At 61.3% G+C, this 106,241-nt stretch carries 80 protein-coding genes and 2 tRNA genes; 64 read left to right on the top strand and 18 right to left on the bottom strand.

From position 1 onward, the window contains the following. Window positions 1-220: 220 nt before the first annotated feature. Window positions 221-2,041, top strand: coding sequence for an adenine deaminase (locus tag DW233_RS02480; RefSeq protein ID WP_117854447.1), 1,821 nt, complete (start codon window positions 221-223; stop codon window positions 2,039-2,041). A gap of 206 nt (window positions 2,042-2,247) precedes the next feature. After that, on the top strand, window positions 2,248-3,042 hold the full coding sequence (locus DW233_RS02475; protein ID WP_055310360.1) for a Cof-type HAD-IIB family hydrolase: 795 nt from the start codon (window positions 2,248-2,250) through the stop codon (window positions 3,040-3,042). A 42-nt stretch (window positions 3,043-3,084) separates the two neighbouring features. Here DW233_RS02475 and DW233_RS02470 read toward each other — a convergent pair whose 3' ends face one another. The 6 genes from DW233_RS02470 to DW233_RS02445 form a co-directional block, all read right to left on the bottom strand. Next, window positions 3,085-3,927 carry a Cof-type HAD-IIB family hydrolase gene (locus DW233_RS02470; RefSeq protein WP_118266524.1) on the bottom strand — a complete coding sequence of 281 codons (843 nt, stop codon included), beginning with the start codon at window positions 3,925-3,927 and terminating at the stop codon, window positions 3,085-3,087. Window positions 3,928-4,014: 87 nt separating this feature from the next. Next, window positions 4,015-5,433: a citrate synthase gene (locus DW233_RS02465; RefSeq protein WP_118266522.1), complete on the bottom strand. Its 1,419-nt coding sequence runs from the start codon at window positions 5,431-5,433 to the stop codon at window positions 4,015-4,017. Window positions 5,434-5,510: 77 nt separating this feature from the next. Then, window positions 5,511-5,798 (bottom strand): ACT domain-containing protein, encoded by a 288-nt coding sequence (locus DW233_RS02460; RefSeq protein ID WP_006235289.1) that lies wholly within the window; start codon window positions 5,796-5,798, stop codon window positions 5,511-5,513. Window positions 5,799-6,194: 396 nt separating this feature from the next. After that, window positions 6,195-6,902, bottom strand: coding sequence for a site-specific integrase (locus DW233_RS02455; RefSeq protein WP_255360342.1), 708 nt, complete (start codon window positions 6,900-6,902; stop codon window positions 6,195-6,197). Between the two features lie 18 nt (window positions 6,903-6,920). Then, a complete protein-coding gene (locus DW233_RS02450) occupies window positions 6,921-7,172 on the bottom strand; it encodes a helix-turn-helix transcriptional regulator (RefSeq protein WP_006235292.1) in 252 nt (83 codons plus the stop codon). Window positions 7,173-7,181: 9 nt separating this feature from the next. Beyond that, on the bottom strand, window positions 7,182-7,694 hold the full coding sequence (locus tag DW233_RS02445; protein WP_006235293.1) for a DUF2975 domain-containing protein: 513 nt from the start codon (window positions 7,692-7,694) through the stop codon (window positions 7,182-7,184). A 165-nt stretch (window positions 7,695-7,859) separates the two neighbouring features. Between DW233_RS02445 and DW233_RS02440 the strand changes: the two genes are divergently transcribed. The 20 genes from DW233_RS02440 (at window position 7,860) to DW233_RS02345 (ending at window position 32,620) form a co-directional block, all read left to right on the top strand. Then, complete coding sequence (locus DW233_RS02440; RefSeq protein ID WP_147357120.1) at window positions 7,860-10,082, top strand: hypothetical protein; 2,223 nt, start codon at window positions 7,860-7,862, stop codon at window positions 10,080-10,082. A 5-nt stretch (window positions 10,083-10,087) separates the two neighbouring features. Next, complete coding sequence (locus DW233_RS02435) at window positions 10,088-10,828, top strand: ATP-binding cassette domain-containing protein (RefSeq protein ID WP_158567787.1); 741 nt, start codon at window positions 10,088-10,090, stop codon at window positions 10,826-10,828. Window positions 10,829-10,981: 153 nt separating this feature from the next. Further along, complete coding sequence (locus DW233_RS02430; RefSeq protein WP_118266516.1) at window positions 10,982-12,796, top strand: ATP-binding cassette domain-containing protein; 1,815 nt, start codon at window positions 10,982-10,984, stop codon at window positions 12,794-12,796. Window position 12,797: 1 nt separating this feature from the next. Then, window positions 12,798-13,142, top strand: coding sequence for a hypothetical protein (locus DW233_RS02425; protein ID WP_118266514.1), 345 nt, complete (start codon window positions 12,798-12,800; stop codon window positions 13,140-13,142). Window positions 13,143-13,510: 368 nt separating this feature from the next. Then, window positions 13,511-13,936, top strand: coding sequence for a 50S ribosomal protein L31 (gene rpmE, locus DW233_RS02420; protein ID WP_006235303.1), 426 nt, complete (start codon window positions 13,511-13,513; stop codon window positions 13,934-13,936). Between the two features lie 307 nt (window positions 13,937-14,243). Further along, window positions 14,244-17,051, top strand: coding sequence for a preprotein translocase subunit SecA (gene secA / locus DW233_RS02415; protein ID WP_117802992.1), 2,808 nt, complete (start codon window positions 14,244-14,246; stop codon window positions 17,049-17,051). Further along, window positions 17,051-18,199, top strand: coding sequence for a peptide chain release factor 2 (prfB, locus tag DW233_RS02410; protein ID WP_118266512.1), 1,149 nt, complete (start codon window positions 17,051-17,053; stop codon window positions 18,197-18,199). Before secA ends, prfB begins: the two co-directional genes overlap by 1 nt. Before the next feature lie 131 nt (window positions 18,200-18,330). Continuing rightward, window positions 18,331-19,221 carry a YitT family protein gene (locus tag DW233_RS02405; RefSeq protein WP_118266510.1) on the top strand — a complete coding sequence of 297 codons (891 nt, stop codon included), beginning with the start codon at window positions 18,331-18,333 and terminating at the stop codon, window positions 19,219-19,221. Window positions 19,222-19,428: 207 nt separating this feature from the next. Then, the gene (locus DW233_RS02400) at window positions 19,429-20,259 is read left to right on the top strand and encodes a transketolase (protein ID WP_118266508.1); all 831 of its coding nucleotides are present in this window, start codon (window positions 19,429-19,431) and stop codon (window positions 20,257-20,259) included. A gap of 1 nt (window position 20,260) precedes the next feature. Next, on the top strand, window positions 20,261-21,202 hold the full coding sequence (locus DW233_RS02395; protein ID WP_117843070.1) for a transketolase family protein: 942 nt from the start codon (window positions 20,261-20,263) through the stop codon (window positions 21,200-21,202). Window positions 21,203-21,652: 450 nt separating this feature from the next. Next, window positions 21,653-22,873 (top strand): cell division ATP-binding protein FtsE, encoded by a 1,221-nt coding sequence (gene ftsE, locus DW233_RS02390; protein WP_233547916.1) that lies wholly within the window; start codon window positions 21,653-21,655, stop codon window positions 22,871-22,873. Continuing rightward, window positions 22,860-23,780, top strand: a complete 921-nt coding sequence (gene ftsX, locus DW233_RS02385; RefSeq protein WP_089572231.1) for a permease-like cell division protein FtsX — start codon at window positions 22,860-22,862, stop codon at window positions 23,778-23,780. The genes ftsE and ftsX overlap by 14 nt, the downstream gene beginning before the upstream one ends. A 135-nt stretch (window positions 23,781-23,915) precedes the next feature. Beyond that, complete coding sequence (locus DW233_RS02380) at window positions 23,916-26,051, top strand: ribonuclease R family protein (RefSeq protein WP_089572229.1); 2,136 nt, start codon at window positions 23,916-23,918, stop codon at window positions 26,049-26,051. A 177-nt stretch (window positions 26,052-26,228) separates the two neighbouring features. After that, window positions 26,229-26,834, top strand: coding sequence for a recombinase family protein (locus DW233_RS02375; protein WP_117629497.1), 606 nt, complete (start codon window positions 26,229-26,231; stop codon window positions 26,832-26,834). A 104-nt stretch (window positions 26,835-26,938) separates the two neighbouring features. Next, window positions 26,939-27,520: a VanZ family protein gene (locus DW233_RS02370; RefSeq protein WP_118266506.1), complete on the top strand. Its 582-nt coding sequence runs from the start codon at window positions 26,939-26,941 to the stop codon at window positions 27,518-27,520. Window positions 27,521-27,724: 204 nt separating this feature from the next. Next, window positions 27,725-28,576: a MurR/RpiR family transcriptional regulator gene (locus tag DW233_RS02365; protein WP_117734385.1), complete on the top strand. Its 852-nt coding sequence runs from the start codon at window positions 27,725-27,727 to the stop codon at window positions 28,574-28,576. A 10-nt stretch (window positions 28,577-28,586) separates the two neighbouring features. Continuing rightward, window positions 28,587-29,510, top strand: a complete 924-nt coding sequence (murQ, locus tag DW233_RS02360; RefSeq protein ID WP_118266528.1) for an N-acetylmuramic acid 6-phosphate etherase — start codon at window positions 28,587-28,589, stop codon at window positions 29,508-29,510. 57 nt (window positions 29,511-29,567) lie between these two features. Next, a complete protein-coding gene (locus tag DW233_RS02355) occupies window positions 29,568-30,998 on the top strand; it encodes a PTS transporter subunit EIIC (protein ID WP_118266504.1) in 1,431 nt (476 codons plus the stop codon). 117 nt (window positions 30,999-31,115) lie between these two features. Further along, window positions 31,116-32,168 carry a MupG family TIM beta-alpha barrel fold protein gene (locus tag DW233_RS02350; protein WP_118266502.1) on the top strand — a complete coding sequence of 351 codons (1,053 nt, stop codon included), beginning with the start codon at window positions 31,116-31,118 and terminating at the stop codon, window positions 32,166-32,168. A 92-nt stretch (window positions 32,169-32,260) separates the two neighbouring features. Beyond that, window positions 32,261-32,620, top strand: a complete 360-nt coding sequence (locus tag DW233_RS02345) for an arsenate reductase family protein (protein ID WP_118266500.1) — start codon at window positions 32,261-32,263, stop codon at window positions 32,618-32,620. Between the two features lie 72 nt (window positions 32,621-32,692). Here DW233_RS02345 and DW233_RS02340 read toward each other — a convergent pair whose 3' ends face one another. Further along, entirely contained in the window at window positions 32,693-33,103 is a 411-nt protein-coding gene (locus DW233_RS02340) for a hypothetical protein (RefSeq protein ID WP_118206015.1), read from the bottom strand. A 276-nt stretch (window positions 33,104-33,379) separates the two neighbouring features. On the opposite strand from DW233_RS02340, the gene DW233_RS02335 reads away from it, so the two are divergent. From DW233_RS02335 to DW233_RS02310, 6 genes are all read left to right on the top strand, one after another. Continuing rightward, window positions 33,380-33,453, top strand: a tRNA-Gln gene (locus DW233_RS02335). Window positions 33,454-33,470: 17 nt separating this feature from the next. Further along, a tRNA-Glu gene (locus tag DW233_RS02330) sits at window positions 33,471-33,547 on the top strand. A 97-nt stretch (window positions 33,548-33,644) separates the two neighbouring features. Continuing rightward, complete coding sequence (locus DW233_RS02325) at window positions 33,645-34,562, top strand: hypothetical protein (protein WP_118266498.1); 918 nt, start codon at window positions 33,645-33,647, stop codon at window positions 34,560-34,562. Continuing rightward, window positions 34,552-35,022 carry an SsrA-binding protein SmpB gene (gene smpB / locus DW233_RS02320; protein WP_118266496.1) on the top strand — a complete coding sequence of 157 codons (471 nt, stop codon included), beginning with the start codon at window positions 34,552-34,554 and terminating at the stop codon, window positions 35,020-35,022. The genes DW233_RS02325 and smpB overlap by 11 nt, the downstream gene beginning before the upstream one ends. Window positions 35,023-35,175: 153 nt before the next feature. After that, window positions 35,176-35,679, top strand: a complete 504-nt coding sequence (locus DW233_RS02315; protein ID WP_118266494.1) for a flavin reductase family protein — start codon at window positions 35,176-35,178, stop codon at window positions 35,677-35,679. Window positions 35,680-35,768: 89 nt separating this feature from the next. After that, the gene (locus DW233_RS02310; protein ID WP_055251878.1) at window positions 35,769-35,912 is read left to right on the top strand and encodes a rubredoxin-like domain-containing protein; all 144 of its coding nucleotides are present in this window, start codon (window positions 35,769-35,771) and stop codon (window positions 35,910-35,912) included. A gap of 466 nt (window positions 35,913-36,378) precedes the next feature. Here DW233_RS02310 and DW233_RS02305 read toward each other — a convergent pair whose 3' ends face one another. After that, window positions 36,379-37,671, bottom strand: coding sequence for an Nramp family divalent metal transporter (locus DW233_RS02305; RefSeq protein WP_233547914.1), 1,293 nt, complete (start codon window positions 37,669-37,671; stop codon window positions 36,379-36,381). Window positions 37,672-38,081: 410 nt separating this feature from the next. Between DW233_RS02305 and gltB the strand changes: the two genes are divergently transcribed. The 5 genes from gltB to DW233_RS02280 all read left to right on the top strand — a co-directional run bounded on the left by gltB (window position 38,082) and on the right by DW233_RS02280 (window position 48,353). Then, window positions 38,082-42,779, top strand: coding sequence for a glutamate synthase large subunit (gene gltB, locus DW233_RS02300; protein WP_118266490.1), 4,698 nt, complete (start codon window positions 38,082-38,084; stop codon window positions 42,777-42,779). A gap of 5 nt (window positions 42,780-42,784) precedes the next feature. Continuing rightward, window positions 42,785-44,266, top strand: coding sequence for a glutamate synthase subunit beta (locus DW233_RS02295; RefSeq protein WP_118266488.1), 1,482 nt, complete (start codon window positions 42,785-42,787; stop codon window positions 44,264-44,266). A gap of 354 nt (window positions 44,267-44,620) precedes the next feature. Continuing rightward, complete coding sequence (locus tag DW233_RS02290; RefSeq protein WP_118266487.1) at window positions 44,621-45,328, top strand: hypothetical protein; 708 nt, start codon at window positions 44,621-44,623, stop codon at window positions 45,326-45,328. A 269-nt stretch (window positions 45,329-45,597) separates the two neighbouring features. Beyond that, complete coding sequence (locus DW233_RS02285; protein WP_147357119.1) at window positions 45,598-46,686, top strand: hypothetical protein; 1,089 nt, start codon at window positions 45,598-45,600, stop codon at window positions 46,684-46,686. Between the two features lie 296 nt (window positions 46,687-46,982). Further along, the gene (locus tag DW233_RS02280) at window positions 46,983-48,353 is read left to right on the top strand and encodes an amidohydrolase family protein (RefSeq protein WP_233547912.1); all 1,371 of its coding nucleotides are present in this window, start codon (window positions 46,983-46,985) and stop codon (window positions 48,351-48,353) included. A gap of 133 nt (window positions 48,354-48,486) precedes the next feature. Here DW233_RS02280 and DW233_RS02275 read toward each other — a convergent pair whose 3' ends face one another. The 4 genes from DW233_RS02275 to DW233_RS02260 form a co-directional block, all read right to left on the bottom strand. Beyond that, on the bottom strand, window positions 48,487-48,960 hold the full coding sequence (locus DW233_RS02275) for a hypothetical protein (protein WP_118266482.1): 474 nt from the start codon (window positions 48,958-48,960) through the stop codon (window positions 48,487-48,489). Between the two features lie 146 nt (window positions 48,961-49,106). Then, the gene (locus tag DW233_RS02270) at window positions 49,107-49,379 is read right to left on the bottom strand and encodes a metal-sensing transcriptional repressor (protein ID WP_022094020.1); all 273 of its coding nucleotides are present in this window, start codon (window positions 49,377-49,379) and stop codon (window positions 49,107-49,109) included. Between the two features lie 47 nt (window positions 49,380-49,426). After that, window positions 49,427-49,648: a heavy-metal-associated domain-containing protein gene (locus DW233_RS02265; protein ID WP_006235338.1), complete on the bottom strand. Its 222-nt coding sequence runs from the start codon at window positions 49,646-49,648 to the stop codon at window positions 49,427-49,429. Window positions 49,649-49,795: 147 nt separating this feature from the next. Continuing rightward, window positions 49,796-52,138: a cation-translocating P-type ATPase gene (locus tag DW233_RS02260; protein WP_118266481.1), complete on the bottom strand. Its 2,343-nt coding sequence runs from the start codon at window positions 52,136-52,138 to the stop codon at window positions 49,796-49,798. A 551-nt stretch (window positions 52,139-52,689) separates the two neighbouring features. On the opposite strand from DW233_RS02260, the gene DW233_RS02255 reads away from it, so the two are divergent. The 11 genes from DW233_RS02255 to DW233_RS02205 all read left to right on the top strand — a co-directional run bounded on the left by DW233_RS02255 (window position 52,690) and on the right by DW233_RS02205 (window position 67,506). Next, window positions 52,690-54,939, top strand: a complete 2,250-nt coding sequence (locus DW233_RS02255) for a DEAD/DEAH box helicase (RefSeq protein ID WP_118266479.1) — start codon at window positions 52,690-52,692, stop codon at window positions 54,937-54,939. A 348-nt stretch (window positions 54,940-55,287) separates the two neighbouring features. Further along, complete coding sequence (locus tag DW233_RS02250) at window positions 55,288-55,800, top strand: PTS glucose transporter subunit IIA (RefSeq protein WP_158559620.1); 513 nt, start codon at window positions 55,288-55,290, stop codon at window positions 55,798-55,800. 18 nt (window positions 55,801-55,818) lie between these two features. Beyond that, window positions 55,819-56,673, top strand: a complete 855-nt coding sequence (locus DW233_RS02245; protein ID WP_117862088.1) for a PRD domain-containing protein — start codon at window positions 55,819-55,821, stop codon at window positions 56,671-56,673. 99 nt (window positions 56,674-56,772) lie between these two features. Next, entirely contained in the window at window positions 56,773-58,389 is a 1,617-nt protein-coding gene (locus tag DW233_RS02240) for a PTS transporter subunit EIIC (protein ID WP_118266476.1), read from the top strand. A gap of 3 nt (window positions 58,390-58,392) precedes the next feature. Beyond that, the gene (locus DW233_RS02235; RefSeq protein ID WP_055310193.1) at window positions 58,393-59,775 is read left to right on the top strand and encodes a 6-phospho-alpha-glucosidase; all 1,383 of its coding nucleotides are present in this window, start codon (window positions 58,393-58,395) and stop codon (window positions 59,773-59,775) included. Between the two features lie 256 nt (window positions 59,776-60,031). Beyond that, on the top strand, window positions 60,032-61,864 hold the full coding sequence (locus DW233_RS02230; protein ID WP_118266474.1) for an NAD(P)-binding protein: 1,833 nt from the start codon (window positions 60,032-60,034) through the stop codon (window positions 61,862-61,864). A 50-nt stretch (window positions 61,865-61,914) separates the two neighbouring features. Next, window positions 61,915-63,669 carry a [FeFe] hydrogenase, group A gene (locus DW233_RS02225; RefSeq protein WP_118266526.1) on the top strand — a complete coding sequence of 585 codons (1,755 nt, stop codon included), beginning with the start codon at window positions 61,915-61,917 and terminating at the stop codon, window positions 63,667-63,669. 2 nt (window positions 63,670-63,671) lie between these two features. Then, a complete protein-coding gene (locus tag DW233_RS02220; protein ID WP_118266472.1) occupies window positions 63,672-64,727 on the top strand; it encodes an ABC transporter substrate-binding protein in 1,056 nt (351 codons plus the stop codon). A gap of 3 nt (window positions 64,728-64,730) precedes the next feature. After that, window positions 64,731-66,107 carry an ATP-binding cassette domain-containing protein gene (locus DW233_RS02215; protein WP_147357118.1) on the top strand — a complete coding sequence of 459 codons (1,377 nt, stop codon included), beginning with the start codon at window positions 64,731-64,733 and terminating at the stop codon, window positions 66,105-66,107. A 215-nt stretch (window positions 66,108-66,322) separates the two neighbouring features. Continuing rightward, window positions 66,323-66,544, top strand: coding sequence for a hypothetical protein (locus DW233_RS02210; RefSeq protein WP_117757910.1), 222 nt, complete (start codon window positions 66,323-66,325; stop codon window positions 66,542-66,544). Window positions 66,545-66,594: 50 nt separating this feature from the next. Further along, entirely contained in the window at window positions 66,595-67,506 is a 912-nt protein-coding gene (locus DW233_RS02205) for a CPBP family intramembrane glutamic endopeptidase (protein ID WP_158567785.1), read from the top strand. Here DW233_RS02205 and DW233_RS02200 read toward each other — a convergent pair. After that, window positions 67,503-69,638, bottom strand: coding sequence for a YgiQ family radical SAM protein (locus tag DW233_RS02200; protein ID WP_233547908.1), 2,136 nt, complete (start codon window positions 69,636-69,638; stop codon window positions 67,503-67,505). The two genes, DW233_RS02205 and DW233_RS02200, sit on opposite strands and share 4 nt — an antisense overlap. Before the next feature lie 268 nt (window positions 69,639-69,906). Between DW233_RS02200 and DW233_RS02195 the strand changes: the two genes are divergently transcribed. Beyond that, window positions 69,907-70,623 carry a YoaK family protein gene (locus tag DW233_RS02195; RefSeq protein WP_117639796.1) on the top strand — a complete coding sequence of 239 codons (717 nt, stop codon included), beginning with the start codon at window positions 69,907-69,909 and terminating at the stop codon, window positions 70,621-70,623. Between the two features lie 123 nt (window positions 70,624-70,746). On the opposite strand, the gene DW233_RS02190 is transcribed toward DW233_RS02195, so the two are convergent. Next, on the bottom strand, window positions 70,747-71,283 hold the full coding sequence (locus DW233_RS02190; protein WP_147357117.1) for a hypothetical protein: 537 nt from the start codon (window positions 71,281-71,283) through the stop codon (window positions 70,747-70,749). Window positions 71,284-71,698: 415 nt separating this feature from the next. Here DW233_RS02190 and fucO point away from each other — a divergent pair, with 415 nt between their 5' ends. The 3 genes from fucO (at window position 71,699) to DW233_RS02175 (ending at window position 76,025) form a co-directional block, all read left to right on the top strand. Beyond that, window positions 71,699-72,865, top strand: a complete 1,167-nt coding sequence (gene fucO / locus DW233_RS02185) for a lactaldehyde reductase (protein WP_022094861.1) — start codon at window positions 71,699-71,701, stop codon at window positions 72,863-72,865. Between the two features lie 604 nt (window positions 72,866-73,469). Continuing rightward, complete coding sequence (locus tag DW233_RS02180) at window positions 73,470-74,513, top strand: M42 family metallopeptidase (RefSeq protein ID WP_118266464.1); 1,044 nt, start codon at window positions 73,470-73,472, stop codon at window positions 74,511-74,513. A 138-nt stretch (window positions 74,514-74,651) separates the two neighbouring features. Next, window positions 74,652-76,025, top strand: a complete 1,374-nt coding sequence (locus tag DW233_RS02175; RefSeq protein WP_147357116.1) for a DNA-binding protein — start codon at window positions 74,652-74,654, stop codon at window positions 76,023-76,025. Window positions 76,026-76,033: 8 nt separating this feature from the next. Here DW233_RS02175 and mnmA read toward each other — a convergent pair whose 3' ends face one another. After that, a complete protein-coding gene (gene mnmA, locus DW233_RS02170; RefSeq protein WP_118266460.1) occupies window positions 76,034-77,134 on the bottom strand; it encodes a tRNA 2-thiouridine(34) synthase MnmA in 1,101 nt (366 codons plus the stop codon). A gap of 180 nt (window positions 77,135-77,314) precedes the next feature. Beyond that, the gene (gene cysK, locus DW233_RS02165) at window positions 77,315-78,253 is read right to left on the bottom strand and encodes a cysteine synthase A (RefSeq protein WP_055250951.1); all 939 of its coding nucleotides are present in this window, start codon (window positions 78,251-78,253) and stop codon (window positions 77,315-77,317) included. A gap of 253 nt (window positions 78,254-78,506) precedes the next feature. Between cysK and DW233_RS02160 the strand changes: the two genes are divergently transcribed. Further along, a complete protein-coding gene (locus DW233_RS02160) occupies window positions 78,507-78,935 on the top strand; it encodes an Rrf2 family transcriptional regulator (RefSeq protein ID WP_118266459.1) in 429 nt (142 codons plus the stop codon). A gap of 142 nt (window positions 78,936-79,077) precedes the next feature. Here the strand turns inward: DW233_RS02160 and DW233_RS02155 are convergent, their stop codons facing one another. Further along, window positions 79,078-79,443: a phage holin family protein gene (locus DW233_RS02155; RefSeq protein WP_055250947.1), complete on the bottom strand. Its 366-nt coding sequence runs from the start codon at window positions 79,441-79,443 to the stop codon at window positions 79,078-79,080. Window positions 79,444-79,767: 324 nt separating this feature from the next. Here DW233_RS02155 and DW233_RS02150 point away from each other — a divergent pair, with 324 nt between their 5' ends. The 12 genes from DW233_RS02150 to DW233_RS02095 all read left to right on the top strand — a co-directional run bounded on the left by DW233_RS02150 (window position 79,768) and on the right by DW233_RS02095 (window position 102,567). Then, complete coding sequence (locus tag DW233_RS02150; RefSeq protein WP_022094855.1) at window positions 79,768-80,067, top strand: YerC/YecD family TrpR-related protein; 300 nt, start codon at window positions 79,768-79,770, stop codon at window positions 80,065-80,067. A 220-nt stretch (window positions 80,068-80,287) separates the two neighbouring features. Then, window positions 80,288-83,476, top strand: a complete 3,189-nt coding sequence (locus tag DW233_RS02145; protein ID WP_118266457.1) for a PD-(D/E)XK nuclease family protein — start codon at window positions 80,288-80,290, stop codon at window positions 83,474-83,476. A 3-nt stretch (window positions 83,477-83,479) separates the two neighbouring features. Further along, window positions 83,480-87,124 (top strand): UvrD-helicase domain-containing protein, encoded by a 3,645-nt coding sequence (locus DW233_RS02140; RefSeq protein ID WP_118266455.1) that lies wholly within the window; start codon window positions 83,480-83,482, stop codon window positions 87,122-87,124. A gap of 203 nt (window positions 87,125-87,327) precedes the next feature. Further along, window positions 87,328-91,131 carry a DNA polymerase III subunit alpha gene (gene dnaE / locus DW233_RS02135; protein WP_117763162.1) on the top strand — a complete coding sequence of 1,268 codons (3,804 nt, stop codon included), beginning with the start codon at window positions 87,328-87,330 and terminating at the stop codon, window positions 91,129-91,131. 28 nt (window positions 91,132-91,159) lie between these two features. After that, entirely contained in the window at window positions 91,160-94,624 is a 3,465-nt protein-coding gene (locus DW233_RS02130) for an SNF2-related protein (RefSeq protein WP_118266454.1), read from the top strand. Window positions 94,625-94,774: 150 nt separating this feature from the next. Then, on the top strand, window positions 94,775-95,137 hold the full coding sequence (locus DW233_RS02125) for a desulfoferrodoxin family protein (RefSeq protein WP_089572163.1): 363 nt from the start codon (window positions 94,775-94,777) through the stop codon (window positions 95,135-95,137). A 117-nt stretch (window positions 95,138-95,254) separates the two neighbouring features. Continuing rightward, entirely contained in the window at window positions 95,255-97,240 is a 1,986-nt protein-coding gene (locus DW233_RS02120) for a hypothetical protein (protein ID WP_118266452.1), read from the top strand. A gap of 137 nt (window positions 97,241-97,377) precedes the next feature. Beyond that, a complete protein-coding gene (ruvC, locus tag DW233_RS02115) occupies window positions 97,378-97,899 on the top strand; it encodes a crossover junction endodeoxyribonuclease RuvC (RefSeq protein WP_035137351.1) in 522 nt (173 codons plus the stop codon). After that, window positions 97,899-98,519, top strand: coding sequence for a Holliday junction branch migration protein RuvA (gene ruvA / locus DW233_RS02110; RefSeq protein WP_118266451.1), 621 nt, complete (start codon window positions 97,899-97,901; stop codon window positions 98,517-98,519). Before ruvC ends, ruvA begins: the two co-directional genes overlap by 1 nt. Further along, window positions 98,519-99,586 carry a Holliday junction branch migration DNA helicase RuvB gene (gene ruvB / locus DW233_RS02105; RefSeq protein WP_117639770.1) on the top strand — a complete coding sequence of 356 codons (1,068 nt, stop codon included), beginning with the start codon at window positions 98,519-98,521 and terminating at the stop codon, window positions 99,584-99,586. The genes ruvA and ruvB overlap by 1 nt, the downstream gene beginning before the upstream one ends. Before the next feature lie 144 nt (window positions 99,587-99,730). Then, the gene (locus tag DW233_RS02100; RefSeq protein ID WP_118266449.1) at window positions 99,731-101,398 is read left to right on the top strand and encodes a formate--tetrahydrofolate ligase; all 1,668 of its coding nucleotides are present in this window, start codon (window positions 99,731-99,733) and stop codon (window positions 101,396-101,398) included. 179 nt (window positions 101,399-101,577) lie between these two features. Continuing rightward, window positions 101,578-102,567 (top strand): hypothetical protein, encoded by a 990-nt coding sequence (locus DW233_RS02095; RefSeq protein WP_089572154.1) that lies wholly within the window; start codon window positions 101,578-101,580, stop codon window positions 102,565-102,567. Between the two features lie 12 nt (window positions 102,568-102,579). Here DW233_RS02095 and DW233_RS02090 read toward each other — a convergent pair whose 3' ends face one another. After that, on the bottom strand, window positions 102,580-103,761 hold the full coding sequence (locus DW233_RS02090) for a cation diffusion facilitator family transporter (RefSeq protein ID WP_089572153.1): 1,182 nt from the start codon (window positions 103,759-103,761) through the stop codon (window positions 102,580-102,582). Window positions 103,762-103,979: 218 nt separating this feature from the next. Here DW233_RS02090 and DW233_RS02085 point away from each other — a divergent pair, with 218 nt between their 5' ends. The 3 genes from DW233_RS02085 (at window position 103,980) to DW233_RS10585 (ending at window position 105,902) form a co-directional block, all read left to right on the top strand. After that, entirely contained in the window at window positions 103,980-105,317 is a 1,338-nt protein-coding gene (locus tag DW233_RS02085) for a hypothetical protein (RefSeq protein ID WP_118266447.1), read from the top strand. A 116-nt stretch (window positions 105,318-105,433) separates the two neighbouring features. Next, entirely contained in the window at window positions 105,434-105,805 is a 372-nt protein-coding gene (locus DW233_RS10165) for a DUF1499 domain-containing protein (RefSeq protein WP_147357115.1), read from the top strand. After that, window positions 105,732-105,902 carry an SHOCT domain-containing protein gene (locus DW233_RS10585; RefSeq protein WP_089572150.1) on the top strand — a complete coding sequence of 57 codons (171 nt, stop codon included), beginning with the start codon at window positions 105,732-105,734 and terminating at the stop codon, window positions 105,900-105,902. Before DW233_RS10165 ends, DW233_RS10585 begins: the two co-directional genes overlap by 74 nt. Window positions 105,903-106,241: the final 339 nt, after the last annotated feature.

Genomic DNA, 106,241 nt, shown 5'->3' with positions numbered 1-106,241 from the left:
GCGTGCCGGAAATCCAAGGGTTACACCCTAAGAGCAAACCACCCCTTCTAGGGGTGGTTTTGATTACGACGATCCCTTGGGGACGGAGGGATCATTTGGCGGTGCCGTTAAGCGGAAGGGGTGTTAGCGGGACTTTCTTTTGGGCATACAATGGCTATTGGCTTGCTGCGGTGAAGGTCTGTCCGCTCCGCAGCTTTTTTCTACGGTTAAAGGAGTACGTATGTCCGTTGAGGTCATGAGGTCTGTGATCGAGGCCGCCGAGGGCCGCGTGCCCGTCGACACGCTGTTTACCAATGCGCAGATCGTCGACGTGTATGGCCAGCGTGTGGCGCCCGGTAGCGTTGCCGTCAAGGACGGTGTGATCGTCGGCGTGCTCTACGATGGTCGCGACGATGCCGCTGGCACCTACGAGGCAACTGAGGTCGTCGACTGCCAGGGTCGCTATCTCGCTCCCGGTTTTATTGACGGGCATCTGCACATTGAGTCCTCGAACATCCGTCCCGCCGAGTATGCTCGCATGGCCGCGACGCGCGGTACTACCACCGCCATTGCCGACAGCCACGAGATTGCCAATGTTGCCGGTCTCGACGGCCTGCGCTTTATGATCGAGGATGGTCGTCGTGCGCCCATCTCCATCAAGTACATGATGCCTTCGTGCGTGCCCGCACTGCCCGACGAGCAAGCGGGCGCTGTGATTACCGCCGCTGACATGCAGGCGTTTTTTGCCGAGCATCCGGGCGATGTCTTTGGTCTGGGCGAAATGATGAACCTGCCGGGCGTCTTTATGGCCGACCCCGAGACCTGTGCCCGCATCGATGCTGCCAACCAGACGCCGTCCAAGCAGGTTGACGGCCACGCGCCGCTCGTTGCCGGTATGGACCTCAACGCCTATGCCGCAGCGGGCATTATCGCCGACCACGAGTCGACGATTCCCGAGGAGGCGCTCGACAAGCTGTCCCGCGGCATGTATGTGATGCTGCGTGAGGGCACGTGCAGCCACGACCTGGCCAATTTGTCTCCGATGCTGCTGGAGAACCCTGCCCGCGCCCGCCGCTGCTGCTTTGCGACCGACGACCGCGCTCCCTCCGATGCTCTTTCGACCGGCATGATCGACAATGTCTGCCGCGTGGCCATCGAGGCCGGCATCGACCCGGTGGTCGCCATCTCCATGGCGTCCCTTTCCACGGCTGAGGCATTTGGCCTGGACCACGGCTGTCGCGACCCGCATGAGCTCCGTGGCGCGATCGCCCCGGGCAAACGCGCCGACCTGCTGTTGCTCGATGACCTGACGTTTGCCAAGGCTCCGCATCGCGTATATGCCGCCGGTGCTCTGGTGGCGCAGGACGGCACCTTTGTGGGCGAGATCGCACCCGAGATGGCCGAGGTTGCGGCCCTTGCCGATGAGCTGCGCGCCTCCGTTAAGCTGCCGAAGCTTTCGCTCGACGTGTTTGACTATGCCTTTAAGCCGGGCGAGGCCGTGATTGACGTGGTGCCGGGTAAGGCCATCACGGGCATGGCTCGCCCCGAGAGCGCCGAGGGCCTGCGCCGCATTATGCTGATCGAGCGCCACGGCCGCGGCGTGTCACTGCAGGCCGAGGGCGCCGACGGTGATGGTCCTGCGGGCCTGGGTCTCGTTGGCAAGCACATTGGTCGCGGCTGGGTGCGCGGCTTTACCATCACGGGCGGTGCCATTGCCTCCACGATCGGCCACGACTCGCACAACGTGTGCGTGGTGGGCGACAACGCGGCCGACATGATGGCTGCCGTCGAGGCTGTTGGCCAGGGCGGCCACGTGCTGGTACGCGATGGCGAGGTCGTAGCGCGCATCCCGCTGGCGCTCGGTGGCCTGATGAGCGAGGGCACGGCCGAGGACGTTGCCGCGCAGCACGACGACTTTATGGTCAAGGCGCGCGCCATGGGCATCGAGCCGCCGCTCGACCCCATCATGGGCATCATCTTCCTGCCCCTGCCGGTGATCCCGACGCTCCGCATCCGCCCCGAGGGCATGTTCGACGTCACCACCTTCACCTACGCCGACTAGTCATCGGGGACGTTCTTAAACGACTAGTCGTTGGGGACACTCTTCCGTGTGTCGCCTGCCGCCGCGGTCGTGGGCTCTCTGGCACGCGTGAGCTATTTGCCAGGTCTATGTAACGTTTACGCCCGCGGAGTCTTATTTGAGCTCCCTTTGGGTACGTTGGAATCGGATACACGTTCGATTCCAACAAGCCCGAAGGGAGCTTTTCTATGTTTAAACTGATTGCATCCGATATGGACGGCACACTGCTTGACGAAAACGGCCAGGTGCCTCCCGAGACCTACGAACTGATTCTGGCGCTACACGAGCATGGCGTGCATTTCGCCGCATCGTCAGGTCGTCGCTACGATCGCCTGTGCGAGTTCTTTGCGCCCGTTCGCGACAAGATGGACTTTGTCGCCGCTAACGGCGCCCAAGTCTACGCCGACGGTAAGATGGTAGACCGTGAGGTGTATTCCCACCTGGCGATTCGAAGGCTCGCCCAAGCCGTCAGGACGTTTCCCAATCTGCATCTTGCGCTCTTTGACCGAACCAAGTCCTTCCTGCTCGATGACGAGTGCAAGTTCGTGCGTGAGGTCGATAAGGACCTTCCCAATGCCGAGCGTATTTGGGAGCTGCCCGATCCCAGCGTAAATATCATCAAAGCGAGTATCTTTTGCGACGACAGTGCGGTTATGGACAGTGCGTACGTGCTACAGCGCGAACTTGGTCAGCTCTTTACTTTTGCGCCTTCGGGCAACGCGTGGATCGATGCCATGCAGCCCGGTGTGTCGAAGGCCTCGGGTATCGCGCAGCTCGCGGAGCATTACGGCATTGGTCGCGACGAGGTCATGGCGTTTGGCGACTCGATGAACGACTACGAGATCATTCGCTTTGTCGGCACGGGCTGCGCGATGGAAAACGCGCGCCCCGCGCTTAAGGCGGTGGCCGATCGCGTGGTGGGTTGTAACCGCGACCACGCCGTCCAGCAAGAACTCCGCCGTGTTCTGGAGAGCCTTGCTTAATCCAGCAGTTAGGGACGTTCCTTTTCTGCCGGGTTGCTGCTGCTAGGCGAGGGCGGCCATGATGGTGTGGGCGACGCCGTCGTGGTCGTTGTCGTATCCGGTGACGGCGTCGGCGGCCTCGCGGTCTTCGGGCTCGGCGTTGATCATGGCCATGCCGTGGCCCGCTGCCTGCAGCATGGGGATGTCGTTGATGTTGTCGCCGAACGCCCAGGCGTCGGCGAGACGCTCGCCCAGGTGCTCGCATAGCCACGTGAGGGCCGTTCCCTTGGTGGCGCCCTCACCCATGACCTCGATATTCATGGCGTAAGAACGCGTGACCTCAATGCCTCCGAGCGTGTCGAGCTCCGCCGCGATGGCGTCGCGATCGGCCGGGTCGTGCCAGTACATGGCGATGCGTTCGAGCGTCTCGACCCCGTCGATCTTGCTGTCGATATCCATGTCGATCGGTGTTCGTGTGCGCTTGAGCGAAGCCGCGATGTGGGGGTCGCCGCCGCAGAATTCGTCCAGGCGCGTGTAGAGCGAGCGGGGGAGGAAGCACTGCCCATCCGCGAAGATATCGAAGGTCACATCGTGGCCGGCGGCGATGCGACGGACGCGATGGGCAATGCCGCGATCGAGCGGACGGCTCAAAATGCGCGTGGCGCGCGAGGCATCGTTGGGCACATCGTCGTCGAGCTGCCAGACGCTGGCACCGTTGGCGCAGACTGCGTAGTGTACGGCGGGGTGGGCGAGGATGGGCTCAAAGACGCCCGACAGCGGGCGCCCCGTGCAGGGCACAAACTCAATACCGCGGCGCGCGAGCTCGTCGAGCATCGCCCAGGTGGCGTCGCTCATCTGCTTATCGCTCGTCAGCAGCGTTCCATCCATGTCGGAAAACACAATCATTCGATGCAGCCCTTTCTACTGGCATAAAAAGCGTGGCCGAGGGCGGTGATGCCCTGGCCACGCTCGGGTTCTATAACGGTCTGCGTCCTAGCGGTCGGCGAGCGGCTTGTACTCCAGCGGCTCGATAACCGGGCGATACGCGGGACGGATGATGCGGTGCGCGCAGAAGAGCTCTTCCATGCGGTGCGCCGACCAGCCGGCCATGCGGGCAACGGCGAATAGCGGCGTAAAGAGCGTCTCGGGCACGCCGAGCATCTTGTAGATAAAGCCCGTGTACAGGTCGATGTTGGCGCAGATGGGCTTGGTCATGCCGTGGTCGCGCATCACCTGCGGTGCCAGGTGCTCGATGCGCTCGATGAGTGCGAACTCATCGCCCAGGTCCTTCTTGGCGGCAAGCGTGCGCGCGTAACGGCGGCAGACCTCGGCACGTGGGTCGCTCAGCGTGTAGACGGCGTGGCCCATACCGTAGATGAGACCCGTGCCGTCGAAGGCCTGCTTATCGAGGATCTTGCCTAGGTAGGCCGCGACCTCGTCCTCGTCCTCCCAATTGGAGACATGCGCGCGGATGTCCTCGTGCATGGACACGACCTTGGCGTTGGCACCGCCGTGGCGCGGGCCCTTGAGCGAGCCGATAGCCGCGGCGTAGGCGGAATACGGGTCGGTGGCCGAAGACGACAGCACGCGGCAGGCAAACGTGGAGTTGTTGCCGCCGCCGTGCTCGGCATGCAGCATGAGCATCACGTCGAGCAGCATGGCTTCGTCGCGGGTGAACGCCATGCCACCGCGCAAGACCTGTAGGATGGTCTCGGCGGTGGAGAGGCCGGGCGTGGGGTGCGGCACGTGAACCTCGGAGCCGCGAAGCTTGGCGACCGAGGCCATGTGTGCGAAGGCGGCGATGCGCGGGAGACGTGCGAGCATGGAAATGGCGACGTCGATTTCGTGCTCGGGCGTGATCACGTCTGGTTCGGCATCGAAGGCGTAGAGCAGCAGTACGGCGCGCTGGAGCACGTTCATGATGCTCGACGACACCGTGGTCATAGGGAACTCTTTAACGTATTCGTCGCTCAGGTGCCTAAAAGCACCCAGACGTTCGCAAAAACCGTCAAGCTCTTCCTTGGTGGGCAGAGAGCCCGTAATGAGCAGATAAGCGACCTCTTCGTAGCCGTAGCGATTCTCGGCCTGGGCGTTGTTGACCAGATCCTCGATGCTGTAGCCACGAAGCGTGAGTTTGCCCTGATCGGGCACGACCTTACCGTCGACCTTGTTGTAGCCATGCACATCCGAGATGCGAGTGAGGCCCGCGACCACGCCCGAACCGTCTGCATTGCGCAGGCCGCGCTTGACATTGTGCTCGACAAACAGGTCCTCGTCATAAGGGTCGGTCGGCAGGCCGTGGTAGAGGTTTTCGCTTTCGGGCGAAATCTGACGGCTCGCCTCGTAATCCAGAACCAGGCGGCTCAAGTGGTCATCGAAGCGGTAATAGATTTTCTTGGCGTCGTAGGCCATGCGCGCTCCTCTCCGGGCCGCATCGGGGTGACTTGCATGGGCATGCGCGCGTCAGGCTATCCCCAGCGGCTTGCTCGCTACAGGCGGTACATAAAGTTGAAGACGTCCTCGCGCTGGATGGACACGTTGACGCCCGAAAGCTCGCCGGCCTCGGCCAGCGCCTTCTGCAGCTCGGCGAAGTCGAGCTTGGACTCGGCGGTATCGGCCAGCATGGTCATGGTGAAGATGTCCTCGATAATGGACTGCGTGATGTCGCGGATGTCGACGTTGGCCTCGCCTAGGACACGGGTGACGCCGGCGACGATGCCGGGGCGGTTCTTGCCAAGGACGGTGATGACGATACGGGAGGACGAGATCTCGGCCATGGGAAACCCTTTCGCGTGATTGCGGCGCGCGCGGGGCGCTCCGCTACGGTACAGTGTTCATCATTGTACCTGTCTGGCGCAAAAAAGGCGCGCTCGCTGCGGCGTTACATGCCTGCAACATGAGCGTAAGGGGGAAGGCCGCACGGGGAAGAGCCGTCTGGCGCGTGTCCGGCTCGTGTTGGGTTGATTTCCGATCTCAGCCGAACACATTGAGCGGACAGGCCGTTCCCGCAGTCAGCCGAACGCCTCCGACGGCTGATTCCGAACTGGAAGCGGAGGGCATCCCCGCCCTTCGGTAGGGGATACCGCTCCGCGGCGCATGCCGCGGGCGGCGCCCCTATCGGACCACCGTGACCTCAGTTGGGATGGGCCCAGCACTGCCGCGTACTCGGTGAGCTAGAGCCAACTGTTCGTCTTCACGTCGCGTATGGCGATATTTCGGTCGTCCGGCTCGGTGATGCCGTAGCCGAACGCCTGGAGCGTCTCGATGGACTCCTGGATCCTCTGTTGGAACATGGGACCCGGATCGACCCTCGGCCCGAGGTGCCCGCGCCAAAGGCACGGCGTGGCGCGCAGCATGTTATGGATTTTGGAGATGGGCTCGATGTCGGCGTAGACGTTGAGCGTCGCCATGGCGTCCTTGTGGCCGAGGATCGATTGGAGCGCCTTGATATCGCCGCCTTGGCGGATCCACTGCGTTGCGAACGTGTGGCGAAGGCCGTGGAACGTGATCAGCTCGTCGTTGGTGCCCATGAGGCCGTTGGTCTCCGAGAACGTCTTGAACGCCCTGCGGATATAGCTTGTCGTCGCGAAGGTCGCGCCCGGCTCCGACAGGATGTAGCAGTCCCCGATCTCGACCGCCCCGGTAAGGCCGCGCAAGCGCAGCTTTCCGCAGTCGATCTCGTGGGTCTCCTTCAGGAAGGGGAGTAGGCCGACCGGGTCGATGGGGATACCCCTGGCGTCATGGGTCTTGGTGTCCTTGATGAACGAACCCATTCCCTTCGCGTACGCCACCGAGTGTCTGATCGAGATCAGGCCCGTCTCGAAATCCACATCGCACCACCGAAGGCCGCAGACCTCGCCGATTCGCATCCCCGTGTGCAGGGCGAGTACGACCGCCCTCTAATCCTCGGCGGACCAATCGAGTCCGAACTCCTTTCGGGCATCCTCTTCGCTCATGACTTCGAGAAGGTCTCCGGGTTGGCAACGAAGGGCGAGGCATAGCTGCTCGAGTGTGTTGAAGCGAATGCCGCGAATATGCCCTTTTTTAATACGGGACAGGTTCACGGGCGTGGTTCCAATCCTTTCGGCAAGTTCGTTCGAGGAAATCTTTCGCTCGGCCATGATCTTGTCGAGGCGAACAATTACGGGCATGGCGTTTCCTTACGCAATCTCGTCGGAGTCGAGGTACAGCTCTCGGGCGTACAAGAAGAGCTGGGAAAGCATGAACAGGACGATGCCGAGAACCAGAGAGGTCCAATCGAATGATGAAGCGATCTCTTGGGCGCCGACGGCCCCCTCGCCGCCAAACATCGAAACGGAGGTTTTGAGTGAGCCGGCGTAGAGGCTGGTGGCAGCTTGAACAACGAAGAGAATGCCGAGCACCTTCAAGCATGTCGCAGACCCTTTCTTGAAGGGGTCTCCGCTCTTGATCGTCCACACGAGAACGGCGCTGAGGATGGTCGTAGCGATACCGATGACGGCAGGGACCAATGTCGAGATCGCAAGGGCTGGATACGCGGGGGAGTCTGCAATTACAGGGTTGTCGAGCACTTCGATTGCTGGCTTTAAGGAGAACGCCACTTGTGCGATGGCGGTGGCGCAAAGGGTCGCAGAGGCTATCGCACATGCGATGCGGAAGGAATGAAGCCGGGGAGTGCGATTGTCGGAACTCATAATAACCTCCGAAGAATTTAAAAAACTCAGGTTACTTTTTAACAGTTTATGTTAAATTGACTTTGCCGGCAAGTAATCACAGCATGCTGCAATCACTAGATGCGAGGAAGGGCCGAGCATTTTGTTCGGCCCCTCTGTTCCGACTGGATGAGGTTAAGGTTGGCGATGAATATGCTCAAAATCTCGAAGGCGATCTTTAGGTCGCTTCTCTCCTCCAGGTCGCTCTGTGTTGTCGTTGTTGCGTTGATGGTTCTTTGTGCTCTGCCCGTCTTCAGGAGCGCGGCTGGCATCGACGGACGGGTCGAATACCTCGAGTCGGGAATAACCCGTGTTGAGCAGGAATTGTCAGCATCCTATGCGGATGCGCTTGTGAATGCGGGGGAGGACGGTGTCTATACCTCTTCATCAAGCATGCCCGCGCTTCTGTACCCTCTTGCCGCGGGACGTCTTATCTTGGCACCGCTCTCTCCCCTACTTCCGTTTCTGCAGATATCGGATGGAGAGTACACCTATTATGACGGATCGAAGGAGTACTTGCTATGGGTCGCAACGGCCGTTGCCGTCTCGTTCCTTGCCGCGCGTCTTAACAAACGTGAAAAGCTCATCATCCAGGCACCGATGGGCGAGCTGGGTAGACTTGTTGCATCGAGCGTATGGGCGAGTGTTTTTGCAATGCTTGCCGTCCTCGCCATCAATCTTCCAGGGATAATCGCCGCGCTTGTGAAGAATGGCCCGGGCTCGCCGTTCTATCCGATAGGCTACATTCAATATGCGACTCCGGTTATCAAACCGGCTTGGCTGGTGTTCGCGCAGACGGCCATCTTGCAATTCTTGGTGGCAGCGTTCATCTCGCTTGTCGTTCACCTTGCCGTGAAGATTGCCAATAACCCTACGCTTGGAATCGTGTTCGTATGTGCCCTGATGGGGGTGACGATGGTTCCCGGGTATTACGGAAGATCCATCGCTTTACGTGAGTTCGCCCTGTTGAATCCCCTTACGTATGCGAACACTGAGTTGACCGTCGGCGCCTATAGCCCGTACCCGACAACGCAGATAGTGAATCTGCCTGGACTTTGCTTCGAGCGTGGCGCGATTACCCTCGTATGCGCAATCGGGATCGAGGTGCTGGCAATTAGCCTGCTTTGCGTTGCTGGAAAGAGCGGCTGCGCGCGCCCGATGTCCCCGATTTGTCTTGAGAGAGGTTCCTTCACCGCATCGAGAACGACAGCCCGTTCGAGCGCTTGTGCCTCCGCCGTTGCATACGTAAGAACGATGGGGAAGCTGCTCCTGCATTCTCCTGCCCTCGCCGTATGCGCGATTGCAATGTCGACGGCGATGCTGGCCCCGGCTCTGGTCGAGGTGTTTCCTGACGCTGGTGACGTTTCCGCTGTTCGGTATAGGGATGGGGAGCTCCGTTCAATAGATCGGTATCTAGAGCAGGACGCTGCGAATATGGACGTCGAGGGCAAAGCGGCCCTGGAAGGCATGCGAGATGCTCTTTCGGGTTTCGTGTACGCGCCCACGCCTGCGGAGGGGTTTCGAAGCCTTGCGACGTACGAGCGCGCTCGAGGCGAGCTGGGCGCGGCAGATGCGACTCTCCTGCAATCGATCGGAATCGAGCCGGAGACTCCTTCTCGTGCGGAGGCGCGCGCCCTTCTGCTTGAGTCGATCGCGAGCTTGCCGGACCCCAAGGTTTACGAGTTAAGTACGAAGATGCCCCCATTAATCCTCCTTTCGTATCTCCAGGCAGCGCTTCCCTCCTTATTTTTGCTGTTGCCCGTGGTTGTCACATCGCTCGCGTGCACCCACCTGCAGTGTCGTTCCCTTCTGGTTCTCCAGATCCCCGCAACAGCGCATGTGCGTTTTCTGACGGCTGTTGCGCTGGCTCTCCTGCTTGGCTTGGTGCTGCTTTTGGTGTCGATGGTTCCCGCTGTCGTTGTGTCCGTGATTAAGAACGGTGCGGGTGGATCGGAGTATCCCGTCGCTCTCATTCGGGCGGGAGCTTCGACAACGTCCATGGTGGGGGAGGCGGTGTTGTGCAGTATTCCGTTGCTGGTCATGGCATACGGCGTGATTTCCGTCGTCGCTGCGTTGACAGCAGCGATTAGCCGCAACCCCGTTGTCACCGGAATGGTTTGCGCGGTTCTCTTGGTGTTGGGTTCGTTGAGCGCTCATGTTGAAAGCGTGGGCATGGGCGTCGCGCTGCTGGCTCCATTCGACTCGTTTGATCCCGCTTCCCAGGTGGGGACGATTGGGTTCCTTGGGCGAGGGACGAACGCGATGCCTTTTGGAGAGGTCGTCGGCGCATCGGGCGCTCTGCTGGTGGTCTTGGGCGCCGTATCTCCGTTGATGGTGCGCCTGAGTGTTCCAAAGATCGAAAGGGGATGATCTCGATGATTGACCTTCAAACGCTGACGATCTCTTATGGAAAGAAGGTGCTCGTAGATTCGGTGAACGCTGAGTTTGCCCCGGGTACGGTCTACGGTCTCGTCGCTCCGAACGGGCATGGAAAGACGACGTTGCTGCGTGCGATGGCAGGTTTGCCGGGTCCTCGCGTGGACGGGAGCATCGTTCTGGATGAGGTGCAGGGTACGGGTGCGAGAGAGGTCCGTTCTATGATCTTCTATGCACCTGGTGAGGGGACGCTGCTGTATCCCGGATTGCGTGCGGAAGATCACTTCAAGATGGTTTGCGATATGTGGCCGCATGCTCGCGATATCGAAGAGATAGTGGAACAAACGCAGATAGGCGAGTTCGCGAAGATGAGGATCCGCACTCTGAGCCAGGGCATGAAGCAGCAGCTTACCCTGGCGATTGCGTATGCGACGGGCGCGCGGTACCTTCTATTAGATGAGCCCATGAACGCGCTCGACCCCAGCAGGGTGGACTTGCATTCCGAGATTCTCAGGAAGCTGGCCGATTCTGGTACGTGCATCATCATGTCATCCCACATCTTGGATTCGGTCGATAGGCTGTGCGATGAGATTCTGTTTTTGAAGGATGGGAGGCTCATTAGAAGCATTCCGCAAGATGATGCTGCGCCGAAGTCTCCTGGATCCCATTTCGCAAAGCCTGCCGGACGCGCCGAGGGTGCGCTAAGCACGTATCGGCGACTCTACGAAAAGGGCGGGTAGAAATGCAAGTTAAAAATCTATGTGGTCAATATAATACCGTTAAACCCGCATATCGATACCGCTCAGCCATTCGCCTCGCCCCCGTCGCACGTATCTTCATCCGGTCTGTTACTTTTAATCTAACGATTCTTTGAGGAACGTAGGTGCTTCCAAATGTACTGTCGACTTCTTCTCAAACTGATCCTAAGAGACAAGGCCGCATGGATTTGTACGCTCGTTCTCGCTGCAGCCTTTTCCGTCCCCATTGCGTTCAATTCACCCATCTACGGGCCCTTCTTTATGAAGCAGGGCATGCAGGGCTTTGTCGACGCATTCAATACGCGCGCACCCCAGGCCAACGGCACAGACCTATCGCCAGAGCAGCAAGCTGACGCGGAGCTTGCAAGATACGCGAACGCCGCCCTCGCCGCTCAAACCGACGCCGCCTTTCTCGATTCTGCCGAGAGCTACTACGCGCTCATGGACGAGGGCTTCCAATCCGGGTCCATCGTGGGAGACCGAGAGACCAATGACGCGGCGCTCGCATATTGCCGCGCCCTGAGCAGCTCCGGCATCACGGATATCCCGGCCTCCGCAAACGACCTGCCATTCCTTTCCTTCCTGCCTTACGCCATTGCCGCGGCGCCGTCTTTCCTTCCCTTCATCCCCTTCCTTCTCTCGTCGATACTCGTGCTCGGCGCCACAAGGCCCGGGACCCTGGCGGCAAAGGCGCCCGCACCCAAATTCCGGCGCCTTATCCAGATCGTGTTTTCGATAATCGTCGCGGGGACCGCGATGCTCCTCGCCGGCCTTGCACCCGGGAGCATTTGCGCCTTGGTCCTAAACGGCTTCGGGCAGATTGGGTACCCGATCGCCTTCTTCCATGACGGCGCGCTTGCCACCACGACCGCGGGAAACGTCTTCACGACCCTGCTTCTCGCGCTGCTTGCGGGCGGAACCTTGATATCCGTTTGCTCCGTCGTCCTATCGACCGCAACGAGGCGCGTCTTCGCAGGCCCCCTTGCCTCAGCGCTGCTTGTCGCGGCCCCGGCATTCCCGTTATTGTTCGATTCGGCGCTGGAGCATAATGCCGTGCTCGGGCTCCTGCCGCTGGCCGTGTTTTCGCCTATCGAGGCAACGGGTTACGTAGGGTGCTTCCCGACGGAATTCATCGGCTCCGGTTCAGGCAGCGCATCGATGCTTGCCGTGGCCCTGGCATACGTCGCGGTCCTTTTTGCAGTCGGCGCCGTTGCGGCAAGGTCGCCCAAGCAGGCCGGACCCGCTAAAAAGCACCATGGGCTCGAGCTTCTAGACGCGAGCGTGGGATACGGGAGCACGACGATACTTTCAATCGGGTCGCTTCTCCTGAGCCCGGGAACGGCGGCGGGCCTCGTTGCTCCCAACGGCTCGGGAAAAACCACCCTCCTGGAAGCGCTGTCGGGCCAATTTCCCACCCGCATCCGCTCGGGAAGCCTGGCGGCAGACGGAATCAGCCAACGTCGATCAGCCGAATTTGCAGAACTCGTCTACCTGAGCTCTTCGGGCAGCACGGATCTCTACCCCACGCTATCGGCCCTCGAGCACCTTGCTTTCGTTAGGGATGCGTGGAAATCGGCCGCCGACATCGACTCGCTCTGCAGCTCCCTCGGAATCTCCCCATATCTCGACAAGCCGGCCCGTAAACTCTCGACAGGAATGAAGCAGCAGGTAAAGCTTGCCATGGCGATAGCGACCGATTGCCCGTACCTCATCCTCGATGAACCGCTGAACGGCCTCGATCCGGGAAAGCGGAAAACCTCCTGCGACGCGATGCGCAGCGAGGTGGCGCGGGGACGAAGCGTGCTCATTTCAAGCCATCTGCTCGACGACCTGGCAGACCTCACCGACTCGTTCTACTTCATCGAGGCCGGCACGCTCGTGGAAAAGACCGAGTCGTCCTCGCAGACGCTCAAGCAGGAATACCTCGATACATACGAGGGAGGTGAATGACATGAAACTGTTTGAACAGCTGAAGTCCAATGCGTCGCGCATGGCTGTCTACGCCATCCTCGTGGCAACGGCTTTATGCGGAATCGCGGCACCCGTCTATGCGCTCAACGGGGAGAAAGGCGATGTCGAACCCGCGTACATGGCTTCGACGGTTAAGGACCGGTACAAAGCCTTCTCTGGAGACACGTTTTACGTAGCAGAGTACGACACGACCTACCGTCAGCTTCGCTACAACAAGAGATACGAATATCTAGGCCCAGAAGTAATCAGCTATACGTCGGGTTGGTACCGCTCCAGCTATGGACACATAACCCAGTTCAAGTGTAACTACCGTGTGTACAACTAAAGCAACCCGGCCGGGACGAGGGGCGACGCAAAAGCGTCGCCCCTCGTTTTTAACCATGTCAACTGAACCTAGTTCAGTTTGGTTGATTTCCGATCTCAGCCGAACACATTGAGCGGAAAGGCCGTTCCCGCAGTCAGTCGAACGTCCCCGGGGCCCTTCTCAGGCCCCGGGGACGGCATTTTCCCAGTTGAAGGAACGGTGGAGATGTGTTTCGATGGGTCAGATTCGTGTCGTTCCGAAAAGACCGTGAACCTTTTGTGGGACACGCGGCGCCGTGGTACCATAACCAAGTTTGTTGTCTTGGTCGGAAACCAAGACGCCTTATGCGCTGATCGGTAACCAGCGCCTGACCAATAAGGAGTCCTACCATGAAGCAGGGTATCCATCCCCAGTATGTCGAGTGCACGGTGACGTGCTCCTGCGGCAACACCTTCAAGACGCACGCTACCGTGTCCGAGATGAAGGTCGAGCTTTGCAACGAGTGCCACCCGTTCTACACCGGCCAGCAGAAGTTCGTCGACACCGGTGGACGCGTCCAGCGCTTCGCCGACAAGTTCGGTGGCGCCGCTGCCGCCCAGCTCAAGAAGGCTGAGGAGGCCAAGGCTGCCAAGGCCGCCAAGGCTGCTGAGGCCGAGGCCGCTCGCAAGGCCGCCGCTGAGGCTAAGGCTGCCGAGAAAGCTAAGCGTGCTGCTAAGTTCGCCGAGGAGGCTGCCAAGCAGGCCGCCGAGGCTCCCGCAGAGGCTCCCGTCGAGGAGGCCGCTGCCGAGGCCGAGACCACCGAGGCTGCTGAGTAAATAGCTCGCCGCGGAATCACTCGCATTCATGGCATGAGGGCCGTGCATCCATTTGGGTGCGCGGCCCTTTTCTTTTTATTGGCGCAAGCTAACCTGTCCCCGTGGCACCAAATGGCAGAGAGACGGCGTTTGCTCAGATAAAACTTGCCAAAATAAACCTGTCCCATTGTGGCAGGTTGGTCATAGTTATTACGTGGCGGTCGAGGTCGACCGTATAGGCCGCGCCTTGTTTGGCTAAAGTACAATCATCTGTGTTTAACTCGCCCGCAGCTGCACGGCGTGGGCGATGGCCAAAAAGGAAAACCACATGGGATTCATGTCAAAGCTGCTGTCCTTTGGATCCGATAAGGACCTTAAGCGCTACTACAAGATCGTCGACCAGATCAACGGTCTTGAGCCCCAGTTTGAGAAGATGACCGAGGAGGAACTCCGCGGCCAGACCGATAAGTTCCGCGAGCGTTACGCCAACGGCGAGTCGCTTGACGACATGCTCCCCGAGGCCTTTGCCACCGTGCGTGAGGCTTCCAAGCGCACCATGGGTATGCGCCACTTTGACGTGCAGCTCATTGGCGCCATGGCACTGCACGAGGGCCACATCGCCGAGATGAAGACCGGCGAAGGTAAGACCCTCGTCTCCACGTTGGCTGGCTATCTCAACGCTATTGCCGGCAAGGGCGTGCACGTCGTTACTGTCAATGATTACCTTGCCAAGCGCGACTCCGAGTGGATGGGCCGCATCTATAAGTACCTGGGCATGACCGTCGGTCTGCTCCAGAACAACATGCCGCTCGAGCTCAAGCGCCCGGCCTACCAGGCCGACGTCACCTACGGCACCAACTCCGAGTTCGGCTTTGATTACCTGCGCGACAACATGGTTACCCGTCCCGAGCAGCGCGTGCAGCGCGGCCACAACTACGCCATCGTCGACGAGGTTGACTCCATCCTGATCGATGAGGCTCGCACCCCGCTGATCATCTCGGGCGCTGGCACCAAGTCCGCCAGTACCTACAAGGACTTCGCGCGTGCCGTGCGTGGCCTTGAGCGCGGTGAGGACGTGTCGCACGACATGCTTACCGCCACCGAGGACGTTGAACCCACGGGCGACTACGTCATGGACGAGGCCAAGCACACCATCGCTGCCACCGAGCGCGGTCTTAAGAAGATCGAGCGCCGCCTGGGTATCGATGACATCTATGCCGATCTCTCCGGCCAGCTGGTCAACCACCTGCAGCAGGCGCTGAAGGCCCAGTACATGTTCCACCGCGACAAGCAGTATGTGGTCACCAACGGCGAGGTCAAGATCGTCGACGAGTTCACCGGCCGCATTATGGAAGGCCGCCGTTACTCCGAGGGCCTGCACCAGGCCATCGAGGCCAAAGAGGGCGTGCTCGTGCGCGAGGAGAACCAGACGCTGGCGACCATCACCCTGCAGAACTACTTCCGCCTGTATGACAAGCTCTCCGGTATGACCGGTACGGCACTCACCGAGGACGCCGAGTTCCGCGAGATCTACAAGCTGCCCGTCGAGGTCATCCCCTCCAACAAGCCCGTGCAGCGCGTGGACCACGAGGACCTGGTCTACCGCACCATTCAGGCTAAGTACAACGCCGTTGCCGACGACGTTGAGCGTCGTCACGCTAAGGGCCAGCCGGTCCTGGTGGGTACCGTCTCCATCGAGAGCTCCGAGAAGCTGTCCGCCGCCCTCACGAAGCGCGGTATCGCGCACGAGGTCCTCAACGCCAAGCACCACGAGCGCGAGGCCCATATCGTTGCCCAGGCTGGTCGCTATGGCGCCGTGACCATCGCTACCAACATGGCCGGCCGCGGTACCGACATCTTGCTGGGCGGTAACCCCGACGAGCTGGTGCGCGAGCGCCTGGAGTACGAGGGCCTGACCATGGAGGACGTAACGCCCGAGCAGCTTGAGCAGTTTAACGCCGAGGCCAAGGAGACTTGCAAGGCCGAGCGCGAGCGCGTTCTTGCCGCCGGCGGCCTGACCGTTATCGGCACCGAGCGCCATGAGTCCCGCCGTATCGACAACCAGCTGCGCGGCCGTTCCGGCCGTCAGGGCGACCCGGGCGAGACCCAGTTCTACCTGTCGCTCGAGGACGACCTCATGCGTCTGTTTGGCGGCGACAAGATGGACCGCGTCTCCAAGATGATGGTCACGGCTGACATGGGCGACGATATGCCCATCCAGCACAAGATCATCTCCAAGGCTGTCGAGAGCGCCCAGCACAAGGTCGAGAGCATCAACTTCTCCATGCGCAAGAGCGTTCTTGAGTACGACGACGTCATGAACAAGCAGCGCCAGGTCATCTACGCCGAGCGCAATAAGATTCTGGACGGCAAGGATCTGACCGACCACATCACCGAGGTCATGCACGATACCGTGTACCGCTGCGTGCAGGAGTTCTGCACCAAGGACAGTCACGATGGCGAGCGCGACCTGGAGGGCCTGCGCAAGTGGGTTGTGGAGCTCACCGGCCACATCGATACGCCGAAGTTCCCCGACGAGGATTATGAGGCCCTAGCTGCCGATGTCCTGGCTTACGTAGAGAAGTGCTACAACATGAAAGCCGAGCGCTTGGGCGAGGACCTGATGCGCGAGCTCAACACCCAGGTCATGCTGCGCGTCATCGATACCCGCTGGATGAACTACCTGCAGGAGATGGACTACCTCAAGACCGGCATCGGCCTGCGCGGCTTTGGCCAGCGCGACCCGCTGGTCGAGTACAAGACCGAGGCCTACGGCGCGTTCCAGATACTCGTCGACACCATGTACGAGGATTACCTGCGCACGGTTCTGCGCATCGAGATCAAGGCTGCCCCGCGTGTCGTGGAGCACAAGGAGGAGCCCGCGCTCGAGGGTGCGCACTTCTCCGGTCCTGCCGAGGTCGATGGTGACAACGGCGACTCGGTGCTGCGCAAGCAGGCGCAGGTGCAGGCCCGCACGGCTGTCCAAGGCGGACCGGCTGCCGTCAACAACGGTGGCAAGGTGACGACCTACCGCAAGTCCGAGAGCGACGATCCGTACGTCAACGTGGGCCGCAACGACCCGTGCCCTTGCGGTAGCGGTAAGAAGTTCAAGTACTGCCACGGCAGGAATCGTTAATGGCTGAGGCTTTAGAGGTAACGCCCGCCGAGCTGGACGCGTTTGCGGACCGGCTCGGCGAGGTCGAGTCGTATCTTCATTTGGACGAGAAGCGCACGCGCGTGACCGAGCTCGAGGCCAAAAGCGTGGCCCCCGGCTTTTGGGATGACGCCGACGCCGCTCGCGCCACCATGGAGGAGATCGCTCGCGCCAAGGAAGATATCGCTGCCGTGGATACCGCGCGCGGCGAGCTATCTGACGCCCGCGCGGCGCTGGAGCTTGCCGAGGAGATGGGCGACGACCCCGATGCCGCCGCATTGCGCGAGGAGGCTGCCGCTACGGCAGAACGCCTGGCCCGCGCTATCGACGAGCTCGAGCTTTCGAGCTGGTTTACCGGTGAGTTCGATCACGGCGACGCGATTGTGACCATCAAGCCCGGACAGGGCGGCCTGGAGGCGCAGGACTGGACCTTCATGCTCTTCAAGATGTACATGAAGTACTGCCAGCGTCGCGGCTGGAAGGTCACCATTAACGACTGCCCCGCAGCCGAGGTCATCGGCATCGACCGTGCGACCTTTACCGTCGAGGGTAAGGACGCGTTTGGCATGCTGCGCGCCGAGGCCGGCGTCCACCGTCTGGTGCGCATTAGCCCCACCGACGACAAGAAGCGCCGCCAGACCACGTTTGCCGGCGTTGAGGTCATCCCCGTGCTGCCTGACGATATCGACATCGAGATCAGTCCCGACGATATCCGCGTGGACGTGTATCACGCGAGCGGCCCGGGCGGACAGGGCGTCAACACCACCGACTCCGCCGTACGCGTGACGCATTTTCCCAGCGGCATCGTTGTCACTTGCCAAAACGAGCGCAGCCAGATTCAAAACAAGGCCGCGTGCATGCAGATTCTCAAGGCCCGTCTGTACGAGATCGAGCTCGAGAAGCGCGCCGAGGCGCTCGACGAGATTCGTGGACCCAAGACCACGATCGGTTTTGGTAACCAGATTCGCAGCTACGTGCTCTACCCGTATCAGATGGTCAAGGACCTGCGCTCGGGTGTGGAGACCAGCAATGTCGAGGCCGTTCTTGACGATGGCGATCTGGATCCGTTTGTAATTGGCTATCACCGTTGGGCTACCGGCAACGCCGGTGCGGAAGGCTCGGACGCCTAGGCACATGGTTGGCTCCGGGTCGATGCAAACACTTCGCAGGGGGTGGTATTTGCTCGGTGAATCGGTAGAATCGAATACAGTAAGAAGTTCAAAGCGCACTCGTTTGGGTGCGCTTTTTTGAGGGAGGCAGCATGGCATATCGTCTGGACATCAAGCGCATTCTTTCGCTGAACTTCTTTCATGACTTGCCCAAGATCATGTTTGGCTGCGCCCTGGCAGCTATCGCGACGGATCTGTTTTTGATTCCCAACGGTCTTGCTGCCGGCGGCGTTACGGGTCTCGCCACGATTATCCAGGCGGTCGGCGCCTCGCATGGCATCTCGCTGCCTGTCGGTATTCAAACCATCGCGATGAATGCCTTGCTGCTGCTGGTCGTTATGCGCGAGGGGGGCATGTTCTACGTGGTCCAGACGGCGACGGGCTTTGTGCTGTTGGGCTTTTTCACCGACCTGTTCGCTCCGTTTGTGGCGCCGCTGGCACATGCCGACCTGATGCTGCCCGCTATGTGGGGCGGCATTATCACGGGCATTGGCTACGGCATGGTGCTACGCGCCGGTGCCAACACTGGCGGCTCTGACACCATCGGTCAGATTATCTCGCGCAATACGTCACTACCGGTGGGCTCCACCGTCATGGCGATCGATGTTGCCGTATGCGCGCTGTCGGCTCCGGTCTTTTCAATCGAAAATGCACTATATGCAGGCCTTTCGATGGTCATTAGCGGCTACGTGATCGATGCCGTGGTCGATGGTGGCAACAAACGCCGTATGGTACTCATCATCTCGGACAAGTTCCCTGATATCGCTGCCGATATCATGTATGGCCTGGGTCGTGGTTGTACCAAGTTTAAGGCGACTGGCATGTATTCGGGTGCCGAGAAGCCGGTGATCATGGTCATCGTGAACCGTCGAGAGCTCAATACCCTCAAGACGATCGTGCGCGAGCGCGATCCTCACGCCATTGTGACGGTCGCCGACGTTACGGAAGCTTTCGGCGAGGGATTCAAGGACATTAGCGCGTAGGGCCGACCGCGTCCCATCCAAAAGACGTTCACATTGATAAACCGTTTCATCAGCGGTTCTGCCTGCTAAATTGTTCAAATAATGATAAAAACTCTGGTAAAGCCATCAGTTTCCAGCATAATGAATGACGTACGTGCATTGCGGCTGTGTTGGGATTACCTTCGGTGCCGTGCGCATTTTGTCTAATGAGGATGAAAGGAAGGCACAATGAGCGACGAAGAGCTCAAAAAGGTTGCCAACGAGGTAAGGAAGGGCATCGTCACCGGCGTGCACGCTGCCAAGTCCGGCCATCCGGGCGGTTCGCTCGGCGCTGCCGACATCATGACCTATCTGTACTTTGAGGAAATGAACGTCGACCCGGCCCATCCCCGCAAGGCCGACCGCGATCGCTTTGTGCTTTCCAAGGGCCACTGTGCACCTGGTCTGTACGCTGTGCTCGCCGAGCGTGGGTTCTTCCCCAAGGAGGATCTTGAGACGCTGCGCCACATCGGCAGCCACCTGCAGGGTCATCCCAACATGAACGACACTCCGGGCGTTGACATGTCCACCGGTTCGCTCGGCCAGGGCATCTCCGCCGCCGTGGGCATGGCCGTTGCCGCCAAGCACTGGGGCGACGACTATCGCACCTACGCCCTGCTAGGCGACGGCGAGAGCGAGGAGGGCCAGGTCTGGGAGGCCGCCATGTTTGCCGGCAACCAACAGCTCGATAACCTCTGCGTGATCGTCGACCACAACGGCCTGCAGATCGACGGTCCCGTCGAGGAGGTCAACGACCCCATGCCGCTCGCCGACAAGTTCCGCGCCTTTAAGTTCCACGTGGTGGAGCTTGCCGACGGCAACGATTTCGATCAGATCCGCGCCGCCTTTGCCGAGGCTCGCGCTACCAAGGGCCAGCCGACCGCCATTATCGCCGAGACCCTGAAGGGCAAGGGCGTGTCCTTTATGGAGAACCAGGTTGGTTGGCACGGCAAGGCCCCCAATGATGAACAGTTTGAGCAGGCCATGGCAGAGCTCACGGCCGCTGGAGAGGAGCTCTAGGATGGCAGACGTCAAGAAAATTGCCACGCGTGTAAGCTACGGCGAGGCCCTCGTCGAGCTCGCCAACGAGCACGATGACTTTGTGGTCCTCGACGCCGACCTGGCCGCCGCCACGCAGACCGGTAAGTTTAAGGCCGCTTGCCCCGACCGCTTCTTCGACGTGGGTATCGCCGAGAGCAACCTGATGGGCGTCGCCGCCGGTATCGCGACCACTGGTCGTGTTGCCTTCGCGAGTACCTTTGCCATGTTCGCCGCCGGCCGCGCCTTTGAGCAGGTCCGTAACTCCATCGGCTACCCGCACCTCAACGTTAAGATCGGTGCCACGCACGCCGGTATCTCGGTGGGCGAGGACGGTGCCACACACCAGTGCTGCGAGGATATCGCCCTGATGCGCGTCATCCCCGGCATGACTGTGATCGTTCCTGCCGACGACGTCGAGGCCCGCGCCGTGACGCGCGCCGCCTACGAGTGCGACGGCCCCGTGTACATGCGCTTTGCCCGTCTGGCCTCGCCGGTCATCAACGACCCCGAGACCTACAAGTTCGAGGTAGGCAAGGGCATCGTCATGCGCGAGGGCGCCGACGTCACCATCATCGCCTGCGGCCTGATGGTCGGCGAGGCTCTCGAGGCCGCCGAGCAGCTCGCTGCCGAGGGCATCGACGCCGAGGTCATCAACATGCACACCATCAAGCCCATCGATGCCGACCTGATCGTCAAGAGCGCCACCAAGACCGGCCACGTCGTAACCGTCGAGGAGCACTCTGTGATCGGCGGCCTGGGCAGCGCCGTTGCTGACGTCCTGTGTGAGCAGTGCCCGACGCCGCTCAAGAAGATCGGCGTCAACGATACCTTTGGCGAGTCCGGCCCGGGCGCCGAGCTCTTGCACAAGTATGGCCTGGACGCCGCCAACATCGTGGCGACCACCAAGGAGTTCTTGGCATAAGGCAAGACGAGGCAAAGTATCGCGTCGACAACCGCAAACAAGCCAGAACAGGGGCGTCCTCAAAGAGGGCGCCCCTGTTTATGCTGAATTTAAATTAGAGTCCTGCCAAGCAAAGTTCCCAAGGGGAAACGGGCCCATCCCAACAAAGTGCAATTCAGACCCTTCCAACTTTGTATGCGCAGCATCTCAAGTTGGTGCGTCGGCCCCATAGTAGCCGCAGGCCGGGCGCAGGGTTACCTCCCAAATCTTTCCGCAGCGCAGGCCGGCGTTTGTCCGCAGCTCCGCAGGAGCAGGACAAATGCCGGCCATGCGCGAGGACGATTTGGGAGGTAACCCTGCGCCCGGCCGGTGAGACCCAAACCCCGCCATGCTTCTTATGTGCAGTAAAGCTAATGCTGCTAAAATGTAAAGCGCTCATGTAGTTTAAACGCACGACGATAAGGAGCACCAGTGGGTAACCACTTCCGTACCTCCGGTGCGGGCGATTATGCCCCCAAGACGCAGACGGGCGTCCAGGGCAGTCGTTTCGCCACTCCGGATTCAGAGGGCCAGCCTGTTGCTCAGGCCCCCACTCAGCCGGCAGATCAGGCACAGCCGGCATCCGATCCCTTTGCCTACAATCCCACCAGCGATGTCGCGCTTTCCGGCACGGCGGGTTTTGAGCCCGTTCAGGCCGTGACCGCTCGCGTGGAGCAGCCTCAGGCTGGCGCCGCCACGCCGCAGCCTACCATGGCCGGCATTCCCGACCCCATGGCCCCTGCGACGCCGGTTCCTCAGCCTGCGCAGTCCGGTCTCTTTGCCGCTATTCCCGATCCCACGCAGCCTGCTGCCCCGGTGGTCGAGAGCGATCAGGCAGCCGAGGTCGCAAGCCTCGATAACGCGCTCAACAACCCCGATTTTACGTCGGTGTTTGCGCCCATCGATCCGCAGGCCAGCCGCAAGAAGATGGCCAAGCAGGCCGGTGTCGAGCCCGTCATCCTTATGGAGCATGTCACCAAGATCTACCCGGCACAGCCCAACAAGCCTGCACTTGACGACATCAACATTGAGATCTATCCGGGCGAGTTCGTCTTCCTGGTCGGTCACTCCGGCTCGGGTAAGACCACGCTGCTGTCGACGCTCAACCGCGACGTCAAGCCGACGAGCGGTCGCATCCTGGTTGCCGGTCAGGACCTCATGAAGATCAAGAACCGCAAGGTTCCGTTCCTGCGCCGCCAGATTGGCGCCGTGTTCCAGGACTTTAAGCTTCTGCCGCAAAAAACCGCCTACGAAAACGTGGCGTTTGCCCTGCAGTGCATCGGCAAGCCCAAGGGCGTCATTCGCAGCCAGGTGCCCGAGGTGCTGCGTCTGGTCGGTCTGGCCGATCAGATGGACTCGCTGCCCGACCAGCTTTCCGGTGGCGAGCAGCAGCGCGTTGCCGTCGCCCGCGCTATGGTCAACCGTCCGCCGCTGCTGATCTGCGACGAGCCCACGGGTAACCTCGACCCGGCGATCTCGCTGGGCATCATGAAGCTGCTCGAGCGTATTAACCGCACCGGCACCACCGTGATCGTCGCCACGCACGACCGCGAGATGGTCGATAGCATGCACCGTCGCGTGATCGCCCTCGAGGGCGGCCACGTTATCCGCGACCAGGAGAGGGGAGGTTACGGCAACTATGGCACCAACTAACGTGGGCTACTCCTTCAAAGAGGCAATCAGCCACTTCTTCCGTAACTGGACTACCTCGCTCGGCGCCGTCATCACGATCTTCCTTTCGCTGTTTATCATCGGCCTGTTCATCATGGGCTCCGCGATGCTGAACTCCGTGATCGGCACCGTCGAGGATCAGGTTGTCATCAACGCGTTCATTAGCGATGACGCCGATCAGGCCGATGTCCAGGCTTTTGAGGCCGAGCTTAAGACGTGGAATAACGTCAAGTCCGTGACCTATAAGGACAAGGACGACGCGCTGGCCGAGTATACGAGCAAGATGTCGGGCAACGCCGACGCCACCATGAGCGCGCTCGATGGCCAGAACCCGCTGCCGGCTTCGTTTGCAATTGAGATGGACGATCCGTCCAAGGTCGAAAGCACGGCCCAGAAGCTCAAGAAGAACGCCGACTTCCAGAAGATCGCGGATGACGGCGACGTCAACGCGAGCGTGCTGTACGGCCAGGAGGAAGTGAGCCGCCTGTTCCAGGTGACCAACTACATCCGCATCGCCGCCGTGGTGCTCGTTGGCCTTCTGACCTTTATCGCATTCATCTTCATCAACAACACGATTCGCCTGTCCATCACGGCGCGTCGTCGTGAGATTGCGATTATGCGTCTGGTCGGCGCCAGCAACGGCTTCATTCGCGGCCCGTTTATCACCGAGGGCGTACTGCAGGCCATTTTGGGCTCGCTGCTTTCCATCGGCGTTCTGGAGCTGCTGCGCAATCTGATGATTCCGCGTTTGCAGGAGAGCATCGGCTGGATGTCGTTTGCCCTGCCGATGCAGTACTACCTGGTGACCTATGCTGCGCTGATTCTGGTCGGTGTGATTATCGGTCTCTTTGGTTCTGCCATAGCCATGCGCCGCTACCTGCGCGTGTAGGCATGTCTGGAATTCATCCCTTCCAACGGGTCGTCTCTTATGGGGCGGCCCGTTTTTTGATCTCTAGGGGACGGCAGGAAAGCGAATCATTTGGGTAGACTCTTTGGAGTTCGTCATCGATAGCAAGGAGGCGCCATGGGGCGCAATAACAAGCATAAGCGCGGTGCCCGCAATAAGCGCGGGCCGGTGCGCAGCGAACGCCGTCCGAGCCTGACCGGGCGCGTGCAGCTCCATGAGCATGGCGCCTATGTCATAACCGAAAGCGGCGACTACAAGGTTATGGGCCGCGGTAAGCGCGAGATCATGGATGGCGATACCGTTGCCGTGAGCATTAAGAACAGCCCGCACGGTGAGCGGCGCGCCGTGATCGAAGGCGTGGTTGAGCGCGCAGCCATAAGCGTGGTGGGTACGTACCAGACCGCTGGTCCGCTCGGTGTGATCGAGCCGCTCGATTCGCGCCTGAAGGCCGACTTCTTCATTCTGCCCGAGGATACCTCGGCGGATCGTCTGGGCGTCCACCCGGGTGATGCCGTTGTCGCGCGCATTTTGACCTACCCGACGCGCCTGGAATCGGGCACCGTGACGATCGAACGCCGCATTGGCGGAGATGACGCGCCCGATTTGGGCGTTCAATACGTGATGGCGCGTTACGGCTATACCGATAGCTATCCCGAGGCCGCGCTGGACGAGGCCGAGGGGCTTTCGCTCGATGTGTCCGCGGCGCTTAAGGACCCGCTCCGCCGCGATCTGCGCGACCGCTTTGTCATCACGATCGACCCGGTCGACGCGCGCGACTTTGACGATGCCATTTCGCTTGAGCGCACGCCCGAGGGTGGCTACAAGCTGGGTGTGCATATCGCTGACGTTTCTCACTATGTGGCTTGGGACGGGCATATCGATCTTGAGGCTCGCCATCGTACGACATCGGTGTATCTGGCCGATCGCGTGCTTCCCATGCTGCCCGAACGCCTGTCCTGTGACCTATGCTCGCTTCGCCCTGACGAGGACCGTCTTGCGTTTACCGTTGACATTGAGCTCGATGCGCAGGGTCGCGTGCGGCATTACGATCCTTACCCCAGCGTGATTCGCTCGCGTGTGCGTATGGACTATGACGGCGCCGAGGCGCTGCTGGTGCGTGCCGGCGCGGTTGAGTATTCGGTGCTGGAAGGCGCCGCTGAGGATGTTGCGGCTGCTGAGGCCTCGCGCGAGGAGGCGCTTGAGCGCGGTCTTGCGTGCGAGGAAACTGCTCGCGGCTATAACGTCGACCTCGGCGATTTCCTTGTCGCCGCCAACGAACTCGCCGAACTTCGCCGTCGTATTCGTCGTGCCCGCGGCTCAGTCGATTTTGACACGGCCGAGATTCGCGCTCTATTGGATGAGGACGGAGTACCCGTGCAGATTGTGGCGCGCGAGCGTTCGTGTGCCACGTCGCTTATCGAGGAAGCCATGCTACTCGCCAACGAGTGCGTTGCAGAGTGGCTGGCAGACCGTGATATCGAGGCCTGCTATCGCGTGCATGAGGATCCGAGCCCCGATAGCCTGCACGGTGCCGCCGTTGCGCTGGCGCAGCTAGGCATCATCGACGATCGCCGTGCTGCCGGTATCGCCCTGGGGAGTCCCGATGAGCTACAGGCTGCAGTTGATGCTGCCGCCGGTACGGCCAACGCACCGCTCGTCAACACGCTGCTTCTGCGCAGCATGCAGCGCGCACTGTACAAGCCGCGCAACGAGGGCCACTTTGCGCTCGCCGCGCCGTGCTACTGTCACTTTACGAGTCCCATCCGTCGCTACCCCGATCTGGTGGTGCACCGCGTGCTCAAACTGCAGTTGGCCTATGAGCAGCTCGGCGGCAAGGACGCCCTGGTCCGTACGCCGCGGCTGATCGGCAAGGGGCGCGAGTCGCTGCCGCGCATTCTGCCGCAGATCTGCCGCGCATGCAGCGATGCCGAGCGCGCGGCAGATGCCGCTAGCCATGCGACGCAAAAGATCAAGATTGCCCAGTACTATGAGGACCGTCTGGGCGAGCGCTATGCCGGAACCGTCTCGTGGGTCAGCAGCATGGGCCTCTTTGTGCGCTTGGACCTGACGCAGGTCGAAGGCTTGGTTTCGATCAAGAGCCTGGGCAACGAGTGGTTCGAGTTCGACGAGGATGCGCTCACGCTCACAGGTGCCGACACGGGGACTCGCTATGAACTGGGTCAGCGCGTGATTATCGAGGTCTCGCGCGTCAATACCACGCGTGGGCACTTGGACTTTAAGCTTATCCATTAGCCAAATCTCGACTCATGGCGGGAGAGCGGAGGGCGGTCTTTCGGGGCCGCCCTCCGCATTTGGATCATGGCTACCTTGCCGTCCGCTCGGCCGCCCGCTTACCTGCTATTCGAGAGGTAAAACCTACCAAAATAAACCTGTCCTTTTTTGGCAGGTTTACAAGAAAGCGGGGATGAGATGGCGACGGTGTATGGTTATGCGCGGGTGAGTTCGCGCGATCAGAATCTAAATCGGCAGCTGGATGCGCTGGGCGCCTATGGCGTGGGCTCGGCGAATATTTATGCCGACCATGCGAGCGGCAAGGACTTCGATCGCCCGCGGTATCGCGAGCTGCTGCACATCCTGGGAGACGGGGACGTGCTGGTGGTGCTTTCTATCGACCGACTTGGCCGTAATTACTCCGAGATTCTTGAGGAATGGCGACGCATTACCAAGGAGCTCGGGGTTGCCATTGTGGTGTTGGACATGCCATTGCTTGACACGCGCGCCAGGGCCAGCGGCGCGCCGGATGTGACCAATACCCTGATTGCCGATATTGTGCTACAACTGCTGAGCTACGTGGCGCAGGTGGAGCGCGAGAATATTCATCGGCGCCAAGCGGAGGGGATTGCAGCGGCGCGGGCGCGAGGGGTCCGTTTCGGTCGACCTCGCAAGCCGTGCCCTCCTCAGTTTGAGCTGGTACGCGATAGCTATGAGGCAGGCGATATTACCCGCAGCCAGGCAGCAAAGTGCCTGGGCGTGTGCGTGGGGACGTTCGATCGCTGGATGCGCGAGGCGGGGTAGGGGTTTGCGCCGCTTTGGCGCTTCCTGTTGCGATTCAAATTTTGATACGGTGACGATGCCATTTGGGGCTACACTCGCTGATATTCAAAAAAGGAGGTAGGCCCTTGGCGCGCGTAAAACAAATAATCGGATGGACCGCGATCGTTCTGTTTACTGCAACGCTGGCGGGCATCTGGGTGCTGACGGAGCAAAATGCGGTGGAGACGTCGTTGCTGAGCGAGTCCACCGCGCGTGTGGTGGAGGGTCAAGCTACGGGCGTACAGGCTGCCGATGTCGCGGGTGAAGCTCAGACCGAGAACGGGATGACCGGGGGCACCGATTCGGCTGCTTCGAATGTCCGGTCTGGCCGACTTGCTTCCATTCGCATGTGGGTGGGCACGAACGTCCGTCGCGTTGCCCATACCGTAGAGTTTTTCTTCGTCGGATTGTTCGCCTCGGTGGTCGTGGTTTGCTTTTCCAGGCGTCCGTGGAGCGTATGCTCCCGTTGCGTGCCCGTGTTGCTCTTTTGCGCCGTCTGCTCCGTTGGCGATCAGGTACATAAGATCTTTGTTCCCGGCAGGCATTTCGACGTTATCGATTTAGGATTCGATGCTGCGGGCTATGTCACCGCCATGCTGTTGGTATTGCTGGTCTCCGCATGGGTGCACCACGAGACGCGCCCCATCGGCGCCCATGCGAGGCGCTAGCCGGTAACAAACCCGTTTCTGATCATGCGACCTTGTTGAATTATTTTGTGTCGCGCGTATTTCCGAGCGGTCGGATTTGAGGGGCGAGCGGTAGAACGCTCGTCCTTTGTGCGCCACGATGCGGCACAATGTACCGTAAAAGCTGTTTGTATCCGGTACGAATCGTTCGTTGGTCTTTAATTCTTCTCAACGGAGGTGTTTGAGATGGCAAACGGATTGCTTTTGCGGCTTCGCGAGCGTGAGCTCAGCGCGAGCCCGGCGGAACGCAATGTCATCGCATATGTAAGCGCTCATCCGCACGAGGTGGTCGGGCTGTCCGTCCGCGGTCTTGCCGATGTCACGTTCTCCTCGCCCTCGAGCATTTTGCGCTTTTGCAAGCGTTTGGGTTTTGCGGGCTACAAGGAGTTCCAGCGCGAACTGATTGCCGAGCTGGCGCTCTTAGGTGACAAGAAAGACGTAGCCCTCGAGGACATCTCCATGGATGACAGCGTCGAACGTATCGTGGGGAAGGTGATGAAAAGCAACGTGCGCACGATCGAGGCGACGGCGCGAACGCTCGATTACACCGTCTTGGAGCGATGTGCGGCCTATCTTAAGCGGGCACGTGCGGTCAATCTGTTCGGTATCGGTGCCTCTCGTTTGGTTGCGCACGATCTGGCGCAAAAGCTCATGCGTGTCGACAAAGAGTGCCATCTGTACGACGACTGGCATGATCAGCTCTTATGTGCCAAGAACATGCATGAGGGCGATATGGCAATCGCCTTTAGCTACTCGGGCTTGACGCAAGAGGTGCTGGACTGCACCGCCGAGGCTCAACGTCACAACTGTCCCGTTGTGGCCGTTACCAAAGTAGATGGATCATCTAAGCTTGCCACCATGGCCGATGCCGTGCTCGGCGTCGCTGCGAGTGAACCCTTGGTCCGTAGCGGTGCCATGGCTTCGCGTATGGCCCAGCTTATGGTTGTCGATGCCCTGTACGCTGCTTACGTTGCCAGCGACTACGAACGGGCGACGCATGTCATTAAGCAAAACTACATCGAGAAACAGGAAAGATGAGGTGAATGAAATGCTCGATTTAACAAAATTCACGACCGAACAGCGTAATCAAAGTTCAATGGACCTCGATACGATGACATCGCTGCAAATCGTCACGACGATGAATGATGAGGATCTTCGTGCCGTCAAGTCGGTCACGAAGGTGTTGCCCCAGGTTGCCACAGCAATCGACTGGGCTGCTGAGGCACTCGAGCGCGGCGGGCGCGTCTTTTACATGGGCGCAGGCACCAGCGGTCGTCTGGGCGTACTCGACGCTTCGGAGTGTCCGCCCACGTTTGGCGTGTCACCCGATCTGATTGTCGGGCTCATTGCCGGAGGCGAGACGGCGTTTATCAAGGCTGTCGAAGGTGCCGAAGACAGCGAGGAACTTGGCGCGAGCGACCTGCGGGAGCGTGGACTCTCGGACAAGGATCTTGTCGTTGGCCTGGCGGCAAGCGGCCGTACTCCCTATGTGGTGGGCGGCCTTGTGTACGCCAAGGCAACTGGGTGCAAGACCATTGCAATTGCCTGCAACCAAGGGTCGAAGATCGGGGAGAGCGCAGATCTTGCCATTGAACCCGTGCCCGGTCCCGAGGTGCTGACCGGCTCAACGAGGCTCAAGGCGGGAACGGTTCAAAAGCTCATTCTCAACATGATTTCGACCGGTGCCATGGTCAAGATCGGCAAGGTATACCAAAACCTGATGGTCGATGTGCAGCAGACGAACGAGAAGTTGGTGGTGCGCGGCCAGAACATCGTGATGGAGGCGACCGGCTGCACGCGCGAGCGCGCTATTCAGGCGCTTGCAGATGCCGGCGGCCACGTAAAAACCGCTATTGTCTCGGTACTGCTGGGCTGCGATGCCGAGCAGGCTGCGGTAGCTCTTGAGCGAGCGAGAGGCCATGTCCGTGCTGCGGTGAGTGGCCATGAGAAGAGCAATGCCGATGCCCAATAGGTGCGCGGCGTGAGCTGATAAGACATCCAGACGAGATACCCAATACAAGGAGGAGTTATGACGAACAAAGAGCTGGCTCAAAAGCTGCTGGACCTTTTGGGCGGTAAAGACAACGTATTGGCAAACGCGGCGTGCATGACGCGCCTGCGCGTGACCGTCAAAGACACGGGCAACGTCGACACGGAGGGTATTAAGGCACTCGACGGCGTGATGGGCTTGGTCGAGGACGACACGATGCAGATCGTGCTGGGTCCGGGCAAGGTGAATAAGGTGCTCGAGGAGTTCTCCAAGCTCACCGGCCTTGCGAAAGGCGTTGCTGACGAGAGCGTGGTCGACGCTGCGGCCACAAACAAGGCCGCGCAGAAGGCAAAGTACGAGTCCAAGCCGGTTCAGGCCTTCCTCAAGAAGATTTCCAATGTCTTCGTCGCCCTGCTTCCCGGCATCATTGCGGCTGGCCTCATCAACGGTATCTGCAACGTCATTAACGTCTCGACGGCAGGCGCGCTTGCAGGCGAGTGGTGGTACCAGGGCATTCGGTCCATGGGCTGGGCCCTGTTTGCCTATCTGCCCATCTTGGTGGGCTATAACGCGGCACGTGAGTTTGGTGGCTCCGCTGCGCTGGGCGGCATCGCCGGCATGATGTGTATCGCCAACAGTGCCATGCCCCTGCTTGCGCCTGGCACGGCTGATCCTGCCACTGCCATTCTGCTGCCGCTCACCAATGCGCAGTACAACCCCGCAGCGGGCGGCATGATCGCGGCTCTCATCGCTGGCGCATTTTTTGCCTGGATGGAGCGTCAGATTCGCAAGGTTATGCCCAACGCACTCGACACGTTCTTGTCCCCGCTGCTGGTGCTCATCATCGGCGCCTTTGCTCTGATGCTCGTCATCCAGCCGGTAGGCGCATGGCTGACGACTGCCATCTTTAGCGTTTTGACCTTTATCTTCGAGAAGCTGGGCGTCCTGGGCGGCTATATCCTGTCGGCAGGCTTCTTGCCGCTGGTGTCCGTCGGCCTGCATCAGGCGCTCACGCCGATCCACGCTATGCTCAACGATCCCGACGGCGCTACCAAGGGCATCAATTACCTGCTTCCCATCCTTATGATGGCTGGCGGCGGCCAGGTCGGTGCCGGTTTGGCGCTGTACTTTAAGACCAAGAACGCCAAGCTCAAGAAGTACGTCGCAGAGTCCATTCCCGTTGGAATCCTGGGTGTGGGCGAGCCTCTGATGTATGCTGTTACGCTGCCGCTCGTTCGTCCGTTTGTGACGGCCTGCCTGGGTGCCGGATTTGGCGGCGCGCTCGCGGCGCTGCTTCACATCGGCACGGTTTCTCAGGGCGTTTCCGGTCTGTTTGGCCTGCTGATCGTCGTTCCTGGCCAGCAGCTCGGCTACGTTGCCTCTATGCTGCTTGCCTATGCCGCCGGCTTTGTCCTGACGTGGTTCTTTGGCGTCGACGAGCAGAAGATCAACGAGTTCTTTGGCGAGTAGTTTGATATCGCGAGCCGTGTTGCTCAGAGCTCGCGGCGCGCAGCAGATTTCTTGATGCTATGGTTGTGCCGGCGGGGCTAACTGCTCCGCCGGCCTTTTTTAAAGGAGTGTTGAAGCGTGAAAACGGGTATTTCGATTTATCTTTCCAACCCTCTGCAGGATATTGAGCGGACGATTGAACACGGTGCCGCGGCGGGTGCGCGCTATGCGTTCACCTCGCTGCATATTCCCGAGGATGGGGGAGCGGCGTATACCGATAAGGTCCGTCATGTGCTGTCGCTGCTTTCCGCCCGCGGCATTGCGCTCATTGCCGATGTGGGACCGCGCACGTGCGATTTGCTCGGGCTTGAGCGCATCGAGGATCTGCGCGATCTGGGGTTGGAATACCTTCGTTTGGACTATGGCTTTAGCGCCCGGCGGGTCGCGGAGCTGTCCGGTGTATTTCGCATTGTGGTCAATGCATCGACGGTGAGTTCTGATGAAATCGCATCGTGGCGTGAGGTCGGTGCCGATGTGACTCGTTTTGCCGCCTGCCACAATTTTTACCCTAAGCCTTATACCGGTTTAGCTCTGGAGGACATTGCTCGGACGAATCTTCGTCTTGCGGCGCTTGGATTCGAAATCATGGCTTTTGTGCCGGGTGATGCCAACGTTCGCGGGCCGGTATTCGAGGGACTTCCGACGGTCGAGGCACATCGCGGTCGCGCGTCAAAGGTTGCCCTCAACATGCTTGAGCTCGCACATGGCGCCGATTGCGACATTGTGTTGGTCGGCGACCCCGATCTTTCCGATGCGGGCTGGGCGCAGTTTGCTCAAGTTTCCGCCGGATACGTGGACCTGCAATGCGAGCTTGAGTCCGGTTATGCCTATGTACGTGGGCAGATTCATCACGACCGGCCCGATTCGAGCGTCCTCATCTTTAGGTCTCAGGAGTCGCGCACGACGCTTAAGCCGGATTTCGTGCCGACGGATGCCGGTGCCGGCCTGCCGCGAAAGGCGGGGTCGATCGCTGTGAGTAATAGCGGCTATGGGCGCTACGAAGGCGAGCTTGAGATTGCGCGGGTCGATCTTCCCGGTGACGAGCGCATGAACGTTGCGGGCCACATCACGCCCGAGGCAATGGAGCTGCTGCCGTTCATCAAACGCGGATTCGGGGTACGGTTCGTTTAGCGTGTGACCCGTGGGCTACAATTGGCCCATCATACGAAGGCGCCTCGTGTGGCGTGTGCCTGCGTTGGCCGATCTATATTCGGAGGATTCCCATGGCCGTACTGTTTGTTGAATATCCCAAGTGCTCGACCTGCAAGAAGGCCAAGGCATGGCTGGACGAACATGGGGTAGAGTATATCGACCGCGATATCGTTTTGGACAATCCCACGGCTGATGAGCTTGCGACCTGGATTGCTCGTTCGGGGCTGCCGGTGCGGCGCTTCTTTAATTCGTCGGGCATGAAATATCGAGAGCTGGGCCTGAAGGCGCGTCTGGATGCGGGTATGACGGACCAGGAATGCTGCGAGCTGTTGGCGACCGACGGCATGCTGGTTAAGCGCCCGCTGCTGGTGGGCGACAACTTTGCGATTCCCGGCTTTAGGGAAGCGGCTTGGACCGAGGCATTGCTGTAGCGGCTGCGGAAAGTGCGATCCGTTTTGAGTGCTCAGGGTGGGACGTGTTTTCCACTGGCGGGCTTGCTCGGCTCAATCCTCGAGCTGTGCCCATTCGTGCGGATCGTAGACCTTTACGTGTTTGTTGGGCTTGCCGCTCCAGTACTCCTCGTCCATAAAGGGCAGGTATGCCTGAATGCCGGGGCAGATAAAGGGAATCCGCTGCTGTTGCAGTCGCTCGCGCTGGCGCTGCTCCAGGCGCGCCTCGGATATGACGGTCGGCATGCCGGACAGCTCGACGAGGCTTGCCTGGATTCGCTTAAGGTCGGGGAGTCCCGCGTGCCATGACATCCGCATGATCAAAAAGGATGCACGGCGGTAGTTTGCCTGCATCACCGTGATGGCGGGGCGTAACGTGGGATGGATTTTGTCCCGTTCGGGCCAAAGGTCAGCAGTGATCTCGAGGCCCAGGGTCTCCCATAGGTAATCAAGCTCTTCGTCCATGGCGCCTCGATATCTACGTGATTATTGATACTTCGATTGTGTTGCCTGGTGATATCGTTTTCGCGGTAGAATCTGCCAACGGTTGACGGCTACCGCTCGCGGCGTTTTGCCCTTCGTGTACTGCGGTCGGCTTCACAGGTCCTTCACGGGTTGGACTAAATTAGGCCAATTTGGCTGAATTTTAAAAAAGTCAAAATTGGGGCTTGCGTCACGGCGGTACTTCCCGTATATTTCTTTCTTGCGCAAAGGCACAGCCGAGCGCAGCGATGCAGTCATTGGGATGTCGTCTAATGGCAGGACAGCGGATTCTGGTTCCGTCAATGGGGGTTCGACTCCCTCCATCCCAGCCATTGCATTTGCTACATATGGCCCGTTCGTCTAGCGGTTTAGGACGCCGCCCTCTCAAGGCGGAGATCACCAGTTCGAATCTGGTACGGGCTACCAAAATTGAATGCCCGGGCCTCGTAAGAGACCCGGGTTTTGTGTATTGACCGATATTTAAGGCGCGCGTTGAGTCTGCCGCCCGGACCGAGGAGTTGTCATGGACCTGCCTATCAGCTTGGAAGACATCACGTATGCCGAGAACTATCTGGCGCAGGGCGACCTGGCTACGGCGACGCCGCTGTTGGAGCGTCTGGTGGAGCTCGCCGAGGAGTATATCGACGCCGAGTGCAAGATGGAGGAGAAGCGCCAGTACTTTAGCTTCGACAGCAAGTTTGAGCGCCTGGCCTATCGCCGCGTGGAGAAGGATCCGCGCGAGCTGGTGCAGGTCGAGGTGCCCTTTGATCGTCTGTATTCCGACATGGCGTTTGCCTACATTCGTCAGCAGGATTATGTGAGTGCTCGGAATGCCTTGATGCAGGCCGTGCGCTGGGATCCCATGAATTGCAACTATCGCTTGGACCTGGCCGAGCTGTTCCGCGCACTCGAGGACAAACAGGAGTGGGCATCGCTCTCGTTCTCGGTGCTGGAGCGCGCGAGCGACGGTAAGTGCGCCGCACGCGCCTACACCAACTTGGGTCAGTACTTCTTGGAGCCCGAGACCGAGAACATTTCGGCTGCCGTGGGCTGCGCGCGTCTGGCGCTGCGCCTGGCGCCCAATGATGTGCATACGACGCGCCTGCTCAACAAGATCCACACCGCCTATCCGGATGCCGCGGACGAGAGTGACGACCATGTGATGGGTGAGCTCGCCCTGCAGGGCGTGCCGACCTCGCCTTCGGCCGAGATTGCCATCTGCCTGATTATGTGCGCGACCGATGCTGCAAGTGACGGCGACAAGCAGGAGGCGACGCGCCTGACGGTACATGCTCGCGACTTGGTGGGCGAGGAGGCCTGCGCGGCGATTATCAAACTGGTGCGCGAGAGCGACGCCGAGCTCAACGCCGAGCGCAAGGCTAAGCGCGAAGCTACGGGCAAGGGTTCCGATGGCGCCAAGGAGGCCAGCGATGCCCAGTAAGCGTGAACGCAAGCTCATTTCCAAGAATCGCTCGGCACATCACGAGTACTTTATCGATGAGACTTTTGAGTGCGGCATTGAACTGAGCGGCACCGAGGTCAAGTCGATTCGCGAGCGCGCCTGCCAGATCACCGATACCTTCGCGCTGATCCGCGGCGGTGAGTGCTGGCTCGTCGGCCTGCATATCCACCCTTATAGCCATGGTGGCGTGTGGAATCGCGATCCCGACCGTCGGCGTCGTCTGCTGCTGCATCGCAAGGAGATCGACTTTCTCGACGGCAAACTTCGCAACCGTGGTTATGCGCTGGTTCCGTTGGAACTCTACTTTAATACCGACGGCCGCGTAAAGCTGCTGCTGGGTCTGGGTCACGGCAAGAAGCTCTACGACAAGCGCGAGGACATGGCCAAGCGTGACGTTCAGCGCGAGATTGACCGCGCCCTCAAGGAGCGCAACCGCTAGGAGCGAGTTCACGGGAAGGTGCCCTACCGCGCCCGCCCCGTCTTCCTTGCTGTTTTGCCATATATTTCCAAAAGACGGCGTCCGTTATGGGCGCCGCTTTTTATGGGTACATACAGCCTTAAGGTTCAATCCCGGGTTAGGGGAGTACTTGTTATGGACAAAACTGCGTTCTTTACCATGCCGAGTGGGCTCTATGTGGTGAGTGCCGCGGCCGACGGGCTGCGTGCCGGCTGCGTTATCAACACGGCGGTGCAGGTGACGGCAGCACCACCTCGCATCTCGGTTGCCGTAAACAAGGAAAATGTGACCGCTGGCGTGATCGAGACTGCCAAGGCCTTTGCGCTGACCGTGATCGACCAGACGGCGGATATGCTCTACATTGGCAACTTTGGATTTCGCACCAGCAGCAACTATGACAAGTTTGCCAAATACGAGACCCGCGAGACGGCTCTGGGCATGCCCTATGTGCCCGAGCATGCGGCGGCCCTGTTTAGCTGCCGTTTGATCGACACTGTGGATGTGGGCACGCATCTACTGTTTATCGGCGAGGTCGAGGATGCCGAACGCCTGAGTGACGAGACGTCGCTCACCTACGATTACTATCACAAGGTCCTAAAGGGCAAGACGCCTCCGAAGGCGTCCTCGTATCAAGGCTAGAAATGTTTTAAAAATACTTGCATTATATTATTGAGAATCTATACTGATAAATGAAGTACATCACCAGTCACGTTCGAGAGGAGAACATCATGGCTGAGGAGAAGAAGACGTATAAGTTTGTGTGCGTCGTTTGCGGTTACGAGGTTGAGGTCGATACGCCCGAGCTGCCCGAGGATTATGTGTGCCCGGTGTGCGGCGTCGGTCCCGATCAGTTTGAGCTCGTCGAGGAGTAGCTCGCAGACACACGGCGAAAGCCGAACATAGCTCTGTCCAAGGGCCTCGGTCGAATTCTCGGCCGGGGCCCTTTTCCTCCGTCCCCAAGGGATCACGGCTGCTGTTAGCCGATCCTGTCTGTCGTGAGTCTGGCCGACCGTTTGTCTCAATCTGTAACATGTGGCGGCTCAAAACGGGCCTATCTGTTACAGATTGAGACAAAAGGTTGGAGCTGAAGAAATGTCTCAATCTGTAACATCTAGAAGCGGAAATTGGGTCCACTTGTTACAGATCAAGACAAACCAAAACCGTCCGGCAGAAGATCTCAACCTGTAACATCTAACAGTGAAAACGGGGTCTACGTGTTACAGATTGAGACAAACGGAGCTGTCCCTCGGAAAGATCTCAATCTGTAACATCTAGACATCAAAAGCGGGTCTAGATGTTACAGATCGAGACGTTTGCCTGGGTAGGTGTCCCGTCCCATTACATCCCTGTTAACAACACGACATCGAGAATCGTCACGATGGCACCGATCCCTACGAGCAGCGCGTTGAGCGGGCGCGAGTTGGCGTATTTACCCATGACGCGGCGTGAGCTGGTGAGTCGTATGAGCACAAAGACCGTGATCGGCAGCTGAAGCGACAGCAGCGCCTGGCTCCAGATGAGGCCCTCAAAGGGATTTTTGACGACCAGGCAGGCAACAACTGCGCCGGCAAAGCAGAGTGCCACGCCAACCGATGAGTGTCGGTCGTGGATGTCGTATTCCTCATCAAACATGCCTGCCGTAATGGTTCCCGCGGCCATGCCCGCCGTAACGCTGCTCGAGAGCCCCGCAAACAGCAGTGCCACTGCAAAGATAATCGAGCTCGCCGGGCCCAGGATGGGGGAAAGTGTGGCTGCTGCGACGGTAAGGTCGTCTACGACGATGCCGTGCGCAAAGAAGGTCGTTGCGGCCAGGATGACCATGGCCGAGTTGATTGCCCAGCCCACGCCCATCGAAAAGAGCGTGTCGAAGAACTCGTAGCGCAGGCGCTCCTCGATAACTTGCTCGCCTTGCCCCTCGAAGTGCATGGATTGGATGACCTTGGAGTGCAGAAAGAGGTTGTGGGGCATAACGACCGCACCCAGGACGCTCACGATAATCGCGGCAGAGCCGGTGGGCATACTGGGCGTGATCCAGCTTGCGGCGGCCTGCGGCCAGTCGACCTTGACCAGCGCAAGCTCGGCCAAAAACGAGAGTCCTACCACGCCTACGAAGGCGATGATCCATCGCTCGGCGCGCTTGTAGGAGCTCGTCATGAGCATTGCCATGGATGCCGTCGCCACGATGACGCAGCCCGCACGCACGGGTAGCCCAAAGAGCATTTGAAGGGCAATCGCGCCACCCAGGACTTCTGCCATGGCGGTGGCGATGGTCGCGAGATAGGCGCTGGCGAGCACGGCACGTCCCGCGGGGCGGGGCAGGAAGCGGGTCGTGGCCTCGGCAAGGCAGGTGCCCGTGGCGATACCCAGGTGCGCCGCGTTGTGCTGCAGCACAATGAGCATAATCGTGGACAGCGTGACGATCCACAGCAGCGCGTAGCCAAACTGCGAGCCCGCGGCCATATTGGAGGCCCAGTTGCCCGGGTCGATAAAGCCGACGGTCACGAGCAGCCCGGGGCCGATATGCCGCGCAATGTCTAGGCCTCCGTGACCGCCGGTGCGCCGGGAACCAAAGTGTTGTTTGAGATGGTTGAGCATGGTGCGCTCCTGTGTGCCGTTTGCTTGACGCCGCAAAGGATACCCGTTTTAAGCTTAAAAGTTAACCAAGACTAACAAAATTGTTGTATTTGAATAGGATGATGAAGGGGGGGGGGCTGCGAACTGTCTTGATCTGTAACAACTAGGGATGGAAATTGGGCCTAGGTGTTACGGATCGAGACATTCGGAACCGTCTCTCGAAAACATCTCAATCTGTAACAGTTAGTCGTCGAAATTGGGTCTTACTGTTACAGATTGAGATGTTTGAAGAGGTGAGTTTGCAGGCCGAACTTGGGGCCTATGTTGTCGCCCTTGAGGTCGGCGGTACCCACTCGTAAGGTGTGCGTTACGCGATTGTTTCGAAACGGGCGGGAAACACAATGGGCCGGCGATGCTCCTAGTATGCCTATTCAACTGACTGTCTAAATATCTAGGGGAGGATCGCGATGCAGGCAGATTCCGCTCAGCAGCAGGGCCTTTATCGCCCCGAATTCGACCACGATGCATGTGGCATCGGCGCGCTTGCCGATATCAACGGCGAGCGTCATCACCAGATTCTGGACGACGCACTGTCCATTCTGGTTAACTTGGAGCACCGCGGCGGCACGGGACTCGAGAAGAACACCGGCGACGGCGCTGGCATCCTGTTCCAGGTTCCGCATCACTTTTTCCGTAAAGAGGCTCAAAAGTGCGGCCAGATTCTGCCGGCAGAGGGCGACTATGGCGTGGCCATGCTGTTCTTCCCGCAGGACGACAAGGGCGTAGAGGATGCCCGTCGCGTGTTTGAGGAGGGCTGCGCCGAGGCCGGCGTGCCGCTGCTCTTTTGGCGCGAGGTGCCCGTCGACCCGCACGACCTGGGTGAGACGGCCCGTGCCTGCATGCCTACTATCCTGCAGGCCTTCCTGGGCCGCCCCGACGACACGCCGGCAGGTGACGCCTTCGAGCGCCGTCTGTACGTGTGCCGCCGCACCATCGAGAAAAAGGCCGACACCGAGTTCGCCCTGCGCGACAAGATCTTCTACGTGTGCTCCATGAGCTCGCGCACTATCGTGTACAAGGGCATGCTGGTCGCCACACAGATGCGCCGCTTCTTCATCGATCTCAACGACGCCGCCGTCAAGACGGCCGTGGCGCTCGTCCACTCGCGTTACTCCACCAACACCACGCCTAGCTGGGAGCGTGCGCACCCCAACCGCTTTATTATCCATAACGGCGAGATCAACACCCTCAAGGGTAACGTCAACTGGATTCGCGCCCGCGAACCCAACCTGTACAGCCCCGTGTTACAGCACGATCTTGAGCGCGTGATGCCCATCATCAACCGCGAGGGTTCCGACTCCGCGATTCTGGACAATGTGCTCGAGTTCCTGGTCATGAACGGTCGCCCGCTCACGCGCGCCGCGTCCATGTTGCTGCCCGAGCCGTGGGACCATAACGACAGCCTGAGCGAGGAGCGCCGCGCCTACGACGCTTACCAGTCCATGCTCATGGAGCCATGGGATGGCCCGGCGGCCATCGCCTTTACCGACGGTCGCACCCTGGGCGCTGCCCTCGACCGTAACGGCCTGCGTCCGGCTCGCTACTACGTGACGCGCGACGGTCGCTTTATGCTGGCAAGCGAGGTGGGCACCATCGAGGTGAGCCCCGAGAACATCCTGACGAGCGGCTGTCTGGGGCCGGGCCAGATGCTCGAGGTCGACTTTGCCCGCGGGCGCGTCATCTACAACGATGAGTTGCGCGCCCGCTATGCCAAGGAAAAGCCCTACCGTGATTGGATTGCCGGGGAGACGCTGACCGTTGACGCGCTCGATGAGCCCGTTGCGGCAACGCCCGCCGAGGACGCCGAGGTGCCCGCTGCCGTGCGCATGGCCAAGCTCGGCTACCACTGGGATGACGTCGACGAGGTTGTGCGTCCCATGGCCCAGCAGGGTAAGGCGCCGCTCGCCTCGATGGGCATCGATGCGCCGCTGGCCTGCCTGTCCAAGAAGACGCGTTCGTTCTTTGACTACTTCTATCAGTTGTTCGCCCAGGTCACAAACCCGCCCATCGACGCCCTTCGCGAGCATATGGTCACCTCGACCACGCTCTACCTGGGCAACCACGGCAACCTGCTCGAGGACTCCCGTACGGCCTGCCAGCTGGTGCGCCTGGAGCGCCCACTGCTGAGCGAGGAGGAGTTTGACCGCATCTGCGCTATCGACCGCGTGGGCTTTAAGACCCGCCGTTTCCGTGCCGTCTACCGCCGCGATGCCGGCGAGGGCGCGCTGCAGGCTGCGCTCAAGCAGCTTGCAGAGGACGTTGAGGCTGCGGTCCGCGATGGCGTGAACATTGTGGTGTTGAGCGATCGTGCCGCTGCGGGTGAGGTGCCCGTGCCGTCGCTGCTCGCCGTGGGCTGCGTGCACAACCACCTGATCCGCGCCGGCGTGCGTACCTTTGCCGACATCGTGGTGGAGTGCGGCGACGCCGTGTCCCCGCACGACTTTGCGGCGCTGGTGGGCTACTCCGCGAGCGGTATCTATCCGTACAACGCACATGCGTGCATCCGCGATCTGGCGGCACGCGGCGACCTGGACGTGACGGCCGGGCAGGGCATCGACAACTACAACAAGGCTGCGACCGCCGGCATCGTTTCCATCATGTCCAAGATGGGCATCTCCACGGTGCAGAGCTACCATTCGGCGCAGATCTTCGAAGCCGTGGGCTTTACGCCGGAGTTCGTCAACGCGTACTTTGCCGGCACGGTGAGCCGTGTGGGCGGTATGGGTGTCGAGGACGTTGAGCGTGAGCAAAACGAGCGCTACGACGCCGCGCTCGCCATCCTTAAGAGCCCGGCTCCCGATCAGCTGCCCACGCTGGGCCTGACCAAGTGGCGCCCGATCGGCGGCGAGGATCACCTGATCGACCCTCAGACTGTCTACTTGCTGCAGACCGCCTGCCGTGAGGACAGCTTCGACACCTTTAAGGAGTACAGCGCCCGTCTGCACCGTACCGGCCGTGCCGTGCGCCTGCGCGACTTGCTCGACTTTGATGCCAGCGGCCGCACGCCGGTTTCGCTCGACGAGGTCGAGCCCGCGCTCAACATCGTCCGCCGCTTTAACACCGGCGCCATGTCGTACGGCTCTATCAGCAAGGAAGCACACGAGTGCATGGCCATCGCCATGAACCGCCTGCACGGCCGTTCCAACTCCGGCGAGGGCGGTGAGGATCCGCGTCGCGAGACCCCGCTGGCTAACGGTGATTCCAAGAACTCCGCGATCAAGCAGGTGGCAAGTGCGCGCTTTGGCGTGACGAGCCGCTACCTGTGCAGCGCCTTCGAGATTCAGATCAAGATGGCCCAGGGCGCCAAGCCCGGCGAGGGTGGCCACCTGCCCGGCAAGAAGGTCTACCCCTGGATTGCCGAGGTCCGTCAGTCCACGCCCGGCATCGGCCTGATCTCGCCTCCGCCGCATCACGACATCTACTCCATCGAAGACCTGGCCGAGCTCATCTTTGACCTTAAGAACGCCAACCCTGGCGCACGCGTGTCGGTCAAGCTGGTCAGCGAGGCCGGCGTCGGCACCATCGCCACCGGTGTGGCCAAGGGCGCTGCCGACAAGATCTTGATCAGCGGCCACAATGGCGGCTCGGGTGCCGCTGCTCGCGATTCGATCTGGCACGCCGGTCTGCCGCTGGAGCTTGGCCTTGCCGAGGCCCAGCAGACGCTGCTGCAAAACGGCCTGCGCTCGCGCGTGGTGCTCGAGGCCGACGGCAAGCTCATGGACGGCACCGATGTTGCCGTCGCCTGCCTGCTGGGCGCCGAGGAGTTTGGCTTTGCGACCATGCCGCTCATCTCGATGGGCTGCCTCATGCAGCGCGACTGCCAGCAGGATACCTGCCCCGCCGGCATCGCCACGCAAAACTGCCGCCTGCGTCGCGGCTTCCGCGGCAAGCCCGAGCACGTCGAGCACTTTATGCTCTTTGTTGCCGAGCAACTGCGCGAGGTCATGGCGAGCCTGGGCTTCCGCACCGTCGACGAGATGGTCGGCCATCCCGAGTGCTTGCGCCAGATTGAGGTCCCGGGCAACCGTAAGGCCAACCTGCTCGATCTGTCGCCCGTGCTGGCGAGCGCGACCTGCGAGTTCGGTGCCCATATCCCGGGTGCCGACGGTCGTCACTTCCTGCCGCAGATGGCCGCGGACAGCGAGCTCGACAAGACGCTCGACTCCACGCTGTTCGTGCCCTATACGGCCGATGCCCGTGCCCACTTGCGTCCGATTCGCTTCCGCGCTGATATCGCCAACGTCAACCGTTGCGTGGGCACCATCCTGGGTAACGCGGTGACCAAGGCACATCCCGAGGGCCTGCCCGCCGGCTCCATCACCATCGATTGCGATGGATCGGCCGGTCAGAGCTTTGGCGCCTTCCTGCCGCGCGGCATTACGCTCAACGTGTGCGGCGACGCCAACGACTACTTTGGCAAGGGTCTTTCGGGCGGCGAGGTGTCGGTGCGCCCCAACCCGCATGCGACCTATAAGTTCGACGAAAACATCATCGTGGGCAACGTTGCGTTCTTTGGCGCCACGAGCGGCCGTGGCTTCATCAACGGCCTGGCCGGCCAGCGCTTTGGCGTACGCAACTCCGGTGCCACCGTGGTGGTCGAGGGTTGCGGCAACCACGGTTGCGAGTACATGACGGGTGGCCTGGCGCTCATCCTGGGCGAGGTCGGGCAGAACTTCGCTGCCGGCATGACGGGTGGCGTGGCTTATGTCTTTGACCAGTACGGCACGCTCGATGCCCGCGTGAACCACGAGAGCGTTGAGCTCAAGGCCCCGACTGCCGGCGAGCTGGCGCAGATTCGCGAGCTCATCCAGGAGCACGTGGACGCGACGCAGAGCCCGCGCGGCATCAAGCTGCTCTACAGCTTTGAGACGATGAGCAAGCACTTTGTGAAGGTCATTCCGACCGAGTACGAGCGTGTGCTGGCGATTGTCGCTGCGAGCGAGGCTGCCGGCAAGACACATGCGCAGGCAGAGGAACTGGCGTTTGACATTGTGACCGGTCGCGCGAGCGCCGCGGATGTCGCTCGCTTCGATATTGCGGGCGGTGCTGCGGGTGCTGCGTCCGCGGCCGCCAGCTCTGTTGCTTCGACCAAGAAGGAGGCGTAAGTGCCATGGGTAAGCCCGGTGCTTTTCTTGATATCGATCGCGTGACCCACGAGCTTCGCCCCGTGGAGGAGCGCAGCCGTGATTTCGATCCGCTGTACGTGGAGCTCGACGACGACGCACGTCGCGCCCAGGCGAGCCGCTGCATGATGTGCGGCGTGGCGTTTTGCCAGATGGGCGCGAGCTTTGGCAAGGCACGTCCGAGCGGCTGCCCGCTGCACAACTTGATTCCCGAGTGGAACGAGCTGGTGTACCGCGGCCGCTGGGATGAGGCTGCCGAGCGCCTGTCGCTCACCTCGCCCATGCCTGAGTTCACGAGCCGCGTGTGCCCGGCACTGTGCGAGGCCGCGTGCAACCTGGGCTCGGTCGACGGCCAACCCACGACGATTCACGATAACGAGCGTGCGATCAGCGACCATGAGTGGGCCAACGGCGGCCCACGTCGCTTTGAGCCGGCAGGGGAGGACGCGCCCTCGGTCGCCGTGGTTGGTTCCGGCCCGGCTGGCCTGGTGGCAGCATGGGAGCTTGCACGTCGCGGTGCCCGCGTGACGGTGTTTGAGCGCGACGACCGCCCCGGCGGCCTACTCATGTACGGCATTCCCAACATGAAGCTCGAGAAGTCTGTGGTCGAGCGTCGTGTGGCGCTCATGCGCGAGCTGGGTATTGTGTTCGAGCTGGGCGCCGACGTGAGCGATCCCAAGGTTACCGCCAGGCTCGACGACTTTGACGCCGCCGTGGTGGCTGCCGGCGCCCGTGCTCCGCGTGGACTTTCGGCTGCGAACATTGATGCCCCGGGCGTGGTGTATGCCGTGGACTACCTGACGGCTTCGACCGTCTCGGTGCTCGATGGCGGTGAGCCTGCTATTGACGCACGCGGCCTGGACGTCGTGGTCATTGGCGGTGGCGATACCGGCAACGACTGCGTGGGTACCGCGGTGCGTCAGGGCGCGCGCAGCGTGCGCCAGTTTGAGTTCTTGCCGGCTGCGCCCGATAAGCGCGCGGCAGGCAACCCCTGGCCGCAGTGGCCCAACGTTAAGAAGACCGATTACGGCCGGCAGGAGGCTATCGCTGCGATGGGTGGCGAGATGCGTGCCTGGGCCGTGGATACACTCGAGGTGCTGCTGGACAAGAAGGGTGCGGCTGCGGGTCTGCGCGTGGTCGATCTGGACTGGTCGGCGGGAAAGCCCGAGCGCATCGCGGGCTCCGAGCACGAGGTGCCAGCGCAGCTGGTGCTCATCGCCTGCGGCTTTACGGGTCCGGAGTACGGTGTGTTCGATGCGGTGAGCGTGCCTGTTGCCACCGCTGGTCGTCCGCTGCCGGTGATGGCTGCCGAGGGCTCGCATCTCGCGGCTCGCACGGAGGGTGTTGCCGCGGATGCCGCACCGGTGTACGTGGCCGGTGACGCCCGCAACGGCAGCTCGCTCGTGGTGAACGCCATGGCCGACGCCCTGGCCTGCGCTGCCGAAGTCGCCGACGCGCTGGAGCTGTAAAGTAGTCATTTAAGAACGTCCCCAATGACTAGCCATTTTTTTGTCTAGTCGTTGGGGACACTCTTTGCGAGCAGTTTGCTCGTTTGTCGACGTGCGGGTGTTCATTTGTCGACTTCTTGGGCTGTGGTCACCTGTTGTTTCTGTGGTGGCTGCGGGCATCTGGCTCAAAAGGGCGGGTTGGCCGTCGATGTTTACCTGCGGTTTTGTTGCGGTGCGCATTTTCGGTCAAGCTTTTCGTCAAGTGTTTGGTCAGCATCTGGTTTGCAGCCGGGGGCCTATTTTGCCCGCACTGGTCGTGGCCGCCCACCCTCCTCGTAAGCTCAAATTGAGGTCCATCAGTTTGAGGAGGATGCCATGACTGACCACGCTTTAGACCAAGCGCAGCTAGCCGAAGCCGTCGGCAACGATATTGCCGACATGGCCCATTTTTGGATGCTGCGGAAGTTTCAGTTTTTGGAGCCGGCGCGCGAACAGTTCGAGATCATTGTCGACCCGTGGCTCAGCTATTGCACCGAGCCTTCGCAAAACGAAATCATGGCCTACAACATGGCGTTTACCGATTGGCTGCTGTTTGAGCGCCCCTATTACCACGGCAAGACGCTGTTGGAGCTGTATGTGGACGAGCCGCCAGCGTCAATTTCTCCTGCTTCGCTCGGGCGACTTAAGCAGGTGCGTGACACGCAGTATTTCTCGCGCTTTGGCATTTTGGACAAGGATCCCGCGACTGGTATGGTCGTGCTGAAGGACACGCGCACCGACCGTCGCTTTGACGTCTACGACCCACATATCGTGCAAAAGGAGCATTGGAACGATGGTGCGATTGCGGTGCGACTCGCGTGCGTCGACGATGTCTGGCTGACGGCGGGGCAGCTCTACCTGTATGATATCGCGCGCCTGAGCGACACAGCGGTCGACGGGCCGGGCGCGGTGCATCCCGAGGACCTGGAGGACGGTTTCGACACCTCGTGCATCAGCTTCTTCTTGCGTCTGGTCCGCGACATCATGGGCGCCCAGGGGCGGTACGTGAAGTCGCTCAACATCTACGAACAGGAATGGGAGTAGGGGATGGACCTGGCGTTGTCCTGCCTTGCCTTCTGTCTTTATGTCTCGATCTGTAACGTTTGGGGACAAAAACCAGTCTATCTGTTACAGATCGAGACGAATGCTTGGGCGCCGCTGGTTTGTCTAAATCTGTAACGTTTAGGGGCCTGGAGAACGTCTTACTGTTACAGATCGAGACGTTTGGCACCTGGCTGGGGGGGGGATGTCTCAATCTGTAACATCTACAGTCCAAAAATCGGTCTTCTTGTTACAGATCAAGACGTTTGTCGGTGGAGGCAACGGTGACGATGGTCCATTTGTCCGATGTGGTGGTGATGGAAGTGTCTAATACCGTTTTCAAGCACAAGCATACGACTCGCAACACGTTGGCGCGGAATAGGATGCTCGCGCGACTCACGGAGGTGACCGAGCAAGGTGCGCTGCTCGCAACGCATGACAATGCCGAGCTCATGTGGCTGCGGCGTCATGTTGGAACCGACGATATCGCGGAACCCGAGCCGTATTTGTTCTGCTTTCAACATGATTGGGGTGTACTGACGCCGGCGGAGCGAACGCTGCGTACCATCAAAGGGCTTGCAGAGTTTCATCCCGATTGGGCGTTTTGGGGCTATGACGCGGCGCTTTTGTGGGGTCTGGAGGTGCCGAATGATCTGCTTGGGTCGCGTTTTCTTGTTAAGACGGGTTGTTCGGTGACGTTGAGCGGCGGGTGCAGGTTGTTGCGTCCGCAGATGGCGGGCGCACTCGAGCATGTTGATGGCGTGCGGGTGACGTCGTTTTGGCGCACGGTGGAGGATTGCCTACTGCGTGCGCCGTTCTCCTACGGGTTGGCGATTGCCGATTCTGCACTGCGGGCGAAAGGCGTATCACGTGGGGATTTGTGCGAGCGCCTCCGCGCCGATTGCGAGGGCAGGCGAGGGTATCGCAGGGCACAGGTGATTGCGTCGTATGCGGACGGGCTGTCTGAAAACGGCGGCGAGTCTCGGTTCCGAGCATTCTTTATTGCGTACGGCTTTCCGGTTCCGGAGCTGCAGGTGGAGTTTCGCGACCCGCTCGATCCGAGCCAGGTGTTTCGCGTCGACTATTTTTGGCGGCTCGAGGACGGGACGTGTGTCATCGGCGAGCTCGACGGAAAGGGGAAGTACACCTTGCAGAGCGGCGAGGGTCGGGAGTCGGTTGACCCATTCGTGGCAGAGCGTCAGCGGGAATCTCATCTGACAATGCTCGGGCATAAGGTGCTTCGGTTTACGTTTAACGAACTCAAAGACCCGGGGAAGCTGGTCGAGAAAATGAGGCTGGCGGGTATTCCTCGGCAGGTTGAATTGGCTGAGGAGTGGAGATGCCAGTGGTATGGGCGCTGAGAGGTTTTGTCTCGATCTGTAACGTTTAGAGGCTGTTTGAGCTCGTAATTGTTACAGATCGAGACAAGCCGGTGAAACGTCGACCGAATGTCTCGATCTGTAACAACAAGGGGCCTAATAACCCTGTACCTGTTACAGATCGAGACATTTCCCTGGTGTCGCTGGGGTGGGACTGCAACGTGTTCCGTCTCCCCACATCCCCTCTTCCTTCCGTTAACCGATGCGTCTGCAGCAATCCAGCGGGACTAGGTGATAATGGACAAATGTTCAAGTTAATCGTGAGGGAGGAGCTCGATATGGCATCTGCCGATCGTTCCACGTTGTTTATCAATGCGACCATTCTGGATGGTTCGGAGCATATGGAGCCGCAGCCCGATATGGCCGTTACTGTTGAGCGCGGCATCATCACCTGGATGGGGCCGAGTGCTGTGGCGCAGGCGCCTGCAGGTGCCGAGGTCATCGACCTGGCCGGCGCGTATCTCATGCCCGGTCTCATCAATATGCACGTGCACCTGTGCGGCTCGGGCAAGCCTGTCTCGGCCGGCGATGCGGGAGCGCTGATGAAGAAACTCGATAATCCCGTGGGCCGTGCCATCGTCCGCCGCATCCTCAAGGGCAGTGCCCAGCAGCAGCTGGCAAGCGGCGTGACCACGGTGCGCGGCGCGGGCGACCCGTTGTTTGCCGATCTTGCCGTGCGCGACGCTATCGACGCCGGCAAGTATCAGGGCCCGCGCCTGGTAGCGCCGGGAACGGGCGTCACGGTGCCGGGCGGCCATGGCGCGGGCTTGTTCGCCCAGGTGGCCAACAGCCCCGTTGAGGCAGCCGAGCAGGTGCGAGACCTGTATGCGCGCGGCGCCGACGTCATTAAGCTGTTCGTAACGGGCGGTGTGTTCGATGCGACCGAGGTGGGCGAGCCGGGCGTGCTGCGTATGCCGGTGGAGGTTGCCGCGGCGGCGTGCAAGGCGGCGCACGAGGTGGGCCTGCCGGTTATGGCTCATGTCGAGAGCACCGAGGGCGTGAAGGCCGCGCTTGAGGCCGGGGTCGACACGATCGAGCACGGTGCCCCGATGACGCCCGAGATCCTGGAGCTGTACCGTGGCGCCGCGGGCACGCAGCTTGAGGATCGTGCGCCCAGCGTTACCTGCACGATCAGCCCGGCGCTGCCGTTTGTGTTGCTCGATCCGGAGAAGACCCATTCGACTGACACGCAAAAGAAGAACGGCGACATCGTGTGCTCGGGCATTATCGAGAGTGCTCGTGCGGCGCTGGAAGCTGGCGTTAAGGTGGGCCTTGGCACAGATTCGAGCTGCCCGTTCGTGACGCAGTACGACATGTGGCGTGAGGTGGCCTATTTTGCCAAGTATGTCGGCGTGAGCAACGCCTTCGCGCTGCATACGGCTACGCAGGTCAATGCCGAGCTCCTGGGGCTGGGCGGCGAGACCGGTACGATCGAGTGCGGCAAGGCCGCCGATATCCTGGTGACGCGCAAGAATCCGCTCGATGACCTGTGCGCTCTGCGTGAGCCGACGCATGTGATGTGTCGCGGTGATCTGGTACGCAAGCTCAAGGTGAAACGTATTCCCGAGGTGGACGCCGAGCTCGACACGATTATGGCCATGCCTGCAGAAGCGCTTGCCGAGGAGCTGGCCCGCGACGGCGTGGCGTAGGTGTGACAAAGGTGCAGCTCCGTTGCCGCATACAAAAAGCCGAGGTCTCAACACGAGGCCTCGGCTTTTTTATCGAACAAATACTTAAGATTTGGGACAAACAAACCTGATTAATTTGTCCCGCGTGCGGGCGCTAGGAGCGGGTTTCCATCTTGGCGTGGCACTTGGGGCAGGTGACGCGGATCTTGCCTTTGCCCTTGGGGACGGAGAGCATCTGGCCGCAGTTGGGGCACTTGAGGTATGCCGTGGTCTTGCGGCCCTTCCACATCTTCTTGGCCGTGCGCTTGGCACGCTCAAAGTCTTCCTTGCTCGTTCCAGCCGCGCGCGAGGTGCCGGCCGCTGCAGTTCCACCGCCCAAGCTGGCGACGAACTTGCCCAAGCCGGGGACGTTCGCGGTCGCGGCGACAAAGGCCGCGTTTTCCTTGCGACGTGCGTCGATGTTTTTGGACAGGCCGCGCAGCACGCCAATCACGATTACGGCGATGGCAATCCAGCTGAGCCACTGGATGTGGGCTATCGATCCGATCATCGCGATGACAATGCCGGCAAAACCCATCACGATGGTGAGTTCATCGGCACCATTGCGGCCCTTCATAAAGTCATTCATGCAAATTGCCTTTCGTTCGATATGCTGCACGCCTTTATACCCGATTTAGAGCAAGGGGGACAGGTCAATCTGCACCAAGGTGGTGCAAACGTACCTATCCCCGATACACCAAGATGGTGCAAAGAAGTCTGTCCCCAATGCCCCAATTACTTGGAGAGCTTGTCGACGACGCGCTCGATCTCGGCGAGCTTGGCGGCCTTGAGGTCTTCGTCGCCCGATTCGATTGCCGAAGTCACGCAGCCCTCGATATGTGCCTTGAGTACGTCGGCATTAATGCGCGCAAGGAGCGCCTGTGTGGCCATGAGCTGCGTGGAAATATCGACGCAGTAGCGGTCCTCCTCGACCATCCGCAGGATGCCGTCGATCTGACCGCGTGCCGTCTTGAGCATGCGGGTCACCGATTTGTGGTCTGCCATCATGGCGAGTCCTCGTTTCTGGTCGGGGGGTCGAATGCCTCTGGTAGCTGCTAAGCGGCGGTCACGGACAGGGCGTGGAACTTCTCGCCGGCGCCCTCGACGGCGGCGGCGAGCTGCTCGGCGGTCACGGTGTCGGCGCACTCCACCTGGACGGTCTGGGTCTCGTGATCGGCGTCGGCGTCGGTTACGCCGGCCACGTTGAGCAACGCCGTCTCGACGGTGGCGTCGCAGTGACCGCACATAAGGCCGGAAGTCTTGATTGTGTAACGCATGGGTATTCCTCTCTGTTGTGTCGGCTTTCCCAGGCACCCGACCTTGACCTTCAAGCCGTCGCTCGCGTACCAAAGTACGCGTCGCTCCTCTTTCAGGTCAATCTCGGGCACCTGGAAAACCCGTTCTAAATGGACTTAAGGGTGAACCTATTTTGCCACTTTAGGCTTAAAGGTTCGTAGGCGCAGCGCATTGCTTACGACGCACACGCTCGACAGGCTCATGGCCGCGGCGCCGAACATCGGCGAGAGCTGCCAACCGGTGAGGGGGAAGAACACGCCTGCCGCCAGCGGAATGCCGATGCCGTTGTAGAACAGCGCCCAGAACAGGTCCTGCTTGATGTTGCGGATCGTGGCGCGCGAAAGCTCGATGGCGCGCGCAACATCCATGAGGTCGCTGCGCATGAGCACCATATCTGCCCCTTCTTTGGCGATGTCGGCGCCGGTGCCGATCGCAAGGCCCACGTCGGCGCGCGCCAGGGCGGGGGAGTCGTTGATGCCGTCGCCCACCATGGCGACCTTGCTGCCCGCATCCTGCAGTTCGTGCACGTGGCGTTCCTTGTCGGCGGGCAGGACGTCGGCGATAACCTGTTCGCTGGTGAGTCCCACGCGGCGGGCGATGGCCTCGGCCGTCACGCGGTTGTCGCCGGTGAGCATGCGCACGTCGACGCCGAGCTTGCGGAGCGCGGCGATGGCCTCGGCGCTCGTTTCTTTGACCTCGTCAGCCACGGCGATGGTGCCGGCAAGCTCGCCGTTCTTGGCAAAGAACAGCGGCGTCTTGCCCTCGGCAGCGAACTGCTCGGCAAGACCGGCGGGCACCTCCGCGCCCAGCTCGTTCATCAGGCGCACGTTGCCGGCTGCGATGACATTCTGCCCCTCGCGTGCCGTAACGCCTCGCCCGGGCACGGCGGCAAAGTCCTCGACCATGCGCGCGACGATTCCGCGCGACTCGCACTCGGCCATAATCGCCTCGGCCAGCGGGTGCTCGCTCGAGCGTTCCAGCGCGGCGGCCAGCTTGAGCAGCGCCTTTTCGCTCATGGCGGGCGAGCCGTCGGCGCGTGCGGCAACCACGATATCGGTCACGGCCGGCTTGCCGCGGGTGACGGTGCCCGTCTTGTCGAGCACGACGGTGCCCACGCTGCGCAGGTTCTCTAGCGCCTCGGCGCTCTTAAACAGAATGCCCATCTCGGCGCCCTTGCCGGTGCCCACCATAATGGCGACGGGTGTGGCCAGGCCGAGCGCGCACGGACAACTGATCACCAGCACGGCTACGGCAGAAGTGAGCGCCTCGTTCACGCTGCCGGTCAGCGCCATCCATACCGCAAAGGTCACGGCCGAGATCACGAACACCACGGGCACGAACACGCCGGCGACCTTGTCGGCCATGCGGGCGATGGACGCCTTGGTGGCGTTGGCGTCCTCGACGAGCTGGATAATCTTGGCGAGCGATGTCTCGGCACCCACCCGCGTGGCGCGGAAGGTAAACGAACCGGTGCGGTTGACGGTGGCGGCGTTGACGGTGTCGCCGGCGGTCTTTTCCACGGGGATGGACTCGCCGGTGAGCGCACTCTCGTCCACGGCCGAGCTGCCTTCGAGCACCACGCCATCGACGGGGATGGACTCTCCGGGGCGCACGCGCAGGACCTGGCCGGGAAGGATGCTGTCGACGTCGACGGTGGTTTCGGTGCCGTCGTCGGCAACGACGGTCGCGGTCTTGGGCGCCAGGTCGATCAGCGCCTCGATGGCGCCGCCGGTCTTGGATTTGCTGCGCGTCTCGAGGTATTTACCCACGGTGACGAGCGACAGGATCGTGCCGGCGCTCTCAAAATACAGATTGTCCATGCCCGTCATCATGGCCTCGTGGACCTGACCCGCGGCTAACTGGTCGGCCATGATGAACATGGCATAGAGCGACCAGGCGACGGAAGCGGTGGCGCCCACGGCAATAAGGGCGTCCATGGTAGGAGCGCCGTGCGCGAGCGACTTGAAGCCGTTGATAAAGTACGCATCGTTGACATAGATGATGGGGATGAGCAGGACGAGCTCGGTGAGGGCGAGCGTCATGCTGTGGGTATGGTCGGTGAAAATGCCGGGCAGCGGCCAACCGAGCATGTGCCCCATGCCTATGTAGAACAACGGGATGAGAAAGATGATTGAGATGATGAGACGGGTACGCATGGCGGAGGCGGTGGCCTCCAGCTTTTTGGTTGGCGACTCCATATGGGCGGCGCCGGACCTGACTTGCGTGCTGCCGTTTGAGCCGGCGGCACCGGTGCCCGCATCGACGGGCGAGGCCGAGTAGCCCGCGCGGTCGACGGCGGTGCAGATATCGTCGGGGGAGACCTGCGCGGGGTCGTAGTCGACCATCATGGAACCGGCGAGTAGGTTGACCGCGACGCTTTGGACGCCGTCGAGCTTGCTCACGGCGCGGTCCACATGCGCCTGGCAGGCGGCGCATGTCATGCCGCCCACGTCGAACTTATCTTGAGCCATGGCTTCTCCTTTCTGCGGCGTAGTGTTTGAATTGTTAACCTGCTGATACTATACACCCATACCCCCTGGGGGTGTCCAGTATAGAAAGAAATGTATGACATTTCGTTACAGATGAGGGTGGCTGCTCAATCGTTGGCAGCTCATGTCAAACATCTCGATCTGTAACATCTAGCGGGGAAAATGACCTCTAACTGTTACAGATCGAGATTATGTTTTGCGATGTTTGAGTTCGTCTCAATCTGTAACGTGTAGACCCGGTTTTGTCTCGTAACTGTTACAGATTGAGACAATCGGCCCAGACCCGCCTCGTCATCTGTGGTTTACGTGGGGGCATGCGAAGCACGGGTATACTAACCCGCGGCGAATCTGCTCCATCGCTTAGTGCTGCTGCGTCTGGACGGCGCGTGATAGGGCTGCCAAAGCGATCGCCAGCGTGCTGAGCAACGTCCTCTCTGTGCGCACCCGTTTTTGTATGTATTAGCGCACTACCAAGCACGCCCGCGCGGCCGCATGCCGTGCCCATTGCGTGTGCAGATAAGGAACAACAACATATGCGTAATTCTGTATCCGACGTCACCGACGCCGAGATTCTGGACGAGACCCGCGAGGCCATGACCCAGGCTGCCTTCGATGCTGCCGATGAGGCCAATGCTGCCCAGGCCGTCGAGTCCGCTACCGAGAGCCTGCCCGCCTTTGACGAGCTGGGGCTTTCGGACGAGATGCTCCGTGCTATCGAGAATCTGGGCTACACGGCGCCCACGCCCGTTCAGGCCGGCTCCATCCCCGTGGCGCTCGAGGGTCGCGACCTGCTTGCCGCCGCCCAGACCGGCACCGGCAAGACGGCCGCCTTCTTGCTGCCGACCATGAACAACCTGGAGCACATCGCTCCTCCCAAACCCGTACGCGAGCGCGGCGGCCGCAACCGTCGTCGCGGCGCCAAGAAGCCCGAGGGCAACGGCCGCGGTCCCGTGATGCTCGTCATCACTCCCACGCGCGAGCTTGCCCAGCAGATCGACGAGGTCGCGAGCAAGATCGCCGACGTCACCGGCCACGTTGCCGTGACCGTCGTGGGTGGCGTGAGCTACAAGCCGCAGACCGCTGCCCTCAAGTACGGCTGCGACATCCTGGTCGCAACGCCGGGCCGTCTGGTCGACTTGATCGAGCAGGGAGCCTGCCATCTGAACGAGGTCAAGGTGCTGGTGCTCGACGAGGCCGATCGCATGCTCGACATGGGCTTTTTGCCCGCCGTCCGCCGCATCGTGCGCGAGACGCCGGCCGAGCGCCAGACGCTGCTGTTCTCGGCGACCCTCGACGAGGAGGCCGTGGGCGAGATCACCGACCTGGTGAGCGACCCGGCCCGCGTGGAGATCGCGCCTGCCACGTCGACCGCCGACACCGTCGACCAGTTTGTGTTCCCGGTGTCCATCGAGGCCAAGAACAACCTGCTGCCCGAGTTCCTCAAAAAGGAGGGCCCGGAGCGCACTATCGTCTTTATGCGCACCAAGCACCGCGCCGACAGCTGCTGCCGTCGTCTGGAGCGTAAGGGCATCAAGGCCGCCGCAATCCACGGCAACCGCAGCCAGGCCCAGCGCGAGCGCGCGCTCTCGGCTTTCCGCGACGGCACCGTCGACGTGCTGGTGGCGACCGACGTCCTCGCTCGCGGCATCGACATCAGCGATGTGCGCTACGTCGTGAACTTTGACGTGCCGGCAGAGCCGACCGACTACATCCACCGCATTGGCCGCACGGGCCGCGCCGGCGAGCTGGGCTGGGCCATCACGTTTGTGACCGAGCAGGACGTCGATGAGTTCTACGAGATCGAGAAGCTCATGGACAAGACCGCCGACATCTACGAGGCCGGCGACCTGCACGTGGGCCCCAATCCGCCCGCGGTTGATCCCGAGCGCGACCCTGCAGCCTTTAAGGTGAAGAAGAAGACCAAGCGCGGCAAGTCCAAGAGCAAGAAGAAGCTTGAGCAGGCACGTCGCGACGGCAAGCGCAACGGCGACGATTACGGTGATGTGGCCGGTCGTTCCAACCGCGGTCGCGATGAGCGTCGCGGCGACGGCGAGCGTCCGAGCCGTCCCAAGCGCGGCGGCAAGGCCCGCGTGCGCGAGGGCGTTCAGGCTCGCGTAGACGAGGCTGTTGAGAGCGTGGCCCGCGAGGTGGCTGCCGAGGAGCGCGGCGGTGCTGCCGCCGTCGAGCAGGCCCCGCGCGGTAACCGTGCCGAGCGTCGTGCCAAGCAGTTCCAGGGCGAGGCACATCGTCGTCGCCGCGAGGACGAGGACCGCGGCGGTCGTCGCCGTGTTGAGCGCGAGGACGAGGGCCGTGGTTCGCGCGGCGGCAAGCGCGGTGCGGGCGACCGCCGTCGTTCCGGTCGTGATGACGAGCGCGGTGGCCGTGATGAGCGTCGCGGCGGCGAGGGTCGCGGTGAGCGAGGTGCCCGTGGCGGTGAGTCCCGCGGCGGCAAGCGCTTTGAAGAGCGCGGTAGCCGCGGCAGCGAGCGTCGCGAGGGCGCTCGCAGCAATGGCGGCCGCGGCGGCGCTGGTCGTTCTAACGAGTCGCGCGATCGTCGTGACCCGCGTGCCAGCCGCGATCGTCGCGATGACTGGCGCAACTACGACGATACCCGCGAGGAGCGTCGTGGCGGCTATCGTGGCGGGCGTGGCGGCAACCAGGCCGGCTCCCGCGGCGGCCGCGCCGGCGGTCGCGATAACCGTGGCAGCTATGGCAACAGCCGTGGCGGCAAGCGCGGCGGCAGCTCCCGTCGTCCCGGTGACGGCGGCGGCAAGCACAAGTAACATACGCGTCGCGCGCTAGAGCGAGGCGAACTAAGGGCCCCGAGCAACTACGCTCGGGGCCCTTTTTGGTGCAAAGGGGTCAGAGCAAGGAGTGCCCCTGGGTGCCGGCAGAAAAGGAACGTCCCTAAGTGCCGCCTAAATACCGTTTATCGAAGAAAAAATACCGCTCACCGGTCATAATGATTGTTCTGACTTTTGGCTTGTCTACAATAACTCCCGTAAAAAGAAATGCGGAAGGTTACCGAGTCCCTCGGACGTGGGCCTAACCAAAGTCTTTGAACGGGTGTGTCTCTATGGATGCATTCGCTTGATTTTGGTTGGGCTATATTTATGAAGGGACATGCCAACATGGGTTTCTTTTCTCGCCTGATGGGCGGTTCGGATGAGCAGAAGACTGCAGCTTCCGAGTTCGAAATCCTCGCTCCCGTTTCCGGCGAGCTTGTTCATCTAGAAAATACCAATGACCCCGCTTTTAGCAGCCGTGCCGTGGGCGATGGCGTTGCCGTGGTTCCCCAAGAGGGAACGGTGTGCGCTCCTGTTTCCGGCACCGTCGCGGCGCTGTTTCCGACTGAGCACGCGCTGGGCATCATGTCCGACGACAGCTCTGCTCAGGTGATGCTGCATATCGGAATCGACACTGTTAAACTTGAGGGCAAGGGCTTCCATGCGCTTGTTGCTCAGGGTGACCATGTCGACGCGGGCCAGCCCCTCGTCGAGGTCGATTTCGAGGCGGTTCGCGCCGCTGGCTTCGACCCCACGGTCTTCGTTATCGTGTGCGAGCGTTCGGAGAACTCGACTCTTCGTGAGCATGCTTCCGGCCCTGTTGCTGTTAAAGAGCCTGTCGTCTGGCTTTCCGAGTAAATTCTTGTGGTGGGTACCGTGGTTATCAAGCGAGTTTTCAACAATAACGTCGCAATGGTCACTTCGGACGATGGCTCCGAGCTCATCGTCATCGGCCGAGGCCTCTGCTTTGGCCGCCATGCCGGCGACGCTATCGACGAGGCGTCGGTCGAAAAGACCTATGCGCTGCAGGAGGGAACTTCTCAGGATTCGCGTACGATTGACCGCTTGGCACATCTTTTGGAGTCCATCCCCACCGTCAACCTCGTGATTTCCGAGGACATCGTTCAGATGCTCCGTCGAGAGCTCAATGTTGATATCAACGACAAGATTCTCATTGCTCTCGCAGACCATATCAGCCTTGCTTTGGAGCGCGAGCGCAAAGGCGTTCCCTGCGAGAACCCGCTGCTGCTCGAGATCCAGCAGTTCTATCGCAAGGAGTACGCGCTTGCGGGCCGTGCGCTGCAGATTATCAAGGAGTATATGGGCATCCAGATGAGCGAAGAAGAGCAGGGTTTTATTACGCTGCATATCGTCAACGCCACCATGCCGCAGCGCTCTGACCGTCTGATTGTTTCGGTCCAGCTTGTTCGCGACGTGCTCGCGATTGTTTCCGAGCACTATGCCACGACCCTTGACGTCACCTCGTTGCCGTACGAGCGTTTCGTTCGCCATCTGCAGTTTTTTGCGCAGCGAGCGCTCGATCCCGCGGCGGGGCAGGTCAATGGCGACGCGCTGTTCCGTATCGATGAAACGGCGTATCCGAGGGCGTTCTCGTGCGCGGAGTCAATTGCCGACCACTTGGCGTCTACCTATAACGTTGTCGTTACCGATGCCGAGAAGAGTTATCTCGCATATCACATTGTTAACCTGCTTGGAGAACCTGGTCTCTAGGCATAACGTGCCCACACATCGATTGATATAAGGCAAGGCTCACGGTCTTGTCTAGGGCACACCTATCTCAATTTGCGGAAAAGGAAGGGGAGTACCGCTATGACCGCAAAAAAGAAGTTCAATTTCAAAGCGCCGTTGGAGGTGTTCGCGAAGTCGATCGTTCAGCCGATGATGTATCTCTCGGTTGCCGGCATCCTGCTCATCGTGGGCATCATTCTGACCAACAAGACCATCTGCGCCGTGGTCCCCGTGCTGGGCTCCGGCCCGTTCCAGCTTGTGGGCGCCGTTGTCTATCAGTCGCTGATGTTTATCATCAACAACCTCTCGATTCTGTTCTGCGTGGGCATCGCCGGCGCCATGGCAAAGAAGAACAAGGGCCATGCTTCGCTGATCGCCCTGATGTCGTTCTTCCTGTTCCTGCAGGCCAATAACATCGTGCTCAACGCCACCGGTTCTCTTGCCGAAGCGAGCGGCATGCTCGGCCTTACCGGAACCGGCCAGGCCACCGTTATGGGCATTCAGGTCCTCGATACCGGCGTGTTTGGCGGCATCATTCTTGGTTGCATCACCGGTGCCGTGTTCAACAAGTACTCGAACAAGCAGTTCCCCATTGCTCTTTCGATGTTCTCGGGCGTTCGCTTTCCGTTCCTGATCATGATCATCATTTCCTGGATCATGGGTGCTGGCTTCTGCATCGTTTGGCCTCCGGTTCAGGGTGCCATCTCCTCCGTTGCCGGCATCATTAAGGAATCGGGCAACATCGGTCTGTTTATCTACGGCATGCTCAACAAGCTGCTCGTTCCCACCGGTCTGCACCACCTCATCTACACCCCGTTCCAGTTCTCCGATGTGGGCGGCACCCTTACGCTGGGCGATCAGGTTATCGCCGGCGCCTATCCCATCCGTGTCGCCGAGATGGCAATGACGGGCCAGCCCTTCTCCGATAGCACCTACTTCAACAGCTATACCTTCAACAACCTGTGGCCCTACATCGGTATCGGTCTCGCCTTTATCTTCACCGCCTACAAGCAGAACAAGGACAAGACCAAGGCTGTCATCATCCCGCTGATCATCACCGCCGTGCTTTCCTGCGTGACCGAGCCCATGGACTTCCTCTTTGTCTTTGCCGCTCCCGTGCTCTTTGTCGTTCACTCGGTTCTTTCCGGCATCTTCCTGGTCCTGCTCAAGGTCCTCTCCGTGCCCGCTTCGACTGCAGGCGGCATCATCAACATCGTGGTTTCCAACCTGGTTCTTGGTGTCGATAAGACCAACTGGCCGATGATGCTCGTGCTCGGAGTCGTCAACGCCGCGCTGTACTTCTTCCTCTTCACCTTCCTTATTAAGAAGCTCAACCTCCACACGCCTGGTCGCGAGGAGGAGTCCGAGCTCGCCGAGTCCGTTGCCGAGGGCGAGGCCGCCGCGTCTGTCGCGGTGAAGCAGGGCGCTGTTGCCGCAGCTCCCGCAGAGGGCGTCGATGCAGGTATTGCCGACCTGGTCGCAGGTCTTGGCGGCAAGGACAACATCGAGGAGCTCGAGAACTGCTTTACGCGTCTCCGCGTGAACGTTAAGAACCCGGACCTCATCGATGAGAGCCTCATCAACCACGTGCCCAACAGCGGCATCAACCGCAACGGCAACAATATCCAGATCATCTTTGGCATGAAGGTTGCCGAGATGCGCGACAAGGTCGAAAACGCAATTGAGAAGGAGCAGTAAACAATGATCATTACTCTGTGTGGTGGCGGATCCACCTTTACCCCCGGCATCGTCAAGTCCATCGCTCTGCGCAAGGACGAGCTCGACGTTGACGAGATTCGTCTGTACGACATCAACGAGGAGCGCCAGCGCAAGATCGGCGTGCTCGTGGACTGGATTCTGCACGAGGACCTCGGCCTGGACATCAAGCTCACGGTGACCACCGACAAGGAGACTGCCTTTACGGATGCCAGCTTCGTGTTTGCCCAGATGCGCGTGGGCGGCTACGCCATGCGCGAGCAGGACGAGAAGATTCCGCTGCGTCACGGCTGCGTGGGCCAGGAGACCTGCGGTTGCGGCGGCCTTGCCTACGGCATGCGCACCATCTTCCCCATGGTCGAGCTGATCGATGACGTTGAGAAGTACGCTAAGAAGGACTACTGGATTCTCAACTACTCCAACCCTGCTGCCATCGTGTCCGAGGGCTGCCGCGTGCTGCGTCCCAACGCTCGCATCATCAACATCTGCGACATGCCGATCGCGATCATCGACGTGGTTTGCGCCGCACTCGATATCGACAAGAAGGATGTCGAGTACGATTACTTTGGCCTCAACCACTTTGGTTGGTTCACCTCGATCCGCCACAAGGGCGAGGAGGTGCTCCCGCAGCTGCGCGAGTACATCAAGGAGCATGAGATTCTGCTGCCCGACTCCTACCTCAAGGGCATGGGCTCGCTCATGGCAAAGAAGCCCGAGGAGGCCACTGACGAGCACCCCGAGCAGAACCGCCACACCAAGGGCAGCTGGTACTACGTCTGGAAGGGCGAGTACGAGATCATGGAGTGCTTCCCGGAGTACCTGCCCAACACGTATCTGAACTACTACCTGCAGCAGAAGGAGTTCGTCGAGCATTCCAACCCCGAGCGCACCCGTGCTAACGAGGTTGAGGAGACGCGTGAGAAGAACCTCTTCGACGGCATCGACCACTACGAGAAGACGGGCGAGATCGACGAGAGCACGTTCTATGCGGGCAGCCACGGCGACTGGATTGCCGACCTGGCTATCGCTCTGAAGAACGATACCAAGCAGCGCTTCCTGGTCATTTGCGAGAACAAGGGCGCTATCCCCAACATGCCCTACGACGCTATGGTCGAGCTGCCTGCCTACATTGGCAAGAACGGCCCCGAGGTCATCAGCCGCGACAACATTCCGCTGTTCCAGCAGGGCCTCATGATGCAGCAGCTGAACTCCGAGAAGCTCGTGGTCGAGGCTACGATCGAGGGTTCTTACGAGAAGGCGCTCAAGGCCTTCACGCTCAACAAGACCGTACCGTCGATGAAAGTCGCCAAGGAAGTTCTCGACGACATGATCGAGGCCAACAAGGGCTACTGGCCCGAGCTTAAGTAAAAGCAACAGGGTCGCTGGCCGCATACCTAGAGCAATGCCCCGTCCACGTGATTGCGTGGACGGGGCATTGTCATTTGGTAACGCGTTTTATCAAATATGGCATTTATCTGCGGAAATGTTCGTTTTCACCGCTAAGGACGACGTTTCATACCGCCTGCCGAAGCGTGTCGCTGCCAAACAATTTTATAGGTCAGTGTTGTGCGTGTAGCAACTTCGCCCGGTCTCGCCTCCGGGCTGCCATGTGAGAGGGGATCTTATGGCTCGACTGCACGTAATGGAACGCAGCCACGCTCAGGCCGTCATGGACGATCTGCACGATGCGCTCGGACGCCGTCTGGCGGTGAGCTCGCTCGCCCCGTGTCCCGTGGAGTTTACGGCAGCGCTCGTCAACCTGTGCTCCACCCAGAGCTGCGGCAAGTGCACGCCCTGTCGCGTGGGCCTGAGCGCGCTGAGCGACCTGCTTGCCGATGTGCTCGAGGGCCGCGCCGACGAGTCCACGCTCAACCTGACTGAGCGCACGGCCCGCACCATCTACCTTTCGAGCGACTGCGCCATCGGCTACGAAGCCGGCGCCATGGCACTCACGGCCATTCGCGGCTTCCGTGACGATTTTGAGCATCACATCCGCGAGCACTCCTGCGGCTTTGACCGCGAGGCCCGCGTCCCGTGCGTCTCGGGCTGCCCGGCGCACGTCGACATTCCCGGTTACATCTCGCTCGTCGAGGCAGGCCGGTATGCCGACGCCGTCAAGGTCATCCGCAAGAACAACCCACTGCCGCTCGTCTGCGGCTTGGTGTGCGAGCATCCCTGCGAGATGCATTGCCGCCGCGGCATGGTCGACGATCCCATGAACATCCTCGCCCTCAAGCGTTTTGCCGTTGAGCACAGCGACCTCAACGACCACAAGCCGCATGTAGTGGACGACACCGGTAAGCGCGTCGCTGTGATCGGCGGCGGCCCGGCCGGCCTTTCCTGTGCCTACTACCTGGCCGTGATGGGTCATAAGGTGACCATCTTTGAGCAGCGTCACCACATGGGCGGCATGCTGCGCTACGGCATTCCCAGCTACCGTCTGCCGCGCGAGCGCCTGCAGGCCGAGATCGACTGGATCTTGAGCGCCGGCATCGACGTTGAGCTCGATCACTCCGTCAACGGCGAGGAACTTGCCCGCCTGCGCGACGAGTTCGATGCCGTCTACCTGGCCATTGGCGCCCACAGCGATAAGAAGCTCGGCCTTCCGGGCGAGGAAGCGCTCGGCGTGGAGTCGGCCGTCAAGATGCTGCGCGCCATCGGCGACGACGAGCTGCCCGACCTGAGCGGCCAGCGCGTGTGCGTCATCGGCGGCGGCAACGTGGCCATGGACGTGGCGCGCTCCGCCGTGCGCTGCGGTGCCGAAAAGGTGAGCATCGTCTACCGCCGTCGCATCTGCGACATGACGGCCCAGGACGCCGAGATCGCCGGCGCCCAGGCCGAGGGCTGCGAGGTACTGGAGTTGACCGCCCCGCTCGCCATCGAGACGGGCGAAGATGGTCGCGTGAGCGGCCTGCGCGTGCAGCCGCAGATTATCGGCGAGCCCCGTCGTGGGCGTCCGGCCCCGCGTGCCGCCGCCACGCCCGAGCGCGTCATTCCTTGCGAGCGCGTGTTTGTGGCCATTGGCCAGGACATCGATTCCAAGCCGTTTGAGGAGATGGGCATTGCCTGCAAGTGGGGCTGCGTGGTCACCGACTCGGACGGCGCCGTGCCCAACTTCGACGGCCTCTTTAGCGGCGGCGACTGCCAGACCGGCCCCGCCACGGTCATCCGCGCCATCAACGCCGGCCGCGTTGCTTCGGCAAATATCGACCGCTACCTGGGCTTCGACCACAAGATCAAACTCGAGGTCGAGCTGCCGACCGTCCAGTTTAAGGGCAAGCACGAGTGCGGCCGCTGCGAGCTGGGCGAGCGCGAGGCCGGCGAGCGTATTCACGATTGGGATCTGGTCGAGCAGGGCCTTACCGAGGAGGAGGCACACCAGGAGGCGAGCCGCTGCCTGCGTTGCGATCACTTTGGCTTTGGCGCGTTCCGCGGAGGGAGGAACCTGGAATGGTAGAGCTCAACAACCCCACCGTCAGCGACAACACCGAAAATGGAGCGCATAACATGGTCAAGCTCACGATCGATAATTGCGAGGTCGTGGTGTCCGAGCACACCACGATCCTGGATGCAGCCAAGTCCGTCGGCATCCAGATTCCCACCCTGTGCTATCTGCGCGATCTAAACGAGATCGGCGGCTGCCGCGTGTGCGTGGTCGAGGTCGAGGGCTGCGACCAGCTGGTTGCCGCCTGCAACAACTACGTGCTCGACGGCATGGTGGTCCACACCAACAGCCCCAAGGCTCGCGAGGCTCGTCGCACCAACGTGCAGCTGCTGCTGTCGCAGCACGATGCGCAGTGCGCGAGCTGCGTGCGCAGCGGTAACTGCAACCTGCAGACCATCGCCAACGACCTGGGCATTTTCTACCTGCCGTATCAAAAGCACTTGGCGCGCGAGGGCTGGGACTTCGATTTTCCCATCATTCGCGACAACGACAAGTGCATCAAGTGCATGCGTTGCATCAAGGTGTGCGAAAACGTGCAGGGGCTGGGGATTTGGGACCTGACCAATCGCGCCACGCACACCGCCGTGGGTACCCGCGGGCGCGCGCCGATTGGCAAGACCGATTGCGTCGCATGCGGCCAGTGCATCACGCATTGCCCGACGGGCGCGCTGCGCGAGCGTGACGACACCGAGACCGTGTTCGACGCTCTCGCCGATCCCGACAAGATCGTGCTGGTGCAGATCGCGCCGGCTGTGCGTAGCGCTTGGGGCGAGGAGCTCGGCATCCCGCGCGAGGAGGCCACCGTCGAGCGCCTGGCGTGCGCGCTGCGCCGCGTGGGCTTTGAGTACGTGTTCGATACCGATTTCTCGGCCGACCTCACCATTATGGAGGAGGGCTCCGAGTTGCTCGAGCGCCTGGGTAAGGCCGCCAAGGGCGAGGGCGACAGCCGCGGCTGGCCCATGTTCACGAGCTGCTGCCCGGGCTGGGTGCGCTTTGTGAAGGCGCGCTATCCGGAGTTTGTCGACAGTCTGTCCACGTCCAAGTCGCCGCAGCAGATGTTCGGCGCTATTGCCAAGACCTACTACGCCAAGGTGCTGGGCGTGGAGCCCGAGCGCCTGTTCGTGGTGTCCGTGATGCCGTGCACGGCCAAGAAGGCCGAGTGTGCGCTGCCGAGCATGGTGGGCGAGGGCGGTGCGCCCGACGTGGACGTTGCGCTGACGGTGCGCGAGATGGTGCGCATGATCCGCGCGAGCCACGTGAGCGTGGAGACGCTGGCCGAGGAGCCGCTCGATACGCCGCTGGGCTTTGGCACAGGCGCGGGTGTGATCTTTGGCGCCACGGGCGGCGTGATGGAGGCCGCCGTGCGCTCGGCCTATTACCTGGTGACGGGCAAGAACCCCGACGCCGACTTCTTTACCGACGTGCGCGGCCTGGACGGCTGGAAGGAAGCCGTGGCCGATATCGATGACACCAAGGTTCGCGTCGCCGTGGCACACGGGCTGGGCAACGCCGCCCGTCTGCTCGACGCGATTCGCGACAGTCGCGTGAGCTATGACTTCGTTGAGGTCATGGCGTGCCCGGGCGGCTGCGTCGGTGGCGGCGGTCAGCCCATCCACGACGGCTGCGAGCTGGCAGCCGAGCGCGGTCAGGTGCTGTGGGGCCTGGATGCCGCTGCGGACATTCGCTTCTCGCACGAGAATCCCGATGTCCAGGCGTGCTACCGCGAGTTCCTGGGCGCGCCGCTCTCGCCGCTGGCCGAGGAGCTGCTGCATACCGATCATCACGCCTGGTCGATGCCTAACGAAGGGACGTGCTAACGATGCGCGCGTTTGATTTTGAGATGTCGCGCCGGGGGTTTGCCTCGGCGCTTGCCGCGGGCGCGCTGTCGCTTGCGCTCGCGGGCTGTGGCGGCGGGGCTGCCGGTGCCGGGTCCGCCGCGGACTCGGCTGCCACGGACGGCGCCGGTGCTGCTGCAGAGCCGGTCGCGGTGCACGTCGCCTCGCTCAAGGGACCGACCTCGATTGGCCTGGTGCAGTTTATGGACCAGGCTGCCGATGGCGAGACGGACAATGAGTTCGACTTTGCGATCAACACTGCCGCCGACGAGATCGTGCCCAAGGTCATTCAGGGCGATATCGACATTGCCCTGGTGCCAGCCAACGTGGCGAGCGTGCTCTACAACAAGACCGAGGGCGCGGTGCAGGTCATCGACATCAACACGCTGGGTGTGCTGAACGTGGTGACGGGTAACGCGGACGTTACTTCGTTTGGCGACCTGGCGGGTCGCACCGTCTACATGACGGGCAAGGGCACGACGCCGGAGTACGTCATGAACTACCTGCTGGAGCGCGCGGGCCTGACCGGCCAGGTGACGCTCGAGTTTAAGTGTGAGCCCACCGAGGTGCTGTCGGCCCTGCTTGCCGACCCGTCCGCCGTGGGCGTGCTGCCGGAGCCGTTCAAGACCGCTGCCATCGCCAAGAGCGAGGGCAAGCTGTCGGCACCGGTGAGTCTGACCGATGTGTGGGACGAGCTGGCAGGTGACACGGGTTCGCGCCTGCTGACGGGCGTGACCGTGGTGCGACGCGCGTTTGCCGAGGAACATCCCGATGCCGTGGCGGAGTTCTTGAGCTGCCATGCGGCGAGCGTTAAGGCTGTCAATGCGGCGCCGGCAGACTGGGCGCAGGCCGTGGTCGATGCCGGCATCGTTGACAACGCCAAGATCGCCGAAAAAGCGATTCCCGGGTGCATGCTCGTGTGCCAGACGGGGAAGGATATGAAGGCGGCGCTCGGTGGGTACCTGCAGGTGCTGGCCGATGCGGATGCGAGCGCCGTGGGCGGCAAGCTCCCGGCTGACGATTTCTACTACTTGGAGTAGCCCGTGCGTGCGTTTGCTCGACAAATGACAGAGCGTGTGAAGGCGGTGGCGGCAGCAGGTGCCGTCGCCGCCTTTTGGCTTGCCGTGTGGATGCTGGTGGCGGTGCTGGTGGCGCAGCCGCTGATTTTGCCGGGGCCGGGTGCTGTTGCCTTGGCGCTGCTGCGCCTGATATGCGATGCCGGCACGTGGGCGATTCTGGCGGGCTCGGGCGCGCGGATACTGGGCGGGCTGGCGCTTGCCGCGGTGTGTGGTGGCGTGCTTGCTGGGATTTCGTCACGTTCGCGGGCGTTTGCGTACCTGGTGGCTCCGGCGCTGTCGTTTGTAAAGGCGACGCCGGTTGCCTGCGTGGTGGTCCTGCTGCTCATTTGGCTGGGGTCGGCACGTGTGAGCATCGCGGCGGTCTTTTTGATGGCGCTGCCGGGCGTATATTTCTCACTGGTCGAAGGCTTGTCGCAGGTGGATAAGCCACTGGAGCAGATGTTTCGTCTGCATGGCGTGCGGGGCTGGCGACTGTTTTGCGCCCACACCTGGCGCGAAGTCCTGCCGTTTGTGCTTTCGTGTGCGCGTGCCGTGATCGGCATGAGCTGGAAGGCCGGTGTGGCAGCCGAGCTGATCGGCATGGCGGTGGGCACCGTGGGTGAGCGCATCTATCAGGCGAAGCTTTTGATTGAGACGGCCGACCTGCTGGCTTGGACCGTGCTGGTCGTTGCCGCCTCGTGGGCGTGTGAGCGCGTGCTGGTGTGGCTGCTGCGGGTTTCGGGGCCCGTGGCGTGGGGTGCGGCCGTGCGGGCGCATAGGCATGGGCTGCGCGGGCGTGCGAGGGCTGCGGGCGATGGCGCTGCGGCGGAGCTTGCGCTTGCCGTGGGCGATCGCGCGCCCTGGGCACCGGCGCTCGACGGACTGGTGCTCAACGTGCCCGCGGGTGGGCGTATCTGTGTGATGGGCGCCTCGGGTGCGGGTAAGTCGACGCTCCTTGCCCTTGCGGCAGGGGAGTGCGCACCGTGCTCGATGGTGTTTCAGGATGCACGCTTGGTCGAGTCCGCCTCGGCGCTGGATAACGTGCTGGTGTGCGCCGATGCACGCGTGGACGCCTCGAGTGCTGCGGCCCTGTTGCGCTTGCTGGTGCCGGGGGTCGATGTGCATGCTCGCGTGGCCGAGCTTTCGGGCGGGCAGCGCCGTCGCGTCGAGATCGCTCGAGCCCTGCTGTGCCCGGGCGGCGCGGTGATTCTTGACGAGCCCTTTACCGGCCTGGATGTCGTCGCGCGCGATGCGACGGCCGAGGTCGTGCTCGATCTGCTCGACGGTCGCACGCTCCTACTCGCCACACACGATGCCGCTGACGCTCGGGCCCTCAATATCTCGGACATCATCACGCTCTAAATACTAACTTAGCAACAAAATGATCCGTTTTTCTCCGTCCCCATGGGGTCAGGTGTGGTATTCTATCTGCGGGGTAATACTTAGGAATACCAAGTAATACCAACGCCGCAGAAACAAACTCCGGATGCGGGCCAATCGGGTTGCCTTCACAGCCCGTCGCCCAGCCGCGTGGCCCGCATCTATCCGCACCACCGTCGTTTCAAAAAGGGAGCGCCATGGCAGAACACATGACCCCGGTTGTCGCGAAGGTCTTGCCCGAGGAAAAGGCGGCCTTCGCGGCGGCAACCCAGCTCGTGGGCACCACGCCGTCCAACGCCATCCGCATGTTTATCGCCGCGTTCAATCGCTGCGGCACCTTCCCGTTCGACATCTCGCCCAACGGGGCCTTTGGCAAAGACTGTCCCCAACAACTAGTCGTTGAAGAACGTCCCCAATGACTAGTCGTTGGGGACGTTCTTAAATGACTAGCTGTCGGGAGGAGGTTGGCATGCTCAATGCGATGATTTGGGCGCTTGCCTGTTTTGGCGTCGTCGCTGCCGATATCGCCCTGAGCGTGGTTTTGTTCTCCGCTCTGGGCGTCGCATCGGTGTTCATGGGCTTTTCGATTGACGACCTCGATATTCAATTGCTTCAGGCTGCCGCGCAGATGGCATCGTTTTTAATGGCGCTGCTGTGGTGGCGTTATCTGTGGCCGCGTTCGTTTATAGCACGCCGGCAAAGCGCGCATCCGCTCGGCGGGGGAGCGCGTGGGGCGTGGAAGCGCATCGTCTGCGTTATCGTGATTGGCCTTGCCCTGCAGGTGGTCGTTGGCTACGTGACCGACGCCGTGCTGTCGCTGTTGCCCGAGGCCGCGGCCGACTACAGCGAACTTGTCGAGGAGACGGGCATGGGTGACACGAGCTATCTGGCCGTCCTGACCACGGTGCTCGGCGCTCCGTTTTGCGAGGAGCTGCTGGTGCGCGGTATCATTTTTGAGTTTTCGCTCCGAGCGTTTAATCCGCAGTGCCGCCCACTTTGGAAGCGCCTGCGTCGTGCGGGTGCGCAGGACGGCGCCATGGTGTCCTGGGCGGCCCCGAGCACGTGGGGTATCGCCGCGGCGGTCGTGCTGCAGGCGGCGATCTTCGGTTTTATGCACATGAACTGGGTGCAGGGCTGCTATGCGGGCGCCGCGGGTCTGGTCTTTGGCTGGGTGCTCGTGACCACCGGAAAGCTCCGCTACACGATCCTGCTGCACTTTGCCTTTAACGCCGGGTCGTACCTGATGGGTCTGTTGTGGTTTGTGAACACACCGCTCGACGTGGTAATCACGGTCGCTATCGCCGGCGTCATCCTCGTTGAGGCTATGCGCTCGCTGCGCCACGCGTGTGGGATGGGCGCAGCGAGCGCGCCGCTGCCCTAGTTGCGACGCCCGCCTCCGTTGGCGCCCTGACGCCCCTGAGCTGCACGGTTGCGCCCGGCAGTGTTCTGTGCACGCGACATGCCGCCGTGCCCCTTGCTGCCTTTGGGTCCCTTGCCGCCAGCGCCACCGTGCGGCTTGCCGCCTTTCTTGCCGGTGCCATGCCCACCGCCAGCAGACGTCTCACCCGGGCGCGGCGGCACGGGGCGGATTAGACAGTGTTTGGTGTAGCCGATCAGGTCACGACGCCCGGCTTTTTCCAGCGCCTCGCGCACCAGCTTGTAGTTCTCGGGCTTGCGATACTGGATGAGCGCGCGTTGCATGGCCTTCTCGTGCGGGTCGCGTGCCACGTAGATCGGCTGCATGGTGCGTGGGTCCACGCCGGTGTAGTACATGCAGGTCGACATGGTGGACGGGGTGGGGTAGAAGTCCTGCACCTGCTCGGGCATGTAGCCCATGTCGCGCACGGCCTCGGCAAGGTCCACAGCTTCCTTCATGGTCGAGCCGGGGTGGCTCGAGATCAGATACGGCACCACGTACTGCTTGAGTCCGTATTCGCGGTTCAGGCGTTCAAATTTACGGCAGAACGCGTCGTAGACGGCGCGGCTCGGTTTGCCCATCACGGAGAGCACCGCGTCGCTCACATGCTCGGGCGCTACGCGCAGCTGGCCCGAGACATGGTGCTCCAGCAGCTCGCGCAAAAACTCGTCCGAGGCGTCGGCCATGGTGTAGTCAAAGCGGATGCCGCTGCGGACGAAGACCTTCTTGACGCCCGGCAGCTGGCGCAGATCGCGCAGCAACTGTGTGTAGCCGCTCTCGTCGACCACCATGTTCTTGCACACACTCGGCCACAGGCAGCGCTTGTTCTTGCACACGCCATGCTTGAGCTGTTTGTCGCAGGCAGGGCGGCTAAAGTTAGCCGTCGGTCCGCCCACGTCGTTGATGTAGCCCTTAAACTCGGGATCGCGCGTGAGCAGCTCGGCCTCGCGCATGATCGAATCGTGGCTGCGCATCTGCAGCGCGCGGCCCTGGTGGAAGGTGAGCGCGCAAAACGAGCACTCGCCAAAGCACCCGCGGTTGGAGCTGATCGAAAACTTGATCTCGGCAAAGGCCGGTACGCCGCCCGCCGCGTCGTAGTCGGGATGCCAATCGCGGGCGTAGGGGAGCTCGGCGACCTCGTCCATCTCGTCGGTGGTGAGTGTTGCCGATGGCGGGTTCTGCACCACATAGACGCTGTTGGGATAGGGCTCTACCAGGCGATGACCGGTGATGGGGTCCATATTCTGCTGCTGCACGTTAAAGCTGCGCGCGTAGTTGAGCTTGTCGGCGGCAAGGTCGTCCCAGCTGGGCAGCAGGTCGTAGTCGTAGACCTCGTCGAGCGAGCTGGTGCGGTAGACGGTGCCGTTGATGTAGGTGATCTGATCGACGGGCAGTCCCGCGTCGAGCGCGTCGGCGATCTCGACAATCGCGTGCTCGCCCATGCCGTAGATGAGGATGTCGGCGCCCGAGTCGAGCAGTACCGAGCGCTTGAGCTTGTCCTGCCAGTAGTCGTAGTGGGCCAGACGACGCAGGCTCGCCTCGATGCCGCCGATGATAATGGGGGCGTCCTTGAACGTTTGGCGGATGAGGTTGCCGTAGACCGTGACGGCGCGGTTGGGGCGGTGACCCTCCTCGCCACCAGGGGTATAGGCGTCGGTGTGGCGGCGGTGCTTGGTCACCGAATAGTGGTTGACCATGGAGTCCATGTTGCCGGCGCTGACGAGAAAGCCCAGGCGTGGCTCGCCAAGCACCGTGATGCTGGCGGGGTCGGTCCAGTTGGGCTGACAGATAATGCCCACTTTGTAGCCGTGCGCGTCGAGGACGCGGCTGATGATGGCCATGCCAAAGCTAGGGTGGTCCACGTAGGCGTCGCCGCAGATGTAGACGAAGTCGCACTGGTCCCAGCCACGCGCATCCATGTCGGCGCGGCTGACGGGGAGGAACTTGTCGCGGCCCGGACGCCAGGGGCGTGAGGGCGCTGCTGAGGCATGCGTGGGTCGCGAGCCCTGCGCCTTGCCGCCGCGCTTTTGCTGCTGGCCCTGTTTGCCCTGCTGTCCACGTTGGCTGTTCTGAGCGTGCTGAGGCTTTTTTGCCACGATCCCTCCCGGTGTTTGTATGCTGCACGTAATTGTAACCAGTCTTTTTGGGACGGGGCTAAAAAGACTGGTGGAGTACATGGGCTGGCGGATCGGCGTGTCGATGCGGGTGTCGGCGCCGCGCCCGCCGTTTGTTTCCAGACTGTGTATCCGCGCGTTGGGGAGCCCGTCTCGCGCGCATGCCATGTTGTCAATGGGTTACAGTATGAACGGCGGCTATGTTTCCGCCAACGCACGAGAGAGTCGTCAACAAGGAGGATGCACGACGATGCAGCGTGCCAAACAGATATCGGAGTCTATTGAGCTGGGCATCATCTTGGCGCTCGCCGGTGGCTTTATGGATGTGTATTCGTACATTGGGCGCGATCATGTTTTCGCCAACGCGCAGACGGGCAACATCCTGCTCGTGGGCGTGAGCATCTCGGAAGGCAACTGGGCACTGGCGGGGCGCTACTTCTTCCCCGTGGTGTCGTTTGCTGTGGGCATTATGCTTGCCGACCTGGTTCACGAGCGGTTTGGCAGTGTGATTCACTGGCGCCAGGTGACGGTGTTTTTTGAAGCCGTTATCTTGCTGGGCGTGAGCTTTATCCCGGGCGGCGGTTACAACCTGCTCGCCAACTGCCTTACTTCGTTTGCCTGCGGTATGCAGGTCGAGAGCTTCCGCAAGATTCATGGACACGGCATCGCCACGACCATGTGTATCGGCAACCTCCGTAATGCCTTGCAAAACGTGGACGATTACATCATTACCCACAAGCGCGGCTTTTTGGAAAACGGCCTGCTGTACTTTGGTGTGATCTTTACCTTTGTGTTTGGCGCCGTGCTGGGCAATTGGTGCATTGAGCGCATGGGTCTGCACGCCATCGTCGTGGCGAGCGTGCTGCTGTTTGTCGCGTTTGCCATCATGTTCATCGACCGCGAGCGCGACTTGCGTTTTCGCTGGAAGGTTGCGGCCGAGGCTTGGAAAGAGGGCTGTCGAAAGTAACCGAATGCGGCAAAGGGACAGCCCCTTTGCCGCAATATATTTTCATCTCTATGTAGTACAGCTTCAGGAGCCAGAAAAAAACTATCTAGCTCCTGAATGTTGTTACGAACTGCTTTTTGCAATTTATTCGAGATGCTCTTCAATCCGAGCCCTCAGAAGGGCAATGGCTGTGGGTATTCCAATTGCGGCGGCTAATTCGGCTTTATCCAAAACCTGTATGTTAAAGCACGATTGTTTATCACATTGAAGGACGTTAACTGAAGATAGCTTCACTTCCCGTTGACTGAGTATATCGTAATCTCCAAATAGGAAGTTACCTTTTATTGTGTAATTCGGTATGTTCGTTACGCACTTCATCTCAAGTCTGTTTAGGCCATAATCGAACACCGCAACTTCCTTGTGTTCGATGATGAGCGCAACCCTGGGCATGTTACTAAAACCACCGTCGACGACAGTAAAGAGCTTTTCATTTGCATCGTCATAAACGGTGTATTTAAGACTCAATAGCTGTCCTAGTGGACCCGTGAACCCATGTCTTTTGATGTTGAGGTTGTCTCCCGCTGGGTTGACGAGAGCCAGAGCATGCGGATAAGGGTTACCTTCAATTGAGATTCGATATTCGTTTGTAGCCGTCTTGCTCGATTTAGGACCAGTAGCCATCACGCGTCATCGCCTCGATCGAATTGGAACCGTCTTCTACTTCGTGCGGAGAATTGCGCTGTACGTTGCGGTACATGCAGCTGCAATAACCGCATGGGCAATTTCTAACAAAATGAATGACGCTATTTGCTGCATGCATTTTATTTACTATAAAGTATCCTTTTATAAACGTATTGTCAAACATATATTGCTAAAACAGAAACAATTTATAGACTGAGTTGGTCGTATTCTTTGGGCGATTGCTCCTATAATCTAGCCTTCGCTGCTGTCGGGAGGGAAGGACTGGGGCTCCGTTATTATGTTGAAACGCTTTAACACTTTTGACGTTCTCACGCGTTTTTTGTTTCAAAAGCGTTAGGATGGAACTTGCAGCGCGGGGCGTAATGGGTGCCCCGCACACGATGGGAGGCTATCAATGGCTAATCGTTTCGTTCTCAACACCATTTCTTATCATGGTTCCGGCGCCATCAAGGAGATCCCCGGCGAGCTCCAGCGTCGCGGCTACAAGAAGATCTTCGTCTGCTCCGACCCCGATCTGGTCAAGTTTGGCGTTACCGCTAAGGTGACCGACGAGCTCGACGCCGCCGGTATTGCTTGGAGCCTCTACTCCGAGATCAAGCCCAACCCCACTATCCAGAACGTCAAGGACGGCGTCGAGGCTTTCAAGGCCGCCGAGGCTGACGCTATCGTGACCATCGGTGGCGGCTCCTCCATGGATACCGCCAAGGCCATCGGCATCATCATCAACAACCCCGAGTTCGCCGATGTCCGCAGCCTCGAGGGTGTTGCTCCCACTAAGAACCACGCCGTGTTCACCATCGCTGTGCCGACGACCGCCGGTACCGCCGCCGAGGTGACCATCAACTACGTCATCACCGACCCCGAGAAGGTCCGCAAGTTCGTGTGCGTCGACACCAACGACGCCCCTGAGGTCGCCGTCGTCGACCCCGACATGATGGCTTCCATGCCCGCCGGCCTGACCGCTTCTACCGGCATGGATGCTCTGACCCACGCCATCGAGGGCTACACCACCAAGGGTGCTTGGGAGCTCTCCGACATGTTCCACTTTGAGGCCATTAAGCTGATCAGCGAGAACCTGCGCGACTCCGTTGCCGAGGCCAAGTCTGGTCAGCCCGGCTCCGGCCGCGAGGGTATGGCTCTTGGCCAGTATGTCGCCGGCATGGGCTTCTCCAACGTCGGCCTGGGCATCGACCATGCCATGGCTCACACCCTGTCTGCCCACTACGACACTCCGCACGGCGTCGCTTGCGCCATGCTGCTGCCGATCGCCATGGAGTTCAACAAGCCGGTTTGCGCCGAGCGCCTGGCCAAGGTTGCCGTTGCCATGGGTGTTGACACCACGGGCATGAGCACCGACGAGGCTGCCGACGCCGCCATCGCCGCCGTCAAGCAACTCTCCGCCGACGTGAACATTCCGCATGTCTGCGAGGCCATGAAGGCCGACGAGATCGAGGTCCTGGCCAAGGACGCCATGGCTGACGCCTGCTTCCCGGGCAACCCGCGCGAGGCGACGCTCGACGACGTCATCGAGCTCTTCAAGAAGATCTGCCCGGCTGCCTAGCCCAGTTTGGTGGTCCTTCGCCCGTAGGCGTATGGTCTTTTGACTTGCTGCTGGCCCCGCCGTGCTACGCACGGCGGGGCTTTTTGTGCTGCGTCGATGCCCTGAGGCGAGCAAAACTAAGGCATGCTGCCCGCTGCGGATAGGTGGTGCACTTCTCAGCGTACATTTTTGGGAGTATTCAGCAAGCTCTGAAAAATGCATAACGTTGTGAATGGGCCGCAGTGGCTCGCAGGTGCCCATCGACAACCATTGCGGGTGGGCTATCGATGAGCGGAGGGGGCTGTCACCGCGTTTTTGGTTTGCGACGACCTGCAACACTGCTGTAACCACGTCGCTTTGCCGTTTGCGATGGGGCTGACGGGGTCCACGGTGCTGAATACTCCGTATTTTGCACGGTCCAAGGTGGGGTACCCTGAGACGAAGCAAATAGATGCCTCATATTTATGCAGATACCGATAGGATTTATGCAAGATTGGGACTGTAAACCGAACGCGTGCACAAAACCGGTGCGGGGACGTCTGGAGTCGGCTCGGTTTCTAGAGTATTGCACGTGCAGAACGGTTAAAATCGGGGCTCGGTCTTAGTTTTACTTGGAAGGATGCATATGGCTTCTAATGTTGATGCTTCTCTAGAGGAGACGCTCTCCTATATTACTGACCAGTTGAAGGCGCTTACCTCGATTGCTTCACCTACGGGCTATACCCGTGCGGCTACTGACTATCTAATGGAAACGTTGCGCGATATGGGCTTTGGCCCCGAGCGCTCCAATAAGGGCAACGTGTTGGTTGAGCTTGGTGGTGAGGGCGAGCCGCTTGTCCTGGCGAGCCATGTCGATACCCTGGGCGCTATGGTGCGCTCCATCAAGGACAATGGTCGCCTGCGTCCCACGACGCTCGGCGGGCATCAGTGGTCTACGGCCGATGGCGAGAACTGCACCGTCTACACGCGCGACGGCAATGTCTACACGGGTGTGGTCCTCAATACCGAGCCTTCGGCGCACGTGGCCGACGAGCCGGTCAAGACCATCGAGAAGAACATGGAAATCCTGCTCGACGAGAACGTCGACAGCAAGGACGACGTGCTCGAGCTGGGCATTCAGGCTGGAGACATCATCGCTATGGATCCGCGCACCACGGTGACGGAGAGCGGCTACATCAAGAGTCGTTTCCTTGACGACAAGCTGTCCGCGTCGATTCTGCTGGGTTTGGCCCGCGCCGTTGCTGGCGGCGAGGTGACGCTTTCGCGCAAGGTATCGCTGCTCTTTACCGTGTACGAGGAGGTCGGTCACGGCGGCGCTTTCGTGCCGGCCGATACGCGCGAGATGATCAGCGTTGACATGGGCTGCGTGGGCGACGACCTGGGCTGCACCGAGCGCATGGTGTCGATTTGCGCCAAGGATTCGGGTGGCCCCTACAACTACGATCTGGTAACCACGCTGTCCAATATCGCGCGCGAGCTTAAGCTCGATTACGCCATCGACGTGTACCCGCATTACGGTTCGGACGTCGAGGCCACGCTCTCTGCCGGCTACGACATCCGTCACGGCCTGATCGGCCCCGGCGTGTACGCGAGCCACAACTACGAGCGCAGCCACATCGACGGTGTGCGTAACACCTTTGAGCTGGTCCGCGCCTACGTGCAGCGCTAAGGAAGCAGTTTGCGACTCGGCTGACCAATCGCTAAGGCCCGATTTCTCGGGCCTTTTTTCGCTTTAGGTCGTTTAGTATTATGATGTAAGTAATCTATTAATTAAACACGTAAATTACTTAACGAGGTGATGCGGCATATGAATACATCTGAGTACTTATCTATGGGTGATGCCGCCCGCCTGTTGGGCGTTACGAAAGCTCGCATATCGCAACTTGCCGCATCGGGGACACTTGTGTGCGATATTGTGGGCGGCCGGAAGATGGTCGAGTACAATTCTGCGATCGCCTATCAAAGGGTCCGCAAACGAGGGCGCCGTCCTGCAGCCGATGTGGGACGTAAGTTTACGCTGATGTCGGCCGACCATGAGGTCGCTCATGTCTCATTTGATCCGACGCGTGAGTTTCCCTTCGAAATCGCCGAGGTCCTCGATGCGCAACGAATGCCGTTTGGCACATGCTCGAGCTCTTCTCCTACGGTGAATAAACGGGAGCTCAACGTGTGGTGGAGCCATCGGTCGGTGCCTGACGTCCGCCCTGGACTCGTCTCGCGCTATCGTGAACTGGGAATTGCCAGTGGCATCGAGGTTCCGGTTCGGTGCCTGGGCTTATCGCTTTCGGATTGTTATTGGCTGCGGCCGGCCGATTGCGCCGAACTCAAATGGCAAAGCATCAATTACTTCGAGAATGATTTTGAGCGATCGGCGCCCGAAGAGCGTTCGGGTTGGCTGGAAGGCATCGGTCTAAAAAATCCGGATAACACGTCCGAGGGCGAGCTCCCTAAATCGTGGATGATCCGAAACGGCATTCGCGTTTTGGCTAAAGGGTGCGGGATGGACGACCAACGGCCCTTTAACGAGGCAGTTGCAACGGCTCTGCATCGTCGCTTGCTTTCCAAGGGGGAGTTTGTTCCTTACACGGTTGAGCGCATGTTCGATGGCCCTGTGTGTCTGTGCGACGACTTTCTTGACGGCCGCGAGGAATATGTTCCGGCTGTTTACGTTAAGAACGCCCTTGGTGGCCAGCGAGGAAGCTCGACGTACGACCGGTACTGCCGCTTTCTTGGTAAGCATGGAGCAGACGAGGCCGCTGTGAGAAGGTCTATGTCGCAGATGATCGTTTGCGATGCCCTTTTGGCCAACAGCGATCGCCATTGGCGAAACTTCGGTATCATCCGCAATGTCGACACCCTGGAGATAAGGCCTGCACCGCTGTTCGATAGCGGTAACTGTCTGTGGTATAACGTGCCAACTGTCTTGCTCGCGGCTGGCGAGTTTGGGTTTGCTGCTAAGCCGTTTGGGCCCGACCCTTCCGTCCAGCTGGCGCTTGCGGACTCGCTCGATTGGTTCGATTCATCGCGGCTCAACGGATTTGTTGATGAGGCGATCGAGATTCTTTCGCAGAGCGAATGGGCCACGGCGGAGGGTCGACTCGAGGCCATCCGCCGCGGCCTCGAGCGTCGCATAATCGAGGTTGGTGCCGCTGTTGAGGTACTTCGACACGTGCAGCGATAAACCCGCGGCTACTTAAGTGCGCCGGTCACGGTGCCGCCGCCCAGGACGATGTCGCCGCGGTATATAACGACAGCCTGGCCGGGGGCGATGGCGCGCTGCGGCTCGTCAAAGGTCAGCAACATTTGCCCGTCTTCGCCGCGCGTAAGGATCGCTGCCTGGTCTTTCTGTCGGTAGCGGTACTTGGCGCCCACGCGGATGCCGCCGGCATCCAGCTCGGCTTCCATGTGGTCGGCAGGGGCGCTCCAAATCCAGTCGTTGGCCGTGAGCGCCGTGGCCGTCAGGTCCTCGGCCTCGCCCAGATGCACGGTGTTGTTGACGGCGTCGACACCCGTTACGTACACGGGATGCGCCATCGCGACGCCCAGGCCTTTGCGCTGGCCGATGGTGTAGCGCAGCGCGCCGTTGTGGCGCCCGACCACGCTGCCGTCGCGCCACACAATGTCGCCCGGTGCAGCGGGATGTCCGCAGCGGCGCTCGATATAGCCCGCGTAGTTACCGTCTGGAATAAAGCAGATATCCTCGCTTTCGGCCTTCTTGGCGTTGATGAAGCCCTGCTCGGCGGCAATCCGGCGCACGTCGCGCTCCTTGTCCAGACCCGCCAGCGGAAAAATCGTGCGCGCCAGACGCTCCTGCGTAAGCGAATACAAAAAGTAACTCTGGTCCTTTTTGGGGTCCTCACCGCGATGCAGCTGCCAGGTGCCGTCTGCCGCCTGGCTTGTTTTGGCGTAATGGCCCGTGGCGATGTAGTCGCAGCCCATGTCCAGCGCTGCATCGAGCAGCGCGCCAAACTTAATGTGGCGGTTGCAGATAATGCACGGATTGGGCGTCAGCCCCTCCTGGTAGGCGTTCACAAAGCGCTCGATTACGTTACGGTCGAAGGTTTGCTGCAAGTCGAGCACGTGGTGGGGAATGCCTATGCGCTCGGCGACGGCCTCTGCGTCGGCGATGTCGCGGTCGACCTTACTCATGCCCGTGGCGGGGTCGGGTGCGGGGCAGGTGAGGCGCATGGTGGCGCCGACACATTCGTAGCCCTGGCTTTTGAGCAGATATGCGGTCACGCTGGAATCGACGCCGCCGCTCATGGCGATGAGCACGCGCTTGTTGTGCATGGGGAGGTTCTCCTTGGTGGCATGTGGCCAAAAAAGAAAAGCGGCGCGGGAGGCTGGTTCCGCGCCGCAGACATTGTAGCAAGTTCGGGCGTCCTGTGGGACACCCTGTTGGGATGAGCTCAGGCTGCCAGAAGAGAGGGGAGACCGGCGTGCCTTGGACTCGTTCTAGGAACGAGAGCTCTAGTCCTGGAAGAGTGCCGTGGACAGGTAGCGCTCGCCGGTGTCGGCGAGCAGCGCCACGATGGTCTTGCCCTCGTTCTCGGGGCGCTTGGCCAGCTGCAGTGCGGCCCACACGGCGGCGCCGGACGAAATGCCCACGAGCACGCCCTCCTTGTGGCCCACGGCGCGGCCGGTGGCAAAGGCGTCGTCGTTCTCGACGGGGATGATCTCGTCGTAGACCTGGGTGTCGAGGACGTCGGGCACAAAGCCGGCACCGATACCCTGGATCTTGTGCGGGCCGGCCTGGCCTTTAGAGAGCACCGGGGAGGTGGCGGGCTCGACGGCGACGACCTGAATCTCGGGGTTTTGCTCCTTGAGGAACTCGCCCACGCCGGTCACGGTGCCGCCGGTGCCGACGCCGGCGACGAAGATGTCGACCTTGCCGTCGGTGTCGTCCCAGATCTCGGGGCCGGTCGTGGCCTTGTGAATGGCCGGGTTCGCGGGGTTCACAAACTGGCCGGCGATGATGCTGTTGGGGGTCTCCTTCTGCAGCTCCTCGGCCTTGGCGATGGCGCCCTTCATGCCTTTGGAGCCGTCGGTGAGCACGAGCTGTGCGCCGTATGCCTGCATCAGCTTGCGGCGCTCGACGGACATGGTCTCGGGCATGGTGATGATCACCTTGTAGCCGCGGGCCGCCGCCACCGAAGCGATGCCGACGCCGGTGTTGCCGCTCGTGGGCTCGATGATGGTGTAGTCGCCGCCACGCACGAGCTTGCCGGCCTTCTCGGCCTCGTCAATCATGTTTTTGGCGACGCGGTCTTTAACGGATCCGGCGGGGTTGAAGTATTCCAGTTTGACGAGCACGCGGGCCTTGAGGTCCTCGTCGGCCTCAAAGTGGGTGAGCTCCAGAAGCGGGGTGTGGCCGATAAGCTGATCGATGGACGTGTAAACATTGCTCATGGTGAACCTCCAAAGTGTTCAAATGACTGGATACCGTGTGGTTTTACGGTGTGTGTGGCAGAGAAACCCACAAACCTTATAGGTTGTTCGTTTTGCTGTTGGCAAGCATAGTAGACAGTAAAGCCTAGTAACGCAATAGGAAATAGAAGATTATTACGAGTCGATTAACCATCTTGACGGGAATAGGTATTTTCAAAACCAATTTTTCGGCTAGAATTTCTACGAATTAAAAGACCGAAAGGCAGCTATATATATGTTGGTTTCCACAAAGGGCAGATATGCCCTGCGCGTTATGGTCGACCTGGCCGAGCACCAGGCGACAGGCCGTATCCCGCTTAAAGAGATTGCGGCGCGTCAGGGTATTTCGGAGAAGTACCTCGAGAATATTCTGGCTACGCTCGTGCGCGCCAACATGCTCTCGGGCATGCGCGGCAAGGGCGGCGGCTATGTGCTCACGCGCCCGCCCGAGCAGTACACGGTGGGCGAGATCTTGCGCCTGACCGAGGGCAGCCTGGCGCCGGTCGCCTGCCTGGATGGCGACTGCAAGGGTTGTTCGCGCTCTGACGATTGCCCCACGCTCGACGTGTGGAAGAACCTGGACAAGCTTATCAACGACTACCTCGACGGTGTGACGCTCGATCAACTTGTCGCTCCCAACGAAGGCTACGATTACGTCATCTAACCCACACCTGCCATTTGGGGACGGAGTGGAAATGGCAGATTCTCTCGCCCTTTGAGACTTGGCAAATAAGAAGGCCGCCCATTTTTGCGATGGGCGGCCTTCGTTTTGGGCTGTTGAGACGGGCGCGGCCGGAATGGCCGTTTTAGCCCTCGGCGATGCTGTCGAGGATGCTGCGCATGATGGACACCAGGATGCTGCCCATAAAGGCCGATCCAAAGCTGGCGATGGAGATACCCGCGCCCAGCAGATTGACCGACAGATAGCTGGCCAGCTCGAGCATAAAGCTGTTGACTACGAGCTGAAAAATACCCAGCGTAATGATCGTGAGCGGCAGCGAGATAACCGTCAGAAACGGCTTGACGAGCGAATCGACGATGTTCAGGAACAGTCCCACGAAGGCGAAACAGACCCAGGCCTCGGCAAAACCGAAGGGCTGGATGCCGGGGACGAGGAACGTGGCAATCGCGATGGCGATCGAGGTAAAGAGCCAGTTAAGCATAAAGCGCATGGTGTGAATCCTTTCTTGCGCAGGGTGCGTCGGTGTCGCGTGAAGCGGTTTGCTGCGGCGGCTTGGACGGCCGCTCGGGCGTGCCGCCTTGTTCGGCCGCCCATTGTCTCAGATATTCGTGGAGCTTACGTGCGCATTCGGTTTCAAAACGGCGTTCGTCCTGAAAAACGCGCCGCTGGCAGAGAGTCTTGTCGCTTTAGTTTGGTGGTGTGCTACACTGCTACGGGCAAAAGCCACAGGCGTTGCCCTATTGCATAGAACGGGCGAACGATGCCCGATGTCAGTATCAACTTCGATGCCTTATGGCGGGTTTGGCGGTGATCGATGAATATCGAGAACATGTTTGACAAGCCTGATGTCAAGCAGCTGGTCCACGCATTTAGTCTTTTGGATGACGAGAAGGATATCCAGGCGTTTTTGACCGATATCTGCACGCCGCGCGAGATCTGCGATCTTTCGCAACGTCTGCAGGTTGCGCGTTATCTGGATGAGGGCGAGCCTTATGTTGAGGTTCAGGCCCGCACCGGCGCTTCGTCCACTACGGTGAGCCGCGTTTCAAAGGCGCTGAACGGCGAGTACGGCGGCTATCGCAAGATCCTCATCAAGCTGGAGGATGGCGAGTAGGCCAGCGACAACAATGAATTACGAAGAACCGTCCCTCCGGGGGCGGTTTTTTGATCCCTTGGAGACGGAGGAAAACGGATCACTGGGCTAGACTGACCTCCTCGGTGATCCATTTTCCTCCGTCTCCAAGGGGTCAAATCTGTTGGCGTGGGGCAAATCTGTCCGCGCGGGCGGGTAGGATGGAAGCATTGAATATTGCGAACGGTTTGAGTGGAGGACCATGCCTGTTCGAATCTATACCACCAACGCCGGCGCGGATTTGAGCGATGCCGAAGCGGCGCTGCTTGCCGACCTTATTGCCCGCCACGGGCGTGCCGTGCTGCTGGCGCCAACGTTTGCCGAGCTCGACCTGTGCCGTCATGATGCGGCGGAAGCCGGCGTTTCGCTGGGTATTGACTACAAGACGCCTACATCGTGGCTTCGCTCGCTTTGGGAGCTTTTGGGCGACGGGCGCGGTTTCGTCGACAACCTGCAGCGCCGGATGCTGTTTTCGGACATGGTAGCGCGCCTCGACGACGCCGACCTGCAGCCGCTTTCGCGCAGCCAGGGCACGGTGCGTATGCTCGCGCGTATGGCTCGCGATGTGCTGCCGGGTGTGGCAGGGACAGGCACCGAGCGTTGCTGCGACAACGTTTGCAAGCCCAAGCCCAGAAGCGACGCCGAGGCTCGCGTGTTTGAACTTTTGTGCGCCTATGCGAGCGGCTTGGACCGTCGAGACATGGTCGAGCCCTGCGAGGCGGCTGACATTATGGCCGGCGCTTTGGCCGACAACCTGCCGGGGTGCGCCCGCGCCGTTTGCGTGCGCGGCGTCACGTCATTTACGTATAGCCTGCTCGAGCTGCTGTCCGCCGTGGCAAACAACGGGGGAGAGGTTGTCGTGCTGCTTGCCCGCGAGCAAGCGGCGATGCGCGAGGAGCTTGCCGCGGCATTTGATGTCCGCGGTGTGCTGTTTGAGATCGCGCCGCTGGGGGAGGGCGCCGCCGCGCCCCAGATTGCCTTCAAGTCCGCTGCTCAGCCTGCCTTTATTGAGGTCGCCGGCCCCCATGCCCGTGCCCATGCTTATGCGGGCGTCATCGATAAGTTGGTGAAAGCGCACAAGGAGTCCAAGGACGATAAAGCTGCTGCAACACCCGCCGACCCCGTACGCGTGCTCGTTGTTTCTGCCCGGGCACCCCAGCTGTTCGGCGAGCTTGCCGCTCGTTTGGCGGCGCGCCACGTTGCTGCCGAGACGGCCGAGTTCACGGCGTTTTCCCAATCCATTGCGGGCAGGCAGTTCACGGCGCTCGCCAACCTGATCGAGCGTATGAAGGCCGCCGACGAAGGGGCGGCTTCTAAGACTGAGTGGTGGCCCGCTCCGGAGCTTACCGACTGGATTTACAGCCCGCTTTCGGGTGCCGACGCCGCCAGCGCGCGCACGTTCGACAAGAATATGCGACTGTCGCGCAGCAAGACCACTGCGGGCGTCAAGAGCCTGCTGCAGAGCGTGCAGGGCCAGGTGAGGGGCGCGCGTAAAGCGGCGAGCGACGAGAACTGGTTTAAGAACGTGCCGTGCGTGGTCTCGGACGTGTTCCAGGCGCTGTGGCGCGACAAGCCCGTGACGGCGCTCAAGGCCATGCTTGCCGTTGCCGAGGTACTGCCCGATCGCGCGCTTGGTGGTCTCGACGGTCAGGCCCGTCGCCAGGCGGAGGTGGCCCTGCTGCGCCACGCGATCGACATCCTTATGAACGATGCTCGCGCGCTCGACGTGTCGCAGGCCGCGACCGTGCCCGTGCTCGATGGCATTCGCACCAAGGTGGACAAGCGTAGCACCGCCTACGATTACGAGACCTACGAGGTTGACCGTGCGCCACGTGCCCAGGTTCGCTTTGCTTCGCTTGCCGATGCGGCGGCTCTGCGCCCCGGCAGCTACGATGCCGTGCTGTTTGCCGATGTCGATCTGGACAGCTATCCGCTCTCACACGAAGAGGGGCCGCTGACCACGCTGACGGCGAGCCTCGGTCGCGAGGGCGTGACGCTTGAGCCTGCGGCCTTGCTGCGCGCACGCTTTGGCCGCGCGATGCAGGCCGCGCGCGGTCCGGTTACGCTCGCCCGTGTGACCCACGATCGTCAGGCGCGCGAGTGCTATCCGGCGGCCGTGTGGACCGAGTTGCGGGCGCATGCCGAGGCCGCTGACGCCGACAAGGCCGCTGACGATGCTAGGGCCGCTGACGATGCTAAGGCCGCTGACGATGCTAAGGCCACTGGTGACGCTAAGGCCGCTGACGCCGACAAGGCGAAGTGCGTGGGTGAGGGCGATATCGTAAGGGACTTCGATCCCGCGGCAGGCGAAGGTCTCAAGCGCGAGCGCGTGACCTGTGAAGCCCCTCAGCATCTGAGTGCCGAGGCCGTGCCGTATTTGGTCCTGCGCCGTCGCGATGGCGAGGGCGAGGGCGCGCCGCTCGTGCCGCGCCTGACGTCCGCCTCGCAGATCGAGGCCTATTCCACCTGCCCGCTGTGCTGGTTCGTCTCGTATCGCGTCAAACCTCAGTCCATCGATGCGGGCTTTGGCAACATGGAGAAGGGCAACTTTGTCCATGACGTGCTGGAGCACTTGCATGCACGTCTTCCGCAGGAGGGCATGGAGCGCGTGACGCCCATGAATCTGCCGCGCGCGCAGGGGCTGTTGCGCGAGGTCTTTGCCGAGACCCTGGCCGAGCATGCGGGCAAGCGCGGTACCGAGGGCCCGCTGGTGCCGCTCTCTCCAGTGGAGGAGCGCCAGGTGGCTGAGATCTTGCCGCAGCTGGAGGGCGTGCTTGCCTACGAGTCCGAGGCGCTCACCCCCTTTGCTCCGCGCTACCTGGAGTTTGCGTTCAACGAGCTCCAGGTCGAGTATGCCGGTTGGCCGCTCGGCGGGCGCATCGACCGCGTGGATGTGGATGCCGAGAATCGCGCCGTGGTAATCGACTACAAGCATCGCACGGGCGTTGAGGAGTTTAAACTCGCCGACCCCACGGTGCGCGACGAGGAATCGGGCGAGGCCGCCATCGACGACCCGCGGTGGCTGCCGCCCCATACCCAGACGCTTATCTATGCGCAGGCCATGCGCCGGGCGCTGGATCTGGATGCCCGTGCGGCGCTCTATTTTTCGACCAAGGGCGGCAAACCGGCGCTGCGCGGCGCCGCGAGTGCCGAGCTGCTCGAGGAGGAGCGTGGTGACGGCCGCATCCCGGGGCTTAAGAAGGGCTTTCCCGGCGAGGGTGGCAGCATGGACTTCGACGCCCTGCTCGATCGCGTGGAGGCCGGCATCGCCGAGCGCCTGCACGAACTCGAGGCAGGTGACGTTGCCGCCGTCGACCCGACGTCGGCTCAGGCCGCGCATGCGCGCTGCTCGTATAACCACCAAGGAACGTTTGTAAGGAGGGACGTGTAGACCATGGATCTTTCGACTTTGATGCCGCAACAACTGCAAGTCGTCAAAACGCTCGACCGTCCGCTGTTTGTCTCGGCGGGCGCCGGTTCGGGCAAGACCTTTACCCTCACGCGCCGCATCGTCTACGCGCTCTCGCCCGAATCCGGTCCGTTTGTTGAGCATCTGGATCAGGTGCTCGCCATTACCTTTACCAAAGATGCCGCGGCCGAGATTCGCGACCGCGTGCGTCGCGCGCTTATCGAAGAGGGTATGGACGAGGAGGCCCTGACCGTCGACGATGCGTGGATCTCGACCATTCACGGCATGTGCTCGCGCATCCTGCGCGCACACGCGTTGGAGCTGGGCATCGACCCCGAGTTCACGGTGCTCACCGATACCGACGAGCTTATGGACCAGGCTGTTGAGCATGTGCTGGCCCGCGCGACGGCGCCCGATGCCGTCCCCGAGCTCGCGGCATCGCTCAAGGCCCTCTACGCCTGGTATCCCATGGCGGGCGAGGGCGGTCCCTTTGGCGCCGGCACGACCATCAAGGGTCTGGTGCGCGACCTGCTGGAGCTGTCGAGTCAGTTGCCGGGCGGTATGGACGACGTGTGCGTGGCGCGCGGCCAGGCCGATACCTCAGCGCTCGCCGATGCCTATCGCGCGGCGCTGGGCGCAAGCAAGGCCGCGACCGAGAAGGCGCAGACGGCGCTCGATGCCATCGACGCGTTCGAGGCGAGCGGCAAGACCATGGTCGATGCGGCGCGACTTATGATGTCGTGCACCATGCCGCGCGCGAGCAAGGCGTTTTCTAAGGAGCAGGTGGAGCTACTCAAGGCCGAGGCTGCTGATGCATTTATCAATATCGTGCTTGCCTGCGGTGCCCCCGCGCTCGATGCACTGGTGGGCCTGGCCCGTTCCGTGGAGGCCGAGTATCGCGCGCTGAAGGCCGGCCAGTCCGCGCTCGATAACAACGACCTGCTGCGCATGGCGTACGAGGCGCTGCGCGACTACCCGGCTATTCGAGCAGCCTATGAGGGCCGCTTTAAGATGGTCATGATCGACGAGTTCCAGGATACCGACCAGATGCAGGTCGATTTGATCCGTTACCTGACCGGTGCGGGGGAGCGTGCGCTGTGCACCGTGGGCGATGCGCAGCAGTCGATCTATCGCTTCCGCGGCGCCGAGGTCGAGGTCTTCCGCCGCCAGGAGCGCAAGGTGGGCGCCTCGGGGACGGCCGAGGCGGCGGCCGTCGCTGGCATTGCTGCCGATGTCCCCGCTGGCGAGCTCGTCAAACTCGTGCGCAACTTCCGCAGCCATGACGAGGTGCTGCGTTACGTGGCACGCGTCTTCGACGGCGATGACGGCGGCCTGATGCAGGGCTTTTTGGATCTTGAGGCGAGCGACGGCCGCAAGGACACGCTGGTAGCGGACGCCTCGCGTCGTCAGGCGCTCTTTGTTGCCGGCGGCAGTACGCAGGAGCGCACACAGGCCAAGGCCCGCGCGATCGCGGAGCGGTTCCGCGCGCTTGCCGATGCCGGTCAGCCCCAGGGCGGCATGGTGCTGCTGCTGGGCCGCATGACCAACGCCGACGTCTATGCCCAGGCTTTCCGCGACCAAGGACTCGACTGCGTGATCGCGGGTGGCTCGGTTTTTGCCCAGGCAGCCGAGGTGCAGACGGTGCGCGCCCTAGTCTGCGCGCTCGCCAACCCGGCCGATACGGCGCAGGGCCTTATGCCGCTGCTCGCCTCGCCGATGTTTGCGCTCGGCGCCCAGGAGTTCCTGGCGCTGGCGACCAAGCTCGATAGCGAGACGGGGGAGACCTCGCGCCGGAATATCGACGCGGGCATCATGAGCGATTCCGATGTGCCGGGCCTGCAAGACCTGCCGCTCGTGACGCGCGCCCGCGAGGTGCTGCGGTATGCGCTTCGTCGCGTGGGCCGCGATTCGTTCGCCGCCATCGCGCGCGACGTGGTCAACGCTTCGGGCTGGTTCGTGCGTCTGGCGCAGCGTGGTCCCGAGGGCAAGGCCATCGCCGCCAACGTGCTCAAGGCGCTTGATGCTGTGGTTGAGGCCGAGGCCGAGTTCGGTAACTCGCCGCGCTCCATTGCGCTGGCCTTTGACCGCTTCCTGGCGGGCAAGGAAGCCCCGGGCGCGCTCAACGAGGAGGGTGACGGCGCGGTGCGCATCATGACGGTGCACGCCTCCAAGGGTCTGGAATATCCGGTCGTGGCGGTCGCCGAGTGCTTTGGCGTGCGCAAATCGTCCGGTGCGGCTCAGATGGGGCGTGTCGAGGGCGGAGCGCAGGTCGTGGCGCTGCCGGCGCGCTTCGACGGCGTTAAACTCGCGGACGGAACCTTTGTGAAGGGCGACGACGTTAAAAAGCAGTTTGAGCATGCGTTTAAGGGCAAAGGCACGTCGCTATGGTTGCCGCCGGAGCTCATGGAGGACGTCTGTGCGACGGGTTCTCCCGCCGAGGCATTTGCTCGCCTGCGCAACGATGACCTGCAGCTTTCGCTCGAGGAGCGGGCCCGCTTGCTCTATGTTGCCATGACGCGTGCGCGCGAGCTGGTGATCTTGGCGATGGATGCCGGCGTGAGCCGTGGCAAGCTGTGCGCGCCGACCTTCGACGTCGAGACCGATTTGACCTACGACGTGCTGCGTCGTATTTTGCCGACCGACGCACAGGCCTTGCCGCAGCTCGATGCCGACCGCCTGGTGTTCGACAACTCCAAGCCGGGCGACTACGAGCTTATCTCGCTGGCGGACTTTACCTTTGGCGAGCAAGCGTTTGAGGCTAACGCTTCGCTGGATGCCGAGGGAAGGCTCGTTTGCGGTGATGTGGAGGCGAAAGGCGCCGGCGAGGATGTTCGCACTGTCGTTCCCGGCCCCGCCGACCCCGAGCCCGATTCGTTTGAGCTCGTGTATCCCCAGACGGTGGGCGTGCGCATGGGCACCTGCTCGTATCCGGCGCGCGATTCGTACAGCTATTCGTCGATTGCCGCGGCGCTGCATGCCGAGGCCGAGGACCGTGTCGCCGAGGCGCGCGTGCCCATGGACGAGGCTGGCGATGATGCGGAGTCGGATGGTTCCGAGATGACGGATGCAGGCGTGGCCGCCGTTGAGCCCGCCGGCAACCCCATGGCGCTGGGCTCGGCGTTCCACGCTGCCTGCCAGTGGCTCATCGAGATGGGTGCCGATGCGCTGCCCGCTGAGCGTGCCGATGCGCTGGCGCGCCTGTGGTGCCTGACGCCGGAGCAGCGCGAACGCTTCGACGTTGCCCTGGACTGCTGGCTCAAGTCGGCTGTTCGTGCCGAGCTGCTCGCGTGGCCGTGTATCCGTGCCGAGGTGCCGTTCTTTTCGCTGGGCTGCGAGGAGGAGGACATCGCTCGCTACGGTGCATATGCCGAAGGCGCCATCGACGCTTTGGCGACGAACCCGGCCGATCCGTCGCGCGCGCTGGTCATCGACTACAAGACGGGCGGCACACCGGACGAGACGCCGGAACAGCTGCGGGAGAAGCACGCCCTGCAGGCGCGCGTCTACGCCGATGTTCTGCACAAGGCGGGCTTTGAGGTCGTGACCGTCAAGTTCGTCCGCGTGGAGCAGGCGAATCCAACCATCTTCGTCGAACCCGCCGAGCCCCAAGTGGTCACCTACAACCTCTAGCCCGCACCTGCGATTGGGCAGTCTTTTTGGGACGGGGCTTTTTTAGCTACTTTGAGGATGGTTTTCTTGGGGTGGCAAAAGTAGCTAAAAAAGCCCCGTCCCAAAAAGACTGCCCGTGTGGGTTTGGCTAGGTTCGGGTGCCGTCCGCGCCGTGCGGTAGAATCGTAACCCTAAGATCACGAACCCGCATCGGAGCTCATCACATGGCATTTGTCCATCTGCACAACCACACCGTCTTTTCCATGCTCGACGGCGCAACCCGTATCCAGGATATGGTCAACCGCGCCGTTGAGCTGGGCATGCCCGCCGTGGCCATTACCGACCACGGCTACATGTATGGCGTACCCGACCTGGCGCTGGCCTGCGACGCCGTCAACCACAACACGCCCGAGTACAAAACCTGGAGCCACGACAAGGCCTTCTTGGAAAAGGACCGCCGCGACGAGCTGGTGGAGCCCGATCCCGAGGCAAACCCCCGCGAGCATGCCCAGTATGTGAAGGACATGGCCATGTGGGACGAGAAGGGCAACATCGACGAGCTCAAGCCGCCGCTGGTCATCAAGCCCATCTTTGGCTGCGAGGTCTACTTTACGCCGGACGAGACGCTCGCCCGCGACCATAAGCCCGAGCTCTACCACATGATCCTTCTGGCCAAGGACCAGGAGGGCTACGTCAACCTGATGCAGACGGTTTCCGAGGCAGCCGTGCAGGGCTTTTACTACAAGCCCCGCGTGACGCTCGACAACCTGCGCCGCCACGCCAAGGGCATGATCTGCACCAGTGCCTGTATCGCGGGCATCATCCCCAAGTACATCGACCGCGGTGACATGGAAGGCGCCATTAAATGGGCCGAGACCTTCCGCGACACCTTCGACCCTGGCGACTTTTATATCGAGATCCAGGAACACGGCATTACCACCGACAACGGCCTGACCGACGAGCAGATGGACCGCACGCTCATCGACATCGCCAAACAGGTGGGCGTCAAGGTCATCGCCACCAACGACTTCCACTACCTGCGCCGCGAGGATGCGCCCGTGCAGGACGTCATCATGTGCATTGGCATGAATGCCAAGGTCGACGACCCCAACCGCATGCGCATGACCGGCTCGGAGTTTTACATGAAGACCGAGGAGGAGATGCGGGCGATGTTCCCGTATTGCCCCGAGGCCTGCGACAACACGCTCGAGATTGCCGACAAGTGCTACGTTGAGCTGGACTGGGACTCCATCATCCTGCCGCGCTTCCCGCTGCTCGATCCCGGCGAGACGCACGAGAGCCAGTTCCGCCGCGAGTGCGAGAAGGGCCTGCGCCAGCACTACGGTGACGACTGGGCCACGCGCGAGATCGGCGGCGTCAACATCAAAGAGCGCTTTGAGTACGAATACAAGGTCATCTGCGACAAGGGCTTCGCCGCCTACTTCTTGATCGTTGCCGAGTACGTGCAATGGGCCAAGGACAACGGCATCGGCGTCGGCCCCGGCCGTGGTTCTGCCGCCGGCGCTATCGTCGCCTACGCCATGAACATCACCGCGTTCGACCCGCTCGAGAACGGCCTGATGTTCGAGAGGTTCCTGTCTCCGCAGCGTACCGAGATGCCCGATATCGATATGGACTTCGACGATGAGCGGCGCCTCGAGGTCGTGGAGCACGTCCGCCAGCTCTACGGTCCCGAGAAGGTCACCCACGTCATCACCTACTCGACCATTAAGGCCAAGCAGGCCATCAACGACGCCGCTCGCGTCCTGGACTACCCGGTCTACATGGGCCAGCGTCTGTCCAAGATGGTCTCGAGCGACCCCAAGGTCAAGCTCAAGCAGGTGCTCGAAAAGCAACCCGGCAAAGAGGACCTGTTTAACCCCGATTTTGCCGAGGCATATAAAAAGGACGACGACGCCCGCCGCATCATCGACACGGCGCTCTCGATTGAGGGCCTCACCCGTGGCGAGGGCGTGCACGCGTGCGCCGTTCTGATCTGTCGCGACCCCGTCAACGAGCACGTGCCCACCAAGCTCGACACCAAGGGCGGCGTCGAGATTACCCAGTACGAGGGCCATACCGTTGCCGATATGGGCCTGCTCAAGATGGACTTCTTGGGCCTACGCACGCTGACGGTTATCTCCAAGGCCAAGGCCAACATCAAGAAGAACTTCGGCATCGACATCAAAGAGGAAGAGATTCCCTTTGACGACCCCGAGATCTTTAAGCTCATGGGCTCCGGCCACACCGCCGGCGTCTTCCAGGTCGAGTCCGCCGGCATGACGGCCACGATCAAGAACATGAAGCCCACCGAGTACAAGCACGTCGTGGCATTGATCGCCCTGTACCGCCCGGGCCCGCTGGGCGCCGGCATGGTTTCGTCCTACATCAACCGTATGAACGGCAAGGAGCCGGCGGTCTCCTATGACGACCGCCTGGACGACATCCTAGGCGAAACCTACGGCACCATGGTCTACCAGGAGCAGGTTATGCTCATCTCCGTCGAGATGTGCGGCTTCTCCAAGGGCGAATCGGACTCGCGTATCCGTAAGCCCGTGGCTAAGAAAAAGATCAAGCTGCTCACGTCGACGGTGCTGCACTGGGAGGATGGCTCGGACGAGACCACCTACGACCACTGGATGAACGGCGCTATCAAGAACAACTACACGCGCGAGGTCGCCCAGAAGATTTGGGACGATGTTCTCGAGTTCGCATCTTACGCCTTCAACAAGTCGCACTCCGCCGGCTACGCCATTCTGGTTATGCAGACGGCGTGGCTCAAGGCGCACTATCCGCACGAGTACATGGCGGCCGTTTTGACGTCCTATACGGGCAAGACCGACAAGATCGTGCACTACGTCTCGGCATGCCGTCACGACGGCATCCCCGTGCTGTCGCCAGATGTCAACGAGTCCGGTACCGAGTTCACGGCTACCAAGGAGGGCGTACGCTTTGGTCTGGCCGGCATCCGCGGCGTGGGCACCGGCGTGGCGCAGGCGATTATCGCCGAGCGCGAGGCGGGCGGCCCGTTCAAGACGCTGCACGATTTTGTCGAGCGCGTGGACTCCAGCCAGGCGAACCGTCGCGTGATTGAATCGCTCATCAAGGCAGGCGCCTTCGACTCCACGGGGTATCCGCGTCGCCAGATGATGCACTTTGTGGATAAGAACAACCCCGAGAACATCATCGATGCCGCGGTAAAGCGCCAGAAGGATCGCGCGAGCGGCCAGACGTCGTTCTTCGATATGTTTGGCGACGTTGAGGGCTCGGGCTTCGAGGTCAGCGTGCCCGATCCGGATGGCCAGGAATGGGACCGCCACCTCAAGCTGAGCCAGGAGAAAGAGGTTCTGGGCATCTATGTCTCGGACCACCCGCTACGCCCGTTTGAGTATGCGCTAGCCAAGGCGCGCGACTTTTCGTTCTCGCAGATCGACACCGGCTACGAAGTTCAGAATCCTACGGGCGGCACCATCAACCAGGAGATTCCCGAGGGTAAGGCGCTGTGGTGGGCCGGCATGGTCTCGAGTGTGTCCAAGCGCGTGACCAAAAACGGCGACCCCATGGGCATCGTGCAGCTCGAGGACATGGAAGGCGAGGCCACCGTCGTCGTGTTCCCCAAGACCTACAAGGAGGCCGAGGGGTACCTGTACGGCGAGGTCGATCCCGAGACCGGTGCACAGCTGTCCGATGCGTTTGTGCGCATTAAGGGCAAGCTCGAGCGCTCGGACCGCGGCGACCAGATCATCGCGCAGGAGATCGTGCCGCTCGAGCTTAACGAGGAGAACAACAAGCCCAAGGTGTTTGAGGTCATGGTGCCCAACAGCCGCTTTAGCCAGGGCAATATGGCGCGTCTTGCCACGGTACTTACCGCCAACCCGGGCGGCGACCGCGTGGAGATCTTTATCGAGCAGGTGGACGGGCGCGTGCTACGTGCCGAGGTGCCGGCCAAGGTCAACGCGCGCTCGATTCCGCTGCTGGCCGAGGCAAAGGCGATTGTGGGTAACCAGGGTCGCGTGACGGTTATCTAAGCTACCCCGGGTGAGATTGGAGGAAGTGATGGCGCAGGGGACGTTTGTGCAGGCGCTTCGCAAAGAGGCGGCGTTGAGCGGCACCTTTATGAAGAGCCGCTCGCTCATGCTCAACGGCGCCGTGCTGTCGATTGAGGACAGCGGCTCGCGCTTCTCCAAAAACGTGACGGTTGAGGGCTCGGTGCGCGGCTCGCGCGGCGACCTGTACAAGACGCACGTGGCGCTCGATATGGACGAGCACGAGGTTATCGACTACGACTGCGACTGCCCCGCCGCATACCGCTATCCCGGTATGTGCAAGCACGCCATCGCCACAGCGCTGGCGTACCTGGACACCAGCGGCATTGAGCCTGTTGAGGGGCTGCGCACGCCGGTTCGCACGTTTACGGCGCAGCCGAAACAGCCCGCGCGCGCCGCGTCCGCCGCGCCGGCCGTCAACCCCAACTTTCCCTTCCCGGCGCCCGTCCCCACGAGCCCGAGCCTTGTGGCGGCGCTTTCCGATCTTTCGGACGCGCGCATGGATGAGCTGGCGAACATGCGCCGCAAACTTGCCGGTGCCGTTGATCCCGACGCCCCCAAAGCGGCGTTGGGGCCCTCGTTGGTGCCGTACTACAATCCGCTGTTCGCTGACCGCTTTAGCTGGGCGCTCGAGTTCCGCATTCGCTGTGGATCGGTCTCCTACGTGGTCAAGGACATCGACGGCATGGCCGATGCCTACGTGCGCGGCGGCACGTTCTCCTATGGCAAGAAGCTCACGTTTGTCCATTCACCTGAGGCCTTTGACGAAACATCGACAAAGCTGCTCAACCTTGTTGTGACGACAGTTGCCTATCTCGATGACATCACAAGCTCGCGTTCGGCGTCGTACGACTTTGCCCGCAGCGGTTTTGTTGCCGAGCGTCAGTTGCCGCTGTCCGAGCATAGCATCGTATATGTGCTGGACCTGCTGCGCGGCCAGACCATCTCCTTTGAGCCCGCCTGGTCGCGGGGGACGACGACGCGTCGCACCTACGACGTGGCGGTTGAGCTGTCTCCGCAAGGGGAGGACGAGGCGTCCGCTAAGCGCCCACCACTTCTTGCCGCCAAAATCGCGCCGGCGGCTGGTGGTAGCTATGACCTGCGCCTGCCCGCCGATATGTACTGCTTTGCGTCGGGCGATGCCGCCTACTTGGTTGACACGCGCCGCGCGCGCCGTACCGACGCTGCATTTGCTCAGCATGCCGCACCTTTTTTGTCGCGCTTGCTGCCGTGCCGCACGCCCGCCCATATTGCCGCCGAGCAGGTGGGTGAGTTCTGCCGTATGGCGCTGCCCATTTTGCGCGACTATACCGACCTCACCGCGCCCGCCGCGCTCGATACTGTGGCACCCGAGGCGAGCTTTGCCATGGCAATCGGCGTCGACGATGGTCTTGTGACCTGCAAAATTACGGTTACCTACGGCGATTGGTCGGCTGATCTCTTTAGTCTTGGTGCTCCGGGCAGTCCTTTCGAAGAGCAACGCCCCGGCGTTCCGCCCCGCGATACGCTGGCGGAGTTTCGCGTTATGGACACGGCTGCCATGTACTTCGATTTCTACGAGGGCGGCCTGGCGTTTGAGGAGCGCGATGACGAGAGCCTGTTCCACTTGCTGACCGAGGGCCTGTCTGCCCTGTCCGAGCTGGGCGAGGTCATGCTCAGCGACCGTCTGCGCCAGATTTCGGTCCGCCCTGCGCCCAAGCTCTCGGTGCGCGCGACCGTCAAGAGTAACCTGCTCGATGTCGAGCTGGGCGCGAGCGGGCTTTCGGCCGCGGACCTTGCCGTCTATCTCGATTCGTACAAGCGCCATCAAACGTTTGCGCGCCTTACGTCCGGCGACATCATTCGCCTGGACGAGGGGGCGCGCGCCGCGTTTGGCCTTGCCGAGGACCTGGGTGTCGATGCCGTCGACCTGCTCGACGGCGTGTCGCTTCCCGCGTCGAGCACCCTGTTCGTCGACAGCATGCTCGCACGCACGCCGGCGCTCGAGGCCGATCGCGACGCTGCGTTCCGCCGTACCGTCGAGCGCCTGGACACGCTCGGCAAGATGGACTTTACGGTGCCGGCATCGCTCAAGGCAACGATGCGCGGCTACCAGGTCGACGGATACCAGTGGCTCGGCTCGCTCGAACACCTGGGCCTTGGCGGCATCTTGGCCGACGACATGGGCCTGGGCAAAACGCTCCAGATGATTGCGCATATTCTGGCGCGCGTGGAGGCGGGGGACACCAAGCCCACGCTCGTGGTATGCCCGGCCTCACTCGTGTACAACTGGACTGCCGAGCTGGAGCGCTTTGCCCCGTCGCTCGATGTGTGCGCCATTGTGGGCGCCAAGGCTCAACGCCGCGTGCAGATCGCCGGCGTGGCCGAGCATAGCGTGGTTGTGACGTCGTATGATCTTATGCGGCGCGATATCGACGAGTACGTCGAGCAGGATTTTGCCCGCGTGGTGCTCGATGAGGCCCAGTACATTAAAAACCCGCTCACGCAGGTGGCGCGCGCCGCAAAGCGCCTGCCTGCCGGCGCGCGCTTTGCCCTGACGGGCACGCCCATCGAAAACCGCTTGTCCGAGCTTTGGAGCATCTTCGACTTTTTGATGCCGGGCCTTTTGGGGACGCGCGAGTCGTTTGCCAAGCGCTTTGAGAGCCCCGTCGAGCATGCCGAGGGCGATAGCGCCGCTCGCCTGCAGGCGCTCGTGTCGCCGTTTGTGCTGCGCCGTGTTAAGGAAGACGTGGTGGCCGACCTGCCCGAGAAGATCGAGGACACCGTCATGGCACAGCTTACCGGCGAGCAACGCAAGCTCTACCTGGCCAACCAGGACCGCATCGCCCAGCAGGTGCAGCACCGCGAGGCTGGGGAGTTTAAGAAGGACAAGCTCAAGGTGCTCGCCGAGCTCACCAAGCTGCGCCAGATCTGCTGCGACCCGCGTCTACACTACGAGGATTACAAGGCGGGGAGCGCCAAGCTCGATACGTGTATGGAGCTCGTGCACGGCGCACTCGACGGCGGGCATCGCATCCTGTTGTTCAGCCAGTTTACGGGTATGCTCGATATCATCGGTAAGCGCTTGGCCAAGGAGGACATCGCCTTCCTTAAGCTCACGGGCGCTTCGTCTAAGGAGAGCCGCGCCAAGATGGTCGCGCAGTTCCAAGCGGGCGAGGTTCCGGTCTTTTTGATTTCGCTCAAGGCGGGCGGCGTGGGCCTTAACCTGACGGCGGCCGACGTGGTCATCCACTACGACCCGTGGTGGAACGTGGCGGCGCAGGACCAGGCGACCGACCGCGCGCACCGTATTGGCCAGCAACATACCGTGACCGTGTACAAGCTCATCGCCAAGGACACGATCGAGGAGCGCATTATGCAGATGCAGGAGTCCAAGCGCGACCTGGTCAACAGCGTGCTCGGCGGCGACGGCATCTCGTCGGCGCTGTTTACCCGCGAAGATGTTCTGGCGCTGCTGGGCGGCGACGGGCGCTAACCCGCTCGGGTGGGGCCGCCAGGGCGGATAGCGCACGCTGCCCCATCGTCCCCGCCCGTTATGTGTTCATTTGCAATGCCGTGGATGGTTTGTCTGCCTTTGGGCATAAGAACCATCAAGAACATTGGCACGTCAGCAAAGGAGAACATCATGGCGAAATTCTTTAAGGACCCCGACGGTAAGCTCATTGCCGCCCTTGGCAACGACGTTGCAACCCCTGCCGGTTGCACGGAACTGACCGCAAACACTGAGGACGCGGCGCACGAGAAGCACGTGCCTGTTGTCGAGACCGAGCGCGACGGTCACGTGATTCGCGCACGCGTTGGCTCGGTCGAGCACCCCAGCCTGCCCGAGCACTATATTGAGTGGATCGCCCTTGAGGCCGAGGGCCGCTTAGAGGTCCATTACCTTGAGCCCGGTATGAAGCCCGCGACGTTTTTTGCCGGCGGTTCCAAGACCGGTACCGTCTATGCCTACTGCAACCTGCACGGGCTGTGGTCCGCGACGTTCTAGGAGCGCGCCCCCGCTCGGGGTATCATAGCTAGCATATGCACATGCGAGCGCCGACTGCATCATGCGGCCGGCGCTTTTACTACGATTTCGATGGTTTACGACGGAAAGGGCTGAGCCATGAAGCTCGCGCTTGCACAGATCGATATGCGCCTGGGTGATATTGAGGGCATTTGCGGCCGCATCGAGGACCAGGCTCGTCTGGCCCACGAGCGCGGGGCGCGCGTGCTGTGCGTTCCGGCTCCGCTCTTTATGGGCGCCATGCCCGGTGGCCTGGTGGGCGCTGCCGACTTTGAGCACGACATGCTTGCCGGCTTGACTGGTGTCGCCGAGCGCATCCAGGAGCTTGACATGATCTGCATCGTGCCCGCGGCGGTTTCGTTTGAGGGTCAGCCGCTGCTCGACTACATGATGCTCAAGGACGGTCATGTGGTGCCGGCGCGTTCGAGCATTGCCCTGCAGCGTGGCGAGAACAACGACACGCGTTGGGCGCCGCCGGTGTTCGACGTGGACGGCGTGCGCATCGCCGTGATTTTTGACTTGGACCGCGAACTCGAGATGTTGCCGACCGGTGTTGACCTCATTGCGTATTTCCAATTCAATGCGTTTGACATGACCGACCGCGAGACTGCCGCCATTGCCGCCGTTCGCAGCGGCGCCTACCGCAAGATCGCATCCAAGCGCAGCGTGTGGTTTGCCTGTATGGCGCCGGTCGGTGCCTATGACGAGTCGGTGTATACCGGCGGTTCGTTTGTGCTCGACGACTGCGGTCGCGTGGTGGCCCAGGCGCCGTGTTTTGAGGAGAGCCTGCTGGTTCAGGAGATTCAGCGCGGTGTGATGCTCGATGCCCTGGAAGATCACGAACTGCCCGAGTTCCGTTCCGAGGAGTGGCTGTGGCAGGCGCTGGTGCTCGCCGTGCGCGACAACGCCCGAGCCCACGGTGCGTCGCGTGCTGTGGTGGCGCTCGAGGGCGACTTGCCGTCGTCCCTGCTGGCGGCGCTGGCCGTCGACGCTCTGGGCCCGCGTAATGTGATTGGCCTGGTGCTGGGGCGCAACCGTATCTTTACGCCGGCGCAGGAAGAGGCCGAGGCTGCCCGCTGTGCCGCCGTCCGCGCCATCGCCGAGCGTCTGCACATTCGCACCGTCGAGCGCGATGCACCGGATGCGGCGCGTGTGCTCGATCGCGACGTGTCGGCGGGCGATGCCGAGCGTCTGCGCTCGCGCACGCTGGGCCTCATGCTGGAGGACACGGCGCTCGAGCTGGGTGCGATGGCGCTGAGCCCGCTGTCCAAAACCGAGTACGCGCTGGCGGCGCCGGCGCTTTGCGGCGGCTACCAGGGCGATTACGCGCCCTTTGGCGATGTGTACCTGTCGATGCTTGAGTTTGTGGCGCGTGTGCGCAACCGCGCGTCTGCCGTGGTGCCCCAAGAGCTCGTGACGCTCAACGCGGTGGAAGATTGTATGGAGCGAGTGCTGGCGCAGGCGCTCTCGACGCTCGACGGTCCGGTCGATATGCTCGACCGCGCGGCACAGCTGCTCGGCGGGCTTGAGCCGGGTGAGGTCGATGGCGCGCTCGAGGCGCACGTGGACCGCAATCGATCTTTCGACGACATCCCGATGGCCGCTGGCAAGCCTGAGGCCTGCTCGCTGCTGCTGATGCTCGTGCGTCAGGGCGAGGCCGCCCGCCGCATGCTGCCGACGGCGTCGATCGTCTCAGCCCGTTCGTTTGTCGAGCGCGCCTGGCCGTACATGCTCGCGTGGTCCGACCTGGGGCTTAACGGCAAGGAGCGCATGACGGTTGATTCGCTGGCGCGCGCCGAGGTGCGTCGCTTTGCCGACGACGATACGAGTGACCGTATGCGCGGTGAGATGATGGGCATTTTGGGTGAGCTGCTGGGTATTTCGCCCGAGCAGATGGAGGAGCTGCGCTCTGAGGACGGTCAGCGTCGTTTGCACGAGGGCATGAAAAAGTTCGAGGGCGAGGTTCAGGACGCCATCGATAAGATGATGGGCGGCCAGGGTGGCCCGCAGGGTGGGCCCCAGGGCGGACCGATGCCGCATCCGCCGGTGGATCCCCGTCAGTTTCCTTTTTTCTCGCAGAACTAACTATGGGATAGGATTCGCTTCCAACCCCGACACTTCAACTAAGCATCTTGGTCCCGTTGTGTTATTCTAGAACAGACGTTCGTGAATGATGCTCGGGGCCTTGCCTTGTGCTGTACTTGTGACGAGGGGAGGTTGGCTTGGTCATTTTGGGTATCGACCCCGGTTTGGCCCATACGGGTTGGGGGATTATCGAGGAGCGGCGCGGCGAGGTTCGCTGCCGTGCCTACGGTTGTATCGAGACCAGCGCGGGTAGTCCGCTCGCGGTGCGCCTGTCGCATATCGCCCGCGACCTCAAGGGCGTCGTGGAGCGTTATCGACCCGATACTGCTGCTATCGAGAGCATCTACTTTGGCGCTAATGTCCGCTCGGCAATCCCCACGGCACATGCCCGCGGTGCCGCGCTCGTGGCGCTTTCGGAGTGCGCGCTCGAGATCGGCGAGTACACGCCTATGCAGATCAAGCAGGCTGTGGTGGGTACCGGCGCCGCGGACAAGCGGCAGGTCGCCTACATGGTGCGCACGCTCACGCAGCTCGACCACGACCCTCATCCCGACCATGCCGCCGATGCCCTGGCTTGCGCCATCTGCCACGTAAACCTCAGCCGCACCCGCGCCCTCACCGGTGGCGAGTTCTATCAACAGAGAGGAACCGGATACTGATGATTTCCCAGCTCCACGGAACGCTTGTCGAGGCCACGATGAGCTCTGCTGTCGTCGACGTGTCGGGCGTTGGCTTTGAACTCGGCATTTCTGGCGGCACTGCGGCCACGCTGCCTACGCCCGGCGGTGAGGTGCGCCTCTATACCCGTATGCAGGTGCGCGAGGACGCTATGACACTTTTCGGTTTTTCCTCTAAGGATGAGCGCACGATGTTCGACCGGCTTGTGTCCGTCTCGGGCGTTGGCCCGCGCTTGGCGCTCGCCGTACTTTCCACCTATACCGTGGGACAGCTGTATTCCCTGGTGATGGCCGAGGACGACAAGGGCATGGCCAAGGTGCCCGGCGTGGGCAAAAAGACCGCCCAGCGCCTCATCTTGGAGCTCAAGAGCACCTTTGCCAAGGACAAGGGCTTTGTGCCGGTCGATGCGATCCCCGGTCAGGTTGCGATGCCCGTGCCCGCCGCCGCTCCTTCGGCGATCGATGACGCCTGTGCGGCACTCCTTTCCATGGGCTTTAGCCCGCAGGAGACCGATGTCGCTCTGAGCGGGTATGATGGGCAGGATATGCGTGTCGAGGATTTGCTCGGCGCGGCGCTTAAGCGACTCGGAATGGATGCGTGATGTGGGAAGCCGATGACTCTCAGGACCTGTGGGCGACGCCCGGCAACTCGCCGGCGGCATCCATGGCGCACGGCGAGCGCATGGTGGGCTCGGAGCTGACGGCCGAGGACCTCGATGTCGATCGCACTTTGCGCCCCCAGCGCCTGGACGATTACTGCGGCCAGGAGCATATCAAGCAGAGCCTGCGCGTGTTGATCGAAGCGGCGCAGAGCCGTGGGGAGACGCTCGACCACGTGATCTTCTCGGGTCCTCCGGGCCTGGGCAAGACCACGCTGGCCACCGTAATCGCCAACGAGTTGGGCGCTCAGATAAAAACGACGAGTGGCCCGGCCATCGCGCGTACGGGCGACCTGGCGGCCATCCTTACCAACTTGCAGCCGGGTGATGTGCTGTTTATCGACGAGATCCACCGCCTCAACCGTTCGGTCGAGGAAGTCCTGTACCCCGCGATGGAGGACTTTGCCCTCGATATCGTGATTGGCAAGGGTCCGGCGGCGCGCTCGATTCGCCTGGATATCCCCAAGTTTACGCTGGTAGCAGCAACGACCCGCTCAGGCATGTTGACCGGCCCGTTGCGCGACCGCTTTGGCATTTCATATCGCCTGGATTACTACACGGTCGAAGAGCTCGCGCAGATTGTGACGCGCTCGGCAACTATTCTGGGCGTGGCGATCGACCATCCCAGTGCACTTGAGATCGGCTCGCGTTCGCGCGGCACGCCGCGTCTTGCCAACCGCCTGCTCAAGCGCGTGCGCGATTACGCACAGGTGCGCGGCAACGGTCCCATCGAGCTCGATATCTGTCGCCAGGCGCTCGAGTTCTTCGAGATCGACGAGCTCGGCCTGGACTGGATGGATATTCGCATTTTGGAGACGCTTGCCAAGACGTTCTCCGGTCGTGCCGTGGGACTTACGACCCTTGCCAGCGCGGTGGGCGAGGACCCGGGCACGCTCGAGGATGTCTATGAGCCGTATCTGCTGCAGTGCGGGTTGATGATTCGTACGCCGCAGGGCCGTCAGGCAACCCTGCGCACCTTTGAGCACCTGGGGATTGAACCTACCGTTTAGGGCGCTTTGTTTTGGCGGGCTGTTGGGCTATCGCCGGGCATCGGGTAAACATATCGCCGTTCATCGGTTATGGGCGTTTTACTATTGCGCGCCCGTGCTATGCTGAATTGGTCTTTTTCTCATTCGGTAACGAAAGGACCGCCCATGCCTACTGACATCGAAATCGCACGTTCTGTCACGCCGCTGCCTATTACCGAGGTGGCCAAGAACGCCGGCGTCGACGTTAAGCACCTTATTCCGTACGGCTTCGACAAGGCTAAGGTCGACTATTCACTGCTCAACGAGCCGACCGATCACCAGGCCAAGCTCGTCCTCGTGACCGCTATCAACCCAACGCCTGCGGGCGAGGGCAAGACCACCACGACCATCGGTCTGGCCGATGGCCTGCGTCGTCGCGGCGTCAAGAGTGCCGTGGCCCTGCGCGAGCCTTCGCTCGGCCCCGTCTTTGGTGTTAAGGGCGGTGCTGCCGGCGGCGGCTGGGCTCAGGTGATCCCCATGGAGGATATCAACCTGCACTTTACCGGCGACTTCCATGCCATCGGTGCTGCCAACAACCTGCTGGCCGCCATGCTTGATAACCACATCCAGCAGGGCAACCAGCTTGGCATCGACGTTAAACGCATCACTTGGAAGCGCGTCGTCGATATGAACGACCGTCAGCTGCGCCACGTCATCGACGGTATTGGCGGTAAGGCCCAGGGCGTGCCGCGCGAGGACGGCTTCGATATCACCGTCGCCTCCGAGGTCATGGCAATCCTGTGCCTGTCTACGAGCATCAGCGACCTCAAGGAGCGCCTGGGCGAGATCGTCGTCGGCTACAGCTTTGCCGGCGAGCCCGTCCGTGCCCGCGACCTTAAGGCCCAGGGTGCCATGGCCGCGTTGCTTAAGGACGCGCTCAAGCCCAACCTGGTGCAAACGCTCGAGGGCACGCCCGCGTTTGTCCACGGCGGCCCCTTCGCCAACATCGCCCACGGCTGCAACTCTATCATGGCCACGCGTATGGCGATGCGCTTTGGCGATGTCGCCATTACCGAGGCCGGCTTCGGTGCCGATCTGGGTGCCGAGAAGTTCCTCGACATCAAGTGCCGTATGACGGGCGTTCGCCCCAGCGCCGTCGTGGTCGTCGCGACCGCTCGTGCGCTGAAGTACAACGGTGGCGTCGCCAAGGCCGACCTCAACGAGGAGAACCTCGAGGCACTCAAGGCCGGCATGCCCAACCTGCTGCGTCACGTCGACAACATCCAGAACGTTTATGGTCTGCCCTGCGTAGTCGCCATCAACCGCTTCCCGACGGACACCGAGGCCGAGCTTGCGCTCATCGAGTCCGAGTGTCAGAAGCTCGGCGTCAACGTTAAGCTTTCCGAGGTCTGGGCCAAGGGCGGCGAGGGCGCGCTCGAGCTTGCCGATGAGGTCATGCGTCTGATTGAGCAGCCGAGCGAGCTCAAGTTTGCCTATGAGGACGGCGCCGATGTGGCCGACGCTCTTGAGGCCATTGCCACCAAGGTCTACCGCGCCGACGGCGTCGACTTTACGCCGGCCGCCAAGCGCCAGCTCGCCGAGCTGCGCGAGAACGGCTTTGGCAACCTGCCGGTGTGCGTGGCCAAGACGCAGTACAGCTTTAGCGACAACGCCAAGGCCCTGGGCGCTCCCGAGAACTTCCGCATCACGGTGCGCGAGCTCAAGGTTTCCGCCGGTGCCCACTTTGTGGTCGCATTGACTGGCAGTGTTCTGACCATGCCGGGCTTGCCCAAGGTCCCCGCGGCTGAGAACATCGACGTCGACAGCGACGGCAACATCACCGGCCTGTTCTAAGCCTGTTGCCCCTAGCTGCCTGCCCGCCCCGCCGTGCCCCCAAGGCCCGGCGGGGCTTTTTTATCCTTAGGCCCGCGCATGTCTTGTAGATACCGACGGGCTCTGCCCATCATAGGCTTTTGCGCGGGTAGAATGCATGGATAACTTGATGCTCACGCGCGACGGAAAGGAATCGTTGCATGGATCAGGATAAGACGACCGTAATGGGCGGCTACGGTTCCGCGCAGGCTGGCGATAGCGCCGATGCGACCCGCGTTGTTCCCAACCCCGGTTATACCGACCCCGCCGCGACGCAGCCTTCTGCCGAGCCAACCCGGGTTATGGGCTATGGCGACACAGCGCGGGATTCTTATGCTGTATCTTCGCAAGGCCCCTATGGCAACGCAGCTCCGGACCCGTTTGATTACGCGCCGCAGGATTCTTATGCCGCCTCGACGCCGAATCCCTATGATGACCTGCCGCAAAATCCCATTCCGCAGCCTCAGCAGACGACGTATATGCCTCGCACGGCGCAGTCTCGCTACGAGTCGCGCGAGCCGTATCGCGAGTACCCCAAGTCGATTCCGCAATATGGCGAGGACGAGGAGAAGAAGCCGTCGCGTTCGTCGAGCGTGATCAAGAAGATCCTCATCGTGCTGGCGATCTTCTTTGCGCTGTCGGTTGTGTTTGCCATTGTGTCGGGCATGCTCAACAAACGAGGGAGTTCAACGGCCGATACCGCTGCCGAGCAAACCGAGTCCGCCTCGTCTAGCACCGTCGATCTGAGCGATATCCCGGGGCAGTACTGGTCCAACGCCAAGAAACTTCTCAAGTCGCGCGGTGCCAATCTTTCGAATGCCGTGGTCCTGACTGATGATGGCTCAACGCCCGTCATCGATGCCAACTGGGTCGTTACTTCTGCTTACTATAACGACAGCGGCAACCTCGAAATTCAACTCACGCACAAGAATAGCTCGGGCAACTCGCCCGACGGCCAAAGCGGTACCGACAGCTCGAGTTCCAATACGCTGGAGGACTTGAGCAACAAGGCACAGGAGTTGGGAGACAAGGCGCAAGAGCTGGGCGATACGGCACAAAACCTGGGCGACACCGCGCAGAACTTGGGCGACATGGCGACGGGTGCCTGGAATGCACTGCAAAACGGCATCTCGGGCGCGCAGGGAAACTAGCTGTTAAGCGGGCTACAGCTGTTCAGCCGGACGGTCGGGCGAGCTAAAGCCCGAGTCAAACGTAACGACGCATGAGGCATTGGGTCGGCGCTCGTGCACGATGCGCGTGACGAGCTCCAGCAGCTCCTCGTCGGATATGTCAAAGCCGTCGGGGCGCACCAGGTCAAACGAAACGAACCCGTCGTGCTCGTGCAGGTCGTGGATGGAGAGCGCGGGGTCGATCTGCATAACGCCGCGCTTGACCCAGCCGCGCAAATCATCGCCGGTTGTCGCGATGGGGTCGCAGTGCAGCGTGATGCCAATGCCCATCTGGCGCTTGATGTCGTGCTCGATGGTGTCCAGGATCTCGTGGTGCTCAAATGCGTCGCCCTCGCCGGGCATCTCCACGTGAGCGCTGGCAAACTGACGACCGGGGCCGTAGTCGTGCACCATCAGGTCGTGTGTGCCCAAGACCTGCGGATAGGACATGATCTTGTCGCGGATTGCCTGGACGAGCTTGGGGTCGGGCGCTTGCCCCAGCAACGGGCTGATGGCGTCGCGCACTAGGCCCATGCCGCTGATGCAGATGAAGATGCCCACACCCAGGCCTGCCCAGCCATCGAGGTCAAAGCCGGTCGTCTGCGAAATAAGCGCCGCCACCAAGACCGAGCCCGAGGTGATGACGTCGTTTTTGGAGTCCTGTGCTGTGGCAATGAGTGTTTCGGAATCGATACGGTTGCCCAGCGCGCGGTTGAATGCGGCCATCCAGAGCTTAACGAGCATGGATGTAGCCAGTGCCGCAAGGGAAACGAGCGTGTAAGCGGTGGGGGAAGGCTTGATGATCTTGGTGACCGACTCGAGGATCAGGTTGATGCCGACGGCGCAAACCAGGACGGCGACAAACAAGCCGGCGAGGTACTCGTAGCGGCCGTGGCCATAGGGGTGGCCTTCGTCTGCCGGGCGGCTGGCGAGGCGGAACCCGAGCAGGCTCACGATGTTGCTCGAGGCATCGGAGAGGTTGTTGAAAGCGTCGGCGATGAGGGAGACGGAGCCAGCGAGCAGGCCCGCGATGCCCTTGGCCAGGCACAAGGTGATGTTGAGGCCAATGCAGATGAGGCTTGCGGCGAAGCCCGCGTTGGTGCGGCGGGAGGTATCGACCGGCTCGCCCTCGCTGCCGGGAACAAGCGTATGTACCAGCCGATTTACAAATAGCATAGCGGTCGTCCTCACAATCATGTTTAAGGGGATAGTGTAGCTCGCGCGGGGGCGCCGTGCACCGATACTCAGAAAATGCAGCAATAGTCTGCCGGTGCTAACGAGCGAGCCTTCTCGTCTGCCTGGGTGCTCGATTTTGGGCCACATGGGTATGGGCACGTGCTTACCTGCCCGACATACTTAATGTCGACAGCCCCAGTGCAAAGGAGGACGTATTCATGGACGAGATGTTTGCCATTAAATGCCAAAACTGCGGCGGCCCTATGTACTCACACCAGGCTAAACGCAGCTTTGAGTGCGCCTATTGCGGCACGGTCGTTCCGTGGCAGGCCGATGCGGGGGAGCCCAAGAGCGCCCTGGGCATTCGCCATACGCCACTGACGGTTGTCGATGGGCTGCTCAAGCTCACGCATGTGTCGCAGCTCGAGCGCCCGGTGGACCCCGACTGGTATTTCTTTAATGAGCACTGGCGCAATCAGTCGGTTCTGGAGCATCTGCTGTGGGAAGACCGCGGCACGGCCCAGGAGTTCCAAGAGGCCACGCACGTGAGCATCCCCTGTCCCTTCTGCGGAGCGTCCTTTGAGGGCGAGTCGACCCAGCGCGTGTTTGAGTGCCCGTCCTGCGGCAATAAGATCGGTGTCGCCGACCTGCTCAAGCCGGGGACGTTTAGCAAGCGCCTGACCATGGGCGTTGGTGCGGAATATGTGCCCGAGCAGGGTATTCCCTGCGAGATAACGCCGCAGCAGGCGCGCGCCAATGCGCTTGAGCTGGTGCGCCGATATCCAGACGCCTTTGCCGGTCACGATGTGGAAGACGCGATTCAAAACGACATGATGCTCTTCTACTTCCCCATGGCGCTCGCGGACCTGCGCATGATGGCGTCCTTCCCGGGCAAGGGCCTAAGCAAGGAAACCCTGGTGTACTACGAGGTGCTCGACTGGGCGTATCCGCGGGCAAACTATCTGGATGTTCGCCTTATGGGCATTTTGGAGCCGTGGGACTTTGCCAAGGTTGGGCCGTTTGACCCGGCCATGCAGGAAGGTGACTTTCGCGTTGTCTCCGTCGATGCGTCTACCAAGGACCAGGTGGTCATTGATAAGTTGGCGCTCGACATTGCCGGCAACGATGCCGAGGCGGTGCTGGGGCTCAATAAAAAGAGCATCCGCACCTGGGCGCGCAAAGCCCGCAAGCATAAGGACGGCCTGGTGATGGTGCCGGTCTACTTTGTCGATCGTCCAGCGACGGACAGCCGCGACGGCGAGCAGGTGCGCATTGCCGTAAACGGCCAGACGGGTCGTGCAGCCGCGGTGGTGTTTAGCGACAAGCGCGAGACGCATATCGTGGCGCCGCTCAACCCCAACGTGATGCTGTCGAGCGAAAGCACCGTGCACGCCACGCCCATCGAGGTCAAATACGTTAAATCGCCCTTCCTATACCAGATCGTACGCCGTGGAGGCGGCGAACAGCCGCGGCAGGTGGCAGCAACTGCCGAGGGTTCCTGCCGTGAAGAAAAACCCAAGCGCAAGGGATTGTTCGCTGCGATCTTTGGGAAGTAGGGAAGCGGAGCCGGGGCGTCGGGCTGCATCGCAAGGTCATGAGACGAATTTAAGACTGCTGGGAACGTGCTACCATTGCCGATAGCCTTAATCTTGTAAGAAGCGGAGGCCAGATTATGGGTTTTGCGGATCAGCAGCTTCAGCTTCAGGTACCGTATTCTCCTGACGACACGTTTAATGCCTTGAAGGCAGCTATGGAAAAGCTGCCTAAAGTAAAAGTTGATAGTGCATCGCCCACAACAAGAACAGTTGCAGCCGAGATTGGTATGAGCCTTTGGTCTTGGGGCGAAAATATCAGTATTTCGGTTGTTCCAGTTGAAGGCGGATCTGGCGTTACTGTCAAGTCGTCATCTAAGGTCAGGGCAAACGTATTAAACGGGGGCAAAAATGCAAAGAATATTGCCGAGATAGTCGATGCCCTATCGAAGGAGCTTGAGCGGTATACGCAGGTTTCACAGACTATTGAGACGCTGGCGGATAGTGATTGATGTAGTTGCAAGGCTTGAGAGGCTTGCAACGCTGCGTGATAGTGGAGTGCTTACCGAGGAAGAGTTTGCTGCAGAAAAGGCAAAAATCTTTTTGTAATCAGACACGGTGGTTGGATTTGCATTCTATTATTGAACTTGGTTATACCAGGCTGAAGATCGCGTCGAAAATGTTGGTGTAAGGGTGGCTCCCTAGCGTCCGTTTAACGAAGAGCGGCCTTCGTCCTAGAATCTGAAATCACCACAACAACAGGTTCTAGGAAAGGACGAAGACCGCTATGGAAATCTTATCAGACCCGAAGCCGGACATGCTCGCCATGCCGCGGTTCGACGACGGTGCCATCGACATGCAGGAGCTGCTCAGGCGCCTCGCCGAGCAGGTCGTAAACGCCGTGATGGACGCCGAGGCCGACCAGCTGTGCGGCGGCGGGGCGAACAG

Source organism: Collinsella sp. AM20-15AC, from assembly GCF_003471405.1.
Lineage (GTDB): Bacteria > Actinomycetota > Coriobacteriia > Coriobacteriales > Coriobacteriaceae > Collinsella.
This window is presented reverse-complemented; position numbering and strand designations above follow the sequence as displayed.

Bases quoted from the DNA above. Each gene is read 5' to 3' on its own strand.
- DW233_RS02480 (WP_117854447.1), top strand. From the start codon at position 221: ATGTCCGTTGAGGTCATGAGGTCTGTGATCGAGGCCGCCGAGGGCCGC.
- DW233_RS02475 (WP_055310360.1), top strand. From the start codon at position 2,248: ATGTTTAAACTGATTGCATCCGATATGGACGGCACACTGCTTGACGAA.
- DW233_RS02470 (WP_118266524.1), bottom strand. From the start codon at position 3,927: ATGATTGTGTTTTCCGACATGGATGGAACGCTGCTGACGAGCGATAAG.
- DW233_RS02465 (WP_118266522.1), bottom strand. From the start codon at position 5,433: ATGGCCTACGACGCCAAGAAAATCTATTACCGCTTCGATGACCACTTG.
- DW233_RS02460 (WP_006235289.1), bottom strand. From the start codon at position 5,798: ATGGCCGAGATCTCGTCCTCCCGTATCGTCATCACCGTCCTTGGCAAG.
- DW233_RS02450 (WP_006235292.1), bottom strand. From the start codon at position 7,172: ATGCCCGTAATTGTTCGCCTCGACAAGATCATGGCCGAGCGAAAGATT.
- DW233_RS02445 (WP_006235293.1), bottom strand. From the start codon at position 7,694: ATGAGTTCCGACAATCGCACTCCCCGGCTTCATTCCTTCCGCATCGCA.
- DW233_RS02440 (WP_147357120.1), top strand. From the start codon at position 7,860: ATGAATATGCTCAAAATCTCGAAGGCGATCTTTAGGTCGCTTCTCTCC.
- DW233_RS02435 (WP_158567787.1), top strand. From the start codon at position 10,088: ATGATTGACCTTCAAACGCTGACGATCTCTTATGGAAAGAAGGTGCTC.
- DW233_RS02430 (WP_118266516.1), top strand. From the start codon at position 10,982: ATGTACTGTCGACTTCTTCTCAAACTGATCCTAAGAGACAAGGCCGCA.
- DW233_RS02425 (WP_118266514.1), top strand. From the start codon at position 12,798: ATGAAACTGTTTGAACAGCTGAAGTCCAATGCGTCGCGCATGGCTGTC.
- rpmE (WP_006235303.1), top strand. From the start codon at position 13,511: ATGAAGCAGGGTATCCATCCCCAGTATGTCGAGTGCACGGTGACGTGC.
- secA (WP_117802992.1), top strand. From the start codon at position 14,244: ATGGGATTCATGTCAAAGCTGCTGTCCTTTGGATCCGATAAGGACCTT.
- prfB (WP_118266512.1), top strand. From the start codon at position 17,051: ATGGCTGAGGCTTTAGAGGTAACGCCCGCCGAGCTGGACGCGTTTGCG.
- DW233_RS02405 (WP_118266510.1), top strand. From the start codon at position 18,331: ATGGCATATCGTCTGGACATCAAGCGCATTCTTTCGCTGAACTTCTTT.
- DW233_RS02400 (WP_118266508.1), top strand. From the start codon at position 19,429: ATGAGCGACGAAGAGCTCAAAAAGGTTGCCAACGAGGTAAGGAAGGGC.
- DW233_RS02395 (WP_117843070.1), top strand. From the start codon at position 20,261: ATGGCAGACGTCAAGAAAATTGCCACGCGTGTAAGCTACGGCGAGGCC.
- ftsX (WP_089572231.1), top strand. From the start codon at position 22,860: ATGGCACCAACTAACGTGGGCTACTCCTTCAAAGAGGCAATCAGCCAC.
- DW233_RS02380 (WP_089572229.1), top strand. From the start codon at position 23,916: ATGGGGCGCAATAACAAGCATAAGCGCGGTGCCCGCAATAAGCGCGGG.
- DW233_RS02375 (WP_117629497.1), top strand. From the start codon at position 26,229: ATGGCGACGGTGTATGGTTATGCGCGGGTGAGTTCGCGCGATCAGAAT.
- DW233_RS02365 (WP_117734385.1), top strand. From the start codon at position 27,725: ATGGCAAACGGATTGCTTTTGCGGCTTCGCGAGCGTGAGCTCAGCGCG.
- murQ (WP_118266528.1), top strand. From the start codon at position 28,587: ATGCTCGATTTAACAAAATTCACGACCGAACAGCGTAATCAAAGTTCA.
- DW233_RS02355 (WP_118266504.1), top strand. From the start codon at position 29,568: ATGACGAACAAAGAGCTGGCTCAAAAGCTGCTGGACCTTTTGGGCGGT.
- DW233_RS02345 (WP_118266500.1), top strand. From the start codon at position 32,261: ATGGCCGTACTGTTTGTTGAATATCCCAAGTGCTCGACCTGCAAGAAG.
- DW233_RS02340 (WP_118206015.1), bottom strand. From the start codon at position 33,103: ATGGACGAAGAGCTTGATTACCTATGGGAGACCCTGGGCCTCGAGATC.
- DW233_RS02325 (WP_118266498.1), top strand. From the start codon at position 33,645: ATGGACCTGCCTATCAGCTTGGAAGACATCACGTATGCCGAGAACTAT.
- smpB (WP_118266496.1), top strand. From the start codon at position 34,552: ATGCCCAGTAAGCGTGAACGCAAGCTCATTTCCAAGAATCGCTCGGCA.
- DW233_RS02315 (WP_118266494.1), top strand. From the start codon at position 35,176: ATGGACAAAACTGCGTTCTTTACCATGCCGAGTGGGCTCTATGTGGTG.
- DW233_RS02310 (WP_055251878.1), top strand. From the start codon at position 35,769: ATGGCTGAGGAGAAGAAGACGTATAAGTTTGTGTGCGTCGTTTGCGGT.
- gltB (WP_118266490.1), top strand. From the start codon at position 38,082: ATGCAGGCAGATTCCGCTCAGCAGCAGGGCCTTTATCGCCCCGAATTC.
- DW233_RS02295 (WP_118266488.1), top strand. From the start codon at position 42,785: ATGGGTAAGCCCGGTGCTTTTCTTGATATCGATCGCGTGACCCACGAG.
- DW233_RS02290 (WP_118266487.1), top strand. From the start codon at position 44,621: ATGACTGACCACGCTTTAGACCAAGCGCAGCTAGCCGAAGCCGTCGGC.
- DW233_RS02280 (WP_233547912.1), top strand. From the start codon at position 46,983: ATGGCATCTGCCGATCGTTCCACGTTGTTTATCAATGCGACCATTCTG.
- DW233_RS02275 (WP_118266482.1), bottom strand. From the start codon at position 48,960: ATGAATGACTTTATGAAGGGCCGCAATGGTGCCGATGAACTCACCATC.
- DW233_RS02270 (WP_022094020.1), bottom strand. From the start codon at position 49,379: ATGATGGCAGACCACAAATCGGTGACCCGCATGCTCAAGACGGCACGC.
- DW233_RS02265 (WP_006235338.1), bottom strand. From the start codon at position 49,648: ATGCGTTACACAATCAAGACTTCCGGCCTTATGTGCGGTCACTGCGAC.
- DW233_RS02260 (WP_118266481.1), bottom strand. From the start codon at position 52,138: ATGGCTCAAGATAAGTTCGACGTGGGCGGCATGACATGCGCCGCCTGC.
- DW233_RS02255 (WP_118266479.1), top strand. From the start codon at position 52,690: ATGCGTAATTCTGTATCCGACGTCACCGACGCCGAGATTCTGGACGAG.
- DW233_RS02250 (WP_158559620.1), top strand. From the start codon at position 55,288: ATGGGTTTCTTTTCTCGCCTGATGGGCGGTTCGGATGAGCAGAAGACT.
- DW233_RS02240 (WP_118266476.1), top strand. From the start codon at position 56,773: ATGACCGCAAAAAAGAAGTTCAATTTCAAAGCGCCGTTGGAGGTGTTC.
- DW233_RS02235 (WP_055310193.1), top strand. From the start codon at position 58,393: ATGATCATTACTCTGTGTGGTGGCGGATCCACCTTTACCCCCGGCATC.
- DW233_RS02230 (WP_118266474.1), top strand. From the start codon at position 60,032: ATGGCTCGACTGCACGTAATGGAACGCAGCCACGCTCAGGCCGTCATG.
- DW233_RS02225 (WP_118266526.1), top strand. From the start codon at position 61,915: ATGGTCAAGCTCACGATCGATAATTGCGAGGTCGTGGTGTCCGAGCAC.
- DW233_RS02220 (WP_118266472.1), top strand. From the start codon at position 63,672: ATGCGCGCGTTTGATTTTGAGATGTCGCGCCGGGGGTTTGCCTCGGCG.
- DW233_RS02210 (WP_117757910.1), top strand. From the start codon at position 66,323: ATGGCAGAACACATGACCCCGGTTGTCGCGAAGGTCTTGCCCGAGGAA.
- DW233_RS02205 (WP_158567785.1), top strand. From the start codon at position 66,595: ATGCTCAATGCGATGATTTGGGCGCTTGCCTGTTTTGGCGTCGTCGCT.
- DW233_RS02195 (WP_117639796.1), top strand. From the start codon at position 69,907: ATGCAGCGTGCCAAACAGATATCGGAGTCTATTGAGCTGGGCATCATC.
- DW233_RS02190 (WP_147357117.1), bottom strand. From the start codon at position 71,283: ATGGCTACTGGTCCTAAATCGAGCAAGACGGCTACAAACGAATATCGA.
- fucO (WP_022094861.1), top strand. From the start codon at position 71,699: ATGGCTAATCGTTTCGTTCTCAACACCATTTCTTATCATGGTTCCGGC.
- DW233_RS02180 (WP_118266464.1), top strand. From the start codon at position 73,470: ATGGCTTCTAATGTTGATGCTTCTCTAGAGGAGACGCTCTCCTATATT.
- DW233_RS02175 (WP_147357116.1), top strand. From the start codon at position 74,652: ATGAATACATCTGAGTACTTATCTATGGGTGATGCCGCCCGCCTGTTG.
- mnmA (WP_118266460.1), bottom strand. From the start codon at position 77,134: ATGCACAACAAGCGCGTGCTCATCGCCATGAGCGGCGGCGTCGATTCC.
- cysK (WP_055250951.1), bottom strand. From the start codon at position 78,253: ATGAGCAATGTTTACACGTCCATCGATCAGCTTATCGGCCACACCCCG.
- DW233_RS02160 (WP_118266459.1), top strand. From the start codon at position 78,507: ATGTTGGTTTCCACAAAGGGCAGATATGCCCTGCGCGTTATGGTCGAC.
- DW233_RS02155 (WP_055250947.1), bottom strand. From the start codon at position 79,443: ATGCGCTTTATGCTTAACTGGCTCTTTACCTCGATCGCCATCGCGATT.
- DW233_RS02150 (WP_022094855.1), top strand. From the start codon at position 79,768: ATGAATATCGAGAACATGTTTGACAAGCCTGATGTCAAGCAGCTGGTC.
- DW233_RS02145 (WP_118266457.1), top strand. From the start codon at position 80,288: ATGCCTGTTCGAATCTATACCACCAACGCCGGCGCGGATTTGAGCGAT.
- DW233_RS02140 (WP_118266455.1), top strand. From the start codon at position 83,480: ATGGATCTTTCGACTTTGATGCCGCAACAACTGCAAGTCGTCAAAACG.
- dnaE (WP_117763162.1), top strand. From the start codon at position 87,328: ATGGCATTTGTCCATCTGCACAACCACACCGTCTTTTCCATGCTCGAC.
- DW233_RS02130 (WP_118266454.1), top strand. From the start codon at position 91,160: ATGGCGCAGGGGACGTTTGTGCAGGCGCTTCGCAAAGAGGCGGCGTTG.
- DW233_RS02125 (WP_089572163.1), top strand. From the start codon at position 94,775: ATGGCGAAATTCTTTAAGGACCCCGACGGTAAGCTCATTGCCGCCCTT.
- DW233_RS02120 (WP_118266452.1), top strand. From the start codon at position 95,255: ATGAAGCTCGCGCTTGCACAGATCGATATGCGCCTGGGTGATATTGAG.
- ruvA (WP_118266451.1), top strand. From the start codon at position 97,899: ATGATTTCCCAGCTCCACGGAACGCTTGTCGAGGCCACGATGAGCTCT.
- ruvB (WP_117639770.1), top strand. From the start codon at position 98,519: ATGTGGGAAGCCGATGACTCTCAGGACCTGTGGGCGACGCCCGGCAAC.
- DW233_RS02100 (WP_118266449.1), top strand. From the start codon at position 99,731: ATGCCTACTGACATCGAAATCGCACGTTCTGTCACGCCGCTGCCTATT.
- DW233_RS02095 (WP_089572154.1), top strand. From the start codon at position 101,578: ATGGATCAGGATAAGACGACCGTAATGGGCGGCTACGGTTCCGCGCAG.
- DW233_RS02090 (WP_089572153.1), bottom strand. From the start codon at position 103,761: ATGCTATTTGTAAATCGGCTGGTACATACGCTTGTTCCCGGCAGCGAG.
- DW233_RS02085 (WP_118266447.1), top strand. From the start codon at position 103,980: ATGGACGAGATGTTTGCCATTAAATGCCAAAACTGCGGCGGCCCTATG.
- DW233_RS10165 (WP_147357115.1), top strand. From the start codon at position 105,434: ATGGGTTTTGCGGATCAGCAGCTTCAGCTTCAGGTACCGTATTCTCCT.
- DW233_RS10585 (WP_089572150.1), top strand. From the start codon at position 105,732: ATGCCCTATCGAAGGAGCTTGAGCGGTATACGCAGGTTTCACAGACTA.